This window comes from Gordonia phosphorivorans (assembly GCF_042432625.1).
GTDB lineage: Bacteria > Actinomycetota > Actinomycetes > Mycobacteriales > Mycobacteriaceae > Gordonia > Gordonia phosphorivorans.
In genome coordinates this window covers 1-109385 of the sequence record NZ_JBHLWV010000016.1, presented here as the reverse complement: position 1 = coordinate 109385, position 109385 = coordinate 1, and the positions used below count along the sequence as shown (strand labels likewise).

General features: G+C 69.3%; 120 protein-coding genes, 7 tRNA genes, 1 pseudogene and 1 riboswitch (1 of these 129 running past the window's edge). Of the genes and pseudogenes, 87 read left to right on the top strand and 41 right to left on the bottom strand.

Annotation, left to right across the window (positions count from 1 at the left end):
* Nucleotides 1–1898, bottom strand: the 5' portion of a protein-coding gene (locus tag ACFFJD_RS06630; protein ID WP_382362385.1) for an NAD(+) synthase. It extends 121 nt beyond the left edge of the window; the window shows 1898 of its 2019 coding nt (coding positions 1–1898); the start codon lies at nucleotides 1896–1898; its stop codon lies beyond the left edge, outside the window.
* 34 nt (nucleotides 1899–1932) lie between these two features.
* Here ACFFJD_RS06630 and ACFFJD_RS06625 point away from each other — a divergent pair, with 34 nt between their 5' ends.
* Entirely contained in the window at nucleotides 1933–2526 is a 594-nt protein-coding gene (locus ACFFJD_RS06625; protein ID WP_382362383.1) for a copper resistance CopC family protein, read from the top strand.
* On the top strand, nucleotides 2523–3446 hold the full coding sequence (locus ACFFJD_RS06620) for a CopD family protein (protein ID WP_382362381.1): 924 nt from the start codon (nucleotides 2523–2525) through the stop codon (nucleotides 3444–3446). Before ACFFJD_RS06625 ends, ACFFJD_RS06620 begins: the two co-directional genes overlap by 4 nt.
* 4 nt (nucleotides 3447–3450) lie before the next feature.
* Here the strand turns inward: ACFFJD_RS06620 and ACFFJD_RS06615 are convergent, their stop codons facing one another.
* Complete coding sequence (locus ACFFJD_RS06615; protein WP_382362379.1) at nucleotides 3451–4398, bottom strand: alpha/beta fold hydrolase; 948 nt, start codon at nucleotides 4396–4398, stop codon at nucleotides 3451–3453.
* A gap of 135 nt (nucleotides 4399–4533) precedes the next feature.
* On the opposite strand from ACFFJD_RS06615, the gene ACFFJD_RS06610 reads away from it, so the two are divergent.
* Both ACFFJD_RS06610 and ACFFJD_RS06605 read left to right on the top strand, forming a co-directional pair.
* Entirely contained in the window at nucleotides 4534–5385 is an 852-nt protein-coding gene (locus ACFFJD_RS06610; protein ID WP_382362959.1) for an alpha/beta fold hydrolase, read from the top strand.
* A gap of 56 nt (nucleotides 5386–5441) precedes the next feature.
* Nucleotides 5442–5514: transfer RNA gene (locus ACFFJD_RS06605), tRNA-Lys, on the top strand.
* A gap of 100 nt (nucleotides 5515–5614) precedes the next feature.
* Here ACFFJD_RS06605 and ACFFJD_RS06600 read toward each other — a convergent pair.
* Nucleotides 5615–5680, bottom strand: a pseudogene (locus ACFFJD_RS06600) (hypothetical protein); the annotation flags it as partial.
* A gap of 505 nt (nucleotides 5681–6185) precedes the next feature.
* Here ACFFJD_RS06600 and ACFFJD_RS06595 point away from each other — a divergent pair.
* On the top strand, nucleotides 6186–6491 hold the full coding sequence (locus tag ACFFJD_RS06595; protein WP_382362377.1) for a helix-turn-helix domain-containing protein: 306 nt from the start codon (nucleotides 6186–6188) through the stop codon (nucleotides 6489–6491).
* Nucleotides 6492–6661: 170 nt separating this feature from the next.
* Here ACFFJD_RS06595 and ACFFJD_RS06590 read toward each other — a convergent pair whose 3' ends face one another.
* Together ACFFJD_RS06590 and ACFFJD_RS06585 are read right to left on the bottom strand one after the other, a co-directional pair.
* On the bottom strand, nucleotides 6662–6955 hold the full coding sequence (locus ACFFJD_RS06590; RefSeq protein WP_382362375.1) for a hypothetical protein: 294 nt from the start codon (nucleotides 6953–6955) through the stop codon (nucleotides 6662–6664).
* Nucleotides 6956–7470: 515 nt separating this feature from the next.
* On the bottom strand, nucleotides 7471–7836 hold the full coding sequence (locus tag ACFFJD_RS06585; protein ID WP_382362373.1) for a hypothetical protein: 366 nt from the start codon (nucleotides 7834–7836) through the stop codon (nucleotides 7471–7473).
* 155 nt (nucleotides 7837–7991) lie between these two features.
* On the opposite strand from ACFFJD_RS06585, the gene ACFFJD_RS06580 reads away from it, so the two are divergent.
* The 47 genes from ACFFJD_RS06580 (at nucleotide 7992) to ACFFJD_RS06350 (ending at nucleotide 45197) form a co-directional block, all read left to right on the top strand.
* Complete coding sequence (locus ACFFJD_RS06580; RefSeq protein WP_382362371.1) at nucleotides 7992–8309, top strand: hypothetical protein; 318 nt, start codon at nucleotides 7992–7994, stop codon at nucleotides 8307–8309.
* Entirely contained in the window at nucleotides 8306–8560 is a 255-nt protein-coding gene (locus tag ACFFJD_RS06575; protein ID WP_382362369.1) for a hypothetical protein, read from the top strand. The genes ACFFJD_RS06580 and ACFFJD_RS06575 overlap by 4 nt, the downstream gene beginning before the upstream one ends.
* Nucleotides 8557–8967, top strand: coding sequence for a hypothetical protein (locus tag ACFFJD_RS06570; protein WP_382362367.1), 411 nt, complete (start codon nucleotides 8557–8559; stop codon nucleotides 8965–8967). Before ACFFJD_RS06575 ends, ACFFJD_RS06570 begins: the two co-directional genes overlap by 4 nt.
* Entirely contained in the window at nucleotides 8964–9272 is a 309-nt protein-coding gene (locus ACFFJD_RS06565; protein ID WP_382362365.1) for a hypothetical protein, read from the top strand. Before ACFFJD_RS06570 ends, ACFFJD_RS06565 begins: the two co-directional genes overlap by 4 nt.
* Before the next feature lie 30 nt (nucleotides 9273–9302).
* The gene (locus ACFFJD_RS06560; RefSeq protein ID WP_382362363.1) at nucleotides 9303–10793 is read left to right on the top strand and encodes a ParB/RepB/Spo0J family partition protein; all 1491 of its coding nucleotides are present in this window, start codon (nucleotides 9303–9305) and stop codon (nucleotides 10791–10793) included.
* A 190-nt stretch (nucleotides 10794–10983) separates the two neighbouring features.
* Nucleotides 10984–12153: a DNA translocase FtsK gene (locus ACFFJD_RS06555; protein WP_382362361.1), complete on the top strand. Its 1170-nt coding sequence runs from the start codon at nucleotides 10984–10986 to the stop codon at nucleotides 12151–12153.
* Nucleotides 12146–12400: a hypothetical protein gene (locus ACFFJD_RS06550; RefSeq protein WP_382362359.1), complete on the top strand. Its 255-nt coding sequence runs from the start codon at nucleotides 12146–12148 to the stop codon at nucleotides 12398–12400. Before ACFFJD_RS06555 ends, ACFFJD_RS06550 begins: the two co-directional genes overlap by 8 nt.
* 195 nt (nucleotides 12401–12595) lie before the next feature.
* The gene (locus ACFFJD_RS06545) at nucleotides 12596–13303 is read left to right on the top strand and encodes a 3'-5' exonuclease (protein WP_382362357.1); all 708 of its coding nucleotides are present in this window, start codon (nucleotides 12596–12598) and stop codon (nucleotides 13301–13303) included.
* Nucleotides 13300–14091, top strand: a complete 792-nt coding sequence (locus ACFFJD_RS06540) for a DUF6551 family protein (protein WP_382362355.1) — start codon at nucleotides 13300–13302, stop codon at nucleotides 14089–14091. Before ACFFJD_RS06545 ends, ACFFJD_RS06540 begins: the two co-directional genes overlap by 4 nt.
* Nucleotides 14092–14104: 13 nt before the next feature.
* Nucleotides 14105–14929 (top strand): DUF433 domain-containing protein, encoded by an 825-nt coding sequence (locus ACFFJD_RS06535; RefSeq protein WP_382362353.1) that lies wholly within the window; start codon nucleotides 14105–14107, stop codon nucleotides 14927–14929.
* 130 nt (nucleotides 14930–15059) lie between these two features.
* On the top strand, nucleotides 15060–15443 hold the full coding sequence (locus ACFFJD_RS06530) for an XkdD/Y8K6 family phage-associated protein (protein ID WP_382362351.1): 384 nt from the start codon (nucleotides 15060–15062) through the stop codon (nucleotides 15441–15443).
* Between the two features lie 321 nt (nucleotides 15444–15764).
* Nucleotides 15765–16025, top strand: coding sequence for a hypothetical protein (locus tag ACFFJD_RS06525; RefSeq protein WP_382362349.1), 261 nt, complete (start codon nucleotides 15765–15767; stop codon nucleotides 16023–16025).
* 128 nt (nucleotides 16026–16153) lie between these two features.
* Nucleotides 16154–17431, top strand: coding sequence for an HNH endonuclease (locus tag ACFFJD_RS06520; RefSeq protein WP_382362347.1), 1278 nt, complete (start codon nucleotides 16154–16156; stop codon nucleotides 17429–17431).
* Nucleotides 17432–17442: 11 nt separating this feature from the next.
* Complete coding sequence (locus ACFFJD_RS06515; RefSeq protein ID WP_382362345.1) at nucleotides 17443–17628, top strand: hypothetical protein; 186 nt, start codon at nucleotides 17443–17445, stop codon at nucleotides 17626–17628.
* 56 nt (nucleotides 17629–17684) lie between these two features.
* Complete coding sequence (locus ACFFJD_RS06510) at nucleotides 17685–17900, top strand: hypothetical protein (protein ID WP_382362344.1); 216 nt, start codon at nucleotides 17685–17687, stop codon at nucleotides 17898–17900.
* A complete protein-coding gene (locus ACFFJD_RS06505) occupies nucleotides 17897–18070 on the top strand; it encodes a hypothetical protein (protein WP_382362342.1) in 174 nt (57 codons plus the stop codon). Before ACFFJD_RS06510 ends, ACFFJD_RS06505 begins: the two co-directional genes overlap by 4 nt.
* Nucleotides 18071–18123: 53 nt before the next feature.
* Nucleotides 18124–18843: a hypothetical protein gene (locus ACFFJD_RS06500; RefSeq protein ID WP_382362340.1), complete on the top strand. Its 720-nt coding sequence runs from the start codon at nucleotides 18124–18126 to the stop codon at nucleotides 18841–18843.
* A gap of 157 nt (nucleotides 18844–19000) precedes the next feature.
* Nucleotides 19001–19249 (top strand): helix-turn-helix domain-containing protein, encoded by a 249-nt coding sequence (locus ACFFJD_RS06495; protein ID WP_382362338.1) that lies wholly within the window; start codon nucleotides 19001–19003, stop codon nucleotides 19247–19249.
* Complete coding sequence (locus ACFFJD_RS06490) at nucleotides 19246–19575, top strand: hypothetical protein (protein ID WP_382362336.1); 330 nt, start codon at nucleotides 19246–19248, stop codon at nucleotides 19573–19575. Before ACFFJD_RS06495 ends, ACFFJD_RS06490 begins: the two co-directional genes overlap by 4 nt.
* Before the next feature lie 131 nt (nucleotides 19576–19706).
* Nucleotides 19707–20072: a hypothetical protein gene (locus ACFFJD_RS06485; RefSeq protein WP_382362334.1), complete on the top strand. Its 366-nt coding sequence runs from the start codon at nucleotides 19707–19709 to the stop codon at nucleotides 20070–20072.
* Nucleotides 20069–21631 carry a terminase large subunit domain-containing protein gene (locus ACFFJD_RS06480; protein WP_382362332.1) on the top strand — a complete coding sequence of 521 codons (1563 nt, stop codon included), beginning with the start codon at nucleotides 20069–20071 and terminating at the stop codon, nucleotides 21629–21631. Before ACFFJD_RS06485 ends, ACFFJD_RS06480 begins: the two co-directional genes overlap by 4 nt.
* A 70-nt stretch (nucleotides 21632–21701) precedes the next feature.
* Nucleotides 21702–23021 carry a phage portal protein family protein gene (locus ACFFJD_RS06475; RefSeq protein WP_446685292.1) on the top strand — a complete coding sequence of 440 codons (1320 nt, stop codon included), beginning with the start codon at nucleotides 21702–21704 and terminating at the stop codon, nucleotides 23019–23021.
* Nucleotides 23018–24502, top strand: coding sequence for a phage protease (locus tag ACFFJD_RS06470; protein WP_382362328.1), 1485 nt, complete (start codon nucleotides 23018–23020; stop codon nucleotides 24500–24502). The genes ACFFJD_RS06475 and ACFFJD_RS06470 overlap by 4 nt, the downstream gene beginning before the upstream one ends.
* Nucleotides 24503–24504: 2 nt before the next feature.
* Complete coding sequence (locus tag ACFFJD_RS06465) at nucleotides 24505–24879, top strand: capsid cement protein (RefSeq protein ID WP_382362326.1); 375 nt, start codon at nucleotides 24505–24507, stop codon at nucleotides 24877–24879.
* A gap of 13 nt (nucleotides 24880–24892) precedes the next feature.
* Nucleotides 24893–25801 carry a major capsid protein gene (locus tag ACFFJD_RS06460; protein ID WP_382362324.1) on the top strand — a complete coding sequence of 303 codons (909 nt, stop codon included), beginning with the start codon at nucleotides 24893–24895 and terminating at the stop codon, nucleotides 25799–25801.
* Nucleotides 25801–26304: a hypothetical protein gene (locus ACFFJD_RS06455; protein ID WP_382362322.1), complete on the top strand. Its 504-nt coding sequence runs from the start codon at nucleotides 25801–25803 to the stop codon at nucleotides 26302–26304. Before ACFFJD_RS06460 ends, ACFFJD_RS06455 begins: the two co-directional genes overlap by 1 nt.
* Nucleotides 26301–26708 carry a hypothetical protein gene (locus ACFFJD_RS06450; RefSeq protein WP_382362320.1) on the top strand — a complete coding sequence of 136 codons (408 nt, stop codon included), beginning with the start codon at nucleotides 26301–26303 and terminating at the stop codon, nucleotides 26706–26708. Before ACFFJD_RS06455 ends, ACFFJD_RS06450 begins: the two co-directional genes overlap by 4 nt.
* A gap of 2 nt (nucleotides 26709–26710) precedes the next feature.
* Nucleotides 26711–27031, top strand: a complete 321-nt coding sequence (locus ACFFJD_RS06445) for a hypothetical protein (RefSeq protein ID WP_382362318.1) — start codon at nucleotides 26711–26713, stop codon at nucleotides 27029–27031.
* The gene (locus ACFFJD_RS06440) at nucleotides 27031–27303 is read left to right on the top strand and encodes a hypothetical protein (protein ID WP_382362316.1); all 273 of its coding nucleotides are present in this window, start codon (nucleotides 27031–27033) and stop codon (nucleotides 27301–27303) included. The genes ACFFJD_RS06445 and ACFFJD_RS06440 overlap by 1 nt, the downstream gene beginning before the upstream one ends.
* Entirely contained in the window at nucleotides 27300–27704 is a 405-nt protein-coding gene (locus ACFFJD_RS06435) for a hypothetical protein (protein ID WP_382362314.1), read from the top strand. The genes ACFFJD_RS06440 and ACFFJD_RS06435 overlap by 4 nt, the downstream gene beginning before the upstream one ends.
* A gap of 90 nt (nucleotides 27705–27794) precedes the next feature.
* Nucleotides 27795–28631 carry a hypothetical protein gene (locus ACFFJD_RS06430; protein ID WP_382362313.1) on the top strand — a complete coding sequence of 279 codons (837 nt, stop codon included), beginning with the start codon at nucleotides 27795–27797 and terminating at the stop codon, nucleotides 28629–28631.
* Between the two features lie 175 nt (nucleotides 28632–28806).
* Nucleotides 28807–29103 (top strand): hypothetical protein, encoded by a 297-nt coding sequence (locus ACFFJD_RS06425; RefSeq protein ID WP_382362311.1) that lies wholly within the window; start codon nucleotides 28807–28809, stop codon nucleotides 29101–29103.
* Nucleotides 29100–29408, top strand: coding sequence for a hypothetical protein (locus ACFFJD_RS06420; protein WP_382362309.1), 309 nt, complete (start codon nucleotides 29100–29102; stop codon nucleotides 29406–29408). Before ACFFJD_RS06425 ends, ACFFJD_RS06420 begins: the two co-directional genes overlap by 4 nt.
* Nucleotides 29405–29911 (top strand): hypothetical protein, encoded by a 507-nt coding sequence (locus tag ACFFJD_RS06415; RefSeq protein WP_382362307.1) that lies wholly within the window; start codon nucleotides 29405–29407, stop codon nucleotides 29909–29911. Before ACFFJD_RS06420 ends, ACFFJD_RS06415 begins: the two co-directional genes overlap by 4 nt.
* 41 nt (nucleotides 29912–29952) lie before the next feature.
* Nucleotides 29953–30330, top strand: coding sequence for a hypothetical protein (locus tag ACFFJD_RS06410; protein ID WP_382362305.1), 378 nt, complete (start codon nucleotides 29953–29955; stop codon nucleotides 30328–30330).
* 19 nt (nucleotides 30331–30349) lie between these two features.
* Nucleotides 30350–34561 (top strand): phage tail tape measure protein, encoded by a 4212-nt coding sequence (locus ACFFJD_RS06405; RefSeq protein WP_382362303.1) that lies wholly within the window; start codon nucleotides 30350–30352, stop codon nucleotides 34559–34561.
* A gap of 72 nt (nucleotides 34562–34633) precedes the next feature.
* The gene (locus tag ACFFJD_RS06400; protein WP_382362301.1) at nucleotides 34634–35392 is read left to right on the top strand and encodes a hypothetical protein; all 759 of its coding nucleotides are present in this window, start codon (nucleotides 34634–34636) and stop codon (nucleotides 35390–35392) included.
* Nucleotides 35374–37011 (top strand): Gp37-like protein, encoded by a 1638-nt coding sequence (locus ACFFJD_RS06395; protein ID WP_382362299.1) that lies wholly within the window; start codon nucleotides 35374–35376, stop codon nucleotides 37009–37011. The genes ACFFJD_RS06400 and ACFFJD_RS06395 overlap by 19 nt, the downstream gene beginning before the upstream one ends.
* A gap of 10 nt (nucleotides 37012–37021) precedes the next feature.
* Nucleotides 37022–37435, top strand: coding sequence for a phage gene 29 protein family protein (locus ACFFJD_RS06390; protein ID WP_382362297.1), 414 nt, complete (start codon nucleotides 37022–37024; stop codon nucleotides 37433–37435).
* 67 nt (nucleotides 37436–37502) lie between these two features.
* On the top strand, nucleotides 37503–39224 hold the full coding sequence (locus tag ACFFJD_RS06385; protein ID WP_382362295.1) for a C39 family peptidase: 1722 nt from the start codon (nucleotides 37503–37505) through the stop codon (nucleotides 39222–39224).
* On the top strand, nucleotides 39221–39544 hold the full coding sequence (locus ACFFJD_RS06380) for a hypothetical protein (protein WP_382362293.1): 324 nt from the start codon (nucleotides 39221–39223) through the stop codon (nucleotides 39542–39544). Before ACFFJD_RS06385 ends, ACFFJD_RS06380 begins: the two co-directional genes overlap by 4 nt.
* Nucleotides 39541–39969 carry a hypothetical protein gene (locus tag ACFFJD_RS06375; RefSeq protein WP_382362291.1) on the top strand — a complete coding sequence of 143 codons (429 nt, stop codon included), beginning with the start codon at nucleotides 39541–39543 and terminating at the stop codon, nucleotides 39967–39969. The genes ACFFJD_RS06380 and ACFFJD_RS06375 overlap by 4 nt, the downstream gene beginning before the upstream one ends.
* Nucleotides 39969–40430, top strand: a complete 462-nt coding sequence (locus tag ACFFJD_RS06370; protein WP_382362289.1) for a hypothetical protein — start codon at nucleotides 39969–39971, stop codon at nucleotides 40428–40430. Before ACFFJD_RS06375 ends, ACFFJD_RS06370 begins: the two co-directional genes overlap by 1 nt.
* A gap of 10 nt (nucleotides 40431–40440) precedes the next feature.
* The gene (locus ACFFJD_RS06365; RefSeq protein WP_382362287.1) at nucleotides 40441–42195 is read left to right on the top strand and encodes a hypothetical protein; all 1755 of its coding nucleotides are present in this window, start codon (nucleotides 40441–40443) and stop codon (nucleotides 42193–42195) included.
* Nucleotides 42195–43442 carry a hypothetical protein gene (locus ACFFJD_RS06360; RefSeq protein ID WP_345314438.1) on the top strand — a complete coding sequence of 416 codons (1248 nt, stop codon included), beginning with the start codon at nucleotides 42195–42197 and terminating at the stop codon, nucleotides 43440–43442. The genes ACFFJD_RS06365 and ACFFJD_RS06360 overlap by 1 nt, the downstream gene beginning before the upstream one ends.
* A gap of 152 nt (nucleotides 43443–43594) precedes the next feature.
* Nucleotides 43595–44563 carry a glycine-rich domain-containing protein gene (locus ACFFJD_RS06355; RefSeq protein ID WP_382362285.1) on the top strand — a complete coding sequence of 323 codons (969 nt, stop codon included), beginning with the start codon at nucleotides 43595–43597 and terminating at the stop codon, nucleotides 44561–44563.
* A 250-nt stretch (nucleotides 44564–44813) separates the two neighbouring features.
* The gene (locus tag ACFFJD_RS06350; RefSeq protein ID WP_382362283.1) at nucleotides 44814–45197 is read left to right on the top strand and encodes a phage tail fiber protein; all 384 of its coding nucleotides are present in this window, start codon (nucleotides 44814–44816) and stop codon (nucleotides 45195–45197) included.
* Nucleotides 45198–45259: 62 nt separating this feature from the next.
* Here ACFFJD_RS06350 and ACFFJD_RS06345 read toward each other — a convergent pair whose 3' ends face one another.
* The 7 genes from ACFFJD_RS06345 to ACFFJD_RS06315 form a co-directional block, all read right to left on the bottom strand.
* A complete protein-coding gene (locus ACFFJD_RS06345) occupies nucleotides 45260–45598 on the bottom strand; it encodes a DUF2283 domain-containing protein (protein ID WP_382362281.1) in 339 nt (112 codons plus the stop codon).
* A 5-nt stretch (nucleotides 45599–45603) separates the two neighbouring features.
* Nucleotides 45604–45834, bottom strand: a complete 231-nt coding sequence (locus ACFFJD_RS06340; RefSeq protein WP_382362279.1) for a DUF4258 domain-containing protein — start codon at nucleotides 45832–45834, stop codon at nucleotides 45604–45606.
* The gene (locus ACFFJD_RS06335; protein WP_382362277.1) at nucleotides 45834–46223 is read right to left on the bottom strand and encodes a DUF6941 family protein; all 390 of its coding nucleotides are present in this window, start codon (nucleotides 46221–46223) and stop codon (nucleotides 45834–45836) included. Before ACFFJD_RS06335 ends, ACFFJD_RS06340 begins: the two co-directional genes overlap by 1 nt.
* A gap of 52 nt (nucleotides 46224–46275) precedes the next feature.
* A complete protein-coding gene (locus ACFFJD_RS06330) occupies nucleotides 46276–46509 on the bottom strand; it encodes a helix-turn-helix transcriptional regulator (RefSeq protein WP_382362275.1) in 234 nt (77 codons plus the stop codon).
* Entirely contained in the window at nucleotides 46499–46660 is a 162-nt protein-coding gene (locus ACFFJD_RS06325; RefSeq protein WP_382362273.1) for a hypothetical protein, read from the bottom strand. The genes ACFFJD_RS06330 and ACFFJD_RS06325 overlap by 11 nt, the downstream gene beginning before the upstream one ends.
* 320 nt (nucleotides 46661–46980) lie before the next feature.
* Nucleotides 46981–47313, bottom strand: coding sequence for a hypothetical protein (locus tag ACFFJD_RS06320; protein WP_382362271.1), 333 nt, complete (start codon nucleotides 47311–47313; stop codon nucleotides 46981–46983).
* 127 nt (nucleotides 47314–47440) lie between these two features.
* Nucleotides 47441–48325, bottom strand: a complete 885-nt coding sequence (locus tag ACFFJD_RS06315; RefSeq protein WP_382362269.1) for a tyrosine-type recombinase/integrase — start codon at nucleotides 48323–48325, stop codon at nucleotides 47441–47443.
* Nucleotides 48326–48583: 258 nt separating this feature from the next.
* Here ACFFJD_RS06315 and ACFFJD_RS06310 point away from each other — a divergent pair.
* Nucleotides 48584–48645, top strand: a tRNA-Lys gene (locus tag ACFFJD_RS06310).
* A gap of 180 nt (nucleotides 48646–48825) precedes the next feature.
* Here the strand turns inward: ACFFJD_RS06310 and ACFFJD_RS06305 are convergent.
* Entirely contained in the window at nucleotides 48826–49455 is a 630-nt protein-coding gene (locus ACFFJD_RS06305; RefSeq protein WP_382362267.1) for a TetR/AcrR family transcriptional regulator, read from the bottom strand.
* 152 nt (nucleotides 49456–49607) lie between these two features.
* Between ACFFJD_RS06305 and ACFFJD_RS06300 the strand changes: the two genes are divergently transcribed.
* From ACFFJD_RS06300 to ACFFJD_RS06255, 10 genes are all read left to right on the top strand, one after another.
* Nucleotides 49608–49680, top strand: a tRNA-Glu gene (locus tag ACFFJD_RS06300).
* Between the two features lie 36 nt (nucleotides 49681–49716).
* A tRNA-Asp gene (locus ACFFJD_RS06295) sits at nucleotides 49717–49793 on the top strand.
* Nucleotides 49794–49824: 31 nt separating this feature from the next.
* Nucleotides 49825–49898 (top strand) — tRNA-Phe (locus tag ACFFJD_RS06290).
* Nucleotides 49899–49980: 82 nt separating this feature from the next.
* Nucleotides 49981–50057 (top strand) — tRNA-Asp (locus ACFFJD_RS06285).
* 185 nt (nucleotides 50058–50242) lie between these two features.
* Entirely contained in the window at nucleotides 50243–52906 is a 2664-nt protein-coding gene (locus ACFFJD_RS06280) for a ring-infected erythrocyte surface antigen domain-containing protein (RefSeq protein WP_382362265.1), read from the top strand.
* Nucleotides 52906–54168 (top strand): LGFP repeat-containing protein, encoded by a 1263-nt coding sequence (locus tag ACFFJD_RS06275; RefSeq protein ID WP_382362263.1) that lies wholly within the window; start codon nucleotides 52906–52908, stop codon nucleotides 54166–54168. Before ACFFJD_RS06280 ends, ACFFJD_RS06275 begins: the two co-directional genes overlap by 1 nt.
* 3 nt (nucleotides 54169–54171) lie before the next feature.
* Nucleotides 54172–55335, top strand: coding sequence for a zinc-binding dehydrogenase (locus tag ACFFJD_RS06270; RefSeq protein ID WP_382362261.1), 1164 nt, complete (start codon nucleotides 54172–54174; stop codon nucleotides 55333–55335).
* 153 nt (nucleotides 55336–55488) lie between these two features.
* Entirely contained in the window at nucleotides 55489–56046 is a 558-nt protein-coding gene (locus tag ACFFJD_RS06265) for a YceI family protein (protein WP_382362259.1), read from the top strand.
* A 68-nt stretch (nucleotides 56047–56114) separates the two neighbouring features.
* Nucleotides 56115–57833, top strand: coding sequence for an adenylate/guanylate cyclase domain-containing protein (locus ACFFJD_RS06260; RefSeq protein ID WP_382362257.1), 1719 nt, complete (start codon nucleotides 56115–56117; stop codon nucleotides 57831–57833).
* 44 nt (nucleotides 57834–57877) lie between these two features.
* Nucleotides 57878–58756, top strand: a complete 879-nt coding sequence (locus tag ACFFJD_RS06255) for an oxidoreductase (RefSeq protein WP_382362255.1) — start codon at nucleotides 57878–57880, stop codon at nucleotides 58754–58756.
* 11 nt (nucleotides 58757–58767) lie between these two features.
* Here the strand turns inward: ACFFJD_RS06255 and ACFFJD_RS06250 are convergent, their stop codons facing one another.
* From ACFFJD_RS06250 to ACFFJD_RS06235, 4 genes are all read right to left on the bottom strand, one after another.
* Nucleotides 58768–59403, bottom strand: coding sequence for an alpha-ketoglutarate-dependent dioxygenase AlkB (locus ACFFJD_RS06250; protein ID WP_382362253.1), 636 nt, complete (start codon nucleotides 59401–59403; stop codon nucleotides 58768–58770).
* Between the two features lie 152 nt (nucleotides 59404–59555).
* On the bottom strand, nucleotides 59556–60755 hold the full coding sequence (locus ACFFJD_RS06245; RefSeq protein WP_382362251.1) for a pyridoxal phosphate-dependent aminotransferase: 1200 nt from the start codon (nucleotides 60753–60755) through the stop codon (nucleotides 59556–59558).
* An 11-nt stretch (nucleotides 60756–60766) separates the two neighbouring features.
* Nucleotides 60767–62410 (bottom strand): DNA repair helicase XPB, encoded by a 1644-nt coding sequence (locus ACFFJD_RS06240; protein WP_382362249.1) that lies wholly within the window; start codon nucleotides 62408–62410, stop codon nucleotides 60767–60769.
* 45 nt (nucleotides 62411–62455) lie between these two features.
* Nucleotides 62456–64774 (bottom strand): helicase-associated domain-containing protein, encoded by a 2319-nt coding sequence (locus ACFFJD_RS06235; protein WP_382362247.1) that lies wholly within the window; start codon nucleotides 64772–64774, stop codon nucleotides 62456–62458.
* 102 nt (nucleotides 64775–64876) lie between these two features.
* Here ACFFJD_RS06235 and ACFFJD_RS06230 point away from each other — a divergent pair, with 102 nt between their 5' ends.
* A complete protein-coding gene (locus tag ACFFJD_RS06230; protein ID WP_382362245.1) occupies nucleotides 64877–65059 on the top strand; it encodes a hypothetical protein in 183 nt (60 codons plus the stop codon).
* Nucleotides 65060–65363: 304 nt separating this feature from the next.
* On the opposite strand, the gene ACFFJD_RS06225 is transcribed toward ACFFJD_RS06230, so the two are convergent.
* From ACFFJD_RS06225 to ACFFJD_RS06215, 3 genes are all read right to left on the bottom strand, one after another.
* The gene (locus tag ACFFJD_RS06225) at nucleotides 65364–65966 is read right to left on the bottom strand and encodes a transglycosylase family protein (protein WP_382362243.1); all 603 of its coding nucleotides are present in this window, start codon (nucleotides 65964–65966) and stop codon (nucleotides 65364–65366) included.
* Nucleotides 65967–65976: 10 nt separating this feature from the next.
* Nucleotides 65977–66165, bottom strand: a riboswitch (cyclic di-AMP (ydaO/yuaA leader).
* Between the two features lie 264 nt (nucleotides 66166–66429).
* Nucleotides 66430–66957: a flavin reductase family protein gene (locus tag ACFFJD_RS06220; protein WP_382362241.1), complete on the bottom strand. Its 528-nt coding sequence runs from the start codon at nucleotides 66955–66957 to the stop codon at nucleotides 66430–66432.
* Nucleotides 66954–67163, bottom strand: coding sequence for a hypothetical protein (locus ACFFJD_RS06215; RefSeq protein ID WP_382362239.1), 210 nt, complete (start codon nucleotides 67161–67163; stop codon nucleotides 66954–66956). Before ACFFJD_RS06215 ends, ACFFJD_RS06220 begins: the two co-directional genes overlap by 4 nt.
* Nucleotides 67164–67287: 124 nt before the next feature.
* On the opposite strand from ACFFJD_RS06215, the gene ACFFJD_RS06210 reads away from it, so the two are divergent.
* The gene (locus ACFFJD_RS06210; RefSeq protein WP_382362957.1) at nucleotides 67288–67701 is read left to right on the top strand and encodes a cold-shock protein; all 414 of its coding nucleotides are present in this window, start codon (nucleotides 67288–67290) and stop codon (nucleotides 67699–67701) included.
* Nucleotides 67702–67715: 14 nt separating this feature from the next.
* Here ACFFJD_RS06210 and ACFFJD_RS06205 read toward each other — a convergent pair whose 3' ends face one another.
* Both ACFFJD_RS06205 and ACFFJD_RS06200 read right to left on the bottom strand, forming a co-directional pair.
* Nucleotides 67716–68315, bottom strand: a complete 600-nt coding sequence (locus ACFFJD_RS06205; RefSeq protein ID WP_382362237.1) for a DUF2771 family protein — start codon at nucleotides 68313–68315, stop codon at nucleotides 67716–67718.
* Between the two features lie 57 nt (nucleotides 68316–68372).
* Complete coding sequence (locus ACFFJD_RS06200; RefSeq protein ID WP_382362235.1) at nucleotides 68373–70256, bottom strand: MFS transporter; 1884 nt, start codon at nucleotides 70254–70256, stop codon at nucleotides 68373–68375.
* A gap of 111 nt (nucleotides 70257–70367) precedes the next feature.
* Between ACFFJD_RS06200 and ACFFJD_RS06195 the strand changes: the two genes are divergently transcribed.
* From ACFFJD_RS06195 to ACFFJD_RS06185, 3 genes are read left to right on the top strand one after another with little or no spacing between them, the layout of a single operon-like run.
* A complete protein-coding gene (locus tag ACFFJD_RS06195) occupies nucleotides 70368–71120 on the top strand; it encodes a DUF3027 domain-containing protein (RefSeq protein WP_382362233.1) in 753 nt (250 codons plus the stop codon).
* Nucleotides 71117–73933, top strand: a complete 2817-nt coding sequence (locus tag ACFFJD_RS06190) for a sacsin N-terminal ATP-binding-like domain-containing protein (RefSeq protein WP_382362231.1) — start codon at nucleotides 71117–71119, stop codon at nucleotides 73931–73933. The genes ACFFJD_RS06195 and ACFFJD_RS06190 overlap by 4 nt, the downstream gene beginning before the upstream one ends.
* Before the next feature lie 43 nt (nucleotides 73934–73976).
* Nucleotides 73977–74570 carry a phosphatase PAP2 family protein gene (locus tag ACFFJD_RS06185; protein WP_382362229.1) on the top strand — a complete coding sequence of 198 codons (594 nt, stop codon included), beginning with the start codon at nucleotides 73977–73979 and terminating at the stop codon, nucleotides 74568–74570.
* A gap of 6 nt (nucleotides 74571–74576) precedes the next feature.
* Here ACFFJD_RS06185 and ACFFJD_RS06180 read toward each other — a convergent pair whose 3' ends face one another.
* Entirely contained in the window at nucleotides 74577–74825 is a 249-nt protein-coding gene (locus tag ACFFJD_RS06180; RefSeq protein WP_382362227.1) for a DUF2530 domain-containing protein, read from the bottom strand.
* Nucleotides 74826–74909: 84 nt separating this feature from the next.
* Here ACFFJD_RS06180 and ACFFJD_RS06175 point away from each other — a divergent pair, with 84 nt between their 5' ends.
* Nucleotides 74910–76382, top strand: coding sequence for an NCS2 family permease (locus tag ACFFJD_RS06175; protein ID WP_382362226.1), 1473 nt, complete (start codon nucleotides 74910–74912; stop codon nucleotides 76380–76382).
* A gap of 10 nt (nucleotides 76383–76392) precedes the next feature.
* Here the strand turns inward: ACFFJD_RS06175 and ACFFJD_RS06170 are convergent, their stop codons facing one another.
* Entirely contained in the window at nucleotides 76393–77619 is a 1227-nt protein-coding gene (locus tag ACFFJD_RS06170) for a GNAT family N-acetyltransferase (protein ID WP_382362224.1), read from the bottom strand.
* Between the two features lie 54 nt (nucleotides 77620–77673).
* On the opposite strand from ACFFJD_RS06170, the gene ACFFJD_RS06165 reads away from it, so the two are divergent.
* Nucleotides 77674–78540: a TrmH family RNA methyltransferase gene (locus ACFFJD_RS06165; RefSeq protein ID WP_382362222.1), complete on the top strand. Its 867-nt coding sequence runs from the start codon at nucleotides 77674–77676 to the stop codon at nucleotides 78538–78540.
* On the opposite strand, the gene sepH is transcribed toward ACFFJD_RS06165, so the two are convergent.
* From sepH to ACFFJD_RS06150, 3 genes are all read right to left on the bottom strand, one after another.
* Nucleotides 78528–79460 (bottom strand): septation protein SepH, encoded by a 933-nt coding sequence (gene sepH / locus ACFFJD_RS06160; protein ID WP_382362220.1) that lies wholly within the window; start codon nucleotides 79458–79460, stop codon nucleotides 78528–78530. The genes ACFFJD_RS06165 and sepH overlap by 13 nt on opposite strands.
* Before the next feature lie 148 nt (nucleotides 79461–79608).
* Nucleotides 79609–80742: a phosphoserine transaminase gene (gene serC, locus ACFFJD_RS06155; RefSeq protein ID WP_382362218.1), complete on the bottom strand. Its 1134-nt coding sequence runs from the start codon at nucleotides 80740–80742 to the stop codon at nucleotides 79609–79611.
* A gap of 106 nt (nucleotides 80743–80848) precedes the next feature.
* Nucleotides 80849–81565 (bottom strand): hypothetical protein, encoded by a 717-nt coding sequence (locus ACFFJD_RS06150; RefSeq protein ID WP_382362216.1) that lies wholly within the window; start codon nucleotides 81563–81565, stop codon nucleotides 80849–80851.
* 122 nt (nucleotides 81566–81687) lie between these two features.
* Between ACFFJD_RS06150 and pdxH the strand changes: the two genes are divergently transcribed.
* Nucleotides 81688–82356: a pyridoxamine 5'-phosphate oxidase gene (gene pdxH / locus ACFFJD_RS06145; RefSeq protein WP_382362955.1), complete on the top strand. Its 669-nt coding sequence runs from the start codon at nucleotides 81688–81690 to the stop codon at nucleotides 82354–82356.
* Nucleotides 82357–82358: 2 nt separating this feature from the next.
* Nucleotides 82359–83651 carry an MFS transporter gene (locus tag ACFFJD_RS06140; protein ID WP_382362214.1) on the top strand — a complete coding sequence of 431 codons (1293 nt, stop codon included), beginning with the start codon at nucleotides 82359–82361 and terminating at the stop codon, nucleotides 83649–83651.
* A 49-nt stretch (nucleotides 83652–83700) separates the two neighbouring features.
* On the opposite strand, the gene ACFFJD_RS06135 is transcribed toward ACFFJD_RS06140, so the two are convergent.
* The 5 genes from ACFFJD_RS06135 to ACFFJD_RS06115 all read right to left on the bottom strand — a co-directional run bounded on the left by ACFFJD_RS06135 (nucleotide 83701) and on the right by ACFFJD_RS06115 (nucleotide 86935).
* The gene (locus ACFFJD_RS06135; RefSeq protein WP_382362212.1) at nucleotides 83701–84714 is read right to left on the bottom strand and encodes an oxygenase MpaB family protein; all 1014 of its coding nucleotides are present in this window, start codon (nucleotides 84712–84714) and stop codon (nucleotides 83701–83703) included.
* 40 nt (nucleotides 84715–84754) lie between these two features.
* A complete protein-coding gene (locus ACFFJD_RS06130; RefSeq protein ID WP_382362210.1) occupies nucleotides 84755–84883 on the bottom strand; it encodes a hypothetical protein in 129 nt (42 codons plus the stop codon).
* Nucleotides 84880–85302, bottom strand: a complete 423-nt coding sequence (locus ACFFJD_RS06125) for a hypothetical protein (protein ID WP_382362208.1) — start codon at nucleotides 85300–85302, stop codon at nucleotides 84880–84882. The genes ACFFJD_RS06130 and ACFFJD_RS06125 overlap by 4 nt, the downstream gene beginning before the upstream one ends.
* A gap of 122 nt (nucleotides 85303–85424) precedes the next feature.
* Nucleotides 85425–86288, bottom strand: coding sequence for a 5-oxoprolinase subunit C family protein (locus ACFFJD_RS06120; protein ID WP_382362206.1), 864 nt, complete (start codon nucleotides 86286–86288; stop codon nucleotides 85425–85427).
* Entirely contained in the window at nucleotides 86276–86935 is a 660-nt protein-coding gene (locus tag ACFFJD_RS06115; RefSeq protein ID WP_382362204.1) for a 5-oxoprolinase subunit B family protein, read from the bottom strand. The genes ACFFJD_RS06120 and ACFFJD_RS06115 overlap by 13 nt, the downstream gene beginning before the upstream one ends.
* Nucleotides 86936–87086: 151 nt before the next feature.
* Between ACFFJD_RS06115 and ACFFJD_RS06110 the strand changes: the two genes are divergently transcribed.
* Nucleotides 87087–88400, top strand: a complete 1314-nt coding sequence (locus ACFFJD_RS06110) for a citrate synthase (RefSeq protein WP_382362202.1) — start codon at nucleotides 87087–87089, stop codon at nucleotides 88398–88400.
* Between the two features lie 2 nt (nucleotides 88401–88402).
* The gene (locus tag ACFFJD_RS06105) at nucleotides 88403–88762 is read left to right on the top strand and encodes an FKBP-type peptidyl-prolyl cis-trans isomerase (RefSeq protein ID WP_382362200.1); all 360 of its coding nucleotides are present in this window, start codon (nucleotides 88403–88405) and stop codon (nucleotides 88760–88762) included.
* Between the two features lie 83 nt (nucleotides 88763–88845).
* On the opposite strand, the gene ACFFJD_RS06100 is transcribed toward ACFFJD_RS06105, so the two are convergent.
* The 4 genes from ACFFJD_RS06100 to ACFFJD_RS06085 form a co-directional block, all read right to left on the bottom strand.
* The gene (locus tag ACFFJD_RS06100) at nucleotides 88846–90030 is read right to left on the bottom strand and encodes an ABC transporter permease (RefSeq protein ID WP_382362198.1); all 1185 of its coding nucleotides are present in this window, start codon (nucleotides 90028–90030) and stop codon (nucleotides 88846–88848) included.
* Between the two features lie 5 nt (nucleotides 90031–90035).
* Entirely contained in the window at nucleotides 90036–90926 is an 891-nt protein-coding gene (locus tag ACFFJD_RS06095; protein WP_382362196.1) for an ABC transporter ATP-binding protein, read from the bottom strand.
* 67 nt (nucleotides 90927–90993) lie between these two features.
* Nucleotides 90994–91551, bottom strand: a complete 558-nt coding sequence (locus ACFFJD_RS06090) for a hypothetical protein (protein ID WP_382362194.1) — start codon at nucleotides 91549–91551, stop codon at nucleotides 90994–90996.
* A complete protein-coding gene (locus ACFFJD_RS06085) occupies nucleotides 91544–91816 on the bottom strand; it encodes a helix-turn-helix transcriptional regulator (RefSeq protein ID WP_382362192.1) in 273 nt (90 codons plus the stop codon). Before ACFFJD_RS06085 ends, ACFFJD_RS06090 begins: the two co-directional genes overlap by 8 nt.
* Before the next feature lie 85 nt (nucleotides 91817–91901).
* On the opposite strand from ACFFJD_RS06085, the gene ACFFJD_RS06080 reads away from it, so the two are divergent.
* Nucleotides 91902–92633: an enoyl-CoA hydratase gene (locus ACFFJD_RS06080; RefSeq protein WP_382362190.1), complete on the top strand. Its 732-nt coding sequence runs from the start codon at nucleotides 91902–91904 to the stop codon at nucleotides 92631–92633.
* Nucleotides 92630–92875, top strand: a complete 246-nt coding sequence (locus tag ACFFJD_RS06075; protein WP_382362189.1) for a hypothetical protein — start codon at nucleotides 92630–92632, stop codon at nucleotides 92873–92875. Before ACFFJD_RS06080 ends, ACFFJD_RS06075 begins: the two co-directional genes overlap by 4 nt.
* On the opposite strand, the gene ACFFJD_RS06070 is transcribed toward ACFFJD_RS06075, so the two are convergent.
* Both ACFFJD_RS06070 and ACFFJD_RS06065 read right to left on the bottom strand, forming a co-directional pair.
* The gene (locus tag ACFFJD_RS06070) at nucleotides 92876–94189 is read right to left on the bottom strand and encodes a D-arabinono-1,4-lactone oxidase (protein ID WP_382362187.1); all 1314 of its coding nucleotides are present in this window, start codon (nucleotides 94187–94189) and stop codon (nucleotides 92876–92878) included. It lies immediately after the preceding gene.
* Nucleotides 94186–95436 (bottom strand): alanine racemase, encoded by a 1251-nt coding sequence (locus ACFFJD_RS06065; RefSeq protein WP_382362185.1) that lies wholly within the window; start codon nucleotides 95434–95436, stop codon nucleotides 94186–94188. Before ACFFJD_RS06065 ends, ACFFJD_RS06070 begins: the two co-directional genes overlap by 4 nt.
* Nucleotides 95437–95508: 72 nt before the next feature.
* Between ACFFJD_RS06065 and ACFFJD_RS06060 the strand changes: the two genes are divergently transcribed.
* From ACFFJD_RS06060 to ACFFJD_RS06050, 3 genes are read left to right on the top strand one after another with little or no spacing between them, the layout of a single operon-like run.
* A complete protein-coding gene (locus ACFFJD_RS06060) occupies nucleotides 95509–96729 on the top strand; it encodes an MBL fold metallo-hydrolase (protein ID WP_382362183.1) in 1221 nt (406 codons plus the stop codon).
* Nucleotides 96726–99239, top strand: a complete 2514-nt coding sequence (locus tag ACFFJD_RS06055; protein ID WP_382362181.1) for an HAD-IC family P-type ATPase — start codon at nucleotides 96726–96728, stop codon at nucleotides 99237–99239. Before ACFFJD_RS06060 ends, ACFFJD_RS06055 begins: the two co-directional genes overlap by 4 nt.
* 27 nt (nucleotides 99240–99266) lie before the next feature.
* A complete protein-coding gene (locus tag ACFFJD_RS06050; RefSeq protein ID WP_382362179.1) occupies nucleotides 99267–99473 on the top strand; it encodes an antitoxin in 207 nt (68 codons plus the stop codon).
* On the opposite strand, the gene ACFFJD_RS06045 is transcribed toward ACFFJD_RS06050, so the two are convergent.
* Complete coding sequence (locus ACFFJD_RS06045; protein ID WP_382362177.1) at nucleotides 99470–100072, bottom strand: DNA-3-methyladenine glycosylase; 603 nt, start codon at nucleotides 100070–100072, stop codon at nucleotides 99470–99472. The genes ACFFJD_RS06050 and ACFFJD_RS06045 overlap by 4 nt on opposite strands.
* Between ACFFJD_RS06045 and ACFFJD_RS06040 the strand changes: the two genes are divergently transcribed.
* From ACFFJD_RS06040 to ACFFJD_RS06025, 4 genes are all read left to right on the top strand, one after another.
* Entirely contained in the window at nucleotides 100050–100487 is a 438-nt protein-coding gene (locus tag ACFFJD_RS06040; RefSeq protein WP_382362175.1) for a type II toxin-antitoxin system Rv0910 family toxin, read from the top strand. The two genes, ACFFJD_RS06045 and ACFFJD_RS06040, sit on opposite strands and share 23 nt — an antisense overlap.
* 186 nt (nucleotides 100488–100673) lie before the next feature.
* A tRNA-Arg gene (locus ACFFJD_RS06035) sits at nucleotides 100674–100749 on the top strand.
* A gap of 92 nt (nucleotides 100750–100841) precedes the next feature.
* The gene (locus ACFFJD_RS06030; RefSeq protein ID WP_382362173.1) at nucleotides 100842–101420 is read left to right on the top strand and encodes a sunset domain-containing protein; all 579 of its coding nucleotides are present in this window, start codon (nucleotides 100842–100844) and stop codon (nucleotides 101418–101420) included.
* Between the two features lie 38 nt (nucleotides 101421–101458).
* Nucleotides 101459–102280: an SDR family oxidoreductase gene (locus ACFFJD_RS06025; protein WP_382362171.1), complete on the top strand. Its 822-nt coding sequence runs from the start codon at nucleotides 101459–101461 to the stop codon at nucleotides 102278–102280.
* A 21-nt stretch (nucleotides 102281–102301) separates the two neighbouring features.
* Here ACFFJD_RS06025 and ACFFJD_RS06020 read toward each other — a convergent pair whose 3' ends face one another.
* Nucleotides 102302–103054 (bottom strand): 3'(2'),5'-bisphosphate nucleotidase CysQ, encoded by a 753-nt coding sequence (locus tag ACFFJD_RS06020; RefSeq protein WP_382362169.1) that lies wholly within the window; start codon nucleotides 103052–103054, stop codon nucleotides 102302–102304.
* 47 nt (nucleotides 103055–103101) lie between these two features.
* Here ACFFJD_RS06020 and ACFFJD_RS06015 point away from each other — a divergent pair, with 47 nt between their 5' ends.
* A complete protein-coding gene (locus ACFFJD_RS06015) occupies nucleotides 103102–103989 on the top strand; it encodes a DNA-formamidopyrimidine glycosylase family protein (protein ID WP_382362167.1) in 888 nt (295 codons plus the stop codon).
* 12 nt (nucleotides 103990–104001) lie between these two features.
* On the opposite strand, the gene ACFFJD_RS06010 is transcribed toward ACFFJD_RS06015, so the two are convergent.
* Nucleotides 104002–105300, bottom strand: a complete 1299-nt coding sequence (locus ACFFJD_RS06010) for a glycoside hydrolase family 183 protein (protein ID WP_382362165.1) — start codon at nucleotides 105298–105300, stop codon at nucleotides 104002–104004.
* 149 nt (nucleotides 105301–105449) lie between these two features.
* On the opposite strand from ACFFJD_RS06010, the gene ACFFJD_RS06005 reads away from it, so the two are divergent.
* The 3 genes from ACFFJD_RS06005 to ACFFJD_RS05995 all read left to right on the top strand — a co-directional run bounded on the left by ACFFJD_RS06005 (nucleotide 105450) and on the right by ACFFJD_RS05995 (nucleotide 108918).
* Nucleotides 105450–106190: an SDR family oxidoreductase gene (locus ACFFJD_RS06005; RefSeq protein ID WP_382362163.1), complete on the top strand. Its 741-nt coding sequence runs from the start codon at nucleotides 105450–105452 to the stop codon at nucleotides 106188–106190.
* 60 nt (nucleotides 106191–106250) lie between these two features.
* On the top strand, nucleotides 106251–107936 hold the full coding sequence (gene pgi, locus ACFFJD_RS06000; RefSeq protein WP_382362161.1) for a glucose-6-phosphate isomerase: 1686 nt from the start codon (nucleotides 106251–106253) through the stop codon (nucleotides 107934–107936).
* A 298-nt stretch (nucleotides 107937–108234) separates the two neighbouring features.
* Nucleotides 108235–108918: an MspA family porin gene (locus ACFFJD_RS05995; protein WP_382362159.1), complete on the top strand. Its 684-nt coding sequence runs from the start codon at nucleotides 108235–108237 to the stop codon at nucleotides 108916–108918.
* Nucleotides 108919–109385: the final 467 nt, after the last annotated feature.

The window sequence follows — 109385 nt, the reverse complement described above, 5'->3', positions numbered from 1 at the left end:
AACTGATTGGCCATGAACCGGCGGAGGAAGACCTCCAGCCAGCGGCCGATGGTCGCCGCGTCGTACTCGTTGCGCTCCTCGTCGCCCATCATCGACGGCCAGTGCCCGGTGGTCTTGTCGCCCCACGCCTGCTCGGCGAGGTAGGCGATTTTCGCGGGCCGGTAGCCGAACCGCGTCAGGTAGTAGAGGAAGAAGTCGTGCAGCGCGTACGGGCCGACGGTGTCCTCGGTGCTCTGCACCGCGCCGTCCTCGCCGGGCGGGATCAGTTCGGGGGTGATCACGTCGGCGAGGATCTCGCGCAGGGCCGCGGTGGTCTCCGGCAGATAGGAACCGGCGTCGATCATGGCGCGGATCTGGTGCTGGATCAGCGACTTGGGCACCGAACCGTTGACGTTGTAGTGCGACATCTGATCGCCGACGCCGTAGGTGCACCAGCCCAGCGCGAGCTCGGACAGGTCGCCGGTGCCCAGCACGATGCCGCCGAGATGGTTGGCCAGCCGGAACAGATGGGAGGTGCGTTCGCCGGCCTGCACGTTTTCGAAGGTGATGTCGTAGACCGGTTCCCCGTCGACGAACGGATGCCCGAGGTCGGTGAGCATCTGCAGCGCCGACGGCCGGATGTCGAGTTCGGAGCCGCTGATGCCGAGCGAATTCATCAGCACGTGGCTGCGCGCGAGGGTGTGATCGGCGGTGGCGAAGCCGGGCATGGTGTACGCGTGGATGCCGGTGCGGTCCAGGCCCAAACGGTCGAAGGTCTCCACCGCGGCGAGCAGCGCGAGGGTCGAGTCCAGGCCGCCGGAGACACCGATCACCACCTGCTGGCAGCCGATGGCGCGCATCCGCTGGGCCAGACCCTGCACCTGGATGTTCATCACCTCGCGGCAGCGCCGTTCGCGGTCGGCCTCCGAGGCCGGGACGAACGGGTAGCGCGGCACGGTGCGCCGAAGGTCGGTGTCGGCCTGGTCCAGGTCGCCGAGCGTGAAGCCGATGCGGCGGAAGTCGCGGGCCTGTGCGGAGTAGTCGCCGACCTGGTCGCGCAGGCTGATCATCCGGGCGCGTTCCTGCCGGAGCCGATCGAGGTCGACGTCGGTCACGATCAGCTGCTCGTGCATGGCGAAGGCTTCGCTGCGGGCCAGCAGGGTGCCGTTCTCGGCGATCAGGGCGTCGCCGTCCCAGGCCAGGTCGGTGGTCGATTCGCCGAAGCCGGACGCCACATAGACCTGCGCGGCCACGCAGCGGGCGGACTGGCCGGTGACCAGTGACTCGCGGTAGGCCTCCTTGCCCACCGTCACCGGGCTGCCGGACAGATTCACCAAGACGGTCGCCCCGGCCAGCGACGCCCAGGTGCTCGGCGGGATCGGCACCCAGCTGTCCTCGCAGACCTCCGCGTGCACCCGCAGCCCCGGCGCGTCGGCGGCCTCGAAGATCAGGTCGGTGCCGAACGGCACCTCCTGCCCGCCCAGTCGCACCGTGTCCACCACCGCGTCGCGAGCGGCCGCGAAGTAGCGCTGCTCGTAGAACTCCCGGTAATTGGGCAGGTACGACTTGGGCGTGACACCGAGGATCGTGCCGTCCTGAATGAGGACCGCGCAGTTGAACAGGGCATCGTCGACCCGCAGCGGAGCGCCGACGGCCACCAGGGGGCGCAGCCCGACGGTGGCCTCGACGATCTGGTCCAGCGCGGCCATCACCGCGTCGGTGAGCGCATCCTGCTGGACGAGGTCGTCGACGCTGTAGCCGCACAGGCCCATTTCGGGGAAGACCACCAGGGCGGCGTCCGCGGCGTGCGCCTGCTCGATCAGGGCGATGGTGCGTTCGGCGTTGCGGTGCGGATCGGCCAGTGCCACCACGGGCACAGCGGCGGCGATGCGGGCGAAACCGTGAGAATAGACCGACACGGCTCTACGGTATCGCGCGTGCCATCATGGGCCCATGAACCTCGCACTGATCGCTCCCGTCCGTGTGTCCGCTGCCTCCGTCTCCCGTCGCGCCTCGTCGACGGTGCTCGCGACGGTGCTGGCGTTGCTCGCCGGGGTGATGGGTGTCGGGTGGCTGGGCGCGGGCGAGGCGGCCGCGCACTCGGGTGTGGTCAGCTCCTCGCCGACCGGCGGCGCGCAGCTGGATCGCTCGCCGGGGGAGGTCTCGGTCACGTTCAACGAGAATCTCCGCGCCGAGTACGCCACCCTGCTGGTGATCGGCCCGGACGGTCGGTTCTGGCAGCAGGGCGATCCGGTCGTCGACGGTCGCACCATCTCGGTGCCGGTGAACGCGCTCGGACCGGTGGGCGAGTACAAGGTCAACTTCCGGGTCACCTCGGCCGACGGCCACCCGGTGCAGGGCCAGCGGATCTTCACCCTCACCGTCGCCGGTGACGGGCAGCCCGGCGAGCTCGCCGACGCGGAGGAACTGGCGGTGACCGACGAAGGCGGCGGTTTCCCGGTGTGGGCGATCGTGCTGATCGTGGTCGCCGTGCTGCTGGTGATCGCCGTGGCCATGGTGCTGGCGCTGCGTCGTCGGGGAGAGTGACTCCCAAGTCCGTCGCGGCCGGGGGCGCCGCGCGTACCGGCCGGGTACTGGCCGTCGTGGTGGCGGGGGTGCTCGTCGGGCTGGTCCTGTGTGCGGCGCTGGCCGGGCCGGACGGACCGTTGTCGTCGGCCTGGCCGGGCGGCATCGCGTTGGCGGCCGGGTGCCTGCTGGTGGGCCTCGGGGCCCTGAGCCTGGTGGGCGCCGAGCCCGTGCACTCGGTCATCGCCGGGGTCGCGGGCTGCTGGGGTGCCGCCTCGTTGATCACCGCGTGGCTGCAGGTGGCCGAGCGGGCCGGCCGCTCGCCCATGCGGGTGGGTTTCGGTGATGTGACGCTGGGTGTGCAGACCGGGCTGGCCGCGCTGATCTGCGTCGGCGGCGCGATCGTGGTGCTCGCCTGGGTGTACCGGCCGTTCGCACCGCCGACCCTGGTCGCGGTGGTCGCCGGGATCGGGGTGTTCGCGGTGGCCACCACCGGCCATGCCGCGGTGAGCCTGTGGCCCCAACTGTTGGTGGGCGTGCACGCGGTGCTCGCGGCCTGGTGGGCGGGCACGCTGGCGGCGATGGCGCTCACCGTCCGGGGACGGGGCGGCTGGGCGCGAGCGCTCCCGGAGTTCTCCCGGCTGGCGCTGCCCGCGGTGGGCGTGCTGGTCGCCACCGGGGTGGGTGCCGCGGCCCTGCAGCTCGGTGTCGGCGCCGACTGGTGGCAGACCGGTTACGGCCGCGTCGTCCTGGCCAAGGCCGCCGGGCTGGCCGTGCTGCTGGTGCTGGCCGCCGTCGCGCGACGCACCTGGGTGCCGGCGGCGTCGCGCCATCGCACCGACGAGGCGGTGTCGCTGCGGCGGGCGGTGGTGGAGGTCGCGCTGCTGACGGTGCTGCTGGGCTTGGCCGCCGGATTGGCGACGACCGCGCCCGGCCTCTGACCGGTCAGGCCAGGGCGGGCAGCGGCGTCCGGTCGTGACGCAGGGTCTGGTCCGGCCACGCGGCCAGCACCTGATCGATGATCTCCACCGACATGCCCAGGGTGCTCAGGTGACTCTGGCCGGGCACCGTCACCAGTTCCGCGTTCGGCAGCAGGGACGTCATGTGCACGCCGTGCGCGTACGGAATGATGTTGTCGCGGTCGCCGTGCCACCAGATGACCGGGGTGGTGACGTCGCCGACCCGGAACCCCCAGTCCCGCACGAACAGCGCCAGGTCGGCGAAGGGAGCCTCCATGCGGCGGCTGCCGCCGTGCAACAGGTCGTCGAGGAACATCGCCTTGAACTCGGGGCGGGAGAGCAGCTCGCGGTCGGCGTCGGGCGAGAGCCGTCCGTAGGTGGCGATGGCCGGTTCGGCGATCGGCCGGGCGACGGACAGGATCGCGCTCACGGCCTTCCCGATCGGTCCCCCGGCCTTGCTCAGCAGGGGCTCCACGGCGCGGATGTTGTCCACGGCGCCGCCAGCGATCCCGTCCGGGCCGGTCACCGGCGACACGCCGCCGACGACGCCGACCGAGACCACCCGGTCGGGTAGGAACTTGGCGCAGGCCAGCGTGTACGGCCCGCCGCCGGACATGCCGATCACCGAGCAGCGGTCCACGCCGAGGGTACTCAGCACGATCTGGAAGTCGCTGGTGAAGTCGCTGATGGCCTCGTAGCGGTGGGCGGTGGACGAGCCCACGCCGGGGCGGTCGAGGCCGATGAGCCGGAAGCCGCGCTCCTCGGCGTACTCGCGCGCCTCGCACGGGATCTGGCGTCGTGCGCCGGGCGTGCCGTGCAGCCAGATGACGACGGGGCCGGTGGGGGAGCCGAACTCCGAGAACCCGATGCGCCGACGACGTTTGTCGCCGACGGCCACGGAGCCTTCGAGTTTGGGGCGGTCGATCGCAATCACCGGCGCAGTATCGCAGGTCCGCGCGCGGACCGCGGGACGATTCTCAGGATTTGTCCAACTTGGGCGAGTAACGTCGGGCGCGTGGGTAACAAATTCCTGGAATTCGGTGCTGTCAAGCGCGCAGTCGGACATGTGATGCGTCCGTATCCCGTTCGTGATCTGCCGACGGGTGAATACCTGGAATTGCCGGGTCGCGGCACCACGTTCATCACCGACTCCGGCCCGCGGGAGGCGCCGGTGCTGTTCCTGCTGCACTCGGTGGCGACCACCGGGCTGCTCTGCTGGTACCCGGTGATCCCGGAGCTGTCGCGGGACTTCCGGGTCATCACCATCGACCATCGCTGGCACGGCCGCGGGATCCGCTCGGCCGACTTCACGCTGGAGGACTGCGCCGACGACGCGGTGGCGGTCGCCGACATCCTGGGGATCGGCCACTTCACGGCGGCAGGCTTCTCCATGGGCGGCGGTATCGCCCAGCTCGCGTGGCGGCGCCACCCGGACCGCATCGACGGCATGGTGCTGTGCTCCACCGGGCCGTTCTTCTCCAGCCTGGAGCCGGAGGAACTGGCCCGCGATGTGAAGATGGCCTCGATCGCGGCGCGGTTCGACCGCTACCTGCCGGTGCCCTCGGACGCGCGGTTGAACGACTGGTCGCAGCATCCGGCCAAGTGGGGCATCAGCCAGTTCCTGGCCACCCCGATCAGCAAGCTGGGCTCCTTCAGTGAGGCGATGGCGAACTTCGACTCCCGCGACTGGCTCGGCGAGATCGACGTGCCGACCTCGGTGGTGATCTCCACCCGCGACAAGACGGTGCCGCCGCAACGGCAGTCGCTGCTGTCCGAGGGCATCTCCGACACCCTCGACTTCCCGGTCGAGGGCGGTCACGCGTGCTGCGTGATCGGCGCTGACCAGTTCGTTCCCGCCTTCAGCGACGCGGTGCGCTCGGTCCAGGCGCGCCTGCGCGCCCCTGCGGTGCTGCTGTCCTGACACGGCGCGGTAAACTCCCCATCGCACTCGACGTCGTACTGCGCCGCCGAGGGTGGGCCCCTATAGCTCAGTTGGTAGAGCTACGGACTTTTAATCCGCAGGTCGCAGGTTCGAGCCCTGCTGGGGGCACTGCCGAGCCCTCGTCGCCCCCATCGGGGTCGGCGGGGGCTTCTCCCGTTTGCAGCCACGTCACCGGAACGCCGGTGGCCAACGCCCAGGCGTTGAGCGTGATCTTCCGTGGCCGGGTACGGCCGGACTCGGCATTGCTCACTGACGTTCTGGAGATCCCAACCATCTCCGCCAGGTCGGCCTGCTCTAGGCCGGCGAATTCGCGCGCGATCCGAAGTCGGTGCTGGACGCCGATCACCGGAATGGTCCCTGCCTCATATGCACTGGTCATGCATACAAGCTTAGACAGAGGTAAAGCGGTTAGGCAAGAGTCCCGGACCGTTGCTTTTGCGAACTAGCTTGACGTGTGCCAAATAAGGCCGTAGAAACTTGAGCTGTGCCAAGTGTGGCGCCGTCGTTTCTTGCACAGCTCGACGAAAACAAGGCTGACGGGCAGTAGCCCAGTCTCCGACCTGCCCTCGGAGCCGCCGGACGGATCGCGACCAATGCCGGCGCCACACCCAAGCCTTGCCGAGATTCGGCAGGGCCACGAGGCGTGGCCTGACGCGATAGGTAGGCAAGGTTCGTGGGTCGATTCCGGCGATGGGGCAACGACACCGGCACCCCTGGGTGCTCCGATTGGTGTGTGTACAACACTTGACACACACGAAGTCGTGGTCCAGACTTGACGCATGCCAAACGTTGGTAATGCGTTAACTGCGGTTGAAGCGGCGGAACTGCTGGGGGTGTCCCGCCGCTCCGTGATCCATGCGATCAAGTCGGGAAAGCTAGCCTCCGTAACGAAGCTGCCCGGCAAGACCGGGCCCTTCCTCCTCGACCGCGAGGAAGTGGAGCGGTACGGCGTGGTCCTGGCGGACTCGCCAGTGCACCGCCGTAAGCAGGAGGCCCTGGAAACCGAGCGCGCGCTGCGTGCCGAGCTCGAGCAAGTCCGCGCCGAACGCGACGCCCTCCTCGCGAAGAGCGGCAGGGGTGCGTGATGGACGTCGAGCAGAAAGCCGCCGCGGCTGCGGAACAGGTCGCCGAGGCCCGACGCGCGGAAGCAGAGTCCCGGCGCGGCGTTGAGCAGGCGTTGGCTGATCTTCGCCAGCGGCAGTACCGCGTCGCGAAACTGATCCCGCCGGCTTCCGCTCAGCAGGTCCGTTCCGCGCTACTCGGCGGGCGGCGCGAGCTGGACACCGGCTTCCATGATCCGGATCTCCAGATTGACCAGCCGCGCGAGGACGTTGTCGCGCTCGGCGTTGCTGCCGCGGACCATGGCCTCCAGCTGTCGGACCTGAGTCTCGAGGCCGACGACAGCCAGCGCGAGCGCGGTGGTGATGTCGTTGTCACCGTCAGGGTTGGCGTCGTCACTCAGAACGTCGACGAGCAGCCCCTGAAGTTCGTTGGTGACCGGGAAGTCGGTCGACGGTGCGTCGATAGCGAGAAAGTCGCGGATCGGCATTTCAGTTCTCCCTCTGTTGCACGGGCTGGTACCCGTCATGTAGCCAAAGCCGTCCTGTTGGGGCTCTGGCGGTTGCAGCATAGGTGGCTGGCCCGACAGTCCGGTGTGAGCGTAGATGCCACTCCCGGACTGTCGGTGCCGGCGTATGACGACCGCGCTGCTCGCCTCGCGCAGGGCGGGCAGTGATGGACCGGTACCGCCGCACCGATCCCGCGTGCCGCCGCACCGATCCCGCGTGCCGCCGCACCGATCCCGCGTGCCGCCGGCACCGTGCACGGTCGACGCGCACGGCGCTCGGCCGGTGGCTCGACGACCGCGCGCGCGGCCGTCGTTGCCCGATCTGCGTGCCAGAGTGGAACCAGATCCTTCAGCAGCTCGGCGAGACCTCGGCCCGCGAGCCCGCCATGAAGTCTCTCTCGATCACCGGTACCGCGGGCCCCGCCAAGTCGGGCTCATTCAGCGTGCACGTCTCCGGTTCGGTGTTGTCCTCGACCGGCCGGGCAACGGCGCGTAGGTCATCGCCGCGTCGAGCGCGCGGATCCTGGGTCATCGAAGGCAATCTCGCTGCCGTAGACGTGCACGTACCCGTACCCGTTGCAGCTCCGATTGGGTTCGAACTCGTCGAACTCCTCGAGCTCACTCTGCGTGAGGCGCTGCGGGACGCGGGGATCACGCTCGGGAACGTGGAATACCACGTCGTCCCCAGCGCGAATCCAGAAGTCATCGGCGTCGTCGGTGACCAGCACGGTGGGGTCGTCACTGTCCTGCGTCGCGTCCCAAGCGGCCACGAGGAACGGATACACCCAGTACCCGAACTGGCGGTAGTGACCATTCACCTCGAGCGTCCACTCTCGGTTCTCCGTGCTGAACAGCTCGTCCATGATTCTTCTCCTTCGCCGTGCGGTAGCAGCACCAGCGTAGGAGAAACGGGTGGCCGGGGGCGTGGGGTTGCGTCTCCGGCCGCCACCCGAAAAGACGAAGCCCGCCGAGTCATCACCTCGACGGGCTCCCGGCACTCTCTTTGAAAGGAAGAGCTATGCCAATTCCTCACACTACCAGCGACAAACGGCCCGGCCGGCACTCCCGGCAGGCCCTCGGCGCGTTCGCGATCCCCGTGGCCATGCACATCGGCCAGGTCCACTACACCGGCGCCGGTCGCCGCCGCCTCGGTGAACCCGCGCCGGTCGCCGCCCGGCACCCGTACGCGGCCACCGACACCTCCGACGCCGCCCTCGCCTGGCGGGCGCGCCTGCCGCTGGCCGAGCGCGTCGAGGCGGTGCGCCCCGCAGTGGCCGGCCTCGACCTCGGTGCGCTCGCCGCGCGGATCGACGCAACCGCGGGGGTCCAGCGATGATGACGTTCGATCAGTTCGCAGTCCTTTTGGGCATCTCGTTCATGGCATTCGCGCTCGGCGGCGCACTGTGGACCGCCGCCGTCGACGCCATCCGTGCCCGCAACGCCCGCAAGCACGCCGCGCTGCGCGCTGCGCGCCGTCGTGCGGTCCACCGCCGCACCGGGCACCGGGCCGAGCTCGGCACCCGCGCTGGGCGCCCGGTCGTCGTCCCTGCCTCGCGCCGCGACTACCCGGATTGGTGGCAGGGATGACCACCGCCGCCCAGTACATCCGTGTTGGCGGTGAGACGGTCCGGACTATCCGGATCGGCACCGAGCTGCAGTCGGCCATCGCCGCGCTGCATGCCGCCCAGGCCCACGCCGACGAGCTGATCCGCCGCCGCGGCGGGTTCCTCGCGATCACGACCGTCGACGGTGCAGGCCACCCGACGACCGGTCGGCGGGCGCAAGCGATGGCCACGTTCGCGGGCCTGCCCGGCGAATGCCTGGTCGCCTACTCCGACTCCTACGACCGCGTCGACTGCCTCGAATCCGTCGACGTCGACGCTGTCGCAGTCCTCGCCGTCAACGCGATGGTCCAGGCGATCGAACGCCTCGTCGCCCAGCTGCACTTCCATCCCGCCGAACTCGGCCGTCCCCGACTGCGGGTGCTGACGTGACCGGCAACCGCACCCGCTCGACGACTACCGGCGTGGAGTGCGTCCGCTGCCACCAGCCGGTGCGGTGGTGGCGCACCGCGGGCGACCCCGGGAGCTGGGTGTGCGTCGACTTCAGCCCCGACGACACCGGCACCGTGCAGAAGCTCCCACGCCAGTGGACCGACCCCACCTCGGGGACGAAACACCAGGTCTGCCGGATCCTCCACAACTCGGCCGACTGGGCCGCCGCCGTCGCCGACAGCGACCTGCTGTTCACGCTCCACACCCGCACCTGCTCGGCACTGCCGGCCGACCCCACCGCCTGACCAAACCCCCGGGAAGGGAACACCGCACCGATGACCACCGCACCCGAAGACATCAGCACCGAGGTCGAGCAGAAGTTCCTCAACCTCGACCAGATCGAGTTCCACCCACGGAACCTCCGCCGGTCCGTCGGCGACGTCACCGGCCTGGCCGCGACCATCCGCGCCCAGGGCGTCCTGCAGTCCGTCCTCGTCGTGCCCCACGACGGCAAGTACCGGCTGCTGGCCGGACACCGCCGCGTCACCGCCGCCCGCAAGGCCGGTCTGACCCAGATCCCCGCGACCGTCAATCACTCGATGATCGACGACGAGGCCGCTCAGATCGCCGTCATGCTGACCGAGAACCGGGACCGCGAGTCCCTGACGCCGGACGAGGAAGCGACCGGCGTGCAGGAGATGCTCGACATCGGGGAATCGGTGGCGACGATCGCCAAGCGCGTCGGCTGGAGCAAAACGAAGGTTCGGGCGCGCGTGAAGATCGCGGCGCTCCCCGAGGAAGTGCGCGGCAAGCTCAACGACCACACCGTCTCCATCAGCGACGCGATCGTCGTCGCCGAAGCCGCCGAGCAGGACCGGCCCCGCCTCGAAAAGGCTCTCGGCACCGTCAACTGGGCCGTCGAGTGCGAGAAGGTTCGGCGAGACGCCGACCAACGCGCCAAGCTCGCGGCACAGATCAAGGCGGCAGAGGCCGCAGGAGTCACCAAGTTCCCGTGGCCCGACGCCTGGACGGCCCATGAACTGTGCGCGAAGGAACGCGCCGCAGTCGACGCCGGCCACCCGGTAGCGGGTGCCTCGACCAACCGGTGGGATGCGGACGGCGTCGCCGGACTGATCTCCCGCGAGGACGCCATCTCGTACTGGATCAAGCCCGCCTCCTGGGAAGGCGAGGATCTACTCGTCGTCACGTACCTGTTCGCTGACGAACCGGTCGCCGACGCTGCCCCCGAATGCTCGACGGCGCTGTGCTCGGCGCCCGCCACCGACGGCGACCTATGCCGGCGACACCACGAGGCCGCTGTCGCCGGCCGCGCTGCCGCCGCAGAACGCGCCGAACGGGTCAAGAGCGTCAAGGCAGCAACATCCGTGCGCCGCGAGCACCTGCGGAACCTCCAAGACGCCGTGGCCTGCGAGCTAGCAGGTCGTGCGCTGATCCTCTACGGTGCACACACTGAAACCGCAGCGCCTCTCGACTTCGACACGTACCTCAACGTGCCCGACGACGGCGGCGACGATGACGCGCTGATCGACGCCAGCGCCACCTGGCTGCGCGGGGCGACGCCACCGCAGCTCGTGAAGCTCGTCGCCTACTCGGCGCTCACCAATACGCGCGGCGAGCAGATCCTCAGCGGCACCCGATGGACGTCCCGCGACGTCGACGGCGCCGCGGCGCTGCTGGCCGACGTCATCGACTACACCAACCTGCTGACCGAGAGCGGATACCGCCTCTCCGACATCGAGCAGACCATTGTCGACGAGTACACCGCCGACCTCCACAAGCACACCGCCGGCGAGGAAAAGGAGTGACCGCCCATGCCGGTAGCCAGCCCGGACGCGTGGTGGGACTCGCTCACACCGCGGCGCAAGAAACAGATCCAGCGATGGGTCACCCAAGACGCAGCCCGCACCAAGGCCCGCGAACGTGCCGGACTCACCAGCCAGCTCCGAATCTCCAGGCCGGACGGTCTACCGCCGGACACCTCAAGGCAGTGACCCGGTGACCGCCACCGAGATCGCGTCGGGCCGGTCAATCACTCTGCTCGACGTCACAGTCCCGACAGCACAGCTGAGGGCCGCGCTGATCGCCTGCCGCCCTCACGTGGACAAGCCGCCGGCCGACAGTTCGCAGAAGCTGGCACGTACCCGCGTGTGGGCGGCAGGCGATCAGCTGCTCGTCGGCGCCACAGACCGCCAGACCGTAGCGCTCGCCGCCGTCCACGTCACCGACTCGTCCCCAGACAGCGACGCCGGACAGTTTGACCTCGCGCCGATCGACGTGAAGAAGATCCTGGCGGTATTCCAGATCACGAACGCGAAGCTGGCTGACGACTACTTCGTCCGGCTCGTTTGGCGAGCCGCGATCAGCACGACAACGACCGCCGTGACGGGCGAACCTGCTGCGGATGCCGTCGCGACGTGGCTGCACCTGACTGACGTCAGCGGCCTGCTCTCGGGCGACGAGCTGGAGCTCACTGGGATGACCACCTCCGACGACTTCCCGGACATTCCCGCCCAGATAGCACGCTGGTGCGCTCTGCCCACATGCGCCGGCGCCGACGCGTTCGGCGTCCCGGAGCTGGTCCTCGACCGCTTCCGCGTCGCGGCGAAAGCGTATGAGCAAGCCGTCACCATCTCCGCACCCAGCGACATACACCTGATGCTGTGGCAGATCGGCGACCACTTCCTCGGTGCCGCGACTGCTGGACGCATAGACCTCACCGGCAGTGAGGAAACCGCCACCGACTCTGCACTGGCCCTGCGCCGTGCGCGAGATCGCTGGCAGCATCGCCTCCCCACCCCGATCCCCGGCGACCCCGACATGGTGACGGTGTGGAATGCCACCGCCGTCGACCTCGATGAAACACCCGAAGACGGCGACGATACCCCCGAACCGTCGCTCGACGGCCTCGACCAGGAGCTCGTGATCGCGGCGGCGCGCCTGGTGGTCGAGAGCCAGTTCGGATCCGCATCCATGCTGCAACGCAAGCTCAGGATCGGCTACGCGAAAGCCGGTCGCGTCCTCGACGTCCTCGCCCGCTTCCGCGTCGTGGGCTCATCTCAAGGCGCCACCGTTACCCGGCTCGTCCTCGCCCGCCCCGCGGACCTACCCGAGATCACCGCCGAGATCACCGACAGCCACCCCGACGCAGGAGCACCCGATGCCTAGATCCCCTCACGCCCGCGCGATGACCGGCTTCGCATGCCGACTACCGGCTCGAAACGCCGACGGATCGCTCGGCTACCTCGACCCATCGGTGCCGATCTACCTCATCGATGACGGCATCGACCCGGGCACCGGCGGCCGCCGCTGGCGGATACCCAGTGACGCGTTCCCTCCGGGAGCCAAGATCCGGGTGGCGCCGCTCCCTCCCGGCGACGTCCTGATCAACCACCTCTCAGAGCGTGCGCAGTGACCAAGCACGCCCCGATCACGATTGATGGTTGGACCTGCTGCCAGCGTTGCCGAACTGAGGCGTGGCCCTGCCTCGAGAGTCAGCTCGTTTCCCTCCGCCGCGGTCGCCTCGCGGTCTCCGTCATCACCTTCGTCATCACGTTCGGCGTATTCCTCGCCGTGCTGGTGCTGACCCCCTAACCCGAAGGACCCCACGATGAAGCACCTCACAGACACCGACAACGCCCCAGCCAAGTTCGTGGTGATCGACGTCGAGACCTCCCGACTGACCGGCCCCGGCCGTCTCATGGTCGAAGCCGCGCTGCTGGTACTCGATGAGACTCTGACGGTCACCGAGCGACTGTCCTTCGTGCCGTACCACGACGTCGCCAGCATGGTGCTGGATGCAGATCCCGAAGCGCTCGCAGTGAACCGCTACTTCGAGCGCCGCCTGTTCTCGGACATTCTTCCCTCGGCCGAGAGCCTGGCCGTGGCGGAACGGCTGCGGTACGACGTCCTCGCCGGCGCCACCCTGGTCGGCGCGAATACGGCATTCGATCAGTCCGTGCTGTGGGACTGGTTGCGGAGCAATACCTGGCCGGCCACTCGCGGCACCGACTCCACCCCAGACAGCGACCCGGACCAGCCCCCATGGCACTTCCGACTGTGGGACGTACAGGCCGCTACCGCAGCCTTGCACGGTCTCGCCACACCACCATCGCTGTCCGAGTGTTGCGACCTGTGGGGCTTCGACCGCAACCCAGACCTCGCCCACACCGCGCTCGGAGACGCCGAGATCACCGCCCAGGTCTTCAAGCAGATCCGCGCCGCCGGCACGAAAGTGACGAACATCCACACCACGACGGAGGCACCACCCGTCGAACTGAAGCGTGCACGGTACGTCTTCGGAGCGAACCGACGATGACCACCGACACGTACGTGACCGCAGTACACGTGAACGAGATGTTCGCCGACCCGACCTATCAGCGCGAGTTGAACGAGAGCCGCGCAGTGTCGATGTCGAAGCGGTGGCAACCGCACCTCGTCGGCGTCCTCGACGTGTCCGATCGCGGCGAGACCGAGTGCCCGCGGTACGCCATCATCAACGGCCAGCACCGGTGGGCCGCAGCGTGCCACGTCGACGCCGACATGGCGCTCCCGGTCACCGTGCACTCCGGCCTCACCGTCGACGACGAGGCCCGCCTGTTCTGGGACATCGACCGCGAAACGAAGAAGCTGTCCACCTGGGACCGCTGGTACGCGCGCCGCGCCGCCGGCGACCCGATCGTCCGCCAGATCGACGCCGTCGCGCACCGATTCGGCTACGTCGTCAGCCACAATCCGCGCCCGCCGGCCGACAGCCAACTGACCGAGACCCTCCAGTGCTGCGCAGCCCTGGAATGGTCCGTGGAACGCTGCGACACCCGAACCCTGCACCTGGTGCTGGAGCTCATCGGCGACATCTGGCCGGGCGACCCCGAAGCCCGCAAGTCCGCCGTCATCCGGGGGCTGTCGCTGGTGCTCCACGACTACGCCGACGAGCTCGACACCGGGCGCCTCGCCGACGCGTTGTCGTCGATCACCCCCGCGCAGCTGCAAGCCCGCGCACACGAGCTGAAAAGCCGAGGGCACAAGGGCGGTATCCCTCACCTCGTCGCCCGCGCCGCCCTCATGGCGTACAACCGCCTCGGCAACCCGAAGATCCGACTCTGAACAGGACGCACTCATGACTGACCCGCACCGCTACGTCCCGATCGAACTCGACTCGGCCCAGGTCGCCCCAACGATCAACGGCGCCACCCTCGACCCCGTCGATGTCACCGCCAACGTGCTCCCTGGCGCCGATCCCGCCTGGGTGCACCTGAGCGTGCCCGTCCCGCAGCTCGGCGTCATCGAAGCCGTCGAGGTGTCGATCCCGCGCGCGACCCTCCTGAAAGGCGTCGCGGCGGCGACCGGCCCCGTCACCGACGAATGGCGTGTTCCGGCCGACCAGCTCGACGCGGCGCACGCCGAGATCGCGTCGCTGCGCGCCGATGTCGAGCGACTCGAGGCTGCCGCCACCGGTGAGCCGGAGCCGATGTCGGCGGCAGCCCTGCAAGCGGTCGCGCAGACGCTATCCCTGCTCATCGAGGAGCGCTCGCCGAGCTGGTACGGCGACAGGGCGTACACGCTGATGGTCGCGCGGGCGTTTGTCCGGGCCCGCATTCGTTCCGCGGACGATGCCGCGGGCCGCGTCGATCCCCGTCGTGAGACCGAGCGTGCGGACGCGGCCGAGGTGGCGTGGCAGGACACGGCCACCGAGCTCGCCGAGGTGCGTGCTGAACGCGAGGAGCTGGCCGCGACGGTCGCCCGTGTCGAAGCCCTGGCCGTCTGGACCGACCCGGAGCGCATGGGCGATATTCCGTGCGTGCGGGGCACTCGCGTGCCGGTCGATCAGGTCCGCGACCTGCTGGCGACCTGTACCGACAGCGAGATTGTGTGGCACTACCCGACTTGTCGGATCAGTGCGGTCGCGATCATCCGCGCGCTCACCGAGGAGACTGCGGCATGAGGCGACACCGGCATGACTTCGGGTTCTGGTTGCAGTTCAGGAACTCCATGCGCCAGTACCGCACCTGCGAGACCTGCGGGCGTTTGCAGATCCGCGGCCCGAAGCGGTGGTGGATGTGAGGAGTGGCGACGTGACCGAACGCGCCCGCGATCTGCTCGACGGCATCACCCCCGGACCGTGGATCTACAGCGACATCATCGGCACCGACCACAACGTGACCGTTGCCGCGTGGGACCTCGCTCGCTGCACCGAGGCGGGTGAGCGGACGCCCGACGAAGCCGAGGCCAACGCAACCTTCATCGCTGCTGCCCCCGTGCTGGTGGCCGATCTGGTGGCCGAAGTCGAGAAACTGCGGTCGGGGAAAGCGGTCGAGGAACTGATCGGGCAAGTCCTCGGCGCCGAGGCCGAAGCGGATGCCGCTGCCGCCGCCATCGAGCGGGTGCGGGCGCTGGACTGCGGGTGCCCGTGCTGCTGCGCGACGGTCCGCGCTCTCGACTGGGAGGTGGGCCAGTGAGCGCCCGCAGGGAGGTACATGCGGACATTCGGCGGTGGGCGCGGTCAGTGTCAGCCACGCACGCCACGATCGCTGGTGCTGGCACCGAGAAGCGATTGTCCATCCAATCGTGCCTGGACCGAATCGATAAGGCCTACGTGTCAACGGCCGGTTTCACGACCCTCGTCCAGAACAGCGAGATCCGGGTCCGGGACAGCACGGGGCACACCGTGGCGATTGTGCATTCGCCGCAGGTGCGGATGGCTGTGGGCACGCTCCCGGACGGGAAGAGCGAATACGCCTACCGGCCAGCGGTCGTCAACCCTTCCGAGCAGGTGCCCAGTGGCTGAGTTCGCGGCGCGCGGGGCGGGGCGGATCTACTTCGACCAGCCCGAGTGTGACGCGATGGTGCCGGTTGCGCAGCAGATCGTCGGCGCTGTCCGAGACGGTGACGCCGGCCCCATGCTGGACCTGCTGGCACAGGCCGCACAGGTCGGCGGCGTCCAGTGGCGGTTCGTGCTGATCGTCACGCTCGCCGCCATGGTGCCCGATGATCTACCGCCGCGCCGGCTACTGGCGTGGATGGATCGAGACCCACTGTGACCGGACCATCGCGGGCCCGCGCGCCGCCCAACGTCCGTCCTGATCCGTTCTGATCGTTTTGTTCTGTTCCTCGTGAGGAGTCCTCTGTGCCCTGGGCCCGGTTCGGTGACACATCTGCGTTTCACCCCGTGTTGCTCAACGTTGCCGAGCTGCCAGAGTTCGACGACCGCCTCATGAACGAGACCTTCGGCTTCCTGGTCAGGTGCGCGACGCAAGCCGCTGCGCACCTGACCGACTACGTGGTCACCCGCGGCACTGCGATCCAGGTCGCCGGGATTACGCGCATCGACGCCTTGCTGGCGTCGTCGATCTTCGCCGGACTGATGACCGAGGTCGTGCTCGATGACGGCGGATACGCCTACAAGATCATCGACACCGACGCCGAGTTCATTCACCTCCGGCTGAAGACGGAAGTCGAGTGGGAACGCCAGCAGCGCGAGGACTCGAACCGTCCCTCGCTCACCGTTCCCGTCCGCATCCGCGATGGCGACGCCTGCCGCTGGTGCGGGAACATCGTGAACTGGAACAACGATCGCCGGTCCGGGCGGGCCGGCACCTATGATCACCTGATTCCCGGGGAAGCTGCGCGAATCGACACCTTCGTCGTGTGCTGCAAGACCTGCAACTCGTCGCGGAAGCGGAACGAGTTCCCCAAGGGCATCACCGAGATCATGCCGCCGCCCGAGGAGCCGCTGTACTCGGTCTACACCGTCCGGTGGCTGACCGAGAACCGGTGGCGCCAAGACAACGGGTACCAAGTGCCCGTCGCCACGGCGCCCGAGGCTCTCGACAAGATCGCCCGCTCCGTCACCCCACGGCGACAGAGCACCGACTCTCGACACCCCGCAGCCAGCGGGGATCTACCGGGCCAGGCTGCAGCTGAGAGCGCGCCGCCGGTATCTGGGAACGCAGCCGCAGGCGCGACCCAGGAGAGCGCATCTCGATACCCCGCAGCCAGCGGGGATCTACCGGGCCAGGCTGCAGCTGAGAGCGCGCCGCCGGTATCTGGGAACGCAGCCGCAGGCGCGACCCAGGAGAACACGGAGTCAGCAGCCGAAGGCGCGACCCCGACCGGCCAGGCAGCCGTAGGCGCCAGCCGAAGCGATCACGTGGACCGGACCGGAGGTCCCGCGGCGTCCGCCGCGGCCCCTCCGGCGGAACGACCGCCCCCACCAGTCACACCCGCCCCAATCGCCTCGCCCGCACCGATCAACAGGCGATCAAGCAGAAATCAGCCTGATCCAGCAGATCGGCAGGGTACGGAATCTGTCCGTCCGGGTCGGGGCGGGTCGGGACGGGCCGGGCCGGGACGGGTCGGTAGCCCAGATCATTCACCTCCCAGGCCGAACTCTCATCGCCGTCGTCGTGGCCGCCGGGGCCGTGGTGGTGGAACTCAACCGCACTGAAAGGTCTCTCTGTGGACTACAAGATCCAGATCAAGAAGCTCCCTCGTCTGTACATGTCGGCTGGCCGGCAGTGGGAAGTCTCCTGCGTCGGCATCTACGCCAGCCCGGTCCGGCAGCTGCTGGCCGTGCGCGTCGTGGCGACGTGGCCGGAGGCGATCGACGTGGCGCGCTCGTGGGTGAAGGCAGGCATGGCATGACCGCGCGGGCGTCCACGGCCTTTTGCGGGTCGTGCGGAGCGGAGATCGTCTGGTGTGTGGACGCCAAGACCAACAGGCTCGCGCCGGTCGATGCTGACGCGAGCGAGTACGGCAACGTCTCGATCCACGTCGATCCGGTGTCGCGCGAGCCCCAACAGGTGGTGCTGGGGAAGGCGAAGGCGGCGGCCATGCGCGCGGCCGGGCAGCCGCTGTACCTGAGTCACTTCGCGTCGTGCCCGCACGCTTACCGCTGGCGCAAGGACTACCGATGAAGGGGCTCTCGGACAAGGACAACGCCACGAACGCGTGGGCGATCTACAGGGCGTTCACCGCGGTTGGTTTCTCGAAGGCCGAAGCGATCGAGCTGACGAAGGTGATGGTCAGTGCCGCGCTGATATCAGCCGAGGTGTGCTGCTGCTGCGCTGAGAGCGTCGCGAGGTGAGCGAGTCTATGGAGTGGTCGACGGACGTGCCCGCGTGGTGGCCACGCCGACGGATGACCGGCCCAAAGTTGCATCATCTGCTGCTCGACCTCGCCGAGGACTGGAAGGTTCTGCGCGGCACGCTCCCACAGCCGCTGTCGTCCAATGCCGGCCGCCGCGCGGGTGGGCGCCGCGAGTTCGGCCACCCGGCCGAGTGGGCGTCCGACCATGCCGCGCAGATCGTCGACTGCGTGCTGGCCCTGCACGACATGGTCGCCGAGTACCGCGGCGAGACTGCACCGGCACCGATGATCCTCGACGGCCGTCGGCAGCGTCAGGAGTCGGCGGTGCTCCGCGAGTCCCTGACCTACCTCGTGCCGCGCACCGACTGGCTGTGCACGCAGGGCCGCTGGGTACCGCTCGACGAGGTGCCGCCACCGTGGGCGGTGCTGTGGCAGTGGCGCGTCGACGATGAAGCGCTCGACGAGCTCCGGTCCCTGCACCACCGGATCCGCCTCGGCCTCGGTCACGGCCGACGCCGGACCGTACTGCCCATGCCGTGCCCAGCGCCGGACTGCGGACTCCTGACGCTCGAGCGGGTCCCGGGCATGTACGGCGCCGGCGACTTCATCGTGTGCGGTGCCTGCGACTACCGGACCTCCGAAGCCGAGTACGGCTTCCTGGCGCGTGTCCTGGCCGACATCGTGACCGACGAGCAGATGGAGGCCGCGACGGGCGCGGCCGGAGACACCCGCAAGACGAAGCAGCAGCCGGCAAGGAGGGGCTTCCGATGATCGGCGCGGGGCAGGTGGGGGTGCCGACACGCAGGTCCAGGGGGGGTGCCGCTGGGGTGGGTGATACATGTATCATGGGGCGCAGCGGTAGAGCTGTGCCCGAACCTCCTTCCCCTCGCTGGTGTAGGAGGTTCCTTGCGTTTCGGGGGTGGTGCAGATGACCGCGCCGCCGGTGCCCGATGGTGTGGACTCACTCCTCACGGAGTCTCAAGCTGCCGAGGTCGCCCGCGTCTCACGCACCACGGTCCGCGCGTGGGTCAACCGCGGCTACCTCGACCGATCCGGGGTGCGCCGCAACCTCCAACCGGCGGGGCTGACTGATCGCGGACACAAGCTGTACCGAATGATCGACGTGGCGAAGGCCGAAGCTGCCACGCGAGCACGCGCTGGACGGATCCACTGGTGACATCGACGACCGCTCGCCAGCTCGGCTGGAAGCACCAGCAAGAGACCGAACGACTCAAGGCAAACCACGTCGACGGTGCACCGTGCTGGTGGTGCGGCCGGCCGATGTTCCTCGCTCCGGAGAAGAATCCGGACGGGAAGCCGCTCTCCGGTGACCATTCGCTGCCGCGAGCGCGTGGCGGGACGACGACAGACCGGCTTCTGCACGCGATCTGCAACTCAGAACGCGGCGATGGCAGCCGAGATGATCAGCGGCCTGCCCTCGGCGGCCGAGATCGGCAGGAAACGGGTCCGCTCGGCGTCCGTCGCCTGCCTTGGCCCTTCTGACCTGCGGTAATGCCCCTACCACCGGAAATATCTGGGGGTAGGCCCCCTGACGGCCCCGCGGTTAGTCAGGATTTTTTGTGTACAGATGCGCAGTTCGGTGCGCCACCCGGTCTCGGGCGGGAGGTGGCGACATGGACGAAGAATCTGCACCGGTCGAGCTGGACTTCGACGAGCTGGAGCCGAACTCCGAGACGCTGTACCTCGATCTGGTCGGCGGTTCGCAGTCCGAGGCGATCCGCGTGCTCGCGGTGGAGGCCGTGCGCGTGTGGAACCGCTGCTGCCGGCTCGATCGGGTCATCGCAGGCGACGCGGAGACGTGGATGGTCCTCACCGAGGACCGCGACGGTGCGCTCACGGTGAAGATCGCTGGTGTGCTGGCTGAGGCGCGCTCGCAGGCGGCGGCGTTCCGCGGATTGGTCTCCGACATTCGGGCACTGGCGCCGGCGACGCCGTCGGGAGACGGAAAGGCCGACGTACTCGAAGGCATCGCCTCGTGACTGCACCGGTTCTTGACCGCGCGCCGGCCGCGCTCACTGGCCGGCAAGAACCACACCACCTGCTCCAGGCCGAACCGGTCCCGGAGTGGGAGCGCCGCGGTGCCGCTGCGGTGACGTTGTCGAATCGGATTGCCGGCGACAAGCCGCTTTTTCCGTGGCAGGCCGACGAGATGCGCGGCATCCTGCGCTGGGACCCGGTCTCGGGGTTGTGGCTGCACTCGACGTGCGTGCTCATCATCCCGCGCCAGAACGGCAAGTCCGAGGTGCTGCTCTACCGCTGCGTCTACGGGCTGTTCGTGTTGAACGAAACGATCGTGTTCTCGGTGCAGCGGTGGAAGACCGGCCGCGTGATCGCACAGCGGCTGATCAAGATGATCGAAGCGATTCCGTCACTGCGCTCGAAGCTTAAGAAGAAGCCGACGATGTCGCAGGGCATGGCCGAGATCCAGCTGCGCAGCGGAGCGTCGATCACGTTCATCACCCGATCGCCGGACTCCGGCACCGGTCTCGACGCCGTCGACCTCCTGATCTACGACGAGGCGTACAACCTCACCGAGGGTGATACCTCGGCGTTGGACCCGACGATCATGGCGTCGGACAATCCGCAGACGATCTACACCAGCTCGGCGGTGAACGCCGACATCCACACCAACGGGCTCGTGCTGACGGCCCTGCGGGAGGACGCCCTGGCGGCGACCTCCCCGAACGGTCTGTACTTCGCCGAGCACATGGCGCCGCCCGAGATGGACCGCGACGAACCGGAGACCTGGCGCTACGCCAACCCGTCGTTCGGGATCATCCAGACCGACGCGAAGATGCGGGACGCGCTGCGCAAGCAGAAGACCGAGCGGTCCCGACGGATCTTCGACGTGAACTTCCTCGGCCGGGGCGTCTGGCCCAAGCTGGTCGATACCGGCGAAGCGCTGTACGCCGACGAGGTACTCGAAGCGGCGAAGGCCCCGAACGATCTGCACCTTCGGGGTTCGGTGGCCATCTCCATCGACCGGTCGTACGTCGGCCGCGACTGGGCGATTGTCGCGGCCACGTTCGCCGACGACGGCGCACCGTACCTCGAGGTCGGGTTCGTGGGTAAGGCTACGAACGCGGCCATGGTGAGGAAGGTCAAGGCACTCGTCGACCTGTGGGACCCGATCATCATCATCGACCGCAAGTCCGCCGCGGCGCCGCTGATCGCGCTCCTCAAGGCGGAGGACATCGTGCCCGAGGTGACCGGGGCCGACAAGATGGCCGTCGCCTGTCAGGGCATCGAAGCCGACTTGCTCGACGCACAGATGTACCTCGCCGACCAGCCCGCGATCATCGACGCCTTCGGATCGGCGACCAAGCGGCTCATGCCGCAGGGCGACTGGGCATGGAACCGCGCCGAGGGCGGCGCGTCGATCGCGCCGCTGGTGGCGATGACGATGGCCCGCTGGGGCCTGATCGAGTTCGGCATCGACACCGGCGGCGCACTGCCGGCGCTCGACGCCGCGACAGGTGAGCAGTGGCCACAGGATTTCGATTTCGACGACTTCGACGCAATGGCGGCGGGGTTCTGACGACGGTGAGGAGGTAGCTGTGGCGGGACTCGGTTCAACGCTGGCACCAGCGCCGTCGGAGGGCTCGGCAATGCCTGCTGACCCGACCGTCGAGACGGGATACGTCAACAGCGGCGGCACAGACTTCGACTCCAACGAGCGGATCCCGGAGCTGCGGTGGCCGGCGTCGATCGCGCTGTTCGCGCGGATGGCTGACGAGGACGGTCGAGTCACGTCGCTGCTGGAGGCGATCAAGCTTCCGATCCTGCGGACGCCGTGGCGCATCGACCCGGCCGGTGCGGACCCTGCGGTCGTCGACTTCATCGCCGCGAACCTCGGGCTACCCGTCGTGGGAGCCAGCGATGAAGCCGACGACCGCGATACCGCGACCGCGATGCCGCGTGGCCGGCGGCGACAGGGGCGGTTCTCCTGGCGCACGCACCTCGCCGAGGTACTGACGATGCTCGAGTTCGGGCACGCCTACTTCGAGCAGGTGTACCGCTACGATCCGGAGGCCAGGCAGTTCTGGCTCCGGAAGCTGGCGCCGCGCCCGCAGGCGACGATCTCGAAGATCAACGTCGCGCGCGACGGAGGACTGGAGTCCATCGAGCAGGCACCGCCCGGCTGGAACGGCCTGGCACCATCCGCGCTGGCCGAGGTGAAGATCCCCGTGTCGCGGCTGGTCGCCTACGTGCGGCACGGCGGATCGGGGAACTGGATCGGGAAGAGCCTGCTGCGCCCGGTCCACAAGAACTGGCTGCTGAAGGATGACATCCTGCGTGTGCAGGCGACAGCCATCCGCCGCGGCGGCGCAGGTATCCCCGTGGTCACCTGCGCCAAGGACGACGACAAGCAAGTCGAGCGCGCCCAGCAGCTCGCCTCGAATATGCGTGCCGGCAACTTCGCGGGCCTCGGCTTACCTCCGGGGTGGAAAGCGGAACTGATCGGCGTGCAGGGCAACCTGCCCGACCCTCAGCGCGCTATCGAATCGCATGACCGCGCGATCGCGTTGGCCGGCCTCGCGCACTTCCTCAACCTTGACGGCCGCGGCGGAAGCTACGCCTTGGCCAGCGTGCAGGCCGATACGTTCGTTCAGGCGCTGCAGGCCGTCGCCGAACAGATCGCCGAGATCTCGACCGAGCACATCGTCTACGACCTCGTCGATCTGAACTTCGGTACAGACGTCGCCGCCCCACGCATCGTTTTCGACGAGATCGGCACCCGCCAGGACGCCACCGCTGCGGCGCTGAAGATGCTCGTCGACTCAGGCCTGCTCGTCCCCGACCCGGGCACCGAGCACGCGATCCGCCAGAACCTCGGCCTGCCGTCCGCCGCCGGCGCCGACGCCGGCGACGACACCGCGGACTCGGCCCCGGCAGTCACCGTGCCATCGGTAGGAGCAGCGTCGTGACCGATGTCGTGGTGCCGGCACCGCCCCCGCTGTCCCGTCTGGGCCAGGTCGAGCTCATGCACACCGGCACCTGGTCGGCATCGACTGGTGTCCACACGTTCACCACCGGCGACCTCGCGAACGCTGTCACCGCGCTGGACTGCCCCGCGGTACACCGCCCCACCCTCAAGCTCGGACACACCGACCCGAGGTTCGACGGCGAACCCGCAGTCGGCTACATCGACAACCTCGGACTGCTCGACGACGGCCACACGCTCGTCGGCGACTACGTCGGCATGCCGGGCTGGCTCGGCCCGATCATCGCCTCCGCGTACCCGCAGCGCTCGATTGAAGGGCAGTGGTCTTACCGCTGCGCGCTCGGGCACACACACGACTTCGTGCTGACTGCGGTCGCACTGCTCGGTGTGTCGCACCCGGCGATCGGCACCCTGCAGTCGCTGCAGGACGTCGCCCAGCTGTACGGCGTCGACGTCGCCGCAACCACAGGAGCTGACGCGACACCGTTCGTCATCATGATGGAAGGAACCCTCATGCCACAGCCGCTCTCGGTGACCGCTACGGTCTCGACCGAAGATGTGCGCCGCGCCTACTACGACGATGCGCCCTGGTCCTACTGGATCGAAGAGTTCTCCCTGGACCCGATGCAGCTGATCGTCATCGACGACGACTCCGGTGATCGCCTGCGGGTGCCGGTGATCATCGGCGACGGAGACGGCGCCGACGGTGTCACCTTCGGCGAGCCGGTGAAGGTCGCCATCCGCTACGACGACGTCGCACCGACCGACGATCCCGCCCAAGCCGAGCAGGTTGCGGCGTCGGCTCCCATTCTTCGGTACGCCTCGCGCGCCGAGTCCCGCCACGGCCAGTCGGCCGCGGCGGCCGAACCCGCCGCAGGCGGGAATACCAACGAAGGAGGTTCGGGCGTGGAAATCACGAACGAACAGCTGGCCGCCCTGCGTACCGCGCTCGGCCTGGCAGACGATGCCGACCTGGAGGCGATCATCGCGGCGGTCACCGTCCTGGCCGACGGGCTCACCCAGATCCGTGAAGCGGTCAGCCTCGGCGACGAAGCCGACGTGGCCGCCGTCATCAAGGCAGTGGCCAGCCTCGCCGCCGCGGTCCCGACCGGAGAGCAGGCGGCCGCTCGTGCAGCTGCAGCAGACTCCGTGGTGCAGGTCGACAAGAGCGCTTTCGCGCAGCTGCAGCGCGACGCCGCAGCGGGCCGCGAAGCTCGCGATCAGCAGGTCCGAGAGTCGCGCGAACGGACCGTCGACAATGCTGTCGCGTCCGGGCGCATCCCGCCCGCGCGCCGCGAGCACTACATGAACCTGATGTCGATGGACGAGCAGGGCACCTCCGCCATGCTGGCGTCCATCCCCGAGGGCACCGTTGCGCCGACGGTAGAGCTCGGACACTCCGTCACTCATGAGGATGGCGGCGACCTGGGCTGGTTCAACACCGCCCCGACGAAGGAGGCCTGACCATGGCGAACGAAGTGAACGGAATCTACGAACCCGGCCAAGACGTGTCCGGCCGCTGCTCGGTCGCCGTCACCGGCAAGCGGTTCGTGAAGATCTCCGGCAACCGCGCGTCCGGCAACGTGGCCATCGCGCCCGCCGACGCCGCAGCGAAGGCGTTCGGCGTCGCCGGCCGCGACGCCGCGGTCGGTGAGGTCGTGCGCGTGCTGCGCGGCAACTCGCGCGTCGTCGAGGTCCGCGCCGGTGGCGACATCGCCGCGTTCGCCGACGTCGAGATCGGCGCCGCCGGCGTCGCGGTCACCAAGACGAGCGGCGTGGCCGTCGGCTACGCCGTGACCGCCGCAACCAACGGCGGCGACGCCGAGATCAGCCTGTACTGAAAGGGACATCACCATGACTTCTCCTGCCCCGGTCTCGTACCCGCTGGGTGCGCCGACCATCTCCGGCAATCAGCTCACCGTCGACACCGCTCTCAAGCAGCCCGGCCGAATCACCAAGCGCCTGGCCGACCTGACCCTGCAGAGCTTCATCGTCGACAAGATCTTCGCGTCCTCGGGTGCTTCGGTGGCCTCCGGCGCAGTGATCTACGACCAGCTCAAGCAGAACGAGCTCTACCTGTCGCGTGACGTCGAGGAACGCGCACCCGGCGCCGAGTACCCCGTCGTCGGCAGCGACCGGTCGGCACCGCAGGTCGCCAAGTCCGAGGACTGGGGCGGTAAGTTCTGGGTCTCCGACGAGGCCGTGCGCCGCAACGACAAGGTCCACTTCGACAACCAGGTCACCCAGCTGGCCAACACCATCGTCCGCAAGGTCAACACCCGCGCTGTGGCGACCCTGGAGGCCGCGCTCGCCGCCGTCGGTGGTGCCGCGATCGTGCCGGGTAACGACTGGTCGAACGTGACGCTGTCGGGCACCGCACCGACGCCGAACAACGAGCGCCCGTTCGCGGACTTCGCGGCCGTCCAGCTCGCCGCCGACCGCGAAGAGCTCGGTGTCACCTACGACCTGTGGCTGGTCAACCCGCAGGAGCTCCACAACCTGCGCGTGGCCTACGGCGTCGAGCTGGCGGCGATCCTCGCCGACGCTGGCCTGGAGATCTTCCCGTCGAACCGGATCACCGCGGGCACCGCGTACGCCGTCGCCCGGGCACAGGTCGGCTTCCTGGACTACGAGCAGGGCCTGGCCACCGAGACCTGGCGCGAGCAGAAGACCAAGCGCAACTGGGTGCAGTCCTCGGTCCTGCCGATCATGGGCGTGACGAACCCGTATTCCATCAAGAAGCTGACCGGGCTGGCCGGATAATGGCCAAGCGCACACTCGGCGTCGCCACGTGGGAGTACCGGGACAAGGACAAGAAGCGCCGCCGCGCCTACTTCGGTGACGAGATCGACGTCTCGGCCGCCGAAATTCGACGCGGCGACGCTGCAGGAGTCTGGGCCGAACCCGAGCGCCGCTCGGGCCGGGCCCCCGCGAAGTCCGCCGCCGACGCTGACGCCACCACTGCGGCGGGCGCCGCCGACGACGCGGACATTCTCGCTGGCCTCGACGGCTCCGAGTCCAGCGATGAGTCCGACGAGGATGGCGGTGAGACGGCGGACGCCGGAGCAGATGCCGCCGACGATCAGCCGACGGAGTCCGCGACTGAGCCGGTCTCCGAAGACGCCGCGCAGGAAGGCCCGCTGGAGCGTCCCAAGAACTCGGCGCCGGTCGCCGCCTGGGTCGAGTACGCCGTCTCGCACGGCATGGATCGCGCCGACGCCGAGGCCTCCTCGCGCGCCGACCTGATCAAGGCGGACCTTCCGTGACCAGCGGGCAGCCTGTGCCGCAGGCCTTCCTCACCGTGGAACGGCTGAGGCAACTGTGGCCTGGGCTGCCCGCAGCGGCGGAGGTCGGTGCCGAACAGCTACTCGAATCCGCCGGCCGCAAGATTCGCGAGGAGTGGCTCGAGGCCAAGGGCTCGGCCATCGCCGACGACGAACCGGCCGCGATCACGGCATCGGTGTCGATGGTGCGCGCAGCGATTTCCACGGCACCGTACGCCGGACACACCTCGTATGCCCGTGCTGACGGTCCGCGCAGCAAGTCCGGCACGCTGCTGGTCCCGGGCGGCGAACTGGAACTGACCGACTTCCAGCGCGAACAGCTCGGCATTCCGACCTCAGCGCTGGCGGCCGGGTTCTTCGACGACTGCTCGGATCCGAGGTACTGACGGTGCTCGGCAACGAGACGATCAGAATCCTCGCCCAGACGGTGCGCAACGCTGACGGGACGGTCACTGTGCACGACGTCGATGTCGATGTAGCCGGCTGCTGGGTGGGTCCGCTGACCACGGAGGAACGCCGGGCGCGCGGCGTCGACGGCGACGACACGGTCCTGCGGGTCGGGCTGCCCATCACGAGCGGCTTGGGCCGCGACGCCACCCTGGTGGTGCGCGGCAAACGGTATCGCGTGCTCGGCGAACCGGAACCGTACATCGACGAAGACCCCGAGCTGAACGGCTACGACATCACCGTCTACCGGAAGCTCGGCTGATGGCGCGCCCGAAATTTCGGCGCAGCCACAAGGGCATCGGGGAGATCCTCAAGTCGCCCGAGTTCGCGGCGCAGATGACCACCATGGCCGAGCAGATCGCCGCCGAAACAGATGTCCCGGACGGCGTGGACGTGCTCGTCGAGGCGTACACCACCGACCGTGGCGCCGCGGCGGTCATCATCGCCGACCCAGCCGGGATGGAGCTGCAGGCCACCGATGGCGTCCTGACTCGCGCTGCGGCCCGTGTGGGCCTGGAAGTGAAGGCGAAGTGAGCCGGCCATCATCTCCCGTCGAGCCGGTCGACGTTGTCACCCCGGTTCGGGACTGGCTGCGAGCACGGCTCGGCGAGAAGTTCCCCGATGTGCGCGTCGAGTTGGAGCTCCCGGCGGACTGGGAGTTCGGTGATCCACCCGTTCTGGCGATCGCCGACGACGGCGGCCCGCTCGACCAGTGGCCGGTCTGCACCCGGCCGACGCTGCGCCTGACGTCGTACACCACCGGCCGCGACACCGCGATCATCCGCCGCGCACTCGGCCTGCTGCTGTGCTCCGACGTGCCGCCGCTGGCGTCGGTGCTTCCGGGGACTGCGGTGATCGAAGCCCGCGATTCCCGCACCGGCGCCGACCTGGCGTCGGTCACCGTCCGCACCCGCGTGCGGACCGCCGCGATCTGACGCGGACCTAAAACCACCACCCCTCTCGGGTGGCTTACCGCACTGCAATTTCCGTACATCACACAACCCTTGGAGAGGGGTGAATCACCCATGGCCGGTGATCCGAACAACGTCAAGATCTGGGCTGAAGCGGATGTGTACATCGTGCTCCCGTCCGACATTCCGGTGGGGCAGACGATCCTGGACCTGCTGCCCGCAACGATCACCGCAGCGCTGGGCCCGCTGTGGCGGCCTGCGGGGCTGCTCAACGGTGACTCCGGTTTCGAGGAGTCCGTCGAGTGGGACAAGACCGAGCACACCGCGTGGGGCTACGGCGTGATCAAGCTCGGGTTCAAGAACTTCAAGATGGAACGAAAGTTCACCACCCTGGAGGAGAATCCGACGGTCGCGTACCTGCGGTCGAAGAACGACACCGCCGACCGGGTGCGGGTGTCCAAGCCCGCCGACGTCTACCTGTGCTTCGAGAAGCGCACCGACGACGGCGAGAAGCACCGCCTGTTCTCGCTCATGCCGTCGACCACCGAGTACGGCGGGCGCACCGAGAACGAGTCGGATCTGCCGGAGATCGAGTTCACGTCGACGATCGTGCCGAACGCCGACAAGGAACTGTTCGCCGTCCAGTCCACGCAGTCGCGTCTCGACGGCGCGTACGACCTCGACCTGACGATCGAGGGCGCGCCGACCGGTGGCACGTTCAAGGTGAAGGTCAACGGCGACGAGACCGGGCCGCTTGCCGCCGACTCGGACGGGCCCGCGGTGAAGGCGGCGATGGAGTCGCTGGCCACCGTGACCGGCACGGTCACCGTCACCGGCACCGCGGGCGGCCCCTTCCGGATCCGCTACACCGGGCAGGGCCCGATCGTGGCCGGCGACAACTCCCTCACCGGCGGCACCTCGCCGAAGATCTCGGTCAGCTACCACGCCTGACCGGCTATGACGCCCCCCGGCCGGGTTCTTGTGCGGTGCCCGGCCGGGGCGGCTCTCCGCTCCACGAGCAGAGATGAGGCACACCGGTGATCTGCTCTCTCGCCGGATGGCTGCACGACCTCATCCTCGCCGCCGCCGATCTGCGGCACCGCACCCACAACCGTCAGGACCGATGATGAGCCGCACACACATCACCATGGCCGACCATCCCGAGGCCTACCTCGCGCTCACCGCGCTCCTCCACGACCACGAGGACCTGCGGTACGGATCGACTGTCCGCGTCCCGGAGGGCCGCGGCTGGATCGTGCAGTCGTCGCTGCACCCGCCGTTCTTCGAATGCGAGGTGTGGGCGCTCGACGCCGACGGCGACCTGCTCCGCGACCCCGCCAACCCCGACGACCTCGTGGTGGAGTCGAGCCTGCGGCGCATTCCGCTGCCCGCCGACTTCCCGCTGCCGGTGGCGCCGCGATGAGCCGCACGGTCCCCAGCGAACAGGAACTGCGTGCCGCCGCCGCCGAACTGGGCATCGCGGACGCCGACGGCAACTATCCACGCGACAAGCGCGCCCAGCTCGCCGCCGCAGTGCAGTCCGCCCGCACCGAGGTGCGCGAGACGCGCGCCGCGCACGTCGAGCGCGCGCAGTTCGTCGCCGAAGTAGCGCTCCTCGAGAAGCAGCTCCTCGAGGCCGGCGTGAAAGAACAGACCACCGCTGGAGTTGTTGCCGCCATGAGTGCGGCGCTCTGGCGGGGAACACGGAAGGAAACCGCACAGAAATGAAGAAGTCCACCCACGACCTCGACCACTACGCGCCGACGATCGACATCAGCGACTACGACGACGGCGACGACTACGACGGCGACGACTACGACGATCCGGACGGCCAGGACGACCGCGAGGACCACACCGACCGGCTCCCGTCCGGGAACCGCGCGCAGCGGCGCGCTGCGGACAAGCGCAGTCGGCAGCAGGCCACGAAGCGCCGGATGGCCGATGAGTCGACGCCACTGGAACGCGAAGTCGAGGGCGTCGAGCTGGTGGGGGTGCAGTTCGACGGCGAGACCTATTGGTGCCCAGCCGATCCTCTCGACTGGCCCGCGCGGGCGATCAAGGCTTTCGAGGACCAGAAGGCGCTGACGTGCCTGCAGTATCTCCTCCAGCGCGACGAGGACGACCGCAGCGGGTACCAGACCCTCATGGAGAAGGACTACACGCTGCGCCAGATCAACGAGCTCTTCCACAAGCTCGGTGCCGCCGGCGGATTCGAGCGCTCGGGAAACTGAGGGGCCTCCTGGCTCTGCTCAAGTCGGATCGGGCGGACCTGGTGGAGGCCGACCTCGAACGGTTCTATCACCGAGATCTCGGTGACCTGTGGCGGTTCGATTCGCACGGGCGGCGCCTGCTGACGCTTCGGCAGGTGTACGTCCGGATCAAGGGCCTGCCGCCGGAGAGCTTGCTGGCCATGGAAGCGAACAAGGGGCGCCGCCCGTGGGGTGCGGTCGAGTTCCTCCTCGCCGACCTGTGGGAGCTCACCGCGAACCGTGGCCTGAAAAAGGGGCGCAAGCCCGCCCGCCATCCGGCCCGCCCGGTCTCGTCGAAGGCGAAGTCGCCCGAAGCCCGCCAGCGCCACGACACCGCGATGCGCAAGCACCGCCGCCAGTTCCAACGCCACTACGCCGCGCTCGGCGTCGGCGCTCACTGACCCCGAGAGGAGTTCCCCTTTGTCGACGATCGGATACGCGACCCTCCAGGTCATTCCGTCGATCCAGAACGTCACCGGCGAGGTCGGCAAGGGCCTGTCGGGGATGGACGCGTTGGGGCGCAAGGCCGGCGTCACCCTGGGAGAGGGCATCGCGTCGGGCGTGGAGTCGTCGAAGGCGCGCGTGCAGAAGGCGACCGATCAGGTCGCCAAGGCCCGCGACAAGGAAGCCGACGCCGCCGGCAAGGTGCGTGTCGCGGAAGCGCAGCTCAACGCGCTCCGCGACAAGGGCATCACCGACGCCGGACGGCTGGCGGCGGCGGAGGAGAAGCAGGCGAAGGCCAAGCGGGACCTGGCTGCGACGTCGAAGTCGACGGAGTCGGCCGTGGAGTCGCTGGCCGCCGCTGAGCGTGACCTGGCTGAGGCCAGCGACCAGGCTGGGCAGGCGATGAAGGGCGCGAACGATTCGGCGTTGCTTTCGTCCGAGGGGTTCAAGAAGTTCGGGCTGGCTGTCGGCGCGGGCGTGATCGCCGCGGGCGCTGGCCTGTACAAGATAGGCGAGGTCTTCGACGACGTCGCCGACACGATCCGGATCGGCACCGGTGCCACCGGTGCCAACCTGGATGCGCTCACCGATGTGGCCAAGCGCGTCGGCACGCAGGTGCCGGCGGAGTTCGGTGCGATCGGCCAGTCCGTCGCGGACCTCAACACCAGGTTGGGCCTGACCGGCCCGGAGCTCGAGCAGGTGTCGGCTCAGGTGATGGAGCTGGCCAACATCGGTGATCCGGTGGACATCAACGCACTTTCGGGCGCGATGAGTGCGTTCAGTGTCGAGTCGTCGCAGACATCGGAGACACTCGATCAACTGTTCCGGGTCTCGCAGGCCACTGGTGTGCCCGTCGGGAAGCTCGCCGAGACTGCGATGAAGGGCGCCCCGGCGCTCAAGCAGTTCGGGTTCGACGCCGCGGGCTCGGCCGGTCTGATCGGTTCCCTGGACAAGGCCGGCCTGGACGCCGACAAGATGCTCGCCGCGATGACCCGCTCGCTGGGCTCGTTCTCCAAGGAAGCGGGCAAACCCGCAAAGGAGGCGCTGTACGGCGCCGTGCAGGAGATCGGGAAGTTCACTGCCGCTGGCAATGACGCCGCCGCGATCGACATGGCCGGGAAGCTGTTCGGCACGCGCGGCGCCGCCCAGTTCGTCGACGCCGTCAAGCAAGGCAAGTTCAGCGTCGACGACTTCGTGTCGGCGACCGGTGCGGGATCGGACACGATCCGGGGTGCCGCCGAAGAGACCCGCGACTTCGCCGATAACTGGGATCTTCTCAGGAACCGCAGCATGGCGGCGTTGGAGCCGGTCGCGTCCCGCCTCTTCGGGATCATCGGCACCGGCATGGGGTTCATCGCCGACACCGCGGTCCCCGCGCTGGAATCGATGGCCAACTGGATGGGCCGCAATGAGCCGATCATGATCGCGGTCGCCGGTGTCCTCGGCGCTCTCCTCATCCCCGCCATCATCAACTCCGGCACCCAGGCCACTATCGCTGGCGCCAAGACAGTAGCCGCGTGGATCGCGACGGGCATGCGCGCGATGTGGTCCGCCGGCGTACAGGTCGCTCAGGCGGCGCTGGTCGTCGCCTCGTGGATCGCGAAGGGCGTCGCTGCGGCCGCGCAAGGCGCAATCGTCGCCGGCGCCTGGGTCGCGACCCAAGCGAAGGCGATCTGGTCGGCCGCAATCCAGGTGGCTCAGGGTGCGCTCGTGATCGGTTCGTGGGTCGCGCAGAGTCTGGCCGCAGGCCTGGAAGCGGCGAAGGTGGTGGCCGCGTGGGTTGCCACCCAAGCGAAGGCCGCGTGGTCTGCGGGTATCCACGTTGCCCAGGGCGCGTTGGTCGTCGGGTCGTGGATCGCGATGGGCGCGGGAGCAGTTGCTCAGAGCGCTGTCGTGGCTGCGGCGTGGGTAGCGTCGGTCGCGCGCGCAGGAGTCGCGACCGCGGCGACGGTGGCGTACGCCGTCGCGCAGGGCACGGTGACTGCCGCGACCGGACTGTGGACTGCGGCACAGTGGCTCCTCAACAGCGCATTCTTGGCGAACCCGTTGACCTGGATCGTCGTCGGAATCATGGCGCTTATCGCCGCCGTGGTCTTGATCGCTACCAAGACCACCTGGTTCCAGACCCTGTGGAACGCAGTCTGGAATGGCATCAAGACCGTCGCCAACGTCGTGTGGACCGCGATCAAGGGCTACTTCATGTTCTGGATCGGCCTCTATAAGAAGGTCGGCGAAGGCGCGATGTGGCTGTGGAATAACGCGATCGTGCCAGCGTGGAACGGTATCAAGGCGGCGTTCCAGATTGCCGCCGACTTCATCGGCGGAGTGGTCGAGTCGATCAAGCAGTTCTTCCAAGGCGTCGCCGACAAGGCGGGTCAGGTCAAGGACTGGATTGTCGAAAAGTGGGACGCGTTGGTCGGGTTCTTCACCTCGCTGCCCGGCCGGGTCACGTCGGCGCTCGGCAGCTTGTGGGATGGGCTCAAGGACGGCTTCAAGGGCGCCCTGAACTGGATCATCGACGCCTGGAACAACTTCAAGATCGAGATCAAGCTGCCGTCGATTCTTGGCGGTAAGCAGATCACGATCGACACCCCGAACTTACCGCGCCTGGCGACCGGTGGCGCTGTCCGCGGTCCCGGCACCGGCACCTCCGACGACGTCCTCATGTGGGGCTCCAACGGCGAGCACATGTGGACCGCGCGCGAGGTCGCGGCGGCCGGCGGCCACGGCGGCGTGCAGCAGCTACGTGCCGCAGCCCTGGCCGGTGACCTCCCCGCGTACGCGACCGGTGGCCCGATCGGCGGCGAACCGTACGGGCTACCAGCTGGCGGATCCAGCGACTTCCCGCAGTGGGTCCGCGACCTCGAATCGGAGTACGGCGTCACTGCGTCGACCTATGCCGGCCACCAGGAGGGCGACCGGAACGAAGCCGGGTACGCGCCGAACCCGGAGGGCCTGAACCGCGGCATCGACTGGGGCGGTCCGGTCGATGCTATGCAGCGGTTCGCCCAGTTCGCGCTCAGCGCGGCACCAGACTCCGAGGGCCTGGAGCAGATCATCTGGCAGAACCCGCAAACTGGGGAGAAGATCGGGTGGGCAGGACGCTCGGACGTGTCCTCCAGCGGCTACTACGCCAGCGACTACGGCGGTCACCAGGACCACGTGCACACTCGGCAGGCGACCGCATGGCCGACGAAGCCAGCACCCGACGTGGCCCCAACACCGGAAGCTCCAGTCGCCCCCGCAGACCCGACCTCGCCGACGGAATCCCCGAGCACGACGCAGCCGGCGCGCATGAAGAGCTTCCGCGAGCTGGGCCAGGACGTCGGCGGGATCATGGCCGACGGGCTCGCCGAAACCCTCGGGCTGCCGTCGTGGATCACCGATCCGGGCAACGCCGTCGGCGTCGATGACGGATCGAACGTGCGCACCAGCGGCACCGATGAACCGACGCCGACGCCCGGCATCACGCCGGACCCGGCGCCCGTAGCGCCAGCCGCCACATCGACGCGTCCTGACGGGTGGGAGGGCTACTCCTACGACATCACCAAGGCCGCACAGGACCTCGGTCTGCCCAAGCGGGCCGCGATCATCGGGAACGGCACCGCACTGGTCGAGAGCGGCGACCCGATGAAGATGTGGGCCAACAACGCCGTGCCGGAATCGTTGTCCTTCCCGCATGACGCGGTCGGTTCCGATCACGACTCGGTCGGCCTCTTCCAGCAGCGCGACAACGGCGCGTGGGGGACGATCGAAGAACGGATGTCGCCGTCGGGGTCTGCGAAGTTGTTCTACAACGCGCTCGGCAACGTCCCCGGCTGGGAGCAGATGGACATGGGCGCGGCCGCGCAGGCCGTCCAGCGTTCGGCGTTCCCCGACCGGTATGCGGCGATGATGCCGCGCGCGGAGGAGCTGGTCGACGAGGCTGCGCTGTTCGATACCGGCGGTGTGTGGGAGCCGGGCACGTGGGGCTACAACGGGCTCCGCGAACCGGAGATGGTGCTGCGCGCCGATCACTGGTCGTCGGTGGATGACCAGACCGCCGCGGTCCGCGACCTCGTGTCCGCCGGGCGCTCCGGGAATACCACCAACATCAACGTGCAGGGCCTGACCGCAGGCGACATCGTTGCCGAGTTCGCGCGTCACCAGTGGCGCGGCGCCGGCGGCTACGGATCGAGAGGCCGATAGATGGACCTGCCGCCGCGGCGAGTGGAGTGGCACGGCGTCAACGAGTCCGTGTGGCACCTACATGGTGCCCGCATGGGCGAAGAGGGCCTGTACATGCAGGGCGTCAAGGGCCTGTATCACCCGCAGCGGACACCGCGGGTGCAGACGCCCGCCTTCTATCCGGGCGCAATCCCCGGGGCACCGAAGACCGATCCGACGGTCACCGACCTGAAGGTGTTGTCGGTCGGTGTCGGCGGCGCCGAGTGGGAGGCAGTCGAGGAAGCGTGGTGGTCGTCCTGGTCCGACGAGGCCGACGGCACGCTGCGCGTGTGGAACCGTGCCGGCACCAAGTACCGGTGGCAGCCGTACCGGATCCAGAAGTGGCCCGACGACGACATGGACACCGAACCGGACGAGGAATGGCCGTGGGCGCTGCCACTGGTGTCCTACCGGCCCGGGTGGCGTGGGCAGACGATCACCTCGACGTGGTCCGGCACCGGCTCGGGAACGCTGGCGCTGGTCAACCCCGGCGACCTGCCGTGCTGGGCGCAGATCTCCCTCACCAACAGCGGCGTCGAGCAGTGGACCGTCCCCGACGGCATCGGCGGCGACACCGTGCAGTTGGAGGTGTTCGACGCGTCGGTGGGTGACCTGTTCGTCGACACCGACCAGTTCGAGCTGCAGCTGGAGTCCGACGTGGAATCGCAGATCGCGGCGTCCCTGCTTGGGTTGCGGTTCCGCCAGCCGATCCCGCCCCGCACCACGGTGCCGGTCAACGTGCCGATCTCGGTGACCGGCAGGCCCGGTGCAGCGAAGGCGTACATGACGCCGATGTGGCTTCGGCCGTGGTGACCGCCGAGCAGGAGATCCGGCTCGACGGTGTCCGCACCCGCGTCATGGACCGGCGGCGCATCGAGGCGGTGGCGCTCGCGGCCAAGCCCGAGGTGATCATCTGCGACAAGCAGTGGCAGAAGGTCTGCTACCTGCAGAACGAGCTCCTGGCCGACGCCGAGGAAATCGCGAACGACACCGGCGAAGCCGACATCACCATTCCCGGCCGGCACCGGCTCGCGGCGTGGCTGCTGTCCAAGCAGAACCAGCCCGCCGACGTGCACATGATCATCGAGACGCCGTACAAGCGGTGGGCCGGTAAGTGCCAGTCCATCCAGCGGGTCGTCGCCGGCGGCGAGATGGTCGCGATCAAGCTCCACTTCCTGCACGACTACGACCGCGCCAAGAAGATGTACCTGTTCGCCGTCCCCGCCAGTCCTGCCGAGGTCCAGCCACTCAAAGCGATGCCGTGGGTCGGTCCGTCGGTGACCGGCGTGAACACGTACGCGTTGACGAACGCGTGGCGCAACCAGTCGCCGCTGAACATGCTGCCCGGGGACATCCTCGACCCGGGGAACTGGTCGAACTATCTGCCGGAGAACTGGTGGACCACCTGGGTCCCGAACAACCCGCTGACTGACGGGTCGCGGTGGACGGCGATGTCCGCACGGTTCCCCGCGCTCCACGACCACGTGCTGCCCACGCTCCTCGACGGCGGCCTCCACATGAGCGTGCAACGCTGGATGCCCGGCGACCCGCCCATTCCAGGAGTCCGACTCTCGGGCGAGCATGCGGTGCGCGTGTTCAAGACCGTCGACAAGTCCGGGTACGTCGGCTACACCGGCACCATCGCCGACGGCATCCTCAACACGGTCGGTGTGATGGCCGAGGACTTCATCAACGAGGTCCGCACCGAACTGGCCCGCGAGGTTCCCGAGGAGTACAAGCTCCCCGGGATCTTCGGCACGCACAAGTCAGCGCCGGCCATCGTCATCCCGGAAGGCGAGTACACGCCGCTGTCGTCATCGACGATGACGCTGCACAAGGCGATCGCGTACGCGATGATCACCGGCGGCAAGAGCCCCCAGTGGGTCAACTCGCTCGCCAAGCTCGCCGCCAACGCCGCGCTGGGCTGGTTGGGTGCCACGATCGGCAACCCCGGACTCGCGCTCGGCGTTTTCGACTTCCTCGTCGAGGACACGATCCTCGCGTTCCACCGCCTCCCGAACTTCGTGCGCGCGGACATGATGGGCCCGGACGCCGACTGGGAGATGTGGGTCCAGGGCCCCGGCGTCGGAGCGACCCTCTCCACGCTGCAGGCGATGCGCGTCGGACTGTGGGACAGCCGGTTCTACACCTCGTATCAGGCCGAGGTCGAGCCAGCGGCGATGGGCTGGAAGCTCGGCAAGCACTACGACCTGATGGACCGCTTGACCTTCGAGATCGGCGGCGGCCTGTACGTGGACAACCTCACCCGCTGGGGCGTGTCGTGGTCGGCAACCGAACCCGTCCGATACCGACTGACCATCGGCGACGGCCGCGCCGAGGAAGCACCGGCCGCGAAGGCCACCCGCTACAAGGAGTCCCTGCTCGCGGTGATCCAGCAGCAGGGGGTCCTGTCCGACGGCGGAACGATGTGAGAGGACCCGCATGAGGCACGTGAATCGGATCGACGACGGCGACCCGACGTACTCGATCCCGTACGACCCGGCCACCCGCAAACGGCACCCGAACGAGGCACTGTTCCTCGACATCCCGATGTCGATGGCCAAGGGCCCACACGGCCGGTTCATCGCCGCGCCGGGCGCGATCATGCTGCCGCACACCGCGGCGCGGCTGGCCGAGCACGTGGAACTGTGCGGGTTCGTCCTCGACCCGGACGCCGCGGCGATCCGGCGCGTGGACCTACCGCGCGGCGCCGCGCGGTGGCAGGACATCGCCGACCCCGTGCCCGACGTCGATCCGGTCGACGCTGTGCACGTCGCCGCCGCCGCGGCGCTGACGCCAGCTGAGCAGGCCGCGCTCATCGAGCGGCTACAAGAAGGCCTCGACGGCCAACGCTGAACTGCCGTCGCCGACTCCTGCCCCGTTCATCCGGACGGGGCATTTCGCATCCCCGGAGGGAACTAGAATGGCCGAGAGAGTCCTCGCCTACGACCGCACCATCGTCCCGCAGGAGACCGGCTGGTACTGCGGTCCCGCCAGCGTCCAGGTCGCGCTCAACGCGCGCGGCGTCGTCAAGTCCGAGCGTGAGCTCGCGCTGCGCCTCGAACGCTACGAGGGGAACGTCGACGGCCGCGGGCAGGTATTCGACGACCAAGATGGCACCGACCACATCGGGCAGGTCACCCGCGTCGTCACCGACTACCTGCCGGCAGCGAAGATGGCGACGGTCGAGTACCCGAAGGATCCGCCGACGGCCGCGCTGAAGGATCAGCTGTGGAACCATCTGCGGGCGTCGATTGACGCGGGGTTCGGCATGGTCGCGAACATCGTCAGCCCGCCGTCGAACCGGTGGCGGTTGGCGAAGCCCTCCACCGTCGCCCCGAACTATGGGAGCGTCACGGTCTGGCATTACGTCGCGATCATGGGTTACTCCGACGTCGGCGGCGTGCGGAAGGTGTGGGTTGCCGATCCCGGGTTCGCGCCTCACGGGTGGTGGGCCACCCTCGACTCCCTCGCGAGCCTGATTCCGCCGAAGGGCTACAGCTACTCAACCGCCGCGTCCAAGCCGGTGACCGCGCCGCTACCGGACGCGCCGGCGGTCGCGATTCCGAAGTTCACCGAGGTCCGCGACATCGGGCAGTCGCACCAGGCCCGCACCCGCGCGCCGATCAACTTCCTGCTGCACACGTCGCAGTCGACCGGCGACGCCCGCGCGCTCGCGAACTACTGCAAGAACCCCGCCAACTCCGCGAGCTACCACTTCATCCTCGGCAGCGGCCAGCTCATCCAGATCGTCGACACCTCGCGCGCGTCGTGGTCGGTACTCGACGCGAACGCGTACACCATCAACCTGTGCTTCTCGGGCTCGTTCGCGGAATGGTCGCGCGCGGAATGGCTCAAGCGGCGCGACGACATTCGGATCGCCGCCTACATCGCCGTCCGTGAGGCCCGCAAGGCCGGGATCTCCGTCGATGTGCTGCGGCCCGGCCCGTACCGGCGAGGCTCGGGTATCTCCGACCATAAGTACGTCACCGAGGCGCTCGGGATCGGCACGCACACCGACGTCGGGAAGCACTTCCCGTGGGATCTGTTCGCGGCCGACGTCCTGGCGTTCGTGCAGCCCGCCTTCGCGCCCGTGAACCTCATCGACGCCGAAGCGGCGCGCGCCGCGGCGTGGATCGGGAAGCGGCTTGCTCCGGTCGGCGTTGCTGGCGAGACCGTCATCCGCCGCGACGGCGCCGAGGTCGGCCGGTTCGTGGTCTACGAGCACGCGCACATCTACTGGAAGACCGGCACCCGCCAGGCCTTCGCAGTCCCGCACGCCGATCCCGCGCTGCCTGGCACCGGGCTGTTCGAGACCTGGGGCGCGGACTACCGGTGGGAGCAGGGCCCGCTCGGGTTCCCGGACCGCGCGCACGCGGTCGTCACGAACGGCGCGGTGCAGGCCTTCGCGCACGGCGTCCTGTTCCGGAAGAACGGCCAGCCGCGCGGCTACGCGGTGTGGGGCCGCATCTACGACGCCTACCGCGCCAACGGGTCCGAGCAGGGTCCCCTCGGCTGGCCGACGTCGCCCGAGGAAAAGGTCGCCGACACCGACAACGTGCAGCAGCGGTTTGAGCATGGCCGTCTCGTCTGGTCGCCGTCCGGCGTCGCAGTCCTCATCGACACCAAGGAGCTCGCAGCATGACCACACCCGCCCCCATCCCCGGCACTGACGTTCTCGTCGACGTCCTCGTCGAGCAGATGCAGCAGCAGCCGTGGTGGCGCCGCTTCGCTAACACCGTCTCGGCCGCCGCGGGCGCCGTAATCCTCATCCTGTGGGTGGCGGTCGCCGCCGGCCTCGACGTGCCGAGCGACTGGCTCGGCGGGGTGTCCGCAGCGATTGGGCTCCTCACCACCCTCGGCGTTCTCCGGACCCCGAATGGGTTGACGCCGCGCGGCGTCGATCGCGTCGCGGCCGCCGCCGGCGTCGAATACCAGGGCCGCCACCGGAGCGCCGAAGAGTGATTCTTCGCCGCGGGCAGTGGCGGGCGCTCATCCCTGAGCGGTGGAGGACCGCGGTCCTCGCCGTGATCCCGCTGTCGATGATCGTCATCGGCGTCGACTACTGCCTCGGCGAGAACACGCCCGCGCTTACCGAGATCGAACGCGCCGCGCCCGTCTGGGCGTGGGGAGCTGGGCTGCTGGTCTCCGGGCTCGTGGTCCTCGCCGGGTACGCCGGCCGGTGGCGGCACATTGCGATCGGTGGCTTGCACGTCGGTGGCGCGCTCATGCTCACCCTCGGCGCGGGGATCGCCGTCGAGACCGTCGACACCACCGGCGGATTCCGTTGGGCGTGGCTGTACGGTGCCGTCGGGCTCGCGGCCTGGGGTGCCGCAATCGGCTACTGGATGCAGGTCGAACCGCCTGCCGACGACGATGAGGAGCGCTGATGGACTGGGACACCCCGCCGGCAGGGGTCCCGTGGCCCGTCTGGTTGTTCCTGACTCTTGTCGGAGGACCCGCCGGGGCGTCGTTGCTCTTCACTCAGGCCGCGGCGCGGCTGCCCGGAGCGCTGGGCGCTCTGGGCCGGTGGTGGCAGCAGCGGCGTCGGGATAAGCGCGACGAGTTCCTGCAGTCGCAGGCGGCGCGCGTCGATGATCGGGAGATCAAGCGCCTGTCAGTGCGCTACGACGAGCTTGCCGCCGACGCCGAGCAGGATCGGATCCGGCACCGCGCGGAGATCGCCGAGGTGCGCGGGGAGGTGCAGGAGCTCCGGGACCTGCTGACCGCAGCCAACTCGCGGTTGTGGGCGGCGATCGGGTACGTGCGGATCCTGATCGACTCGCACCACAAGCACGCGCCAGCGGCGCAGGTTCCGACCGCACCGGACAAACTGCAGGACCTGATCTGAAAGGCGATCGATGACCTCACCCGACGGGTTGCCACTGGCCGCCTATCAGCGCGCCTTCGGCCAGTCGATTGGCGACTGGGACATGGACGATCTCGTCGACCGGGTCGAGCTCGGCGACGAGATCCTGTTCGGCCCGCTGCGGCAACTGCTGTCGCAGGTGACGGGGCTGCCACCATCGACGTGGCCGACTGTCGCGTCGGTGCGGACAGCGCTCACCGATTGGTTCGCACAGATCGGCGCTGACTTCGGCGAGCTCCTGGACGCGCTTGCGGGCAGGTACACCGGCACCGATCCTGTTCTTGGCGCGATCCAGGCTGTCGCCGGCGGCTTTCGGCAGGTCCTCTCTGGTGGTCGGCTGATCAACCTCGGGCAGCTCACGGCGTCGCCGGTGAACCTGATTCCGGCTGGGTTCGACACGCTGGACACGATCGATGAGGGTGAGGGCTGGTCCTGGGACTCGGGTGTTGGGCGGACGCTGCCTGGTGCGGCGCGGTTCGACGCGACCGGCGAGCCGGCCGTCTTGTTCCCGCCGTTTCCTGGCGAGGTCGAGCCGGGCAAGGTGTACCGTGCCGCGATCTGGGCTCGGTGGTCCGGCGTGGACGCCGGCCAGGCCACGCCGTTCGTCCGGTGGCTCGACGCCAACCACGCGACGATCACCGACACCTCACTACCGTTCTCCGAGATCAGTGGCACCACGGCGACGTGGTCGGAGATCACGGGGAATGTCACGGCGCCCGCGGCGGCCCGGTGGGCGATGATCGCCCTCGGTGTGACGCCGATCGGCACCGGAACCGTGTGGTGGGATGATCCCGGACTCTGGGCCGAGCAGCAGACACTCCCGCAACAGGTCATCGATGGCCTGACGGTCGCACTGGATTCGTTGGGGGATTGGATTGAGGCGCTGGTCGATCGGATCCTGGATGCTCTCGGGGTCCCGAAGCTCGGTGGCTTGTTCGACAGGATCCTCGACGCCGGCGACGCGTTGTCTGAGCTGCAGGACACCGCTGAGGATGGGGTCGCCGCGGTCCGGGACTTGTTCGACACGATCGGCGGGCACGTCGGCGCGAATCTCGCAGACGTCGAGCAACGCCTGACCGCGTTCCTCACCGCGGCGTCGAACCTCGACGGCGGGAAGATCGTCGGGTCGGTGTCGGCGGCGCTGATCGCCGGCGTGCTCGACCTCGCGCGTATCCCGGCGTTGCCGGTGACCAAGGTGACCAACCTGCAGACGATCATCGCCGCGTTGGATGGTCGGGCGAGTACCGCTGAGGCCGACATCATCGACCTACAGGACCGCTCCCAGGCTTTGGAGGGTGTGGTCGGGTACGGGTCGGCGTACATGTCGGGGTCGCCGGGTGTGAACACCTCCGCCACGCTCATGCAGTTCGATCAGCGGGTCGGCCCGATGGTCGGCGCGACGCTGGCGGGCGGCCGGTTCACGCTGGGCAGCAAGGGCTTGTGGCGGTTCGAAGCGCAGGTGCGGTTCTGGGGTGCGAAGTACGCGCCGCCGAAGTGCTTCATGGACATCATCATCCGCAACTCCGGTGGCACGGAGATCGCGCGGTTGAAGGCGATGGCTTCCTCCGATGACGAGATCACGGTGACGAACGTGATGCCGGCGGTGGTGCCGTCGGCGGGGTGCACGGCCGAGGTGGTGGCGTGGACGTCGGCGATCCCGATCATCGGCGGGAACTGGCGCGGTATCGGCGGCGGGTACTCGACGACCAGATTCTCGGTGTTCAAGATCAGTGAGGAGACCAGCTGATGGCTGATCCGATTGAGCCGGACCAGAATGCGACGTCGGCGGGAGTGACGTCGATCCCGGAGATGATCGGGAAGGGCGCACCGTCGGGGGTGTGTGACCTCGATGCGGCCGCGGTGGTTCCGATGTCGCGGATCCCGATGGCGGTCGGCGGTACCGGAGGGTTGACGTCGACGCCGACGCAGATCGTCGCGCACTCGATGACCGGCACCGCCGGCGGACTGGCCGGGGTGTACCCGTCGGTGTGGGAGCAGGCCTCGGACCCGAACTACTACACCGGCAGCTTCGGTGTGCGCCGGGACAGCAGCTACACCGGGTACACCGCGGACTACTACCTGCACACCACGGCGCTGTCTCAGACGCAGTGGGCCGAAGTGGAGGTGTCGCCGGAATCGGCGTGCGGGTACGACGACATGCACGGCGTGGTGTTGCGGGCGGGCAACGAGACGGGACCGTCGACGCGGAACGGACTGCTGGTGGTGGTCGCCAACGACTACGGATCGAACGGGTTCGTGTCGATCGCCCGGTTCACCTCGCGGGTCTCGAACATCACCTGGCTTCGTGAGGTGCGCATGAGTGCGCCGATCGCGCCGGGCGATGTGATTCGGGCGCTGGTCGACGGGGACACGATCACCGTCTCGGTCAACGGCGCCGAAGTGGTGGCGTACTCCGGTGCGCAGGTGTCGGCACAGACCGGGTCGCGGGTCGGGGTGTACGCGGGCAACGGGGGCCGGATCAAGAACTTTAAGGCCGGTACCGTCTCGACGCCGATGCGCGTGAATCAGCCGTTGTGTGTGCACCTGGCGTCGACGTACTCGAACCCGGCGAACACGGACTTGATCGCGGGCGGCAACTGGTCACAGGTGACCGGACCGTCGGGGGTGTACCTGCCCGGCGGCACCTCCGGGCTTGGCGGGAACACGGCGTACGCGCGGTGTGTCATCCCGGCAACCGCCTGGTATCGCGTCGAGCTGACGGTGCAGTCCACGGCCACGACCGGCACCGCGGGCATCAAGATCATGAAACGCACCGGCACCGCGGCACCGGTGGTCACCACGCACTCGATCGCGTCGGCGCTCGGGAACGCCGGCGGTGAGGGCACCCCGCTGTATGCGTGTTCGCAGCCGGAGATCTTCGCCGCTGGTGATGTCATCTACTGGGCGACGTGGGCGTCGGTGGCGACCACGTTCCAGCCGCAGGCGTTCGGGCAGATCAAGTCGAAGTTCACGTTGACGCGGGTCGCGTCCTGATGGGGTGGTCGACGACGCTGCCACCGGTGGCGGGTGCGGGCGGGTGGACGACGACACCCCCGGTCCCGGCGCCGTCGGCGGCGTGGACACCGCGCCGCATGTTGGCGTTGGCCGCTCAGATCACCGCGGCCCCGCACCTGGCGTTGCAGGCTGTGCAGGCCCTGGGCGTCGACCACGACGCGGCCGCTACTGCGGTTGTGGAGTTGGCCGCCGAACTTCACGTCTCCGTGCAGCAGGCGGGGAGCGTGACGGCCACGGCCGGTCTCATCGCGCGGCTGCACGTGGCGATCGTCGCCGCTGTCGGTGTGACGGCGACGGCCGCGTTCCAGACCGTCAAACCGCTCGATGTGGCGACGGCTTCGTCGCTGACCGCGGCACTGGACCTGATGGCCGTCAAGGACATCGCTGCGCAACTCGCGGTTGTCGCGTCCACGGATGTGGCTCTGACCCGCTACCTGCTGGCCGAGTATGTCGCGGCTGCGACGGTGGCCACCACGCTTTGGGTCGACCGGATCGCCACCGCCGATACCGCTGCCACGGTGTCCGCCGACACCACATGCACAATCGGCTATCCACCGCTTTCACCGGTGACCACCGCGATCACAACCACCTCGACGTGGACGTTTCCTCGTGCGGCTGACTGGCTCGACATCATCGTCGTCGGCGGCGGTGGTGGCGGACATGGCGCCGGATGGGCTCTCAACGGCGACGGCGGCAAAGCCGGCCGGTGGCAAGCCACAACGATCCAACGAGGCGTGCACCTACCTTCAGATGCGACCGGCATCCTCTTCGCGATCGGTGCCGGAGGTGGCGGCGGATCGGGAGGCGCGATCGCCAAACCTGGAAGCGCTGGAGCCGCCACCACCGCGGAGGGTTCCGGTTCCGATGGCTCATACGTGTCCCTCTACGGTGCTGGCGGCGCCCGCGGATCGGGTACCGGCGCCGGAGGCGACCGCCGCACCGGGGAAGCGGCAGGCAACTACACCTGGAACGCCCGCATGTACACCGGCGGCGGAGCGGACGGCGGGACGCCGGGATCAGGCGGTCGCGGCGGTGCAGCAGCATCCGGTAACGGCAGCGCAGGCGGCCGAGGCCAAGGATGGGGGACCGCTTACCAATGATCAGCCCCGAGGACTATCCAGACCCGCCGCACGACGGCGAATGGCCAACTGAGTTCCTCATCGACCGGGACTACGCCGACACCATCACTTCCGCGTGGCGCCGTATCCGACCCGACACAACTCAGCTACGACGCACCGGCGACCTGCTACACGTCAAGCAGAGCGACCAGACCAGAACGTACCGACTAGACCACCGCCTGGTGGCAACCGATCACCAGGTGTACCTCGCCACCGAAAGGACAACCTGATCATGCCTGCTGGAGTCTCCACTTTTCTGGCCAATGCGCTCCTCGACCACGCCACCGGCCGAGTCGCCTACACCAAGCCGAGCGCTGTCTACGCGCGCCTGCACACCGGCAACCCCGGCGCGGCCGGCACCGCGAACGCGTCGGCACAGACCACACGCGTCGCCACCACGTTCGCTGCCGCAGCCGCCGGGACGATCGCGATGTCGAACGCGCCCGAGTTCACCCTGACCGGATCCGAAACGATCAACCACGTGTCGTTCTGGGACGCAGCGACCGGCGGCAACTTCCTGTGGTCCGCCGCGGCGACCGTGGCGAAGGGAGGCACTGCCGGCGACATCATCCGCATCGCGACGAACAGTCTCAGCCTCGGTGTGATCGCCAGCTGACGCCCCGCACACGAACGCGCCCCCGGCCATGTTCATGGCCGGGGGCGCGTTTTCATGGTCATTTATCGAGCAAACTGTCGTCGGTCCGCAGTGTCCAGAACGCCCTGCTGCTCGATCTTGGTGGTTCCGCCCATGAACTGGACCATAGTGTCGAGGTTGTCCTGAACGATCTGCCGCTGTTCCGTCGAGACGTGGAAGTTCTTGCAGAGGTCGGCGATCGGGAACTTCTGGATCTGCAGGTCCAGCACTTCGATACCGAGAACGACGTTGAACTGGTCGAGGTCGACGAAGATGCTGTCGTTCAGCTGCGCAGTCCGGTGTACCTCGCGATCTCCATGGATCGTCACGTAAGCGGCGCCAGCGGTCCGGTCCACCTCAACAACTACCTTGGTCTGGGACATCGGGGTCACTCTCCTCTCCACCACGCGGTCACAACCGTGAGCGTACCTGTACAAGATCTCTCGACGGTCACGATCCCAAGCTCTCGGTCGTCTACCGTCGCTTGGTGTACCCAGTTCGAATTGTCTCCTTCGCGGTGCAGATGGCAAGCGCGAAGTGCGACGACGATGTCCGCTTCGGTGATCTTTCGGCGCTGGCACTGGCGGCGCGCGTGCGCTGTGATCTGCAGATGCACCATCAGTCTGTGATCACCTCGAACTTGAGGACCCGGACTACGTCCTCGTTGAGGGTGATCGTGAGGGTCACGAGTCCGGGCTCGAGGATCGCCAACGGCTGTGAGATACAAAACAGAACTGCAGACTTGCCGTCGTACACGTGATCGGTCATCGACGAGTCGATTGTCCCGTTGATGGTGAATACGGGGGAATCGCCGGGGAGGTCGAACGACAGCGCCATGTCGAATGGTGCGAATCCTTCATCGGCGCGGACGCGGCCAGCGACGCAGAGCGATACCGCGAACGGCGTACTCGGCACCTTCATGTCGATGAAGCTGGCTCCGACTGCGGTGATCTTCCCGTCGGTGATGGTGGCGTAGTCGGCGAGGAAGGCGTAGTCCAGTTCGGGCATGGTTGCTGACACTAGTTTGTGCTGGGCGTTGTCGCCGCAACTTTCGGGATGGTCAGCGCGTCAGGTCGGTTCGTGCGCCGCGTCCAGGACGGGCGGCGTTCCATGCGTCGATGGTTTCCGGCAGCCAGCCGCGGACGGTGCCGCGCGGTAACGTCCCGTCGTCGTTGACCGGCCCGATCGTGACGTCGGGTTCAGGGAGTCGGTAGCGGCTGAGGGTGGACGGCTCGACGCCGATGTGTGCCGCTACCTGTCGCTGGGACAGGTAGCGGCGGGTGTTAGCGGGCATGTCGGCGGCGTGCCTCGTAGGTCGCCCACGCGCCGATTCCGGCCCATGCGGCCCAGACGGCGAGCAGTGCCGGACTGTAGGCGACAGACGTGAGGATCGCGAGGATCGCGGCGGTGCCGATGGTGGCTTGAATGCCCTTGTCGTGAATCATCGGTCTGGTGTCCTTTCGTTGATTCGGTGGTGCTGGTGGTGGGATGATGGGCCCTGCTGGCCCGGAGGACCGGGGGCGGTGTCTACGCCCCCGGCACTTCGGGTCAGTCGCGGTGGCGGTTCTGCCAGACCTGGATCGCCTGGAGCAGCGTTGCCGCGATCGCGATGATCAGGGTCACATCCGTCTTGTCCATTTGGCCTCACCTCCTTTCCTGTTGTCGTCCTTACAACTACGACTATACAGGGGTGAGCTGTAAAGTTCAAGTGGGTGTCATCACCCGCTCGGCACATGCCCCCGTGTGCCCGTGGTCTGTTCGTGGTCTACAGGAGCTGGGTGTCGATCACTTTGGCGTCGTTGGCTGCCGAGTCCCATTCGACGGTGCAGACGAATCTCTGTTGCACGGGCCCGCCGAAAGCGTTCCTGCCGGTGACGCTTCCCGAGACCTTCCATGCGTCGCCGAACTTGGTGACGCGGGTATCGCTGAAGTCGTCGTAGTCGGTGTCGAGGACTTCCCTCATGATGGCGGAGTGACACTTCACCTTGGCCGTCACTTCCTTGGTGCTCTCGCTCGCTTCGCCGCCGCAGGCGGTGAGGGAAAGCAGTAGGGCCGCTGCGGCGCTGGCGGTGGCGGTGGCCGTGAGCATGCGGGTCATGAGTTTCTCTGTACTCCTTGGGGGGTGGTTTACGGATGACGATACGAACGTGTGGCCGCCGACGGCAGTCCTGACGGCAGGAGTCATCTGATCAGATGAACAGGGCTGCGGGGCCAGGGATGCTCCGCTACGCGGCTACGGAAACGGGGCGCTTCGCTCCGCGCATCGGATCGAGTCGGGTGATCGCGTCCCGCCGGCGGTGCGTTGGCACCGCGGTGTAGATCTGTGTGGAGGCGATGCTCTTGTGGCGCATCAGCTCTTGCACAACGCGGATGTCGACGTCCTCGTCGAGGAGCGTGCTCCCGAACCAGTGACGCAGCGCGTGCGGGGTGCCGGGGATGCCGGCGCGGCGCATGGTCCGGCCGACGATGTCGGAGACCGACTTCGGGAGCACGTGCTCAGACGGCAAGCCGCGCATCGGGAACCAGTATCCGGACTCGGGCATCTCGGAAGCCAGCTCGACGAGGGCGGGGTGCAGCGGCACCGATTTCAGCTTGCGGCCCTTGCCCCGGACCCACAACAGCCCGGCCGGCAGGTCGAAGTGCTCGCCGCGGATCTTCGCGATCTCGTGGACTCGGAGGCCAGCGAGGAGCGCGAGGAGAATCATCGTGCGGGTCTTCGCGCGCATGCGGGTCTGCAGGAGGGTGATCACCGCGCGGTCGGACACCGGGCGCGGTTCGCGGTCGGGCAGCCGCGGGCTCCCGACCTTGATCATCGGGTTGTCCAGGCGGCGGTCAGTGAGCTGAAGCCACTTGAACCAGGAGCGCAGGTACGCGCTGTAGGTGCTGGCGGTCGAGTCGGACCAGTCGTCGTGCGAGGCCATCCACCGGACGATGTCGACGGCGTCGATGGTGAGGGGCTGGATCTGGGTTTCGCGGTGCAGCTGTCGGAGGACGCGGAGGCGCTCGTCGATAGTGCGGCGCGAGAGGCGTTGCGCGGTCTGCCAGAGTTCCCAGTCGTCGAGGCCTCGTGTCGAGACGGCCCCCACGGTCACATCAGTCTCATGAATCACAGGGGGACTGTCCTGCGCGTGCCCGGCGAGCGTCGGGCAGTTCGCCATATTCGGGACTTTCGTCCCGCATAGCGTCGAGCGCTGCTCCCAGCTCGGCGCGTAGCTCACGGCGCTGCCGGTCCGCCAGGCGCTCCAGCTCGTCGGCAGTGAATGGGTGGCCGCTGCGCACAAGGTCGGCTGCGAGCTCGAGCGCTGCTGCCGTGCCGGCCATGACGCCGCGTGAGTAGTCGTCCATCAGGCGGCGTCCGCTACTGACGGAAAGAGCAGGACGGTTCGGCGGACTTTTAATCCGCAGGTCGCAGGTTCGAGCCCTGCTGGGGGCACCGAATAAGGGCAGGTCACGACACCTTTCGGTGTCGGGCCTGCCCGTTTTCGTCCTACATCGTCCGACCGCGTCCTACATCGTCCTACGGCGTCGTTCGCGTCGCCCGGCCACGTTCGCGTCGCCCGGGCGCGACGCGAACGTGCTCGGCCGTCGCGAACGGGCGGGTTGGGACCGTTCAGGGATGGGCGTAGAGGCTCAGGAAGAGGTCGACGGCGAAGCGTGCGCGCTCGGCGACGCTCTCCGGGTCCATCGGATGCTCGCCCAGCAGCACCAGCAGGTGATCGTCCTGCAGCAGCAGCCCCAGCAGCACCTTGGCGGCGGCGACCGGATCGTCCACCTTCAGGTGCCCGCACCGGTGCAGTTGCGACAGGAACTCGGTGAGTAGCGGGCGCTCCCAGTTGCTGGTCGACAGCATGGTGGCGCGCAGTTGGGTGTCCGACAGAGCCGCGCGGGCCAACGCGAGGGAGACGTCGTTCTGCAGCGCAGGCAGCAGGCCCTCGGTGAACCCGATGAGCGCCTCGCGGGGATCGTCGTCGATGGCAGGCGGCGGCGTGAATTTGGCGCTGTGTGCTTCCTGGGAGCGGGTGATCACCGCGTGGAGCAGGCCCTCGCGGTTGCCGAACCACGAGTACACCGTGCTCTTGGAGGTACCGGCGCATTCGGCGACGGCACTGACCGTGAAACCCCCGTATCCGTCCTTGACGAGCACGGTCACCGCGGCGTCGAGCATGGCCGCTTGGCGCGCGGCGAGCTCGTCTTGCCGGGGCCGGCCTCGACGGCGACCGGCTGGTGCGGAGGCGTTCATGGATAGAGACGGTACTTGGTTATTGCCATTGCAAGTATTAGGGGCCGCGCCCGTGTGTCGTTTTCGGGTCGCAATATGCGTGCTGGCCTGCCGATTTGTTATTCCGCGGCCTCGTGCCATACGCTGATCACGCTCCCAAAACGGGGACGCGGGCCCCCTTCGTCTAGCGGCCTAGGACGCCGCCCTTTCAAGGCGGTAGCGCGGGTTCGAATCCCGTAGGGGGTACGCTTTGCGGCGAAAGTCGTGAGCACAATTGAACAAGGCCCTGTGGCGCAGTTGGTTAGCGCGCCGCCCTGTCACGGCGGAGGTCGCGGGTTCGAGTCCCGTCAGGGTCGCCAGGTGTGGCGTCGGCATGTCCGGCGCCCTCCCGGCCAGGTAGCTCAGTTGGTACGAGCGTCCGCCTGAAAAGCGGAAGGTCGTCGGTTCGATCCCGACTCTGGCCACGCAAGACCCGTCGTTCGCGACGGTGCAGTAAGCCCCGGTGACACGGGGTTTTCTCGTGCGAACGAGAAGAGAATTTCACATGGCCCTGTGGCGCAGTTGGTTAGCGCGCCGCCCTGTCACGGCGGAGGTCGCGGGTTCGAGTCCCGTCAGGGTCGCCATGGAAAGCCAATAATCCCCCGGTGCACAGCACCGGGGGATTATTGGTCTGTTGCCTCGCTCACGTACCCTTACCTGGCAAGATCTTCCGAATATCGGGAGCAACGTGAACCACACTGGGCGCACCGGCGGTGAACCGCCGCGGAGGTGTCCCCAGGTGTACGGCAGCCAGCACTAGGGAGGCACTGTGGCTAAGAATGACCGCACCGAACCGGACTCGAGTCCGAAGGTCGTCGACACCGTGGTGGACCGTGAGTTCACCGTCGAGCGGCTGGTGGAGAACCCGGTCGAGCGGATCGTCGACAAGCCCGTGACCCTGGAACGCATCGTCGAGCGCCTGGTGGTCGACACGGTCGACATGGTGGTGGACAAGCCCACCACGGTCAGCCGCCTGGTGGAACGTCCGGTGGTGACCATCGTCGATTCCGTCGAGGACAAGCCCGTCGAGGTGCGCCGGCTGGTGGAGCGCCCCGTGGTCAGCGTGCGCGACGACATCCAGGACAAGCCCGTCGAGGTGTCGCGGCTGGTGGAGAAGCCGGTCGTGACCATCGTCGACGACGTGGTGGACAAGCCCGTGGACGTGTCGCGGCTGGTGGAGAAGCCGGTCGTGACCATCGTCGACGACGTGGTGGACAAGCCCGTCGAGGTGACCCGCCTGGTGGAGAAGCCCATCGTCACCGTCCTCGACGACGTGGTGGAGAAGCCCAAGCCGGTCTCGCGCATGGTGGAGAAGCCCATCGTCACCGTGGTCGACGAGGTGGTGGACAAGCCCGTCGACGTACCGCGGCTGGTGGAGCGCCCGGTGGTCTCGGTGGTCGACGACCTCACCGAGAAGCCGGTCAACATCCAACGGATGGTGGAGAAGCCGGTCGTCTCCATCGTCGACCAGATCACCGAGAAGCCCGTCGACGTCCCGCGCGCCGTCGAGCAGCCGGTGGTCACCCTGATCGACGAGGTGGTCGACACCCCGGTCGACGTGGCCCGTCTGGTGGAGAAGCTGGTGGTCACCTTCGTCGACGAGATCGTCGAACGCGAGGTGGACGTGCCGCGTCTGGTGGAGAAGCTGGTCGTGACCGTCGTCGACGAGGTGGTCGACGCGCCGGTGGAAGTGGACCGCCTGGTGGAGAAGCTGATCGTCGACATTCGCGACGAGATCGTGGAGAAGGAAGTCACGATCGAACGGCGCGTGGAGAAGCCGCTGGTGACCATCGTCGAGCGCGAGGTCCAGATCCCGGTGGAGCAGATCGTCGAGAAGATCGTCGAAGTGCCGGTCGAGAAGATCGTCGAGGTCCTCGTCGAGAAGCCGGTGGAGCAGATCGTCGAGAAGATCGTCGAAGTGCCGGTGGAGAAGATCGTCTACAAGATGGTCGAAAAAGAGGTCGAGAAGATCGTCGAGCTCGTCGTGGAGAAGCCGGTCATCAAGCTGGTGGAGATCCCGCGGGAGGTCCTCGTCGAGCAGATCGTCGAGAAGCCGGTCGAGACCGTCGTCGAGAAGATCGTCGAGCGCATCGTCGAGAAGCCCAACGTGGTGGAGAAGGTCGTCGAGCAGTCGGTCGACCGGGTCGTCGAGCGCGTGGTGGAGAAGCCCAACATCATCGAGCAGGTGGTGGAGAAGCCGGTCGACCGCATCGTCGAGCGCATGGTCGAGACGCCCAACGTGGTCGAGGAGGTCGTGGAGAAGCCCGTCGACCGCGAGCTGGAGCGCATCATCGAGGTGCCCAACATCATCGAGAAGCTGGTCGAGAAGTCCGTCGACCGCGAGGTGGACAAGGTCGTCGAGGTCCCCAACATCGTGGAGAACGTGATCGAGCGGCCCGTCGACCATGTGATCGAGCGCGTCGTGGAGACGCCGAACGTCGTGGAGAAGGTGATCGAGAAGTCGGTCGACCGCGAGGTGGAGCGCATCGTCGAGGTGCCCAACATCATCGAGAAGGTCGTCGACAAGCCCGTCGACCGCGAGGTGGAGAAGGTCGTCGAGAAGCTCAACATCATCGAGAAGGTGATCGAGGAGCCGGTCGACCGCGTGATCGAGCGCATCATCGAGACGCCGAACGTGGTGGACAAGGTGATCGAGAAGTCGGTCGACCGCGAGGTGGAGCGCATTCTCGAGGTGCCGAACGTGGTGGAGAAGGTCGTCGAGGCGCCGGTCGACCGCGTGGTCGAGCGCATCGTCGAGAAGCCGAACGTGGTGGAGAAGATCGTCGAGACGCCCGTCGACCGCGTCGTCGAGCGCATCGTCGAGAAGCCGAACGTCGTGGAGAAGATCATCGACAAGAACGTCCAACACGTGGTGGAGAAGGTCGTCGAGCGGCCCGAGATCGTGGAGAAGCTGGTGGAGAAGCCGGTGACCCGCGAGTTCGAGAAGGTCGTGGAGAACCCGGTCCTGGTCGAGAAGCTGGTGGAGAGAGAGATCAACCAGGTCGTCGAGCGCGTGGTGGAGAAGCCCGTGTTCATCGACGTGGAGAAGATCGTCGAACGCCCCGTGTACGTCGAGATAGAGAAGATCGTCGAGAAGCCGGTCGAGAAGATCGTCGAAGTGGTCGTGGAGAAGCCCGTCTTCGTCCGCAAGGTGGTGGAACGGGAAGTGGAGCGCGTGATCGAGGATTCGACCGCGCAGCGCACCGTGACCCACCAGGCGCGCGGCGGGCAGGATCCGCAGGCACAGTTCCTGGAGCGGGACGAGGAAGCCGACAGCAAGTGGCTCGACGCGCACACCGGGGCTCATCCCGCCGACGGCGTGGCCGGTGCCACCTCGCCGGAGCTGGACGTGCAGGGTCCGCTGGATCCGAAGTACGCGGTGTCCAGCGATGACGACGACAGCGAGGCCGGTCCGCGAGGGCGTCACTCCTGATGAACGGGGTTCGGGGGCGGATCAGCCGCCCGGGAATCGTGCTGGCCGTGCTCGCCCTGATCGTGGCGATGTCCGCGACCTGGTCGTCGGTGGCGGCGCCCGCGCACGCCGACGTGCGATCGGAAGCGCAGGCCGCGATCGACGCCTACGCGAGCGATCCGGCGCGCAGCGCCCGACTGGGCGCACCGACGGGTGACGTGCGCACCGTGCGCCCGGGCGGGGCCGCGCAGAACTTCGCCAACGGCACCGTCTACTACTCGCCGCGCAGCGGCGCCCACGCCGTCCTCGGGGCGATCGCGGCACGCTATCGCGCGGTCGGCGGACCGGCGACGATCGGATTCCCCACCGGCGACGAGCAGCAGGCCGGCAGCGGTCGATACAGCACGTTCGGCGAGCCCGGGACCGCGGCGATCTACTGGAGTCCGCAGACCCGTGCCTCACTGGTCACCGGGGGCGTGCTGCGGGCGTGGCTGGCCTCCGGCGGGGTCGACGGCCCGTTCGGCTTCCCGACCTCCGACACCGCCTACACCGGGCGGGCCGACGAATCGTCGTTCGCCGGTCCCGGCGGCACCCTGATCTCGTGGTCGTCGACCAGCGGCCTGACCACCGAGCCCGCCGACCTCGCCGCCGCGCAGCCGTTGATGGCGGCGGCCGCGGCCACCGAGGAAGCCCGGATCGCCCTGAGCCCTGCCGACCCCGCGACGCCCGCGACCGCGAGCTGGTGGCAGAAGTGGTGGCCCGCGGTGGCGGGGGCCGCGGCGGTGCTGCTGGTGCTGATTCTCCTGCTCGCGGTGCTGGCCTGGCGGCGACGTCGCCGCGGCGCCGCGGCGGCAGCCGGGGCCGATACCGCGGAGGGGGCCTCGCCGACGCCGTCGGCCGCGGTGCCCGCCGCGCTCGTGGGTGAGCGGCCGGATCGGGCCGACGCCGAGCCCTCGGCCGAACCGGAACCCGACGCCGAACCCGAGCCCGAGACGGAAGCCGAGCCCGAACCGGAGCCCGAGCCCGAGATCACGCTCAGCGATGAGACGGCGCTCGCCTCGGCGCTGGTGGTGGCCTACCAGGACGATGCGGACTCGGCGCTCACCGTCGCCTACGTCAACAACGCGCTGGGCACCGATCGGGCGGGCAGCAGCGATGACACCCATGCCTGGCTGCACCGCGCCGATCCGCTCGAGGACGCTCCCGCCGAGCAGGACGACACCGAGACCACGGAAAACGCCGAGACCACGGAAAACAGCGAGCCGAGCGATCAACAGGAGTAGGCCATGAAAGCAGCAGTCTGCCGCCGGGGCGAGTTCGATGTTCAGCATGTCGAGCGGCCGGTGCCGGGGCCCGGGCAGGTGCTGCTGAAGGTGCTGCGCGCCGGGATCTGCGGCTCCGATCTGCACGCGCGGGTGCACGCCGACGAGACCGCCGACCTGGTGACCGAGATCGGCTACGACGACTTCATGCGCACCGACCAGGACGTGGTCCTGGGCCACGAGTTCGTCGGCGAGGTGGCCGAGTACGGGCCGCGGTGCCGCGAGCGGTGGCCGGTCGGGGCCCGGGTGGTGTCCCTGCCCTTCCGACGCGCCGACGGCGAGGTCCAGCTGACCGGGCTGTCGGCCAAGGCACCCGGCGCGTTCGCCGAGTACCTGCTGGTCGACGAGGCCGTCACCATGCCCGTTCCCGACGGACTCGACTCCGATCTGGCGGCGCTCACCGAGCCGTTGGCGGTGGGCTATCACGCCGTCGCGCGCAGCGAGATCGGTCGGGGCGAGGTGGCGGTGGTGGTGGGCTGCGGTCCGATCGGGCTCGCGGTGATCCTCATGCTGAAGGCCCGCGGGGTCCGTCGGGTGGTGGCCAGCGACCTGTCGCCGGCGCGTCGGCGCCTGGCCGCCCAGTGCGGTGCCGACGTCGTGGTGGACCCGACGGTGGACGACCTGGCGGCGGCCCTCGGGGACCGCAGCATGCACTTTCGCAGCGGTCCGGCGCTGATCGACTTCGCCCTGGAGTCGATGCGCAAGCTCCAGACCATCCCCGGCCTGCCCTGGTGGCGGCTGATGGCGCTCGGGGAGCGCCTGGGTCAGGTGCCCAAGGGGCCGGTGGTGTTCGAGTGTGTCGGTGTGCCCGGCATGATCGATCGGCTGTGCACCGACATGCCGTACCGCTCGCGCATCGTCGTGGTGGGTGTCTGCATGGAGCCCGACACCGTGCGCCCGGCGCTCATCTCGAACAAGGAGATGGATCTGCGGTTCGTCTTCGCCTACAACCCGGACGAGTTCCGGGCCACCCTGCACCTGATGGCCGATCGCAAGATCGACGCGCGGCCGTTGCTCACCGGAACGGTCGGCCTCGGCGGTGTGCGCGCGGCCTTCGATGCACTCGGAGACCCCGAGGTGCACGCGAAGATTCTCATCGACCCGGCCTCGTCGGCCGAGGAGATCTGAGTCGCGGCTGTGATCTGTGTCTCAGTCGGGAGTGTCGGGGACTAATTCGGACCCCGGTCCGGTTGTGCCTTCTGTGGGTCGCGATAGGCCCTCGGGGCGAATGCACCACCCGCATACGCCGCCGCACAGCACGTAACTTTCCAAGGAGACCTCATGACCGCCACCCTGAACGCCCTGCCCCTGATCCCCACCGGCACCTGGGCCATCGACCAGGCCCACTCGTCCGTCGGCTTCTCGGTGCGCCACCTGATGGTCTCCAAGGTGCGCGGCGAATTCACCGAGTTCTCCGGTGCCATCGAGATCGCCGAGGACGGCACGCCGTCGGTCTCGGCCGTCATCGAGGTCGGCTCGATCACCACCAAGAACGAGCAGCGTGACGCGCATATCCGGTCCGCCGACTTCTTCCACGCCGAGGAATTCCCCAAGGCCACCTTCGTCTCGACGTCGGTCACCCCGAAGGGCGACGACTACCTGCTCACCGGCGACTTCACGCTCAAGGGTGTCACCCGTAGCGTGGAGCTGAAGCTGGAGTTCAACGGCACCAACGCCGGCATGGGTGCGGGTCAGGTCGCGGGCTTCGAGGCCACCACCGTGATCAACCGTCGCGACTTCGGCATCGACATCGAGATGCCGCTGGAGACCGGTGGCAGCGTCGTCGGCGACAAGATCACCATCACGCTCGAGATCGAGGCCGTGCTCTCCGGCTCCTGATCGACCGGTGCCCTGCACCTCCCGCGTTTGGGTAGTCTCACTCTATTGCCCATGTCGCGGGAGGTGTTGTGCCGATTCAGCGTTCTCGCAAGGCACTGCACGCATTCGCCGACCGCCTCGACACCCTCGGCCCGCGACACTGGGTCACGTCGATCCTCAGTGAGGTCGGTTCTCCCGTGGAACGGGAGCAATGGTTGGCCGCCGACTGGCAGGCCCTCGACAGCGACGTACGCCGTCGGCTGGTCGACCGGGCCGCCGTCGTCGCTTTTCTCTTCGGAGTGTTCTCCAAGCTGATCATCGGCTTGGAGACCTTCGCCCTGGTGCTGCTGGCCTTCAACGGCGGGCGGATCACCCTCGACTCCGGGGCCAGCCACCCCGACTTCTTCGACATGCTGATCGCCGCCGTCGTGGGCACCGCGGCCAGCACCGTGGCCGCCGTGCTGATGGTGCGCCCCCACTTCACCTGGTTCATCGCCGGTGCTCCCGCCGATCCGGCGCAGCGGCGCGCGGTGGCGCGGATCCCGATCCGGCAGGTCGGCGCCGACCTGATCGGGTGGGCGGTCAGCTTCGGCACCTACGCCTTCATCGCCGACGTCAGCGACTTCTTCCTGGCCATCGTCGGCGGCGCCTTCGCCTTGGCCGCCATCACCTCGTGCAGCCTCACCTATCTGATCGCGGAGACCGCGACACGGCCGCTGGCCATCCTCGCGTTGCGCGGGACGTCCGAGGCGCGCGTGGTGCACGGCGTGCGCGAGCGCATGGTGGTGGTCTGGGGTGTCTCGGCGGCGGTGCCGATGATCGGCCTGATCACCATCAACGCCGGTCGGTGGGCAGGCTGGCTGCCGCCCGCCGCGGGGCCGCTGGACTGGACCTCGGTGGCCTTGGCGCTGGTGGCCCTCAGCTCGGGGCTGAGCATCGTGATGCTGGTGGGCCGGGCCATCGCCGATCCGCTCACCGAGATGCGCAAGGTGATCGAGGCGGCCTCCGACGGCGATTTCGGACGTCGGGTCGCGGTCTACGACTCCTCCGAGCTGGGCATTCTGCAGACCGGGCTGAACGACCTGCTCGACGGTCTGGCCGAGCGGGAACGCATTCGGGCGCTGTTCTCCAAGCACGTCGGCGACCGCGTCGCCGAACTGGCCATCTCGCACCGCGGCGAAATGGTCGGCACCAATACCGATGTCGCGGTGATCTTCGTGGACCTGACCGGATCCACCGCGTTCGCCTCCCAGCGTGACCCGCAGGAGACGGCGGCGGTGCTCAACGTCTTCTTCTCCGTGGTCGCCGAGGTCGTCGCCGAGTACGACGGGCTGATCAACAAGTTCGAGGGCGATGCCGCCCTCGTGGTGTTCGGCGCGCCCACCGCCCTGGCGGATGCGGCCGGCGCCGCGTTGGCCGCCGCCCGCGAGCTCGGCGATCGCCTGGGCGAGAAGGTGCCGCTCGAGTGGGGGATGGGCATCGGCTACGGCACGGTCTTCGCCGGCAACATCGGGGCGGCGAACCGCTACGAGTACACGGTGATCGGCGACTCGGTGAACGAGGCGGCGCGACTGTCCGATCGGGCCAAGGAAGGGCGGTTGCCGATCTATGCCAGCGGCGCCGCGGTGGCCGCCGCCGACCCCGACGAGGCGCACCACTGGCAGCCGCTCGAACGCGTGATGCTGCGGGGACGCAAGGACCACACGGAAGTTTTCGTGCCGACGGCCCTGGCCAACCGCGCCGAGCCGCCGACATTGGGTAGCGTGCTGTCGGAAATGATGAAGTTGCCGTCGCGCCGGGGTCGGTGACGACGTGCCGGGCCGGACATACCGAGAACACAGGAGAAGAGCCGATGAGTGGTTGGTCGATCGCGGACATGCCCGATCAGCGGGGGCGACGCATCGTCGTCACCGGCGCCAACAGTGGACTGGGTGAGCAGACCGCTCGGGCGCTCGGACGCGCCGGCGCGGACGTGGTCCTGGCCTGCCGCAACGTGGAGAAGGCGCAGCGGGTGGCCGACGAGATCGGCGCGAATGCGACGGTCGCGGCGCTGGACCTGGCCGACCTGGGCTCGGTGCGCGCCTTCGCCGACGGTTTCGAGGGCGCCGACGTGCTGGTCAACAACGCCGGCGTGATGGCGCTGCCGCTCGGGCGCACCGCCGACGGCTTCGAGATGCAGATCGGCACCAACTTCCTGGGGCACTTCGCCCTCACCGGTCTCATCCTGGACCGGATCGGCGACCGCGTGGTGACCCTGTCGTCGCTGGCGCACAACGTGGCGCGGCTGGACATCGACGACCTGAACTGGGAGCGCCGCAAGTACAACCGCTGGGTGGCCTACGGCGATTCCAAGATCGCCGACCTCATGATGGCGCTGGAGCTGGCCGATCGGTTGCGGCAGGCCGGCTCGTCGACCGTCTCGCTCGCCGCGCACCCCGGTTACGCCGCCACGGAGCTGCAGACGCGCACCGAATCGCCGATCGACTGGGTGATGAAGCTCGGCAACATGACGCCGCTGGCGCAGTCGGCGTCCGACGGCGCCCTGCCGACGCTCTACGCGGCCACCGCACCGGACGCGGCCAACGGCACCTTCTACGGGCCCGGCAGCCTGGGCGGCATGCGCGGCGCCCCGGCGGTGGCCGGCTACCGCAGCGTGGCCGACGACCCGGCCGTCCGCGGGCGTCTGTGGGCCACGGCCGAGGAACTCACCGGGGTCAGCTACGGCGTCTGAGCAGGATCGGGTCAGAGCACTCCGGGCGGGCGGAACTGCACCGACATCCGCGGCCCCGCACCCGGGGCCTTGGGCACCGCGTGATCCCAGGTGCGCTGGCAACTGCCGCCCATCACCAGCAGATCGCCGCTGCCGAGGGTGAATCGCAGCGCGGCCCCGCCGCCGCGCGGCCGCAGGGCCAGGACGCGTGGGGCGCCCAGGGAGACGATGGCCACCAGGGTGTCGCGGTAGGCGCCGCGGCCGATCCGGTCGCCGTGCCAGGCGACGCTGTCGTTGCCGTCGCGGTACAGGCACAGTCCGGCGCTGACGAAGCCCTCGGGCAGCGTCGGGCGGTAATGCGCGGTCAAGTCGGCGCGCAGCGTGGCCAGCAGCGGGTCGGGCAGCCGAGCACCCGCCGGGTAGCCGGCCATCAGCCGAGGTACGGGCACCGTGGACTCGTACATGCGGACGCGTTCGGCCCGCCACGGGACGCTCCGCTGCAGGTGATCGAAGAGGTCCGCGGTGCCGGTGAGCCAGCCCGGCCGCAGGTCCACCCAGGCGTCCGCCGGGAGGTGGCGCCGGGTGATCGCGCCGTCCAGGGGGTGCACCGTGGGCGCGGCGCCGGTCGCGGGCGTATCGAAGAGCGAGTCCTGGATGCCGATGCTCATGCCGCCACCCTACGCCCCGAATCGAACGCGCGTTCTAAGCGCGCCCGATCCTCCCCGTTCGCGTCGGTCGTCCCCGTCCGCGCCTGCCGGTCACGTACGCGTCGCGCGCGGCCGCAGCGTACGTGCGGTGGCGACGCGAACGCCGGATCGGATCAGTCGGCCAGGGTGCGCAGTCGCCGCGCGGCCTCGGCGAGCACGTCGTCCTGCTTGCAGAAGGCGAACCGGACCAGGTGGTCCCACGGCGATTCCGCGGCGGCCGGCTCCGGTGCGGGATCGACGAAGGCGCTCACGGGCACCGCGGCGACCCCGATGGCCGCGGGCAGGGCCCGGCAGAACGCCGCGGCGTCGGTGTAGCCGAGCGGGCGGGGGTCGGCCAGCACGAAGTAGGTGCCGTCGGTGTGGTGGACCCGGAAGCCGGCGTCGGCCAGCGCCGCCGAGAGGACGCCCTGCCGTCGGGCCAGATCCCGCGTCTGCGTGGCGACCCACGCCGTCTCGGTGCGCAGGGCCCCGGCGACGGCTGGCTGGAACGGCCCGCTGCCCACGTAGCTGAGGTACTGCTTGGCGCCGCGGGCGGCCGCGACCAGCTCGGCGGGGCCGCTGATCCACCCGACCTTCCAGCCGGTCACGTGGAAGGTCTTGGCGGCGCTGGAGATGCGCAGGGTGCGCTCGGCCATGCCGTCCAGCGTCGCCAGCGAACGATGCCTGCGCTCGCCGAACACCAGATGCTCGTACACCTCGTCGGTGATCGCGACGACGTCGTGCGCGATGCACAGGCGGGCGATCTCGGTCAGCTCGTCGTCGGTCAGGACGGTCCCGGTCGGATTGTGCGGCGAGTTGACCACCACGGCGGCGGTGTCGGCGGTGAAGGCCGCGCGCAACGCGTCCAGATCCAGCCGGAAACCGTCACCGTCGGGCACCAGCGGAACGGTGCGGCGCACCGCCCCGGCCAGGGCGACGGTCGCGGCATAGGCGTCGTAGTAGGGCTCGATCATGATCACTTCGCGACCAGGTTCCACCAGGCCCAGGATCGCCCCGGCGATCGCCTCGGTGGCGCCGACGGTCACCAGGACCTGCGTGTCCGGGTCGTAGTGCAGCCCGTAATCACGGGCCTGCTGCTCGCTGACGGCCTCGCGCAGGGCGGCCACCCCGATACCCGGCGGGTACTGGTTGTGGCCGGACGCGATCGCCTCCTGCGCCGCCGTGAGCATGGAGGGCGGGCCGTCGGTGTCCGGGAAACCCTGTCCCAGATTGATCGCCTCGTGGGCGGCGGCCAGCGCCGACATCTCCGCGAAGATGGTCTCCGCGAACGGTCGCAGTCGGCGGACCAGCCGCGCGGGGTGTTCGGGGACCATCGTTTCCTCTCTCAGACCAGCGGAAGGTCGCCGGCGTCGATGATGCGGTACGCGTAACCCTGTTCGGCCAGGAAACGCTGGCGGTGCGCGGCGTAGTCGGCGTCGAGGCTGTCCCGCGAGACCACCGAGTAGAAGTGCGCCTGACCGCCGTCGGCCTTGGGGCGCAGCAGACGGCCCAGGCGTTGCGCCTCCTCCTGCCGGGAACCGAAGGTGCCGGAGACCTGAACGGCCACCGAAGCCTCCGGGAGGTCGATGGAGAAGTTGGCCACCTTGGACACCACCAGCGTGTTCAGCTCGCCGCGCCGGAACGCGTCGAAGAGCTTCTCCCGCTCGGCATTGCGCGTGGACCCCTGGATCACCGGGGCGTCCAGCTCGCGTCCGAGCTCCTCGAGCTGGTCGATGTAGGCGCCGATCACCAGCGTCGGCGCGCCCCGGTGCTGTTCCAGGATCGAGCGCACCACGCGCAGCTTGGAGTGCGCGGTGGAGCAGAGCTTGTACTTGGCGTCGGCCTCGGCCACCGCGTACTGCAGGCGCTCGTCGTCGGACATCGTCACCCGGACCTCCACGCAGTCGGCCGGCGCGATCCAGCCCTGCGCCTCGATATCCTTCCACGGCGCGTCGTACCGCTTGGGGCCGATGAGGCTGAACACGTCGCCCTCGCGGCCGTCCTCGCGCACCAGGGTCGCGGTGAGGCCGAGACGACGACGCGACTGCAGGTCGGCGGTCATCCGGAACACCGGTGCCGGCAGCAGGTGCACCTCGTCGTAGATGATCAGGCCCCAGTCGCGGGAGTCGAACAGGTCGAGGTTCTTGTATTCGCCCTTCGTTTTGCGCGTCATCACCTGGTAGGTGGCGATGGTGACGGGGCGGATCTCCTTGCGTTCGCCGGAGTACTCGCCGATCTCATCCTCGGTCAGCGTGGTGCGCGCGATCAGTTCGCGCTTCCACTGCCGGCCCGCGACGGTGTTGGTCACCAGGATCAACGTGGTGGCGCCGGCCTTGGCCATGGCGGCGGCGCCGACCATCGTCTTGCCCGCGCCGCAGGGCAGCACCACCACGCCCGAGCCGCCGGCCCAGAACGAGTCGGCGGCCATCTGCTGGTAGTCGCGCAGCTCCCAGTCGTCCTGGGCCAGGTCGATCGCGTGGGCCTCGCCGTCGACGTAGCCGGCCAGGTCCTCGGCCGGCCAGCCGATCTTGAGCAGCACCTGCTTGAGCCGACCGCGTTCGGACGGATGCACCACCACGGTGTCGTCGTCGATCCGCGCGCCGAGCATCGGTGCGACCTTCTTGTTGCGCAGCACCTCTTCGAGCACCGCGCGATCGAGGGAGATCAGCACCAGGCCGTGCGCCGGATTCTTGGCCAGCTGGAGGCGTCCGAAGCGGCCCATGGTGTCGACGACGTCGACCAGGAGCGGCTGCGGCACCGGATAGCGCGAGTAGGTGACCAGGGCGTCGACCACCTGCTCGGCGTCGTGCCCGGCGGCCCGCGCGTTCCACAGCGCCAGCGGCGTCACCCGGTAGGTGTGCACGTGCTCGGGCGCGCGTTCGAGTTCGGCGAAGGGCGCGATCGCGGCGCGTGCGGCACCGGCCTGCGGATGATCGATCTCCAGCAGTACCGTCTTGTCCGATTGAACGATGAGGGGTCCGTCAGTCACATGCCCATTGTCCAGGTTCGACGCGCCGTGGCCACCCGGGGTGGGCTACAGCAGTTCCAGGCCGTTGATCCGGTGCAGGAGGAACGTCACTTCGGAGCCGTCGTCGGCGGCGCCGATCAGTTGGCCGGCCTGCAGCGCGCGCGGCTTCACCACGTGCCGACTGGCCGCTCCTTGCGCGTCCACGTAGCCCAGCCGCACCGACCGCCCGGTGCGCAGCGCCAGCTGGATGAGTGCGGCCGCGTTGGTGTCGCCGGTGGCCTTGATCGAGGTGCGCGGCTCCTGGTCGGCGCGGTCGGCCGCGCGCAGGCGGTGCACGAGGGTGCGGGCCTGGTCCGGGCCCACCGGTGCGCGGCGCTGGGGCATGCGGGCCGCCCGCGCACGATTGGGTACCCGGGCACCGCGACTGCGCAGGTCCACCAGCGCGCCGGTGGAGTCCTCGCCGGCCGGCGCGAAGCCGCCGCGCCGCAGGGCCTCGACCACGTCGCGCACGGGCGCGGGCGAGACCGCCACGGTGGGCGCCAACGCGCGCAAGGCCACTTCCGCGGCCGCGTCGCTGGTGAGGACAGCGGTGAGCAGTGCCGGATCGTCGCAGCGGACGAAGGTCGAGGCCACACCCACCCGCAGCCGGCCGTGGCGGCGGGCGACGTCGTCGACGAGATAGGTCAGCGACTGGGGCACCGGGGTGCGGGAACGGCTGGTCAGCAGCGCGGTGATCTCCGCGCCGGACAGCCCGGTGTCGAAGGCGCGGCGCAGGCTGGCCTCGCTGATGCGGTACACCGACGCGGCGCCGCCGGATTCCAGGTCGGCGATGGCCTGCACCTGCTCGGTCAGCTCCGGCGTCATCGGGCCGGGCACCATGACGGTCAGGTCGGCCTGCACCAGGAAATGGTCCACCGGCGTCGGCAGCGCGGTGAGCATGACGGCCAAGACCTCGGCCGCATCGTCGTCGGTGCCCGCGTTCAGGAGGGTGCGTCCGGGGGCGGTCAAGGCGCCGTGGGCCACCAGGCCGAGTTCGCGGGCCTCGGCCACGGTCTCGCCGACGAAGCGGCGGGTCCACCGGCGCAGATGGCGAGGGTGGTGCCAGGCCAGGTTCGCGGCCAACGCGTCCACGTCCACCGGCGCGGCGGGCGGCGCCTGGGCCAGCATGTCGAGCACCTGCCGCCGGGTGAGGGGAGCGGTGGCGTCGAAGAGCTCGCTCGACAGCGCGGCCAGGGTGTTGCCGTCGCGGTCGGTGTCGCCGATCTGCCACGGTCGGCGATGGAGGTCGAGCCAGGCCTGCGCCAACCCGTGCCACTTGCGTTCGGTGGTGCTGTGGCCCCACGCGTCCACGGCCGCGGTGGGGGCGAAGACCGGTTCGCCGGTGGATCCGGCGGGCTCGGGTTCGGGGTGACCGGAATCGACCAGGCGGTGGGCCGACAGGATCTCCACGATCAGGCCGATGCGGGCGACGGGCAGGCCGGTGGCCTTGGCCAGGCGCCGCAGTTCCCGGATGCCCAGCCCGCCCGACTTCAGCATCGCGGCGGGCTGCTCGCCGAGCAGCTCGAGCAGCGCCGCGCTGTGGCGGATCAGTTCCAAGGCTTCGCCGGCGCCGGCGGCGTCGATCGCCTCCGGCCCGAAGCGACCCGGGCCGTCGCTCATGGGCGGGGGTGCCAGCGTGGCGGTCAGCAGGGGCGGCTCGCCGCGCAGCAGCACACCGACCATCGGCACCAGCTCGACGGTCTGCTCGTCGATGCGGGCGAGTAGACCGTCGCCGATCAGCCGGGGGACGGGTGCCGCGGGGTCGGCGTCGGGTGCGGCGTCACGGCTGCGGCCCAGCGACGGTCCGGAGGCGAGGGTCGCCAGCAGCTCGCGCGGGCGTTCGTCGAGGGCGTCGAGCAGCTCGTGGATCTGTTCGGGCGAACGGGTGGCGAGCGGGCCCACTAGGTGGTGGCCGCGCCAGGGGAGCGCGGCCGACAGGTGGATACCCGCGATCCACGCCGGTTTGCGGGCGGTGCCGGCGCCCGAGTCCCAGATCAGACCCTGCGCGACGAGGTCGGCGAGCCGTTGGTCGAGGGCGGGACGTTTGAGGCGGCGCCCCAGGACGGAGACCAGTTGATCGCGCGTGACCGGTCCCACCACGTCCGAGCGCGCGGTGTCGGAGCCGCACTCGAGGAAGGCCTCGATCACCGCGACCGTCGCCAGGTCCAGCCCCTCGCCGGCCAGGGCGATCGACGCTGCGGACAGCGCGCGCTGCGCCAGGATCGTCGTGCCTCGCAGCGGCGGCGAGGCCAGATCGCTGCGCCGCGTCAGCAGGTCGGCGAGATCGGCGTCGGAGCGGTCGGCCAGCGTCTCGGCCAGGCCGCGCAGGGGGCTGTCCGGTTCCATCCGGTCAATGCTACCGACGGCGCCGTCGCGGTCGACGCGACAGGTCCGGGCGGTTTGCCGGTCCCCGTGCCCCTCCGTCGGGCCGCATGGCACAATGAGGCCGTGGCTAAGAAGAAGACTTACGTGGACAATGGCTGGCCGGACATTTCGGTAGAGGATCACGCCGTCACCGAGTTCACCGCGCATCTCGCAGGTGCACTCTCGCCCTTCGGCAATGAGAACCCCTTCCCGGTGCCCGCGAGCGAGCTGCCCTTCATTCAATCGAACACCGTTATCAACCGCTGACGCGGCGCTGACACGAACGAACCCCGTACCGCTGGTCGGTACGGGGTTTCGTCGTGCCCGGGTGGCCCGCAGCCGTCGCTCGCCGCGGTCCCTCGCCGCCGTGTCGCGACCCGTGCCGAACGTCGCCCGCGCTGCAGCACGGCGACACGAAGGACGGGTCGCGACACGCGAATGGGGGTCCTCCCCGCGGGGGGAGGAGGAGGACGGGGGCGTCAGGGGAGTGACGGGGGAGACGAAGGAACCCCGCACCACGGGTGCGGGGTTCCTTCGATGCTGGGGCGCGTCACGAATGGACGCGGCCGGCTCAGTTCAGGCCGAGCAGGCCCTTGTTCTCGTTGAACAAGTTCAGCTGGCCCTGGTCGAGGGTGTAGCCCGACTTCGCGAGGGCGTCGGCGGCCGAACGCAGTTCGGGGCTGCCGCCACGTGCCTGCGAGATGGCGTCCTTGGTGCTCTTGGCGTCGTCGGCCTTCGGGGTGGCCTGGCGGTCCTTCAGCGTCGGCAGCGACGGGGTGGACGGCTTGCCCGGGGCCTGGCGCGGGTTGTGGCCGGACAGGCCGACACCGCAGGACGGCCATGCGCCCTTGCCCTGGCTGGCCAGGACGCGCTCGGCGACGACGATCTGCTCGGCCTTGCTGGCCTGGTGGGCGCTCGGGGCGAACTGGCCGCCGCCGTGGCCGCTCCAGGTGCTGGGGCTGAACTGCAGGCCACCGTAGTAGCCGTTGCCGGTGTTGATCGACCAGTTGCCGCCGGACTCGCACTGCGCGACGCGATCCCATTCGGCGTCGGTGGCGGCCGAGGCGTTGCCCCCGCCGAGAAGTGCGGCGCCGCCGCCGAGGACTGCGGAGGTCAGGGCGACCTTCGCGACGGTCTTGGTGCTGCGGAGCGACTGCTTAGCGTGACGTGCCATGGGTGATTGAGTTTCCTCTCTCCACGCGCCTGCGAAGTGAGCTGTCGGGTTCGAGCTGAGAGGTGCTCGGTCCGTTCCGGAGCGATCCGGTCTGGACTTAACCCCAAGGCGGTCCGTCGGTGACGGTCCGCCGTTATCCGGTGGGATGGTGGGTCCCCCGCCCTCGTTCCTGAACTGAATAGTTCGGTGAACCCGGCGGCGGAACGAGGTTGGGCGCGTCCGCCGGGTGATGTTTATTTGTCGGTGCCCGAGGGCGACCGGAATGAACACTACGTAATCGGTTTGGGGGAAGTCACCCGGTCGGAAATCGGGGTTTTCACGCTCAAACGGCTCACTTTCGTGTGCAATCGGCATTGCCGCAGTTCACGGCAGTGATGGTCGTCCCGTAGCCCGTTCGTTATCTTGCCGTTATGTGACTAAGGTCACAACTAGATTGAGATGCGCACCACGCGTCCCAGGCGGCCTACGCGTCGTCGAGTGCGCGCCGAGCCTCCAGTGCGCGGAAGGTGCTCGCGTGAAAGACCAGCGGTTCCGCCGTCGGATCGCTCCGCAGCGACTGGATCTGCAGCAGGACGACGGTGTGGTCGCCGGCCGGGAGCTCGCCGGCCACGGTGCAGACCAGGTGGGCGGTGGCGCCGGGAATGAACAGGGCGCCGCTGTCGAGGGCCAGTGGACGGACACCGTCGAACCGGTGATCGGGATGGCCGGCCAGCTGGCGGGCGAGGTCGCCCTGGTGGGCCGCGAACACGCTGACACCCAGCTCATCCGCGTCGCGCAGGGTCGGCCAGGTGGCCGACTCCTGCCGGACGGCCACCGAGACCAGCGGCGGATCGAGGGAGATGGTGGCGAATGAACTCGCGGCCATGCCCACGTCGACGCCCGAGCCGGTGCGGCGGCAGACGCCGACGACGCCCGACGGGAAACAGCTGTAGGCGCGCTTGAGGGCGCCGGGATCGTCGGCGGGGACGAGCGGGGCCGGTTCCGCGGTCATCGGCTGCGTCGTCCGGAGAACAACGCGAAGACGACCGCGAGAAACAGCCCGATGGGTGCGCCCATCGCGAGGATGTAGGTGATGGTCACGATCACCTGGTTGGAGTCGCGCACCGCGGGGATCAGCAGCGCGATGCTGGCGATGAATCCGATGACGACCAGGATCACGGCCGCGGGCAGCAGCGATGATGACTTCTGGGACTGCATGAGGACCACGGTAGCCCGACGCGTACCATCGGGCGAAGTGCGCCTCAGTGTCTTCCGCGAGCATTCGCCGCGGGGGCGGGGCGCATTCTGATGAGCAGTTCCGAGCAGTTTGAAGGTGAGCACTGTGCCGACCGGTCACGTGAAGTGGTACGACCCCGCCAAGGGGTTCGGATTCCTGTCGCAGGAGGGCGGGGAAGACGTCTACGTCCGTTCCTCGGCGTTGCCGGCGGACGTGGAGTCACTCAAGCCGGGTCAGCGCGTGGAGTTCGACATGGCGGCCGGTCGCCAGGGGCCGCAGGCCCTGCGCGTGACCGTGCTGGAGGCGGCGCCCAGCGTCGCCCGCAATGTGCGGGAGACCCAGCGGGCGGCCACCAAACGGCACACGCCCGACGAACTGCACGGTCTGATCGCCGACCTCATCACCCTGCTCGAGGGCAAGGTGCAGCCGGACCTGCGCAACGGTCGTTACCCGGATCGCAAGACCGCCCGCCGCATCTCCGAGGTGGTCCGCGCGGTGACCCGGGAACTGGACCGCTAGCGGCACCGGCCGCCTCAGGCGGTGCCGCGGACCTCCGGCAGCACCGTCTGGTTGGTGATCACGAAACCCTCCGGCGCGGTGTCGACCGCATAGTGGCCGCGGAACGGAATGCTGCCCTGGCCGGATTCGATGCCGTCCGGCGCATCCTCGACGACGGCCGAGAACGCCTTCACCTCGATACCCAGCAGCACGCGCCGCGGGGTGGATTCGAGCACCTCGGTGTACGACGTGCCCGAGGTCTTGACCCACGTCACCGGCTGAATTCCCGCGCCGGTGGCGTACAGGGCGGTCAGCGTCCACGGCTTGGTCGCGATCTCGGCGGGCACCGACAGCACCAACGACCGATCCAGCGGCACCGGCAGCGCGGTGACCGGCAGGGCGCCGATCTGTTCGTTGCTGAGCGCCGCGGGGCGGCAGTCGGTCATCTGGAGGCTGCACCAGTACGACGGTGCCACCTGGAGATACGTCTTCCCCGTCGACACGGAGATCTTCGGATCGGACTCGTCGTGGGCGCGCACCAGCAGGGTGGTGGCGATGGCGATGACCGCGACCATCACCAGGCCGACCGCGGCCAGGATGGTCAGCGCCTTCTTATCTGCGGGCTGCAGGGACACCGGGAAACCTCACTGTCGTAGAAACCTCGGGGGGAACGTCGGGGTGGAGACGGCCGACTACCGCGGGCGGGAGCGACGCTGCGGACGCGTGCGCGGCGAGCGGTCGGCCTTGGGCTGTGCGGCGGTCGGCTGCTCGGAGGGCGCGTCGGTGGCGAAGGGGCGGGTGTGGGGCGTTGGCCGGGTCGGCGCGTCCTGGGCGGCGAAACCCACGGTCGGCGCGGGTTCGGCCGGGCGTCGGCCGCCGAACCCGGGAATCAGGGTGGCCCCGCGGCTGGTCATGATGGTCTGCGTGAAGCCTGCCGCCATGAGCACCGCGACCACGGTGAAACCGATCCACAGGGTGGTCGGCAGGATCACGCCGAGGCTGGCACCGAGGACCCAGCACAACTGCAGCACCGTCTCGGAGCGGCCGAACGCCGACGCCCGGGACGCCTCGGGGAGGTCATCCTGGATGGTGGAGTCCAGGCAGACCTTGGCGATGGCGCTGACCCCGGACGCGATCAGGGCGGTGATGACCACCATCAGCAGCGATCCCACGATGGCCGAGAGGATCGCCGCGCCGGCGGCCGCGCCGGTGCTGGCCAGGATGATCCGCGGCGGATTCTTCAGCTCCAGCCGGGTGCCGATGCCGTTGCCGATACCGTTGCCGATACCGGCGGCCGCGCCGACCGCGCCGAGCATCATCAGCTGCGCCCAGCCGTCGCTTCCGGTCTGCGCCTTGGCGTAGAACGCGATGTACAGGGTGAGGAAGCCGGTCAGGATGCGGATGGTGCCGTTGCCCCAGAGGCTGGTGACCACGGTGCGGCCCAGCGGCTGCCGCATGGTCGCCGCCAGCCGGGTGGACAGGCTGCCGCGGGTGGCGACCGTCTCGTCACCGGCGGAGCGCGGCGCGTCGGTGCCCTCGCGGTAGGTCAGGGTGGTGGGCACCTCGCCCTCGGTCACCTCCACCCAGGACGGGATCTTCATGCAGAAGTACGCGCCGGCGACGGCCAGGAAGGCCAGGAAGACCATCGCGCCGGGGATGTGCAGCGGCAGCCACGTGCCCAGGATCAGGTCGACGGCCGCGGCCAGGCCGCCGGCCACGATGGTGCCGAAGATCAGGCCGAACATGGTCAGCCGGGAGTTCACCCGGACCAGGTCGATCGACGGCGGGAGCACCCGCGGGGCGACCGCGGATTTGAGCACGCCGAACGATTTGGACAGCACCATCAGGCCCAGCGCGCACGGGTACAGGATCCACGGCTTGTACTGCATCTGATGGGTCACCGGGTCCCACGAGGAGTTCACGATGATCAGCAGGGCGAGGAGCGCGCGGAGGCCGAAGGTGGTGGCCATCGCGATCCGACGACCGTGCTGCAGCTTGTCCAGGAGCGGACCGATGAGCGGGGCGATCACCGCGAACGGCGCGATGGTCAGCGCCAGGTACAGCCCGACGTTGACCTTGGACTCACCGGTCGCGGCGGCGAAGAACAGGGTGTTGGCCAGCGCCACGGCCATCGCCGCGTCGACGGCGTTGTTGGCGATCACCGGCATGGTCAGGGCGGTGAGCCCGGAGCGGTCGGCGCCGTCGGCGGTGGCCGCGCGATGCACCATGTCCACGCCGCGGCCGGCGAAGTACTTCGACCGTCGCGCCATCACCCGCATCACGGTGACCTTCTCCGGCGGCACGTAATCGGTGCGCCGCCCGCCGCGCGGTGCGGCCTCGGTCGCCGGGTCGTCGATCACCCGGGTGTCGGGATCGTCCAGGGGCGGCAGATGTCGATTGTGGGTGCGCGGCGGCGGTGGCGTCGGTCCGCCCGGCGCCGGGTGGCGGCGGGTGCGGGGATCGGCGGGATAGTTGCGCGCGCCGGGGTGATCGTCGCCGAACCGAGGCTCGGGGCGGCGGGCTCGCGAAGGGTCCCCGGGGGGTCCGGGGTGCTTGCGTGCTGATCGGGAAGCCACAACGTCGATTGTTCCCTATCGGGCCGACGGGGTCGGCGGATGGGCGTCCCGGGGTGTTGTGCGCGTGTCCTCGACGTGCATTCTCCCACCGCACTGAGGCACACTGAAGGCGTGAGTGTGGCAACGCAGACGACCTCCTTGGACCAGGCCGAGCAGTTCGCGCGACAGGTGCTGGTGGCCGACGGCGAGCATCCCGGCGAATACCTGGGGGCTCGACCCGAGGGCGAGTGGGCGGTGGCGCACAGCTTCGCCGCTCAGGTTCCCGGGTACGGCGGCTGGCACTGGTGCGTGGTGCTGGCCGGCGCGCCGGGCTCGGACGGGGTCACCGTCTCCGAGGTGGTCCTGCTGCCCGGCGACGGTGCGCTGCTCGCGCCCGAATGGGTGCCGTGGTCCGAGCGCGTCTCCGCGGGCGATCTCGGCCCCGGTGACCTGCTGGCCGCACCGCCGGACGATCCGCGCCTGGTGCCCGGCCAGTTCGACACGCTCGACGTCGATCCGATCGACGCCGACCAGGTGGGCCAGGTGGCCGCCGAGATCGGTCTGGGACGCAAACGCCTGCTGTCGTTCGACGGGCGCGCCGAGACCGCGCAGCGCTGGCACGACGGCGATCACGGCCCGGAGGCGCCGATGGCGCGCAATGCCCGCTATTCCTGCGGCACCTGCGGTTTCTTCCTTCCGCTGGCCGGTGCGCTGCGCGCCAAGTTCGGCGTGTGCGCCAACGAGTACGGCGTGGACGGGCATGTGGTGGCCATCGACTACGGCTGCGGCGCGCATTCGGACACCCCGATGCCGCCCGGCGGCCAGGGCAGTCCGGCCTTCGAGGCCTACGACGACGGCGCGGTGGAGATCTTCGAGTCTCGATGACGCCGTCTCCGGCGGACACCGACCCGGCCGACCCGTTCGGTCCCCCTGATCCGTTCGGGACTGCTGATCCGTTCGGGACTGGAGCGCTGCGTGCGGCGGCACTGTCCGCCTGGCGCGACTCGCCGACTCGGCTCGCCGAGGATGTGGCCGCAGAGGCCGAACTCCTGCAGATCGGGTATCGCGATCGCTGGTTCACCGAGCTGGCCGCCAACGCGGCCGATGCGGCGTCCGCGGTGGACACCCCGGGCCGGATGCGGGTGCACGCCGACGGCACCGCCCTGCGCGTGGCCAACACCGGTGCGCCGCTGAGCGCGGCGGGCGTGCGCGCCCTCACCGCGCTGCGGGTGTCGCCGAAGAAGGACGCACCGGACCGCGCCGGGGGTGCGGTGGGCCGCTTCGGTGTCGGCTTCCGCTCCACCGGCTTCGTCGACCGCGTCGAGCTGCTGTCGGTGTCCGGCTCGATCCTCTTCGATCGGGGCGCGACCGTCGCCGCGGTCGCCGACGTCCTCGGCCGCACCCCGGCCGCGGTGCCCGGGCAACGCCTGGCCTGGCCGTCGACGCAGGCGCCGAGCCCCGGATATGCGACCGAAGCGGTGCTGCACTGCGGCGATGCCGAGCAGGTCCGGTCGCTGCTGGCGCAGGCCGACGCCGAGGCTCCGGATCTGCTGCTGGAACTGCCCGCCCTCGTCGAGATCGACGTCGGCGGCACCGTCTACCGGCGGCGCGACGAGCGCGACCACGTGAGTATCGAGGCCGACGGCCGGGTGCACCGACGGTGGCTGCGCGCCGGCGCGGGCCGGACGCAGTGGCTGGTCCCGGTGGACGGCGACCGGATCCGCCCGCTGACCGACGACGTGCTGCGCAGCCCGACTCCGACGCAGATTCCGCTGTCCCTGCCTGCTCGACTCATCACCGATCTTCCGGTGACCCCGGACCGGCGCGGCCTGCACCCGGACGCGGAGCCGGCCGTCGCCGCCGCCGGCTATCCCGATCTGGTGGCGGCGGCCCCCGCCGACCAGCGACATCTGCTGGTCCCGGCCCCGGCGTTCGCCGCCGGTGTCGAGGACGGGCAGCTGCGGTCGGCGGTGCTGGCGGCACTGTCCGCGCGGCGCTGGGTGCCCGGCGTCGACGGCCGTGAGCTCGCGCCCGAACGCACCCTGGTGCTGCGCGGTTTCACGCCCGCGCTGGCCGAGCTGCTCGGCGAGGCGCTCGACCCGCTCGCGCACCCGGTGGTCAGCGACGGGCCCGCGGCCGCGGCCGTTCTCCGGCTCGGCGGCCGGGAACTGGGCCTGGCGGAGCTGGCCGACCTGCTCTCCGGGCTCGACCGCGCACCGTCGTGGTGGGGACGACTGTACGAGGCGCTCGACCCGCTGGTGAGCGGTCCCGAAGCGACGACGGAACTGGGGGCGCTGCCCATTCCACGGGCCGACGGCCGCCTGCACCGCGGACCGCGGGGCGTCCACCTCCTCGACCTGCCGGGCGAGCACGAGCTGGTGCTCGACTGGGTGCCCACGGTGCATCCGGCCGCCCACCACCCGCTGCTGGAACGGCTCGGCGTGGCCCGGCTGACGCTCTCGGAGGTGCTGGCCCATCCCGGGCTGGAGCAGGAGTTCGCCGCGGTGCAGGGCGCCGACGCCTACGACGATCAGGGGCAGGAGGACCTGGCCGACGTGGTGCTGCGACTGCTGGACGCCACCGACGCAGATCCGGTGGTGCCCGCCTGGCTGGGCGCGCTGGAGGTTCCCGACACCCACGGCGAGCTGCGGCCGGTGGACGAGTTGCTGCTGCCGGACAGCCCGTTGGCGTCCGTGCTGGCCGAGGACGCGCCGCTGGGCGTCGTCGATCCCGCGTTCGTCGCGGCCTACGGGGCGCGCCCGCTGCGTCGGCTCGGGGCAGGCTGGGGCTTCACTCTCGTCCGCGACGACCTGCCGACCGCGCCCGAGCACGACCTCGACGCCGAGGACCGGTGGTGGGACGGGCTGCCGGTGCCGTCGGAGACCTTGCGCGCGGTGCGCGACCTGGAGCTGGTGTCCGCAGACCGCTGGGGCGCCGCCCTGGACCTGATGGCCCGCGACCCCGAGATCGCGCCCGAGCTCGCCGATCCGGCCGGGTACACCGTGTGGTGGTTGCGGCGCTTCGCCGAGGTGACGCCGGGGACGCCGCTGCGCCTGACCGCGCACCCCGACGACGACCGCTGGCGCGGACTGTTCGCGCCGCTGGCGCATCCGGCGGCGGACGCGCTGACGGCGCTGCTGGTCGGCGCCGAACCCGACGCCGGGGACGACGCCGGCGACTGGCTGGCCGCGCTCGCCGATCCGCGGCGCACCGTGGCACCGGGGGTCGCGGCCCGCGCGCACGCCGCGGTGGTGGCCGCCCATCGGGCCGGCCGGTTCACCCTCGACGACCTCGAGGTGCCCGCCGGGCTGCGCACCCTCGACGGATCGGTCAGCGCCGACGGGCTGATCGTCGACCAGCCGTGGTGGGTGCCGGTGGTGCCGCCGCAGATCGCGGTGCTGGCCGGCACGCACCCGCAGGCGCGGGTCGCCGCCGACTTCGCGGCGCTGGTCGACGCGCCGCTCGCGTCGGAGGAGCTGTCGGTCCGGGTGGCCTCCAGCGGCCGACCGCTGGATCCCGACTCGGCGCAGGCGGTGCGCCTGGCGGCCACTCTCGGCTGGGAGCTGACGGGGCCGCTCGTGGTTCACGACGAGCTCGTCGTCGCCGTTTTCGATGCCGATGATCGGGAACGGCGGGTGCGCGTGCCACGCTGGAAGGACGACACCGGCGCCATGCATGTCGAGGGGTGCGTACCGTGACAGGGCAGCGGGTCCGGCGGTCGACGGAGAGAGGAATCTGCCAGTGAGCTTGTCACCGTTCGGTTTCGACACCAGCACTCTCGACTGGGTGCTCTCGATCCGCGCCGAACCGTGGAACTCGCTGTGGCAGCTGGTGACCGTCTTCGGCGACACGCTCACCCTCACACTCGTCACGATCGGCGTCTTCGTCCTGGCCTGGCTGGGCGACCGCATCGACCTCGCCGCGCTGATCGCGGTCGGCGGCATCTCCGGCTACGTGGTGATGGTGCTACTCAAGGGCGCCTTCGGGCGGTCCCGGCCGCCGGTCGTCGATCGCCTGGTCGAGGTGGGCACCCTCTCGTTCCCGTCCGGGCACGCCATGATGTCGACGGTGATCTTCGGGCTGACGGCGGTGATCGTGTACCGGCTGTACCCGTGGGTGCGGGGGCACCCGGGGATCCTGTTCGTCGCGCCGGGACTGGCGCTGGTGATCGGCGTCTCCCGCGTCTATCTCGGTGCCCATTGGGCCTCCGACGTGCTGGCGGGCTGGGCGATCGGCGTGGTGTGGGTGGCGCTGTGCCTGCTGGCGCACCGGCAGATCGTGCGCTGGGTGCAGCTGCGCACGCAGCAGCCCACGGCGGCCGGTCAGCAGAACTGACTCCGGTCAGTCCAAACCCTCTTGGGCGCCCTTGGTGCCGCGCCGCACGGCCAGCCGCTGGATCAGCACGATCGCGGTGCCCACCAGCCCGACGACCAGGCCCACCCAGCACACGGTGAGGGCGCGGTCCGGGCCGATCCCGGTGACGGCGACCACGACGGTGGCCACCAGCCACGCGAGCATGCCGCCGACGATGACCGGCTCGGGTGCACGCAGTCGCGCGGGCAACTCGGGGACTGCAGGCGTTGAGGGCATGCCTTTACGGTAGCTTCTCCCGGGTAAGCCCCCGATTCCCCGTCGGGAACTTCCTCTTCCACCAATGGCAAGGATGGTCCGCGCATGAGCGAGACGACGGATACGGCCAGCCCGGCGCAGAAGCCGTCGGCGTCGGACCGTATCGCCGGATATTTCAAGATCGCCGAGCGCGGCTCCAGCTACGGCCGCGAGGTGCGCGGCGGTCTGGTCACCTTCTTCACGATGGCCTACATCGTGGTGCTCAACCCGATCATCATCGGCGGCATCGCCGGTGGCGGCCGCAACGCCGACATCAACGGCGACGTCCTGCCGATGGTGCAGGTGGCGGCGGTGACCGCGCTGGTGGCCGGCATCATGACGCTCCTCATGGGCTTGGTGGCCAACTTCCCGTTCGCCATCGCCGCCGGTCTGGGCATCAACAGCCTGCTCGCGGTGACGATCGCCCCGGAGATGAGCTGGCCCGCGGCCATGGGCCTGGTGGTGATCGACGGCATCATCATCGTGATCCTCGGTCTCACCGGTTTCCGTACCGCCGTGTTCAACGCGGTGCCACCGGAACTGAAGTCGGCGATCGCCGCCGGTATCGGCGCGTTCATCGCGTTCATCGGGCTGGTCGACGCCGGGTTCGTCTCCCGCACCGAGGGCGGTCCGCCCGTCCAGTTGGGCGTGGACGGCTCGGTGGCGACGGTGCCGACCCTGCTGTTCGCCGTCGGCGTGCTGCTGATGGGCGTGCTGACCGTGCGCAAGGTGCCCGGGGCGCTGCTGATCGGCATCGTCGTGATGACCGTCGTCTCGCTGATCATCGAGGCCATCTGGAACGTCGGCGGCCGCAGCGACACCAATCCGGGCGGCTGGGCGATGAACACCCCCGGGGCGCCGGACAGCTTCTTCGGTCTGCCCGACCTGTCCCTGGTGGGTCAGGTCGACCTGTTCGGCGCGCTCGAGCACGTCAGCGTGCTGATCGCCGGCATCTTCGTCTTCACCCTGGTGCTGTCGAACTTCTTCGACGCGATGGGCACCATGACCGGCGTCGGCAAGGAAGGCGGCCTGACCGACGCGAAGGGCAACCTGCCGGGCATCGGCAAGGGCCTGGTGGTCGAGGGCGCGGGCGCCATCGTCGGCGGCGGCGCGTCGGCGTCGTCGAACACCGTTTTCGTGGAGTCGGCCGCGGGTGTGGCCGAGGGCGCCCGGACCGGTCTGGCCAACGTGGTGACCGGTCTGCTGTTTCTGGTCGCGATGTTCTTCACCCCGCTGTACGAGATCGTGCCGATGGAGGCGGTGACCCCGGCGCTGGTCGTGGTGGGCGCGCTGATGATGGCGCAGGTCCGCGACATCGACTTCGGTCGCTTCGAGTACGCCCTGCCGGCCTTCCTGACCATCGTCGTGATGCCGTTCACCTACTCGATCGCCAACGGCATCGGCGTCGGCTTCATCGCCTGGGTGGTGCTGGCCTCGGCGCGCGGCAAGTGGCGTTCGGTCCATCCGCTGCTCTGGGTGGTCGCGATCCTGTTCGTGATCTACTTCGCCCGCGGTCCCATCTCCGACTGGGTCTCCTAGCGCGCACGCATCAGAAGTAGGTGCCGGCGAACGGGGCCCGGTCGGTGCGGAACATCGCGTCGAGCAGGTCGACGGTGGCCGGCGAGTCGCAGTCGATGCGGCCGGCCGTCGCGAGCGCCCGCGCGGTCGTGCCGCCGGTGTACAGCGAACTCAAGGTCGCGACGCTGAGCGCGGCCACCGGGAGCCCGTCGGCGGTGGTCACCCGCGAGACCGAGGCCCGGCCGCCGTCGACCGCCACGCGGTAGAGGCCCTCCCGCCCGCACCAGCCGTCGGAGACCTCCAGCGCCAGCGCGCCGTCGGCGGCGTAGGTGCGCGCGGTCAGCGCGGCCGTCACGTCCAGCAGAGACACCCACAGTTCGTCGCTGCGGCCGGTCACCCGGACGGCACGCGCATTGCGCAGGTGCAGGCCGAGGGTGTCGTCGACGGGGATCTTGGCGCTGATCGAGGTGACCAGGTCCAGGCCGGTGAGCACGCGCCACAGGTCGGTGTGCGCCTGATCGGTCACCGCGACGAACTCCTCGACGGTGGCCGAGGCCTCGCGCGCATCGATGCGGTAGGCGGCGTAACCGTCCTCGTGCAGCAGGTAGTACAGGTCGGTGGTCTGCGAGTTCCGACGGAAGCCGCGGTCGGCCAGGATCGACGGCCACCAGGTGTCGGGGCGGTGCACGGCGCCCGGCTGCGCGGCGGCCCAGCGTGCGTGCAGGTCGGGAATCCGCGCGGCGATCTGTTCGGCCGTCCCGTACCGGACACGTGAATCGGCGGGTGCCTCGGTGCGCCACACCACGGCGCCCGGGTCCACGGTGACGGTCTCGGCGAAGCACGCGGGACCGAAGCCGAAGCGTTCGTAGATGCCGCCCTCGGAGGCGGTGAGGATCGCCAGCGGCAGACCCGCCCGCTGCCACGCGGCGAACTGCTCGGTCAGCATGCGCCGGAGCAGGCCCCGGCGGCGGTGCGTGGCGGCCACCGACACCCAGGACAGGCCTGCGCTGTCCAGGCGCGCACCGCCGGGCACCGTGACCGGAAGCCGGAAGTACAGCGACACCGCCACCAGCGGCGCACCGTCGCTGCCGTCGTCGCGCACCACCATCGTGTCGGTCACGCGGGCGCGGAATTCGGCGACTTCGGCGTCCGGCAGCGGGGCGGGGAGGGCGAAGGTACGCGCATCGAGGGCGATGATCTCCGGCCAGTCCGCGCTTTCGGCACGGCGCAGGGACAGGGGCGACGGCTGGCTGTTCACCGCATCGAGTCTGCCAAACGGCTTTGGTTCGGATGCAGCCGATATGGAACCGTGGTGCCCGTGCAGTCCGATCTGACCGTCGACGTCGTCGACATCACCGACCCCGACGACCCGCGCGTCGACGATTTCCGCGACCTGAACGCGGCGGATCGACGGCCCGATCTGGCGGTGCTGCCCGGCGGGGAGGCGGGCAAGGGGCTGGTGATCGCCGAGGGCGTGACGGTGGTCGAGCGGATGATCGCCTCCCGGTTCGCACCGCACGCCCTTCTCGGTGTGCGCGGCCGCGTGGAGCAGTTGGCCGCGGCCCTGTCCCGACCGGAACTGACCGGCACGCCGTTCTATCGGGTGAGTGCGGAGGTGATGGCGGCGATCGTCGGCTTCCATCTCAACCGGGGCGTGCTGGCTGCCGCGCATCGCCCGCCGCCGCTGACCGTGCCCGAGGTGCTCGCCGGCGCTCGCACCGTCGTGGTGCTCGAGGGGGTCAACGATCACGAGAACATCGGCAGCATCTTCCGCAACGCCGCGGGCCTGGGGGTGGATGCGCTGCTCTTCGGCGCCCGCTGTTCGGATCCGCTGTACCGCAGGAGCGTGCGCGTCTCGATGGGGCACGCGCTGCTGGTCCCGTTCGCTCGCTGCCGCACCTGGCCGGACGATCTCGCCGAGGTCCAGCAGGCCGGGTTCTCGCTCGTCGCGCTGACGCCGGGGGAGGGGTCGGTGCCCCTGCACGACGCCGTCGGCGCGGCCCGCACGGCCTTCCTGGTGGGTGCCGAGGGGCCGGGGCTGTCGGAGGCGACGATGCGGCGCTGCGACGTGCGGGCCCGCATCCCGATGAGCCGGGGCACCGATTCCCTCAACGTCGCCACGGCCGCGGCGATCGCCTTCTACGAGCGCAGCCGCTCGCTCGAGGCTCAGTCGTCGTGACTGCGGACCCCGAGCAGGACGTCCTCCCACGCCGGTACGGCCGGCTTGGCCCGCTTGGCGCGGTGGCGGCTCGCCCCTGAGTGTTCGTCGCCCTGTTCGCGCTCGCCGTGCGGATCGTCGTCGTGGCGGAGGTTGTCGTAGGCCTCGGCGGCCGGCGTCGTCGAGTACTGCAGGTCCAGAATGTCGGCCAGCGGCGGACGCGGCCGCTGCGGTGTCCGGGTCTGCTGGGCGTCGATCAGGGAATCGGCGTCGACGGTCACCTCTTGGTGCCCGTCCGGCCGCACCTCGCGACGCGGTTCGGTCGGCACCGCGGCCAGGCGCGTGCGGCGCGCGGCCCTCGAGAGCGCGGGGTCGGTGAGCTCCACCGCGAGTTCGTCGATCGGATCGCTGGTGCCGCCGTAGGAACCGGGCAGGAAGCGCCAGTGCGCGAAGGACTCGGTGTGGCCTTCGTGGAAGGACAGCTGCACCACCCAGTCGCCGTCGTCGGCCTTCCAGGAATCCCATCGGGCGTCGGCGGGGACCTCGCCGCGCAGCACCAGGCACTCGGCGACGAGTTCACCGAGCGTGGCCGCGCTGGGTCCGTCCATGCTCATCGGGTGGGAGGCCCGGGCCAGTTCGGCCGCGCGGGCGCGTTCGAGCAGCACGGGATGGGCGTAGCGTTCGATCTTGCCGACCGAGACCCCGGCGATCTGCGCGAGTTCTTCGACCGAGGCGCCGGCCCGGATCCGGGACTGAATCTCGCGGGGGCGCAGGGCGGCGTCGCCGCTGACCGGCATCTGACCGAGCTCGGTGGTGTCGGCGCGCGCGGCCGCCCGCAGATCGTCATCCGCGCGAATACGGAAGTGCTCGTCGTTCTCGCGATCGATGCAGACGACGTACTGGCCGTCCGACTCGACGCGCAGGACCTCCAGTTCTCGCATTCGATCCTCCTCCCGGTGGCCGTTTCGCACACGGCGACGGTTGTGGACTACCCTAGCCGACCCGGGCGGCCCAGAGCTGCGGACACGACGAGGACGCGCAGGTGACGCCCGTCGGGGTCACCTGCGCGTCGGTCACGATCGGCTCGGCTCAGAGACGTTCGACGATGTAGTCGATGGCGGCCGTGAGGGTGGAGACGTCCTCGGGCTCGATGGCCGGGAACATGCCGATGCGGAGCTGGTTGCGGCCCAGCTTGCGGTACGGCTCGGTGTCGAGGATCCCGTTGGCGCGCAAGGTCTTCGCGATCGCGGCGGCGTCGACGTCGTCGTTGAAGTCGATGGTGCCGACCACCTGGCTGCGGTGGGCCGCGTCGGCGAACGGCGAGGCGAACGCGCTGGCGTCGGCCCAGTCGTACAGGCGCGAGCTGGAGTCGGCGGTGCGGGCGACGCACCAGTCGAGTCCGCCGTTGGCGTTCATCCACTTGATCTGATCGGCGAACATGATCAGCGAGGCCACGGCCGGGGTGTTGTAGGTCTGGTTCTTGCTGCTGTTGTCGACGGCGGTCGGCAGCGACAGGAACTCCGGGCACCAGCGGTCGGAGGCGCCGATCTCGGCGACCCGCTCCAGCGCGGCCGGGCTCATGATCGCGACCCACACGCCGCCGTCGGAGGCGAAGCTCTTCTGCGGGGCGAAGTAGTAGACGTCGGTGGCGCTGATGTCGACCGGGAGGCCGCCGGCGCCGGAGGTGGCGTCGATGGCGACCAGGGCGTCACCGGCGGCGGCCGGACGCACCACCGGGACGGCCACACCGGTGGAGGTCTCGTTCTGTGCCCAGCCCACCAGGTCGATGCCCTCGAAGTCGGCGGCGGTCAGGGCGGCCGGGTCGGGCGCGGTGCCCGGGTCGGTGGCGATCACCTTGGGGTCGGCCAGGAACGGGGCCTTCTTGGAGACGGTCGCGAACTTGGACGAGAACTCGCCGTAGGTCAGGTTCAGGGCGCGCTCGCGGATCAGGCCGAAGGCGGCGGCATCCCAGAACGCGGTGGTGCCGCCGTTGGACAGGACCACCTCGTAGCCGTCGGGCAGCGAGAAGAGATCGGTGAGCCCGGACCGGATGTCGCCGACCACGTTCTTCACCGCGGCCTGACGGTGGCTGGTGCCCATGATCGACGTGCCGCCGTCGACGATCGCCTGCAGCTGTGCCGGACGGACCTTGGAGGGTCCGCAGCCGAAACGGCCGTCGGTGGGCAGGAGCTCTGCGGGCAGGGTGATCTGCGAATCGGTCATGGGATCAGTTTAGGGCGTGATTGCGATGACAGCAGGTCCGGGGAGCACTCGGGCCCGACCGGGGTTGCTCGGTCGGGCCCGAAGGCGGTGTGTGCGGGGCGTCCGGTCAGAACTGCGCCGGTCCGGTGCCGCTGGTCGGGCCGGGTGTGAACCACGCCTTCGACGACTCGGTGGCCCACAGCAGGATCGGCACCGCGATGGTGGCGACGATGCCGACGCAGGTGAACAGCAGCACGACCGCGGCGACGGTGGCGAGGATCCGCGCGTTGTTCGACCGGTCCTTCAGCAGCCAGGCGCCGCCGCCGAGGGCGGCCGCGCAGACGGCCAGGCTGATGATGGTGCCGACGATCGTGCCGGCGATGTACGCGGTGTCACCGTTGATGGTGATGGTGCCGGCGAACCGGCTGGCGAGGGTGCCGAGCAGGCCCAGTCCGCCGAAGACGAGCAGGATGATCGCGGCGGCCAGCACCGACCCGGGGCGGGTCATCGGGGTCGAGGCGGGCGGATAGGCCCCACCCGGGTAGGCCTGCGCGGCGTACGGCTGGCCGGGGTAGGGCGGTCCCGGGTACGGCTGACTGTCGAACGGCTGGCCGGGGTACGGCTGACTGTCGTACGGCTGGCCGGGGTACGGCTGACCGTCGTAAGGCTGATTCGGGAAGGCCTGGCCGGGGTACGGCTGGCCCGGGTAGGGCTGGTCGGGGACGGCCGGAGTGCCGATCTCGGTGCCGGCGTACGGGTCCACCGGCTGTGACTGCGAGGCCGGAGGCTCGGTACCGCCCGCTCCGGTCTCGTCGGCCCTGGCGTCGTCGTTCGGGTGGGTCATCACAGTTCCTCGATCGCCCTGGGCGGGCGGGGTCGTCGACTCTTGGCGAGCAGTATGCCGGATCGGTCGGATCTGCGCGCCGTAAGATTCGGGCGGTGAGCGAGCAATTTGATCTGCCGGGCATGCGGGTCGGTTACGGCGCGGCCGATTCGACCGGGGCCGACGGTGTGGTGGAACATCTGGACCCGACGTGGCTGACCGGGGCCCCGCCCTGGCTGGACCTGTTCCAGCGCTGGCTGGGCGAGGCCGTCGCCGCGCGCGTCCCCGAACCCAACGCGATGGTGCTGGGCACCGTCGACGCCGACGGGGCGCCCGCCACCCGGACCGTGCTCTGCAAGGGCGTCGACGCCGACGGCGTCGTCTTCTTCACCGGCTACGACTCCGGGAAGGGGCGCGCGCTGGCGGCCCACCCGGTGGCGGCGGTGACCTTCCCGTGGATCGCGATGGAGCGCCAGGTGCATTTCCGCGGCCGGGTCGTGAAGGTGGATGCGGCGGAGACCCAGGCGTACTGGCGGTCTCGGCCGCGCGGCTCGCAGTTGTCGGCCTACGCGTCGGAGCAGTCGCGGCCGGTCGCCTCGCGCGCCGAGTTGGAGGCCGCGGCCGCCGCGGTGGCCGACGAGTTCGGCGGCGTCGACGGACAGACGCCGGTGCCGGTGCCGCCGCACTGGGGCGGCTACCGGCTGGAGCCGGTGTCCGTCGAGTTCTGGCAGGGCCGCGCCGATCGCCTGCACAACCGAGTGATCGCCGAACGTGCGGGAGACGGTTGGGGCCTGCGGCGCCTGCAGCCGTAACCATGTCGCGGATCTTCGCCGACACCCGTCCGCTCGCGGTCGCCAACTTCCGGCGGCTGTGGTGGGCCAACATCGTCACCGTCATCGGTGCGCAGCTCACCGTGGTCGCGGTGCCCGCCCAGATCTACTCGATCACCGGGAGCTCGGCCTATGTGGGCCTGACCGGACTGTTCGGTCTGGTCCCGCTGGTGGTCTTCGGGCTCTGGGGCGGTTCGCTGGCCGATGTCTTCGACCGCCGCAAGATTCTCATCGTCACCACGCTCGGTCTGATCGGCACCGCTGCGGCGTTCTGGCTGCAGGCCTTCGCCGAGTGGAACAACGTCTGGTTCCTGCTCGGTCTGTTCGCCGTGCAGCAGGCGTTCTTCGCGGTCAATCAGCCCACGCGGACCGCGGTGCTGCCGCGCATCCTCGACGACGAGCTGCTGCCGGCGGCGAACTCCCTGAACATGACGGTGATGCAGGCCGGCGCCATCGCAGGTCCGCTGGTGGGCGCCTCGCTCATCCCCGTCCTCGGGTTCTCCCTGCTGTACCTGGTCGATGCGGTCTCACTGCTGGCCACCCTGTGGGCGGTGGTGGCGCTGCCGTCGCTGGTGCCCGAGCGTGCCGACGGCGTCAAACCCACCACGCCGGGTCTGCGATCGGTGATCGACGGTCTGGCCTACCTACGGCATCATCCGGTGCTGCTGGCCTCGTTCGTGGTGGATCTGATAGCCATGATCTTCGGTATGCCGCGCGCCCTGTTCCCGCAGATGGCGCACGAGAGCTTCGGCGGTCCCACCGACGGCGGCCTGGCCTTCGCGCTGCTGTTCATCGCGATCCCGTTGGGCGCGGTGCTCGGCGGCGTGTTCTCCGGGTGGGTCTCGCGGGTGCAGCGACAGGGGCGCGCGGTGGTGATCGCGATCGGCATCTGGGGCCTGTCCATCGTGGTGGCCGGCGGCGCCCTGTTCTTCGCCGACGGCACCATGCTGCCGGTGCTACCGATCGTGGTGGTGGCACTGATGGTGGGCGGCGCCGCCGACATGGCGTCGGCGGCCTTCCGGCAGACCATGCTGCAGGCCGCGGCCAACGACGACGTCCGCGGCCGCCTCCAGGGGGTGTTCATCGTGGTGGTGGCCGGCGGCCCCCGGATCGCCGACGTGACGCACGGTGCGTCGGCGGCGATGGTCGGCACCGCGGTGACCTTCGCCGGCGGCGGCGTGCTCACGGTGGTCCTCACCGTGGTCGCCGCGCTCGCCTTCCCGCTGTTCTGGCGTTACCGCGTGACCACTCGCGGGGAACCGGTGGTGGAACGCTGACCGGCGAGCGGTGCTCCCGCGGCCCCGTCGGCGCCGGCCCCGGGAGCGCTCAGTCGTCGACCTCGTTGCTCTGCCACGGCAGCTGCGCGCGACGCTGGGCGTGCACCGGGCAGTAGTGGATCGGTTTGTCCCGTTCGCCGAGGGACGGCAGATTGCGTGCCGGGGTCTCCAGCAGCGGTGCATCGGCGGGCACCCGACCGCTGAGGCGGTCGTACGCATCCCGCAGGCGCGGGTGCAGGCGGTAGCGGGTCGGCACCAGGCGCATGGTCAGGTTCACCGCGCGGCCGAACAGGCGGAAGCGGCGTTGATCGGCGGGCGTCCAGGTGAGCCCCAGGAGCTCGCGGACCGGTTCGTCGTAGAGACCGGTGGTGATCCACATGAACATGCGCTGGATCACCGTGACCTGCCGACGCCACAACCACGGGGGCATCCACGAGCGCATCCACGGCGGGGGCGGCAGCACGGTGATGTCCAGGACCGTGCGCACCGCGTCGTGGTCGCGGAGTACATGGCGGCACATGTGATCCCAGTACTCGAGGAACTCCTCGTAGGTGTCGGGGCACGGGCGCATGCTGACGCCGTACATCGAATACCAGGTGCGCGACTCCTCGAACATCTGGCGCTTGTCGGCGTCGCTGATCGGCGTGCCGAAGGCCTCGGCGCAGCGGATGTTGCCGTACCAGAAGGTGGCGTGCGCCCAGTAGAAGACGTCGGGGTCCAGTGCGTGGTAGCGCGAGCCGTCGGGCATCGTGCCCTTGATGGTCAGGTGATAGTCGCGGACCTGACGACCGGTCTCCGGGGTGCGGTCGAAGACGACGCCGCTGATCGGATACAGCGAGCGGTGCAGGCGTTCCCAGCGCTCGTCGAAGAAGTCCGAGTAGTCCCAGACACCGGCGGCCAGCTTCGGATGCATGTTCTGCATGGACCCCGACCACAGGCCGATCAGCATGCCGCGCCAGTCGACGTAGTGACGCCAGGTGGCCGAGTCCGGTCCCAGCATCTCCAGGGGCGAGTCCGCTGCGGGGACTCCCGTCTCGGCGGGCGCGGGCACCACATCAGTCATGACACAGAATCTAGCATTTGTGTCAATAATGTGGTGGCGGTCAGAGCAGTGTCGACAGGTGCGACACGGCGAACAGGGTGAGCGGCAGCGCGCTGATGCCGGTCAACAGGCCCAGGCCGAGGTGTTCGGTGTCGGGACCCCGGCGCAGGTCGACGCGGATCTCGCTCATAGCGGCACGTTGCGCAGGAGGAGGAAACCGGCGACCGTCGCCGCCGGCAGGGCACAGGCGACGGTGAACACGATCAGCGCGACGGTCCAGGTGGGGCGATGACGATAGTGCCGAGCCGCCGACAGGACGGTCAGTCCGATACCGATCAGGACGAAGGCGGGAGTGACGAGGGCGCACGCGAGCATGGCGAAGAAGGCGTCGGACTCGATGTCCGACGCGGTCAGCGCGCCGTGGACGGCGACGACGAACAGCACCACCGTGCCCACCTGAAGGAACAGGCCGATCGCGTTGACCAGCCAGGCGGCCGCGAAGAGGGTGCTCCCGGGTGTCGGGTCGGGCTGCGTCGGTGGCGCCTGCGCGGCGGTCGCGGACGGAACGGGGGAGGGCAGTGGCTGGAAGCCGGGCGGCAGCGTGGTCATCGGCGATACTCCTCGGGTATGCCTGGCACGTTTCCATCCGGCACCACCGGCCGACATCGGTAGATCTACCTGCCGGGCGTCGGTAATCAGCGCAGGCGAGGCAGTCAGTGCAGGTGGAGCAATCAGCGCAGGCGGAGGCGCACCACGTCGCCGGCCACCAGTTGGGCGGCTCGATCCACCGCCGCGGCGGTCAGCACCGCGGCCACCGGATAGCCGCCGGTGACCGGGTGGTCGGCGAGGAAGAGCACCGGTTGGCCGCTCGGCGGTACCTGGACCGCGCCCAGCGGCACGCCCTCGGAGGGCTGTTCGTCGAGTCCGGGGCGCAGGGTCGGCGCGGCGCCGGTCGGCGCATCCAGGCGCACGCCGATCCGATTCGAGGCGGCGTTCACCGTCCAGCGGATACGACCCAACGCGCTCGGGTCGGTCAGGTCCGACAGTCGGGGGCCGGGGCGCGCCTCGAGTTCGTGTTCGCGGGCGGTCGGCGGCGGACCGGGAGCGAAGGTGGTCGGCGGCCACGGGGCGCGGTCGTCGGCCACGGCCACGTGGTCCCCGACGCGCAGGGGCGGCGGGCCCAGTCCGGACAGGGTGTCGGTCGAGGCCGAGCCCAGCGCGTGCGGTGCGGCGAAACCGCCGCGGACGGCGAGGTAGTTGCGGCAACCGGCGCGGGGCGGTCCGACGGCGATCACCTGACCCGGGTGCACGCCGAGGGCCGCATGGCTGCCGACGCCGCGACCGTCGAGGGTCACCTCGGCGACCGCACCGGTCACCGCGATCACCACGAAGCCGGTGGCGCGGGCCGACCAGCCGCCCAGCGTCGTCTCGACGGCCACCGCCGATTCGCGGTTGCCCACCAGCCGGTTGGCCAGGGTGAGGCCGCCGCGGTCGGCGGCCCCCGACCGGGGCACCCCGAGGTGCGCGTAGCCGGGACGACCGAGGTCCTGGAAGGACGCCAGCGGGCCGGTGCTCAGAACGGTCAGTCCGCGCATTCGAACCTCACCGTGCGGCCCGCCGAGAGCAGTGCGGGCGGCGTGGCGTCGACGTTCCACATGTCCAGGTCGGTGCGGCCCAAGAGGAACCAGCCGCCGGGGCTGATCCGCGGATAGACGGCGCTGTATCCGGCGGCGGCCGCCACCGCGCCCGCGGGCACCGCCGGCCGCGACTGCTCGCGGCGCCGCAGACCGGTGAACAGCGACCGGGCCGACTCCGGGCCGGCGGCGGGCACCAGATAGCCGAAGCCGGGGGCGAATCCCATGAACTGCACGCGCCACTCGATCGCGGTGTGCGCGGCGACGACGTCGTCGGCGGTGCGGCCCACGAGGGCTGCCAGCTCGTCGAGGTCGGCGCCGTCGTAGGTCACCGGAACTATGAGAGCGGTCACAGTCGCCGCGTCATTATCGGGTCCCGGCGGCGGCAGGTCGCGCAGCACCCGACGCACGGCCAGCACGTCCAGTCCGGTGCCCGGCTCGGCCTGCACCAGGACCGAAGAGGCGGTCGGCACCGCATCGCTGATCCGCAGCATTCCGCGGTCCGCCGCTGATCGCAGCGCCTGAGCGGCTCGGCCGGGCGCGGTCGGGTCGGCCGCGGAGGAGAAGTCGAGCACCACGGCGTCGTCGCCGGCGGGAAGCTCTCGCATGACATCACGCTACCGACTGGGGGTAAGCTGTGCGCGGAACGGGAACCGCCTGAGATCCGAGTTGCGGGACCCTCAGTTGGGCCGAAGAGGCGCCAGCAGACTAGCTTGTAACCCAAGACAACTGGTCAGACCGCGAGTTAAAGGGGTATGTGTGTCCGCGGATAAAGCAACGACCGACGATCAGGTGACCGGGACCTTCACGTACCCCGGCGGTTCGATCGATCTGCCGATCCTGCAGGCGAGCGAGGGCAGCGACTCGGTCGCACTCGGTCCGTTCCTGGCCAAGACCGGTCTGACGACGTTCGACGGTGGTTTCGTCAACACTGCCGCCTGCAAGTCGGACATCACCTACATCGATGGGGATGCCGGGATCCTGCGCTACCGCGGCATCCCGATCGATCAGCTCGCGGGCAAGTCGACGTTCATCGAGGTCAGCTACCTGCTGATCTACGGTGAGCTGCCGACGCCGACCGAGCTGGAGACCTTCACGAACAAGATCCGCCGGCACACCCTCCTGCACGAGGACCTGAAGCGCTTCTTCGACGGCTTCCCGCGCAACGCACACCCGATGCCGGTCGTGTCCAGCGCCGCGAACGCGCTGTCGGCGTACTACCCGGACTCGCTCGACCCCAAGGATCCCGAGCAGGTGGAGCTGTCCACCATCCGCATGCTGGCCAAGCTGCCCACCATCGCGGCCTATGCCTACAAGAAGTCGGTCGGACAGCCGTTCCTCTACCCGGACAACTCGCTGAGCCTGGTGGAGAACTTCCTGCGTCTGACCTTCGGTTTCCCGGCCGAGCCTTACGAGGTGAACCCGGAGATCGCCAAGGCCCTGGACATGCTGTTCATCCTGCACGCCGATCACGAGCAGAACTGCTCCACTTCGACGGTGCGGCTGGTCGGTTCGTCGCAGGCCAACCTGTTCACCTCGGTGTCGGCCGGTATCAACGCACTGTGGGGCCCGCTGCACGGTGGCGCCAACCAGGCAGTGCTGGAGATGCTCGAGGGCATTCAGGAGTCCGGCGGCGACACCGCGGCCTTCATGAAGAAGGTCAAGAACAAGGAAGACGGCGTGAAGCTCATGGGCTTCGGGCACCGCGTCTACAAGAACTACGATCCGCGCGCGGCCATCGTCAAGCAGACCGCGGACCAGATCCTCACCTCGCTGGGCGTGCAGGATCCGCTGCTCGACATCGCCAAGGGCCTCGAAGAGGTCGCGCTGAGCGACGACTACTTCGTGGAGCGTCGCCTGTACCCGAACGTCGACTTCTACACCGGCGTGATCTACCGCGCGATGGGCTTCCCGACCCGCATGTTCACCGTGCTGTTCGCCCTCGGTCGTCTCCCGGGCTGGATTGCGCACTGGCGGGAGATGCACGCCGACCCGGCCACCAAGATCGGCCGCCCGCGTCAGCTGTACACCGGCTACACCGAGCGGGACTACGTCCCGATGGAGGATCGCTGACCATGACGTCCAAGCCCGAAGTCGAGTTCCCCGAGGGCCCGGCCCCGACAGAGCTGGAGATCACCGATCTCATCGTCGGTGACGGCGCCGAAGCCGTTGCCGGCGGGATCGTCGACGTTCACTACGTCGGCGTCGAGTACGACACCGGCGAAGAGTTCGACTCGTCGTGGGATCGCGGTCAGAGCGCGAACTTCCCGCTGGAAGCGTTGATCCGCGGTTGGCAGATCGGCATCCCGGGCATGAAGGTCGGCGGTCGCCGTCGCCTCGTGGTCCCGCCGGAGCTGGCCTACGGTCCGGCCGGCGGCGGGCATCGCCTGTCCGGCAAGACCCTGATCTTCGTGATCGACCTGATCGGCGCCTGACGCGTCACTTATCGACATAAACGCCTGCGGCGCACCGGATCTCCGGTGCGCCGCAGGCGTTTGTGCGTGGTGCCGAGCCCGCCTCAGCGGCCGGCGAGCATGCCGGCGACCTCCGACCAACTGGTTCGACTGCCGGTGCGCAGCACCGAGCGGCTGTAGATCCGCGAGGACACCCAGACGACGAGGGCGCAGGCGGCGATCATCAGCACGAAGCTCAGGGCCATGGTGGCGGCGGAGACGTCGCCCACCGCCAGGCGCATCGGCATCAGGATCGCGCTGAACGGCGGGATCCAGCTGAGCACCTGCATCCAGGTGCTGTCCATCGCCTGGATGCCGAAGATCCCCGAATACAGCACAAGGATCGACAGCATGGTCAGCGGGCTGGCCGCGCCGTTGAGCTCCTCCTGCCTGCTGACCATGGCGCCGGTGGCCGCGTAGAGGGCCGCGAAGAACAGGAAGCCCAGCAGGAACCAGGCCACGACGGCGACGAACATCGAGACGGCGGTGCCGGCGATGGTGAGCAGGCCGGTGGCGGTTCCGGCGATCAGGGCGGTGGCGCCGAGCAGGACCACCTGGCCCAGGGAGATCACGCCGATACCGAGGATCTTGCCCCACAGCAGGTGCAGCGGCCGGACCGCCGACAGCAGGATCTCGACGATCCGGGACGTCTTCTCCTCGACCACGCCGACCGCCACCATCAGGCCGCCGGTCATGATGGCCATCATCAGCAGGATCGACCCCACCAGGGCGATGGTCACGCGCTGCTCCACGTCCGATTCCACCTGCTCCAGGTAGCTCGTGGTGATCGCGGGGCCGCTCAGTTCGCCGAGGTCGACGCCGCGGGCGGCCAGGGACGAGGTGAGCTGGTACTGCGCGAGGCCGCTGCGCAGGATGCCGTCGAGGGTGGCGTCCAGTTCCTTCTTCGAGACCACGGTGTAGTTGCGGGCATCGTCGACCACCACGGCGGCGGCGAGCCCGCCGTCGCGGACCTGCTGGTCGGCGGCCGCGGCGTCGGGGAGGGCCTTCACAGTGACGGTGGTGCCCGCGGCCTCGCCGGTCTGCTCGAGCGAGGTCGACAGCGCGGCGTCGCCGCCGACCATGCCGACCGTTTCGGTGCTCTCGCGGCCGGCGAACATCGACCACACGATGGTGCCGGCCACGATCACCACCATCATGATCGCGGTGCTGATGAGGAAGGACTTCTCGCGGACGCGGGTGGAGATCTCGCGTCCGGCGATGAGGGTGATGTTGGTCAGGAGGGGATTCATGGTCTTCACACCAGCTCTCGGAAGAGTTCGGTCAGTGACGGCGGGTCGGTGGCGAACCGGTGCACCGGTCCGTGGGCGAGGGCGGCGGCCAGGATCGTCTGATCGTCGACGTCGTCGTGCACCCGCAGGCGGGTGGCGTCCGGGGAGTAGTCCGCGGCGAGGACGCCCGGCAGGCCGTCGGCCCACCGCGACGCCGGGTCCGGCCCCACCACCTCCAGGACCTGGCCGTCGCGGGTGCGGAGCTCGTCGACGGTGCCCTGCGCGGTCATCGTGCCCGCGGAGATGATCCCGACCCGGTCGCACAGACGCTCCACCAGCTCCAGCTGGTGGGACGAGAAGAGGATCGGAACACCTTGCGCCGCTTTGTCTTTCAGGACATCACTCATCACGTCGACGGCGACCGGGTCGAGCCCGGAGAAGGGCTCGTCGAGCACCAGCACCTCGGGGTCGTGCACCAGCGCGGCCGCCAGCTGGACGCGCTGCTGGTTGCCGAGAGACAGGTCGGCCACGTCGTCGTCGAAGCGGGCGCCGACGCCGAGGCGCTCGGTCCAGGTGCGCGCCGAGGCCTCCGCCTGCGCCGCACTCATGCCGTGCAGGCGGGCAAGGTAGGTGAGCTGGTGGCCGACCTTCATCTTCGGGTACAGCCCGCGCTCTTCGGGCATGTAGCCGATACTGCGACGGCGTTCGAAGTCGATCGGCTCGGCGCCGAGGCGCACTTCGCCGGAGTCCGCGGCGAGGACGCCGAGGATGATGCGCATGGTGGTGGACTTGCCGGCGCCGTTGCTGCCGACGAAGCCGAAGATCTCGCCGGGTGCGACGGAGAAGGTGACGTCGTCGAGGGCGCGGAGCGGTCCGTAGTTCTTCCGTAGTCGATTCACGTGCAGGGAGTCGGTCATGATTCGCCTCAAAAAAGGGGGGAGGGTGGATGTCGATGCGAGGGGGGCGTCGTGGTTCGTTGTCGACTCACTCCTGCTCGTCGTCGGGAAGCCACCAGGTCAGGAGGATGTCCGGCAGGCAGGCCAGGGAGAGGAGGGCGGCGATGAACAACCAACCGACGGCCGTCACGGTCTCCCCGGCGACGTACTCGCTGTGGCCGAGGAAGTTGGTGACCAGGAAGATCGCGATGCCGGTCGGGATCAGCAGGACGTAGGTCAGCGAGCGCGCGGCGTTGCGCTGGGCCAGCTGGATCTCGTCGAGCGCCTGGGCGGGGGCGTCGGCGACGGAGTCGTTGGTGATCCGAATCAGGGTCAGCGGGATCAGGCTGCCCAACGTCGCGACGACGAAGACCAGCGTGGCCGTCGCCAAGTGCCAGAAGGCGGCGATCGACGAGGCGACGGCCACGCCCAGGATGATCATCAGGAGCGCCACGAGGGCGCGACGCATGCGCCGGGTGCGCAGCGCGGGCCACCGGTGGCTGTAGCGGGCCGTGCGGCGCTCGAAGGTGGCGGCACGTCGGTCGTTGTAGCGCACCAGCCACCGGGGCATGCTGCCGGCGGGGATGGTCAGGTTCGGGTCAGGCATCGGTGGGGCCTCCGTACAGCTCGGTGGACATCGCGGTGAAGGGGGTGCGGGAGAAGACGGCCTCGATCGGCAGGCCGAAGACCTCGCAGATCCGCATGGCCAGATCCAGGCTGGGGTAGTTGTCGCCGCGCTCGAGCGCGCCGACGGACTGCACATTGATCGAGACGAGTTCGGCCAACTGGGCGCGCGACAGATTCCGCTCGGCCCGCAAGACTGCCAGGCGGTTGTAGATCGGACGTCGCTGTGCCCGCTGTGCTGTACTCATAGGATGAAGTGTTGGGTAAACCCAACAGAATGTCAATTAGGCACACTCTGGGTCGGGGGCGAAAGGCCCGGGTACGCTTTTCGGCATGATCGAGAGCAGTGCTGTGGGGGCCGTCACCACCATCGAGTTGGTGCGGCCGGAGAAGCGAAACGCCCTGAACCGCGAGATGGTGCAGGCGCTGTCCGTGGCGTTCACCGAGGCGGTGGAGGCGGAGGCCCGCGCCATCGTGTTGACCGGCCGTGGCGAGGTCTTCAGTGCCGGCGCCGACCTGTCCGGACCGGTCTACGAGCACGGTTTCATCGAGCAGCTCGTGGCTTTGGTCGAGCAGATCGAGACCACTCCCGTGCCGGTGATCGCCGCGCTCAACGGCGCCGCCCTCGGTGCCGGGCTGCAGTTGGCGATGGCCGCGGATCTGCGCGTGATGGATCCGGCGGCGCTGGCGGGCATCCCCGCGGCCAAGATCGGCGTCGGCTTGGACGAGTGGACTATCCGCCGGCTGGCCTCCCTGGTCGGCGGCGGCCAGGCCCGCGGCATGCTGATCGGCTGCGATCCGCTGTCGGCCGACCGCGCGCACACCCTGGGCTTCGCCAACCGCATCGGCGATCTGGCCGAGGCCCAGCACTGGGCGGCCACTATCGCCGGCTATGCGCCGCTGACGCTGCGGCACTACAAGCTGGTGCTGACCGGCGACGGTGCCCGGGACGTGCCGCCGGCCGAGCGCGAGCAGGCGATGCGCGCGGCGTGGCTCAGCGACGATCTCCAGGAGGCCCGCGCGGCCCGGAACGAGAAGCGCGCGCCGAAGTTCACCGGACGATGACCGACCAGCCGCAGCCGCCGATCCCCGAGTCGCGCCGCCTGGTGTCCTACGGGCTCATCGCGCTGCTCGGGGTCTGGTTCACCGTCCGCGGATACGACGGCGTGCGCGCCGACGACGCGTCGTGGTTGGACTGGCTGTCGCTGATCCTCGGCGCGTCGGCCGTCGTCGTCTGCCTCTCCGAGATGGCCCGGCCCTACCTGCTCCGGGCGCTCGGCAAGTCCGACGACGACGGTCGGAGCTGATCAGGTGCCGAGGACGCGATCCAGGTACGGGTTGCTGAACGTGCGGTCCGGGTCGTAACGATCCCGGACGGCGAGGAACTCGTCGAAGCGCGGGTACACCGTGCGGAAGTAGTCGGCGTCGCGGGTGTGCATCTTGCCCCAGTGCGGGCGCCCCTCGTACGAGGTGAAGATCTCCTCCGCGTCCCGGAAGTAGCGTTCGGCGGCCGCCGGATCGTCGCGGTGGTAGCGGTGCACGGCGATGTAGCCCGACTCCCGGCCGCTGGCGGTGGACATCATCAGGTCGTCGGCGGCGGCCGCGCGGACCTCGATCGGGAAGCTGACCTGGTGGCCCCGCCGCTCGATCATCGAGCGCAGGTCGCGCAGCACGTCCGGGACGGCCTCGAACGGAACCGCGTACTCCATCTCCCGGAAGCGCACCGTGCGCGAGGAGATGAAGACCTTGTCCGAGCGGTCGGTGAAGGTGCGCGCCGACAGCACGCGGCCGGCGATCTGGTTGATCTTCGGCGCTAGCGCCGGGACCGCGGAGCTGAGCGCGCAGGTGGCGCGGAACAGGCCGTTGGAGATCAGTTCGTCGTCCACATAGCGCCGAGCCGTGCTCGGTCCGCTGGCCGGAGTGTGCGCCGGCACGCGGGTGTTGGTCTTGGTGAGCGTGCAGTCGGTGTGCGGGAACCAGTAGAACTCGTAGTGGTCGTGCGCACGGCAGTTGTCGACGAAGCCGTCGATCGTCGCCTCGGCCTTGCCGGGGGCCTCGTCGGCGCGCATCGAGAAGGCGTCCACGCACTGCAGCGTGATCTGGGTGAGCACGCCGAGTGCGCCCAGGCCCAGGGCCGCGGCGGGCAGGTCGGGGTGGTCCTCGTCGAGCACGTGCACGGTGCCGCGGCCGTCGATCAGCTCGGCGCCCACGATCTGGGTGCTGATGCCGCCGAAGCCCAGACCGGTGCCGTGCGTGCCGGTGGAGGTGGCGCCGGACACCGTCTGCCGATCGACGTCGCCGAGGTTGGCCATCGCCAGCCCGTGCGGTTCCAGCAGGCCCGGGATCTGGTGCAGGTGCGTGCCGGCGGCGAGGGTGACGCGGCTGCGGGCGGCGTCGACGCCGAGCAGCCCGCCGATGCCTTCCATGGAGAGCTGGATCGACGGTGCGACGGCGATCTCGGAGAAGCTGTGGCCGGCGCCCACCGGCTTGACCTTCTCACCGCGCTCGGCGGCCGCGTGGATGGCTGCCGCCAGCTCCGGGGTGGATCGCGGTGCGATCAACCGGCTGGGCCGGCACGACGCGGTGCGGCCCCAGTTCTGCCAGGTGGCTTGTGTCGTCATAGGAAACACTGTCCTTCGCCTCGATAGGTGGGGACCACGTCGACCACATCGGCACGGCCGGCTTCGTCGCGGGCGATCAGCGCCACTCGCACGGCGCGCTCGCTCACTTCCCCAGACTTAGTGTGACGGAACCATACTCGACTTCCGACACGGAGGTGTCTCACTTGTTCGCCGCGGAGTGGTGTCTGCACCTCGCCGGCGGCCTCGGTGTCGACGTATTCGAGCCCGGCCGGCCAGACCGGCTTCGGTAGGCGGTCCGGTCCGGGCGGCCCGGAGGCGATCCAGCCGCCGCCCGCGCAGGTGGCGTACTCCGGGCTCGGGCGGCGCACCACGTCGAGGCCGAAGGCCAGCGCGGGCGCGGGCTGGAAGTGCCGGTAGGTGTCGAAGAGGTGCCCGCCCAGCAGACCGCTGCCGACCGCGATGTCGGTGACCGCGGAGTCCTTGGCGGTCTCCTCCAGCGAACCGGTCCCGCCCGCGTTGACGAACTCGAGATCGGCGTATTCGCGGACCGCGGCGATGGCGCGTCCGCGGCGATGGCGCAGCTCGGTCATCGACAGCGCCTGCATGGCTCGCACCGCGGTGTTCATCAGCGCCTGCCCGGGCACACCGTTGCCGACGCCGGCGACCTGCGCCTCGTACGACATCACGCCGACGAGGGTGAAGCCCGCGCGCGAGGCGATGGTCTGCGCCAGGCGGCGTATCTGAGTCAGATCGTGGATGGGGGAGCGGCGCACGCCGAGGTGGACGCGGCCGCCGAGCAGCCGCAGCGACGCGTCCAGGTCGATCGCCACCCGCACGGCGGAGCGCTGATCCGGTGCCGCGACGGCATCGATGACGTCGAGCTGGGCGGGATCGTCGATGAGCAGGGTGACGCGGGCGAGCGCGACGTCGTCGGCCAGCAGCTCGCCGATCGCCTCGCGGCGGACGCTCGGATAACCGAGCAGCACGTCGGTGACGGCGGAGGCGGTCGCCAGCCAGCGCGCTTCGGCGACGTCGTAGGCCAGCACACCGGCGAAGCCGGGGCGGGAGAGCACGTCGTCGATCACCGAGCGGATGCGCAGCGACTTGCTGGCCACCCGGATCGGCACGCCGGCGGACCGTCGGCGCAGGTCGGCGATGTTGTGTTCCAGGGCCCCCAGATCGAGCGCGAGGGCCGGCGAATCGAGACCGGCGCGCGCGATCGCGTCGTCGATGCCGCCCCAGTACTCGCCGGGGTCGGTGACATAGGGCGCGGGCCGGGAAGTCATGGCGGGACTCCTGTGATCGTCGGGGTGGCGCTTGCCCGCCGGGACGGCGATTGGCGATTAGGCTAGTCAAGCGTGACATCGATCCGAAGTCTTCTGACCGACGGGGTGGCCGAATCCGTGGGGGCGAGCGTGGTCCGCACCCGCCGGGCGGCCGCCCGTCTTGGCGCGACCGGCGCGCAACTGAGCGAGACCGCCTTCACCGGCGCCGTGGACCTGCTCGCCGAGCGCGGCTTCGCTCCGGCACGGGCCTTGGGGGCCACCCACGCGGAGATCGCCGCGGCCACGGCGGGTTCGTCGTTCGCCGTCGACGGCGTGTTCGGCAATCGCGAACCCAGCACGCCGAGCCGTCCCACCATGGCGATGTCGATCGACATGGCCCGCAATCCCGGGGTGCCGAGCGCTCCGATCCCAGTGCTGACGCCCCGCTTCGATTCCCCGCCGGCCGATCTGGCCGCCACCTGGCTCGGCCACGCGAGTGTGCTGCTCGAGATCGACGGCGTGCGGGTGCTGACCGATCCGGTGTTCAGCCGACGCTGTTCGCCGACGCAGGCGATCGGCCCGCAGCGGATGCACGCCGCACCGGCGAGCGTCGGCGGACTCGGTCCGGTCGACGTGGTGCTGATCTCGCACGACCACTACGACCACCTCGACGTCGCGACGATCGACGCGCTGGCCACGGTCCATCCCCACGCGCAGTTCGTGACGCCGATCGGCGTCGACGCGCACCTGCGGTCGTGGGGCGTGGCCGCCGACCGTATTCACACCGCCGACTGGTATCAGCGCGTCACCCTCGAGGTGCGCGGGACCGCGATGACCTTCCATGCCACGCCCGCCCGGCACTTCTCCGGCCGCGGACTGGTGCGCAACCTCACCCAGTGGGTCAGCTGGGTCGTCGTCGGACCCGAGCACCGGGCGTTCTTCTCCGGCGACACCGGCTTCACCGAACGCTACGCCGAGACCGGGGAGCTGCTGGGGCCGTTCGACCTGACGATCATGGCCGTCGGCGCGTACGACCCGCTGTGGCCGGACGTACACATCACCCCGGAGGAAGCGGTGGTGCTGCACCGGTTGCTCAACCGTGAAGCCACCGCCGAATCGCTGCTGTTGCCCATACACTGGGGCACGTTCATGCTGGCCCCGCATGCGTGGGCCGATCCGGTGCAGCGGCTGCTGACCGCCGCCGGGGGAGCGGGTGTCCCGGTGACGGTGCCGCGTCCCGGATCCACCGCCGATGTGACCTCGCGGACCGGCACCGCCTTCGACGACCCGACCTGGTGGGAGCGCTGCGCATGAGCACACCGACACGATCACGACCGACCGGGCTGACCGCCGCGGAGGTCGCCGAACGGATCGCGGCCGGCCAAGTGAACGCGCAGTCGGCCAAGTCCGGTCGCAGCGTCGCCGACATCGTGCGCGCCAACGTGTTCACCCCGATCAACGCGATCCTCGGCGTGCTGTTCGCGATCGTCGCCTACACCGGGTCGTTCATCAACGGCCTGTTCGGGCTGCTGATCATCGCCAACTCGGGCATCGGCATCATTCAGGAGGTGCGCGCCAAGCGCACCCTGGACCGGCTGTCCATCGTCGGACAGGCGCAGCCGACGGTGCGGCGCGACGGTGTGAGTGCGTCCATCCCGCCCGATCAGGTGGTGCTCGGCGATCTCATCGAGTTGGGGCCCGGCGACCAGATCGTGGTCGACGGCGAGACCGTCGAGTCCGAATCGCTCGACGTGGACGAGTCGCTGCTGACCGGTGAGGCCGACGCGGTCGACAAGGCCGTCGGCGATCCGATCATGTCCGGCAGCTTCGTGGTGGCCGGCTCCGGCTCCTACCGGGCCACCAAGGTGGGGGCCGACGCCTACGCAGCCCAGCTGGCGGCCGAGGCCTCCAAGTTCACGCTGGTCTCCTCGGAGCTGCGCAGCGGCATCAACAAGATCCTCGCGGTGATCACCGTGATCCTGATTCCGGCCGGTGCGCTCACCATCTACAACCAGCTGTGGATCAGCCGCCAGGACCTCAACGACGCGCTGCTGGGCATGGTCGCCGCCCTCGTGCCCATGGTGCCCGAGGGTCTGGTGCTGATGACGTCGATCGCCTTCGCCGTCGGGGTGGTGCGGCTCGGGCAACGGCAATGCCTGGTCAACGAGCTGCCTGCCATCGAGGGTCTGGCGCGCGTGGACGTGGTGTGCACCGACAAGACCGGCACGCTCACCGAGAACGGCATGCGCCTGTCCGAGGTGCGGGTGGTCGACGACGCCTACGCCGCCGACGAGGTGACCGCGGCGCTGGCGGCCATCGCCGCGGCCGACAAGCACCCCAATGCCAGCATCGAGGCGATCGCCGAGGCCTACCCGACGGCGCCGGACTGGACGACCTCGGCGGTGCTGCCGTTCGCGTCGGCCAACAAGTTCAGCGGGGTCTCGTTCGTCGGCACCGACGGCGTCGGGCACGGCAACTGGCTGATCGGGGCGCCGGACGTGCTGCTCGACCCGGCGTCGGCGACCGCCCGGCTGGCCTCCGAACTCGGGTCGACCGGTCTGCGCATCCTCCTGGTGGGCGCCACCGATGTGCCCGTCGACGCGGCGCCGGCCGCGGGTGCCGCCGTGCCCTGCACGTTCACGCCGGTCGGGCTGATCGTGCTGGAGCAGCGGGTGCGGCCGGACGCCGGCGACACCCTGCGCTACTTCGAGTCGCAGGGGGTGGAGGTGAAGGTGATCTCCGGCGACAACGCGCGTTCGGTGGGCGCCGTCGCCGAATCCCTCGGCCTGGGCACCTCCGACACCGCGATCGACGCGCGCAACCTGGCCGACGGCGGGGACGAGCTCGCCGATCAGGTGGTCGACGGCGTGACCTTCGGGCGGGTGCGTCCGGACCAGAAGCGGGCCATGGTCGGCGCGCTGCAGTCTCGCGGGCACACCGTCGCAATGACCGGTGACGGCGTCAACGACGTGCTCGCACTCAAGGACGCCGACATCGGGGTGGCGATGGGTGCCGGGTCGTCGGCCGCCCGCTCCGTGGCCCAGATCGTGTTGCTGGACAACAAGTTCGCCACCCTGCCGTACGTGGTGGGCGAGGGCCGACGGGTGATCGGCAACATCGAGCGGGTCTCCAACCTGTTCCTCACCAAGACCATCTACGCGGTGTTCCTGGCGCTGTCGATCGGTGTCGCGGGCCTCATCGCGCACTGGCTGGGCAATCAGCCGATCAGCTATCCGTTCCAGCCGATCCACGTCACCATCTCCGCCTGGTTCACCATCGGTGTCCCGGCCTTCGTGCTGTCCTTGGCGCCGAACAACGAACGCGCCAAGACCGGTTTCGTGCGACGCGTGCTCACGCAGGCGATTCCCAACGGCCTCATCATCGGCTGCCTAACCTTCCTGTGTTACCTGTGGGTGAGTCCGGAGACGTCGACGGTCTCGGTGATCGGTGCCGAGGCGGCGTTCTCCGAGGGGCAGACGCAGGCGGCCACGGCGACCCTGGCGGCGATGATCGCGATGGCCTGGTGGGTCCTGGTAGTGGTGGCGCGCCCGATGAACTGGTGGAAGGTGATTCTGGTCGCGACCGCGATCGTGGCCTACGTGATCATCTTCCTCTGGCCGTTCACGCAGGACCTGTTCAAGCTGGATTCGTCCAACGGCACCATGATGTGGCGGGCGGGCATCTGCGCGCTGATCGGCATGGTGGCGATCGAGGTCTCGTCGCGAATTCTCAAGGCGCGCTTGGATCGTCGGGCCGCGGCCGAGGCGGCGGCGCTGCTGGAGCATTCCGCCGCGCATCCGGCCGGACATCCCGGCGCGCACTGACGGCGCGACGCGCCTAGGATTGGGGCCATGAACCTCAAGGGATTGGTCGATCAGGCCAAGAGCGCTTTGCAGAAGAACCCGGACCTCATCGAAAAGGGCGGCGACATGGTCGACAAGGCCACCGGCGGCAAGTACGCCGGCCAGGTCGACAAGGCTCAGGAAGCCGCGCGCAAGGCCGTCGGCGCCGAGCAGAAGCCGGCCCCGGCACCGGAGAACAAGCCCGAAGGCAACTAGCCGTCCGCCTCGGCCAGGCGGTGCCGCCGATAGGCGGACACCGTCGGGTCGTCGGCGATCCAATAGCGCCACGGTCGGTCGGCGGCCAGTCGTACCCCGACCCGAGGCCCCGAGCGGATCCGCGCCGCCGGGATCGGGACCGTCGGTCGCCGCACCACGATGCCCGGCGGCACTCGCACGTCGGTGCCGCGGTCGTCCATGGTGATGCCCAGGGCCCGGGCGAGGTTCCCGGGACCGCGGCCGAGCCGGGCGTCGAGCACGTCGCCACGCCGAGCGCGGGCGGCGGGCAGCCCGGCGACGATCTCGCCGGCGCGCAGCAGTGCCGCCGCACCCCGGCCCTCCTCGCTGGTGACGATGTTGGCGCAGTGATGTCCGTGGATGCGGTACACGTAGAGCCGGTCGGCCGGGCCGTACATCAGCTCCGAGCGCGGTGTGCGGGTGAAGGCGTGCGAAGCCGGGTCGTCGGGGCCGTTGTATGCCTCGGTCTCGGTGATGCGCGCGATCACGCCGTCGTGCCCGAGGATCTGTGCGCCCAACAGTGCCCGAGCGGCCGCGCAGACATTAGGCTCATCAACCATGGCGAAGACCAGTGACTCCATTTCCGTCGATCTCAGCCCGGACGATACCTTCGCGGCCGCGTCGGATCTGTCCCGCTTCGACGATTGGCTGCTGCTGCACGACGGCTGGCGGCGCGACGTGCCCGGCCCCGGGGAGCTCGCGGTGGGCGCCAAGGCCACCTCGGTGGTCAAGGCCAAGGGCACCCGCGTGCGCTTCGACTGGACCATCGACACCTTCGACCCGCCGCGCCGAGTTCGCTTCTCCGGAAACGGAAAGGGCGGCGTCAAGGCCAAGATCGACCTGACGGTCGAGCCCGACGGCACCGGCTCCAAGGTGACCTTCCTGATCGACCTCGGCGGCCTCCCGCTGATGGGCCCGGTCGGCAAGGCCGCCGCCAAGGCCGTCCACGGCGACATCCACCGCTCCCTGGAGCGCTTCCGCCAGATCTTCGCCTAGCCCCGGCCCCTGACCGGGAGGGTGGACCGGGCAGGGTCGGGCCAGCGGCACTCGTCGTGCCCCCAAACTCCTGACGTAGACTCACCTAGCGCAGGCCGACGACCCCATCGAGCGCGGCCCGCACCGGACTGAGCCCGGTCGCATGGACGGAAGCCCGAGCCTCCGCCCCGTGGTCCGCCAGTTCCCGCTCTCGTAGCTCAGGGGATAGAGCACCGCTCTCCTAAAGCGGGTGTCGCAGGTTCGAATCCTGCCGGGAGCACCACATCGGCGGTCGGCCGCGCCGTGCGAAATCCGCAGCGTGAGAGTGAAAGCCGATAGCATCCGGCGCAAAGCCACTGACGAAGCGGAGACACGATGACGACCACGATACTGGCGGCACCGGCCCTGTTGCTCGCCGAAGAAAGCGGCGGATCGGGCGTCTCGGCGTGGTGGTGGCTGCTGCTCCTGCTGCTGATCCCGATCATCGGCGGCGCGTGGCTGCTGGCCAAGGGCGGTAAGAACCCGGACCGCATGGTGCACGCGCCGCGGCCCGACTCGCACGACCCCAACCTCCCGATGGTCGACCTCTCCGGTCCGCCCGCGCCCGCGGGGAAGGCCGGATTCGTGGTCCCGGCGATGGAACGGCCGGTACCCGCCGTGCCGCCGATGCCCGAGCCCAAGCGAACCGCGACCGGCGACGGCGTCGGCTCCTACCTCGACGCCGACGGCAATCGTGTCCCGGTGCCCATCGGCGGACATCTGCCGCTGACCGCCGACAGTGAGCAGGCGCCCGACGGCTACCCGATCAAGGGCGACGTCGACACCGGTCGCTACCACCTGGCCGGCGACCCGGAGTTCGATCAGGTGATCGCGCAGGTCTGGTTCGCCAGTGAGGGCGCGGCCCGCTCCGCCGGGTTCCGACGCGCGGACACACCCGATGCCGAGACTCCCTGAGTCGCAAGAACTCTCCGATCGCGCAGTACGGTGAGGGAATGACGCACGCCGCTTCGCCTCAGACCGTCCTCGTCACCGGCGCCTCCAGTGGAATCGGCGCCGAGGTGGCCCGCCAGTTCGTCGCCGCCGGCCTGCGGGTCTTCGGCACCAGTCGCCACCCCGACGCGGTCACCGATCCGATCCCGGGTGTCACCTACGTCCGGCTCGACAACGCGGACCTGTCCTCCGCGCAGGCCTGCGCCGACGAGGTCGGCCCCGTCGACATCCTGATCAACAACGCCGGGGAAAGTCATGCGGGCGCCTTCGAGGACACGCCGATGGACGAGATCGAACGGATCTTCGCCGTGAACGTCTTCGGGCCGGTGGCGCTGACCAAGGCCGTACTGCCGGGCATGCGCGAGCGCCGGCGCGGGACCGTGGTGATGGTCGGGTCCATGCTGTCGAGCTTCCCGATCGCCTTCCGCTCCACCTATGCGGCCACCAAGTCGGCCGTCAAGGCCTACGCCCTGGCGCTGCGCCGCGAGGTCGCGCCGTACGGGGTGCGGGTGATCTCGGTGGAGCCCGGCACCATCGCCACCGGCATCGGCCAGCGTCGCACCATCCACATCGGCGAGAACTCGCCCTACCGCGACGAGTTCGAGATCGTCGCCGCCACCACCGCCGCGAACGAGGAGAAGGGCATCAGCGGTCGGGCGATGGCCGAACAGATCGTCAGCGCGGCGCTGGCCGACAAGCCCAAGCCGTTCTACGCGCGCGGCAACCGTGCCCCGGTGGTGTTTCTGCTGCGCCGCCTGGCGCCGCGTCAACTGGTGCTGGACCTCAGCTCCCGCGTCCACGGGCTGCCCAGATCTCGTGGCTGAACCAGCAGGCTCGCCCCTGCGCTAGCTGAAGTAGCGCAGGGCCTCCAGCACCTCGTCGGCGATCTCCTTGCGGCAGATCACGAAGTCGGGCAGGTACGGCTGGGGGTTGTTGTAGACGATCGTGCTGCCGTCCAGACGTGAGCAGTGCAGTCCGGCCGCGGTGGCCACCCCCACGGGGGCGCAGTTGTCCCATTCGAACTGACCGCCGGAATGGATGTAGGCGTCGACGTCGCCGCGCACCACGGCCATCGCCTTCGCACCGGCCGAACCGATGTGCACCGCCTGCAGCCGGAGGCGCTCGGCGACGGCGGCGCTGGGGTAGGAGTGTCCGAAGCGGGAGACCGCGATCCGCCCGGTGAGCTCGCCGCCCACTTGCGCCACCTCGTCGGACCGGAACAGCTGCCCCTGCGCGGGGAGGGAGACCGCGCTGACGTCGGGAATCCCGTTGCGCGTCAACGCCACATGGACCGCCCAGTGGGTGGTGCCGCGGGAGAACTCGGACGTGCCGTCGAGCGGATCGATGATCCACACGCGGTCGGCGGCCAGTCGTGCCAGGTCGTCCTCGGCCTCCTCGGAGAGCACCGCGTCCCCCGGCCGCTGCCGCTGCAGCACCCGGGAGATCCAGGCCTCGGCGAGCGCATCGCCGAGATCGCCGAGTTGGCGTCGGTCCAGGAGCGCGCCGTGCCCCACCCCGAGCAGCAGTTGACCGGCACCCTCGGCGATCATCGCCGCGAGTTCGGCGTCGGAGTGGCGGTAGCCGCCGGGAAGCGTCATTCCTCTACCCAAGCACATGGGCTCGGCGCGGCGCGCACACTGGAGGCATGCCCGAGCTTCCCGAAGTGGCCGCCCTCGCCGACTTCCTGGACGGCCGCATGGCGGCGCTGCCGATCCGCCGGATCGACGTCGCCTCGCTGTCGGTCCTCAAGACCGCCGAACCGCCGTACACGGCGCTGGCCGGGCGAACGGTGAGCGGTGTCGAACGGATTGCCAAGTACCTGGTGATCCGCACCGTGCCCGGGGCCCCGGCCGACACGGAGCCGCAGCTCGACCTGGTGATCCACCTGTCCCGCGCCGGTTGGATCCGGTGGAGCCAGTCGCTGGCGCCCACACCGCCGCGTCCCGGCGGGAAGGGGCCGATCGCGCTGCGGGTGCACTGCGGACTGCCGGGGGAGGGCTTCGACGTCACCGAGGCCGGAACCCAGAAACGACTGGCGGCCTGGGTGGTGCGCGACCCGAGCGAGGTGGAGCGCATCGCCTCCCTCGGCCCGGACGCGCTGAGCCTGGATCGCGCGGGCTTGGCCGCGGTGCTCGCCGGCAGCGGCGGGCGGCTCAAGACGCTGCTCACCGACCAGCGCACCCTCGCCGGGATCGGCAACGCCTACTCCGACGAGATCCTGCACGCGGCACGACTGTCGCCGTTCGCCATCGCCAAGACCCTGGACGACGAGGCCGTCGACCGACTGTATGGGGCGCTCGGCGCCACGCTGCGCGAGGCGACCGAACGACTCGCCGGTCTGGGGGTGGGCAAGCTCAAGGCCGAGAAGCACACGGGACTGAAAGTGCATGCGCGCGAAGGGCTTCCGTGTCCGGTGTGCGGGGACAAGGTGCGCGAGGTCTCGTATGCGGACCGGAGCTTCCAGTACTGTCCCACCTGCCAGACCGGGGGCAAGATCCTCGCCGACCGGCGGATGTCGCGGCTGCTCAAATAGGCCGGCCGCGGCTCACCAGCCCTTCTGCAGCTTGGACTCGACGAGCATCACGTTGTAGTCGCTCCAGCGGGATCCGTTGAAGTACAGGCGATTGTCGGTGGTGCTGGTCAGTGCGGGGGACTGCGGCAGCATCATCGGCCCGTACAGCACGACGGCCCCGGCGGGCACCAGCGTCCGCGGCGAACTCCACGGCCCTTCCGGCTTGGTCGCGGTGCGGAGCCGGATGGCGTTGTCGCCGTCGATCAGAAGGTACTTGCCGAGGTACTCGCTCCAGGAGATCGACAGTTCGGTCACGGGCGCCTTGATGATGGCCGAGTCGTCGGTCAGCAGCCCCAGGTCGCTGGTCCATCGCGTGCCCAGCCAGTACTCGTAGGCGGACAGGTCGAGGATGTCGGCCGGTCGGAATCGCGCCAGGTAGGCGCGACCGAAGCGGCCGTTGGGGGTGCCCACCTGGTAGACGTACGGATCGTCGCCGTGACCCTTGACGTAGCCGCTCTGCTGAAAGCGGCTGTTGTTGACGTTCAACGTCGGCGCCGCGGCCGGCAACTCCACGGTGACCGGCGCGTTGATCATCGCGGTCGACGGTTGCGGCGTCCACGTCTGGCCGTTGTCCTCGGAGACGGCGATGGCCGAGTAGTTGGTGTCCCAGACACCCGCCGTGCCCCATGTGCGGACCGACATGAAGTTGACGAACTGCTTGTCGCCCAAGCTGATTCCGGCGGTGGGGATGGTGGTCTTCTCCACGAAGTCCTGTTTGATCGCGCGGATCATCTCCACCGCGAAGTTCGGTGCGGCGGCCGTCACCACCGCGCCGGAGGTGGTGTCGCCGGGGCGGCCCGGTGCGATGGTCAGGCCGTCGGCCAGCTCGGTGTCGTCGGTGCGGGTGAGCAGATTGTTGCGCCACTGCTGCCCGGCGACGTTGCAGTAACCGAACGAGTCGCCGAAGGCCATCAGCGTCTGGCCGTGCCCGTTGTCCCAGGCGACGCCGAGATCGGTGCCGGAGACGGTGAACCGTTCGAGCGTCTTGTTGGGGCTCCTCGGTCCGGTCACCCAGGACACGATCCGCGACGTCGAGTTCTTCCAGGTGGGCAGCGGCCCCTGCGGACCGGCGCCGGGGCCGTTCGGCGGGGTCTGCCCGCCGAGCGAGCCGAGGCCGTCTAGGGAGCCGCTCGATCCGCTGGCGGCATTGCCGCACGGTGCGGCCGCGGCGGGACCGACGCCGACCAGGCTCACCGCGCAGGTTGCCGCGACCGTGAACATCGTCGCCAGGGGCACGCGCAGTCCGCGTCGCAAGGAGGTCGCTGACCGCATGAAGTCTCCCAAAAGTGTGACCAGAGTTACTAAAGTGACGTTAGGGATCAATCTGGCAGATTCGGGTGACCGATGGGGCGCCGCCTCGTCACGATCGCGCATCGATCGCCGCGACCGCGGTGGTGGCCGCGACGAGTAGATTCCTGGAGGTGACTCGCGACAAGATCATCATCACCGGTGCCAGCTCCGGACTCGGCGAGGGCATGGCCCGGGAGTTCGCGGCCCGCGGTCGTTCCCTCGGCCTGGCCGCCCGCCGCATCGACAAGCTCGACGCGCTCGCCGCGCAGCTCGCCGACGACGCCGGGCGGGTGGTGGTGCGCGCCCTCGACGTGACCGACACCGACGACGTGCCGCGGGCCTTCGCGGAGTTGGCCGAGGGGCTGGGCGGCGTCGATCGGGTGATCGTCAACGCGGGCCTGGGCAAGGGGGCGCCGATCGGTACCGGCAACGCCGCGGCGAACCTGGAGACGGTGCAGACCAACCTGGTGGGCGCGCTGGCGCAGGCCGAAGCCGCGATGGCGATCTTCCGGGCGCAGAACCACGGGCACCTGGTGCTGATCAGCTCGATCAGCGCCGTGCGCGGCCTGCCCAAGGCGCAGGCGGCCTACAGCGCCTCCAAGGCCGGGGTCTCGGCGCTCGGCCAGGGCCTGCAGGCCGAGCTGGCCGGCAGTCCGATCAAGGTGAGCGTGATCCTGCCGGGCTACATCGAGACCGACATCAACCGGGGCGTGAAGACCAAGCTGATGACCGAGACCGACGCGGGCGTCCGGGCGATGGTGGCCGCGATCGAATCGGAGCGACGTCGCTCCGAGGTGCCGGCCTGGCCCTGGAAGCCGATCGCCGCGGCCCTGCGCCATCTCCCAGATGCCGTGTCGGCCAAGCTGATCTGAGTATCGGGGCTTCCCGTCGGGTCGCGGCGGCATTCGAAAGCCAAGCACTAGTGTTGGGGTATGGACCGCGACACCGTACGCCGTGTGAGTAACGACGATCTCGACATCACCGCCACCGCGGCATGGCGCGACCTCGTCGACCACCAGCGGGAGCTGTCCGGGCGCCAGATGCGCGATCTGTTCGCCGCCGAGCCCGAACGCGGCCGCGACATGGTGGTCGACGCCGCGGACCTGCACATCGACTACTCCAAGAACCTGGCCGACGCGCACACCCTGGCGCTGCTCGCGACCCTGGCGCGTGAGGCGCGCGTGGAGGAGCTGCGCGATGCGATGCTCGCCGGCGCGCACATCAACACCTCGGAAGACCGTGCCGCCCTGCATACGGCGTTGCGGCTGCCCGCGCAGGCCCAGTTGCAGGTCGACGGCCAGGACGTGGTGGCCGACGTGCACCGCGTGCTCGCGGCCCTGGGTGACTTCTCCGACGCGGTGCGCGACGGCGCCTGGACCGGGTACACCGGCAAGGCCATCACCGACGTGGTGAACATCGGTATCGGCGGCTCCGACCTCGGTCCGGCGATGGGATATCAGGCGCTCCGGTACTACCGGCACCCGCGGATCCGGGGGCACTTCGTCTCCAACGTCGACCCGGGCGATGTGATCGCGACCCTCGCCGGGCTGGACCCGGAGACCACGCTGTTCATCGTCGCCTCCAAGACGTTCACCACGCAGGAGACGCTGATCAACGCGCGCGTGGCCCGCAAGTGGCTGCTCGAGCAGGCCGACGGCGACGAGGCGGTGATCGCCCGGCACTTCGTCGCGGTCAGCACCAACGCCGCGGAAGTGGCCGCCTTCGGTATCGACACCGACAACATGTTCGGCTTCTGGGACTGGGTGGGCGGTCGCTACTCGCTGGATTCGGCCATCGGCCTGAGCCTGATGATCGCCATCGGGCGCGACCACTTCGCCGACCTCCTCGACGGTTTCCGCCGGATGGACGAGCACTTCGCCACCGCACCGATCGAGGAGAACGCGCCGATCCTGCTCGGTCTGCTCGGCCTCTGGTACTCCAACTTCTGGGACGCCCAGTCGCATGCGGTGCTGCCGTACGCCAACGACCTGGCGCGGTTCCCGGCCTACCTGCAGCAGTTGGTGATGGAGTCCAACGGCAAGTCGGTCAGTCGCGGGGGCCGCACGCTCAACGCCGCGACGGCCACCGTGGTGTGGGGCGAACCCGGCACCAATGGACAGCACGCGTTCTACCAGCTGCTGCACCAGGGGTCCTGGCTGATCCCGGCCGACTTCATCGGCTTCGCCGAACCGCTCACCGACCTCACCACGCCCGACGGCGGGTCCATGCACGACCTGCTGATGAGCAACTTCTTCGCGCAGACCGAGGTCTTGGCCTTCGGGAAGCGCGAGCGGGCGCTGAAGGCCGAGGGCGTCGCCCCGGAGCTGGTGCCGCACAAGATCATGCCCGGCAGCCGCCCCACCACGTCGATCCTGGCGCCGCGCCTGACGCCGTCGGTCCTCGGGCAGCTCATCGCGCTCTACGAGCACAAGACGTTCGTGCAGGCGATGGTGTGGGGGATCAACCCGTTCGATCAGTGGGGCGTGGAACTGGGCAAGGCGGTGGCCAACGCACGACTGGCCGTCGTCACCGATCCGGAGTCGCCGGCGCCGCTGCCGGACAGTTCCACCGACGCGCTCATCCGCTGGTACCGCGCCGCGCGCGGCCGCACCCCGTAGCCGTTCGGCTAAGGCGTGTCTCGACATCCCCGCGGTTCTTGGTGACCTTGCGCAGCTGGTAGTTCGGCCGACTCCCGACCGCCGCAGACAACGACGACCAGCACCCCTAGCCGAGGGGCAAAAGCCGCGACATCGACCATAGTTTTATCCGGTCCGGAAAACGCTGTCACATCCCTGACCAGGCACGTAACCGCAAAAAGTCTGCTGCACATTTGCAACTGCGGTTGGCGTGCTGCTGGGCTTGACTTCCAAGGGGCCAACCGGCCCCGAATGGACTCAAACCACACAGGGGGACACCATGGTCAAACGCCTGATCAGCGTCCTGCTGCTGACCATCGCCGCAGCAGTAGCCTTAGCCACCGGCCTGGCCGCCGGACCAGCCGACGCACGCACCTACAAAACCCGCGAAGGCGTCGACATCACCCTCGCCGCCTCCAAACTCAAGGCAAAGAAGATGCCCGCCCTCGACGGCTCACCCCTGTCCGGCGAGGCGTTCCTGTCCTCGGACGTACACGCCGCACTCACCGGCATCGACGGCAAGACCGTCCGCGCCACCGTCGAAGTCGGCTACCAGATCGGCTATCCCGTCTCGGTCGCCCCATCCGGCGTGAAAGTCACCGCGCATACCCCTGAGCTGAAGCTCACCGGTGGCATCAACGCCAAAATCGCCCCCGCGGTCACCATCTCCGGGTCCGGAGGCGGCGGCAAGATCGGCGAACTCGGAGCCGAACTCGGTGCCGAAGCGACCGTCATCCCGGCCGCGGACCTCGAGTTCGAGGTCGGTGCAGGCAAGATCACCACCGTCAACCTCGCCGAGATCGCCCTAACCCAGCCGGTCGCCGACATCGTCCTGTCCGGGGTGGAACTCAACATCACCAACGCCCTCGGACCCATTAGTGTTCGCCCCTTCGCCAAAATCAGCGTCACCACCGACACCGGCGTCTACGTCTACTACGACCACGGCCCCACCAGCCGCATCTGAACCGGGGAAGGCATCACGATGACAAGGACAATGCAGAATCGACCACGGCGAACAGCATTCGCCAGCACAGTTCGAGGAGCCAGCAATCATCGGCAACACCTCAGTCCGCTGTTAAGCCACTGAAGAATAACGTTTCCGACGGTAATAACGACACCAACGACAGCGCATGCGTGAGTATCTGGGGCACCGAACAACGAATCGGTTCAAACTGTCACCACTATCGCGACGAAGTGCGTCAGATAAGCGCCGATTTCGACACCGATTACTCAACACCCTTCGCTGCCTGTGGATACAATCCGGACACCGACCATCCCTGCACCCTGTCTACATCGCGATCAGTCGCAGTGACAGTCGGGTTTACAGGCTCTTCGATCTTGAACGGGCAGTCCCTGGTCAGGGCGGTCGCGTGTCGTTGACGTGAAAGGCCCCTGACCTTCGTGATTCTGGATGTTGCGAAGCATTCAAGA

Excerpts from the sequence above, each read along its gene's own strand:
- ACFFJD_RS06625 (WP_382362383.1), top strand. The coding sequence starts at position 1,933 with ATGAACCTCGCACTGATCGCTCCCGTCCGTGTGTCCGCTGCCTCCGTC.
- ACFFJD_RS06610 (WP_382362959.1), top strand. The coding sequence starts at position 4,534 with ATGCGTCCGTATCCCGTTCGTGATCTGCCGACGGGTGAATACCTGGAA.
- ACFFJD_RS06595 (WP_382362377.1), top strand. The coding sequence starts at position 6,186 with ATGCCAAACGTTGGTAATGCGTTAACTGCGGTTGAAGCGGCGGAACTG.
- ACFFJD_RS06590 (WP_382362375.1), bottom strand. The coding sequence starts at position 6,955 with ATGCCGATCCGCGACTTTCTCGCTATCGACGCACCGTCGACCGACTTC.
- ACFFJD_RS06585 (WP_382362373.1), bottom strand. The coding sequence starts at position 7,836 with ATGGACGAGCTGTTCAGCACGGAGAACCGAGAGTGGACGCTCGAGGTG.
- ACFFJD_RS06580 (WP_382362371.1), top strand. The coding sequence starts at position 7,992 with ATGCCAATTCCTCACACTACCAGCGACAAACGGCCCGGCCGGCACTCC.
- ACFFJD_RS06575 (WP_382362369.1), top strand. The coding sequence starts at position 8,306 with ATGATGACGTTCGATCAGTTCGCAGTCCTTTTGGGCATCTCGTTCATG.
- ACFFJD_RS06570 (WP_382362367.1), top strand. The coding sequence starts at position 8,557 with ATGACCACCGCCGCCCAGTACATCCGTGTTGGCGGTGAGACGGTCCGG.
- ACFFJD_RS06560 (WP_382362363.1), top strand. The coding sequence starts at position 9,303 with ATGACCACCGCACCCGAAGACATCAGCACCGAGGTCGAGCAGAAGTTC.
- ACFFJD_RS06550 (WP_382362359.1), top strand. The coding sequence starts at position 12,146 with ATGCCTAGATCCCCTCACGCCCGCGCGATGACCGGCTTCGCATGCCGA.
- ACFFJD_RS06545 (WP_382362357.1), top strand. The coding sequence starts at position 12,596 with ATGAAGCACCTCACAGACACCGACAACGCCCCAGCCAAGTTCGTGGTG.
- ACFFJD_RS06540 (WP_382362355.1), top strand. The coding sequence starts at position 13,300 with ATGACCACCGACACGTACGTGACCGCAGTACACGTGAACGAGATGTTC.
- ACFFJD_RS06535 (WP_382362353.1), top strand. The coding sequence starts at position 14,105 with ATGACTGACCCGCACCGCTACGTCCCGATCGAACTCGACTCGGCCCAG.
- ACFFJD_RS06505 (WP_382362342.1), top strand. The coding sequence starts at position 17,897 with ATGAAGGGGCTCTCGGACAAGGACAACGCCACGAACGCGTGGGCGATC.
- ACFFJD_RS06500 (WP_382362340.1), top strand. The coding sequence starts at position 18,124 with ATGACCGGCCCAAAGTTGCATCATCTGCTGCTCGACCTCGCCGAGGAC.
- ACFFJD_RS06495 (WP_382362338.1), top strand. The coding sequence starts at position 19,001 with ATGACCGCGCCGCCGGTGCCCGATGGTGTGGACTCACTCCTCACGGAG.
- ACFFJD_RS06485 (WP_382362334.1), top strand. The coding sequence starts at position 19,707 with ATGGACGAAGAATCTGCACCGGTCGAGCTGGACTTCGACGAGCTGGAG.
- ACFFJD_RS06475 (WP_446685292.1), top strand. The coding sequence starts at position 21,702 with ATGCCTGCTGACCCGACCGTCGAGACGGGATACGTCAACAGCGGCGGC.
- ACFFJD_RS06465 (WP_382362326.1), top strand. The coding sequence starts at position 24,505 with ATGGCGAACGAAGTGAACGGAATCTACGAACCCGGCCAAGACGTGTCC.
- ACFFJD_RS06460 (WP_382362324.1), top strand. The coding sequence starts at position 24,893 with ATGACTTCTCCTGCCCCGGTCTCGTACCCGCTGGGTGCGCCGACCATC.
- ACFFJD_RS06455 (WP_382362322.1), top strand. The coding sequence starts at position 25,801 with ATGGCCAAGCGCACACTCGGCGTCGCCACGTGGGAGTACCGGGACAAG.
- ACFFJD_RS06440 (WP_382362316.1), top strand. The coding sequence starts at position 27,031 with ATGGCGCGCCCGAAATTTCGGCGCAGCCACAAGGGCATCGGGGAGATC.
- ACFFJD_RS06430 (WP_382362313.1), top strand. The coding sequence starts at position 27,795 with ATGGCCGGTGATCCGAACAACGTCAAGATCTGGGCTGAAGCGGATGTG.
- ACFFJD_RS06425 (WP_382362311.1), top strand. The coding sequence starts at position 28,807 with ATGAGCCGCACACACATCACCATGGCCGACCATCCCGAGGCCTACCTC.
- ACFFJD_RS06420 (WP_382362309.1), top strand. The coding sequence starts at position 29,100 with ATGAGCCGCACGGTCCCCAGCGAACAGGAACTGCGTGCCGCCGCCGCC.
- ACFFJD_RS06415 (WP_382362307.1), top strand. The coding sequence starts at position 29,405 with ATGAAGAAGTCCACCCACGACCTCGACCACTACGCGCCGACGATCGAC.
- ACFFJD_RS06400 (WP_382362301.1), top strand. The coding sequence starts at position 34,634 with ATGGGCGAAGAGGGCCTGTACATGCAGGGCGTCAAGGGCCTGTATCAC.
- ACFFJD_RS06390 (WP_382362297.1), top strand. The coding sequence starts at position 37,022 with ATGAGGCACGTGAATCGGATCGACGACGGCGACCCGACGTACTCGATC.
- ACFFJD_RS06385 (WP_382362295.1), top strand. The coding sequence starts at position 37,503 with ATGGCCGAGAGAGTCCTCGCCTACGACCGCACCATCGTCCCGCAGGAG.
- ACFFJD_RS06380 (WP_382362293.1), top strand. The coding sequence starts at position 39,221 with ATGACCACACCCGCCCCCATCCCCGGCACTGACGTTCTCGTCGACGTC.
- ACFFJD_RS06370 (WP_382362289.1), top strand. The coding sequence starts at position 39,969 with ATGGACTGGGACACCCCGCCGGCAGGGGTCCCGTGGCCCGTCTGGTTG.
- ACFFJD_RS06365 (WP_382362287.1), top strand. The coding sequence starts at position 40,441 with ATGACCTCACCCGACGGGTTGCCACTGGCCGCCTATCAGCGCGCCTTC.
- ACFFJD_RS06360 (WP_345314438.1), top strand. The coding sequence starts at position 42,195 with ATGGCTGATCCGATTGAGCCGGACCAGAATGCGACGTCGGCGGGAGTG.
- ACFFJD_RS06350 (WP_382362283.1), top strand. The coding sequence starts at position 44,814 with ATGCCTGCTGGAGTCTCCACTTTTCTGGCCAATGCGCTCCTCGACCAC.
- ACFFJD_RS06345 (WP_382362281.1), bottom strand. The coding sequence starts at position 45,598 with ATGTCCCAGACCAAGGTAGTTGTTGAGGTGGACCGGACCGCTGGCGCC.
- ACFFJD_RS06340 (WP_382362279.1), bottom strand. The coding sequence starts at position 45,834 with ATGGTGCATCTGCAGATCACAGCGCACGCGCGCCGCCAGTGCCAGCGC.
- ACFFJD_RS06335 (WP_382362277.1), bottom strand. The coding sequence starts at position 46,223 with ATGCCCGAACTGGACTACGCCTTCCTCGCCGACTACGCCACCATCACC.
- ACFFJD_RS06330 (WP_382362275.1), bottom strand. The coding sequence starts at position 46,509 with ATGCCCGCTAACACCCGCCGCTACCTGTCCCAGCGACAGGTAGCGGCA.
- ACFFJD_RS06325 (WP_382362273.1), bottom strand. The coding sequence starts at position 46,660 with ATGATTCACGACAAGGGCATTCAAGCCACCATCGGCACCGCCGCGATC.
- ACFFJD_RS06320 (WP_382362271.1), bottom strand. The coding sequence starts at position 47,313 with ATGACCCGCATGCTCACGGCCACCGCCACCGCCAGCGCCGCAGCGGCC.
- ACFFJD_RS06305 (WP_382362267.1), bottom strand. The coding sequence starts at position 49,455 with ATGAACGCCTCCGCACCAGCCGGTCGCCGTCGAGGCCGGCCCCGGCAA.
- ACFFJD_RS06275 (WP_382362263.1), top strand. The coding sequence starts at position 52,906 with ATGAACGGGGTTCGGGGGCGGATCAGCCGCCCGGGAATCGTGCTGGCC.
- ACFFJD_RS06270 (WP_382362261.1), top strand. The coding sequence starts at position 54,172 with ATGAAAGCAGCAGTCTGCCGCCGGGGCGAGTTCGATGTTCAGCATGTC.
- ACFFJD_RS06265 (WP_382362259.1), top strand. The coding sequence starts at position 55,489 with ATGACCGCCACCCTGAACGCCCTGCCCCTGATCCCCACCGGCACCTGG.
- ACFFJD_RS06255 (WP_382362255.1), top strand. The coding sequence starts at position 57,878 with ATGAGTGGTTGGTCGATCGCGGACATGCCCGATCAGCGGGGGCGACGC.
- ACFFJD_RS06250 (WP_382362253.1), bottom strand. The coding sequence starts at position 59,403 with ATGAGCATCGGCATCCAGGACTCGCTCTTCGATACGCCCGCGACCGGC.
- ACFFJD_RS06245 (WP_382362251.1), bottom strand. The coding sequence starts at position 60,755 with ATGGTCCCCGAACACCCCGCGCGGCTGGTCCGCCGACTGCGACCGTTC.
- ACFFJD_RS06235 (WP_382362247.1), bottom strand. The coding sequence starts at position 64,774 with ATGGAACCGGACAGCCCCCTGCGCGGCCTGGCCGAGACGCTGGCCGAC.
- ACFFJD_RS06225 (WP_382362243.1), bottom strand. The coding sequence starts at position 65,966 with ATGGCACGTCACGCTAAGCAGTCGCTCCGCAGCACCAAGACCGTCGCG.
- ACFFJD_RS06220 (WP_382362241.1), bottom strand. The coding sequence starts at position 66,957 with ATGACCGCGGAACCGGCCCCGCTCGTCCCCGCCGACGATCCCGGCGCC.
- ACFFJD_RS06215 (WP_382362239.1), bottom strand. The coding sequence starts at position 67,163 with ATGCAGTCCCAGAAGTCATCATCGCTGCTGCCCGCGGCCGTGATCCTG.
- ACFFJD_RS06190 (WP_382362231.1), top strand. The coding sequence starts at position 71,117 with ATGACGCCGTCTCCGGCGGACACCGACCCGGCCGACCCGTTCGGTCCC.
- ACFFJD_RS06180 (WP_382362227.1), bottom strand. The coding sequence starts at position 74,825 with ATGCCCTCAACGCCTGCAGTCCCCGAGTTGCCCGCGCGACTGCGTGCA.
- ACFFJD_RS06175 (WP_382362226.1), top strand. The coding sequence starts at position 74,910 with ATGAGCGAGACGACGGATACGGCCAGCCCGGCGCAGAAGCCGTCGGCG.
- sepH (WP_382362220.1), bottom strand. The coding sequence starts at position 79,460 with ATGCGAGAACTGGAGGTCCTGCGCGTCGAGTCGGACGGCCAGTACGTC.
- serC (WP_382362218.1), bottom strand. The coding sequence starts at position 80,742 with ATGACCGATTCGCAGATCACCCTGCCCGCAGAGCTCCTGCCCACCGAC.
- ACFFJD_RS06150 (WP_382362216.1), bottom strand. The coding sequence starts at position 81,565 with ATGACCCACCCGAACGACGACGCCAGGGCCGACGAGACCGGAGCGGGC.
- pdxH (WP_382362955.1), top strand. The coding sequence starts at position 81,688 with ATGCGGGTCGGTTACGGCGCGGCCGATTCGACCGGGGCCGACGGTGTG.
- ACFFJD_RS06140 (WP_382362214.1), top strand. The coding sequence starts at position 82,359 with ATGTCGCGGATCTTCGCCGACACCCGTCCGCTCGCGGTCGCCAACTTC.
- ACFFJD_RS06135 (WP_382362212.1), bottom strand. The coding sequence starts at position 84,714 with ATGACTGATGTGGTGCCCGCGCCCGCCGAGACGGGAGTCCCCGCAGCG.
- ACFFJD_RS06130 (WP_382362210.1), bottom strand. The coding sequence starts at position 84,883 with ATGAGCGAGATCCGCGTCGACCTGCGCCGGGGTCCCGACACCGAACAC.
- ACFFJD_RS06125 (WP_382362208.1), bottom strand. The coding sequence starts at position 85,302 with ATGACCACGCTGCCGCCCGGCTTCCAGCCACTGCCCTCCCCCGTTCCG.
- ACFFJD_RS06120 (WP_382362206.1), bottom strand. The coding sequence starts at position 86,288 with ATGCGCGGACTGACCGTTCTGAGCACCGGCCCGCTGGCGTCCTTCCAG.
- ACFFJD_RS06115 (WP_382362204.1), bottom strand. The coding sequence starts at position 86,935 with ATGCGAGAGCTTCCCGCCGGCGACGACGCCGTGGTGCTCGACTTCTCC.
- ACFFJD_RS06105 (WP_382362200.1), top strand. The coding sequence starts at position 88,403 with ATGACGTCCAAGCCCGAAGTCGAGTTCCCCGAGGGCCCGGCCCCGACA.
- ACFFJD_RS06100 (WP_382362198.1), bottom strand. The coding sequence starts at position 90,030 with ATGAATCCCCTCCTGACCAACATCACCCTCATCGCCGGACGCGAGATC.
- ACFFJD_RS06095 (WP_382362196.1), bottom strand. The coding sequence starts at position 90,926 with ATGACCGACTCCCTGCACGTGAATCGACTACGGAAGAACTACGGACCG.
- ACFFJD_RS06090 (WP_382362194.1), bottom strand. The coding sequence starts at position 91,551 with ATGCCTGACCCGAACCTGACCATCCCCGCCGGCAGCATGCCCCGGTGG.
- ACFFJD_RS06085 (WP_382362192.1), bottom strand. The coding sequence starts at position 91,816 with ATGAGTACAGCACAGCGGGCACAGCGACGTCCGATCTACAACCGCCTG.
- ACFFJD_RS06080 (WP_382362190.1), top strand. The coding sequence starts at position 91,902 with ATGATCGAGAGCAGTGCTGTGGGGGCCGTCACCACCATCGAGTTGGTG.
- ACFFJD_RS06075 (WP_382362189.1), top strand. The coding sequence starts at position 92,630 with ATGACCGACCAGCCGCAGCCGCCGATCCCCGAGTCGCGCCGCCTGGTG.
- ACFFJD_RS06070 (WP_382362187.1), bottom strand. The coding sequence starts at position 94,189 with ATGACGACACAAGCCACCTGGCAGAACTGGGGCCGCACCGCGTCGTGC.
- ACFFJD_RS06065 (WP_382362185.1), bottom strand. The coding sequence starts at position 95,436 with ATGACTTCCCGGCCCGCGCCCTATGTCACCGACCCCGGCGAGTACTGG.
- ACFFJD_RS06055 (WP_382362181.1), top strand. The coding sequence starts at position 96,726 with ATGAGCACACCGACACGATCACGACCGACCGGGCTGACCGCCGCGGAG.
- ACFFJD_RS06050 (WP_382362179.1), top strand. The coding sequence starts at position 99,267 with ATGAACCTCAAGGGATTGGTCGATCAGGCCAAGAGCGCTTTGCAGAAG.
- ACFFJD_RS06040 (WP_382362175.1), top strand. The coding sequence starts at position 100,050 with ATGGCGAAGACCAGTGACTCCATTTCCGTCGATCTCAGCCCGGACGAT.
- ACFFJD_RS06045 (WP_382362177.1), bottom strand. The coding sequence starts at position 100,072 with ATGGAGTCACTGGTCTTCGCCATGGTTGATGAGCCTAATGTCTGCGCG.
- ACFFJD_RS06030 (WP_382362173.1), top strand. The coding sequence starts at position 100,842 with ATGACGACCACGATACTGGCGGCACCGGCCCTGTTGCTCGCCGAAGAA.
- ACFFJD_RS06025 (WP_382362171.1), top strand. The coding sequence starts at position 101,459 with ATGACGCACGCCGCTTCGCCTCAGACCGTCCTCGTCACCGGCGCCTCC.
- ACFFJD_RS06020 (WP_382362169.1), bottom strand. The coding sequence starts at position 103,054 with ATGACGCTTCCCGGCGGCTACCGCCACTCCGACGCCGAACTCGCGGCG.
- ACFFJD_RS06015 (WP_382362167.1), top strand. The coding sequence starts at position 103,102 with ATGCCCGAGCTTCCCGAAGTGGCCGCCCTCGCCGACTTCCTGGACGGC.
- ACFFJD_RS06010 (WP_382362165.1), bottom strand. The coding sequence starts at position 105,300 with ATGCGGTCAGCGACCTCCTTGCGACGCGGACTGCGCGTGCCCCTGGCG.
- pgi (WP_382362161.1), top strand. The coding sequence starts at position 106,251 with ATGGACCGCGACACCGTACGCCGTGTGAGTAACGACGATCTCGACATC.
- ACFFJD_RS05995 (WP_382362159.1), top strand. The coding sequence starts at position 108,235 with ATGGTCAAACGCCTGATCAGCGTCCTGCTGCTGACCATCGCCGCAGCA.